Here is a 112,394-nt window from a genome sequence, read left to right as displayed (position 1 = left end):
GTTTGCGGTTCGCCCGATCGTGCGTCGCGGCCTCGACACGGCCGGGCAACGTGGCGGCGATCGCCCGGGTCATCTCGTCCTGGATCGCGAAGATGTCCTTGAGCTCGCCGTCATAGCGCTCGGCCCAGATATGCCGATCCGTCTCGGCATCGATCAGCTGCACGGTGACGCGGACGCGATCTCCGGCCTTTCGCACGCTTCCCTCGATGACGTAGTCGACACCGAATTCGCGGCCGACATCCTGTACCTTGACCGACTTTCCCTTGTACACGAACGTCGAGTTGCGCGAGATCACCAGCAGGTCGTGGAAGCGTGAAAGCTCCGTGATGATGTCCTCGGTCAAACCGTCCGCAAAGAACTCCTGCTCCGGATCGCCGCTCATGTTGGCGAAGGGCAGCACGGCGATGGACGGCTTCTTCGACTTGCCAGTCGCCTTTGCAGCGGCCGTCGTGCCGGCTGTCGCGCTTGCCAGCCCATCCTCCAGTCGAATCCGGTAAACGCGGATGGAACGCGCGATGTTCTTGACGTTCTGCTCGCCGATGTCCTCGAATGCGACGCCATCGAGACGCTGGCCCAGCTGGTCGCGCACCGCGCTGGAGATGCAGATGCCTCCGGGTTCGGCCAGCGCCTCCAACCGTGCCGCGACGTTGACACCGTCGCCGAAAATGTCGTTCTGGTCGACGATCACGTCGCCCAGATTGATACCGATGCGGAATTGGATCCATCGCGGCGGCGGGACATCGGCGTTGCGGCGCCCCATCCGGCTCTGAATTTCAGCAGCGCACAACACTGCATCGACGACGCTGTGGAATTCGACCAGCAGGCCGTCGCCCGTGGTCTTGATGATGCGGCCGTGATTTTTGGCAATCGCCGGATCGATGAGCTCGATCCGGTGGGTCTTGAGACGCGCGAGCGTGCCACCCTCGTCGACCTCCATGAGCCGACTAAAGCCGACCATGTCAGCCGCGAGGACCGCGGCGAGCCTGCGCTCTGGTCCAGGCACATCCATTGCTCGGTCCCTTCGCCGAGCATTCTAGCAGACCAGCGGATTTTACCCAAGCGCAGGCCGTCCGCAAATTGCGGCCCGGCGAGGTACTCTTATGGATGAGGCGCGGTCCTGTCGCCTTCAGATCATCCCCAGCGCCTGCATGTAGGTCTCGAGAATGGTCTCGGCCTCGGCGCGCTCGTTGGGGTCCTGCTTGCGCAGGCGTACGATGGTGCGCAGCGCCTTGACGTCGTAGCCGTTGCCCTTGCTCTCGGCATAGACGTCGCGGATGTCGTCGGAGATCGCCTTCTTCTCTTCCTCCAGCCGCTCAATGCGCTCGATGATGGACTTGAGCTGGTCCTTGGCAAATTTCGTCGCGGGCTCGTCGTCGCGGACGGCGGCGGAGGTGGCCATCTTGTACTCCCAATGGAACTGGCAAAACGAGGTGACGCCGGCATCCCTCACCGCGCGTGCTGGGTAGACCCTTAGGGTTGGGGCCAGCTGCATTCAAGCAAGCATCGCGCTCGTCCACAGCGCGCCCACACCTTCGTGCGCCGAGGCGAAGAAAGCTGTTGTCTGGGTGCGACTCGGGCGCTGGAGGTGGGCGCCGTTCAATGCCCGTGGGGATGGACCTTCTTCATCGTCTCGAGCTGCTCGGGCGTGGCCGTGCCCTGGTACTTCGCCTTCCAGGTCTCGTAGGGCATGCCGTAGACGGCCTCCCGGCTCTCGTCCTTGCTCAAGGGCACGCCCTGGGCGTCCGCGGCGTCCTTGAGCCAGTTGGACAGGCAGTTGCGGCAGAAGCCCGCCAGATTCATCAGATCGATGTTCTGGACGTCCGTCCGCGTCTTCAAATGGTCGACCAGGCGCCGGAAAGCCGCCGCCTCGAGCTCCGTTCTGGTTTTGTCGTCGATTGCCATGGCTGTATTCCTTAAGGGCCCGTCCCGATGGCGGTCACCCTTACGGGATCAGGTGGGTCCTGTCACAGATTTTGCCATATCGCGGCGCAAACGGGCCAAAGCCCGGCTACGGGGCGCGTCCCCGGCCCAACGCCAAATCGTCAATGATCTGGTATAGCTTCCGCGACAATGATTGCCGAATCTCCCCGCTTCCCGCTTCGCCTGCTCGCCCGGTTGGTCCCGGTGCTGGTCGTCGCCCTGCTGTGCCTTTGCGCCAGCCCGGCCTCGGCCGATTTCCGCCTCTGCAACAACACTTCGAGCCGGGTCGGGATCGCGCTCGGCTACAAGGATGCCGAGGGCTGGACCACCGAGGGTTGGTGGAACATCTCATCGCGCTCCTGTGAGACGCTGCTCCGGGGCACGCTGGTCGCCCGCTACTACTACATCTACGCCATCGACTATGACCGGGGCGGCGAATGGTCGGGCCAGGCCTTCATGTGCTCGCGCGACAAGGAGTTCACCATCCGCGGCACCGAGGATTGCCTGGCGCGCGGCTATGACCGGACCGGCTATTTCGAGGTCGACACCGGTGAGCAGCGGGCCTGGACGGTGCAGCTGACCGACGCCAACGAACAGCCGGCGCAGCAACGCGTACCTGGCCTGCCTGGCCCGGTTGGCCCGGGCGGCGTTCCGGGTTTGCCCAATGGTCCGCCCGGTGGTACGCCCCCCGCGGCGCCTGGCCTCCCGCCAGCCCCCTCGCCCCCGTCTGGAAATAAGCCATGAGGCGTCTTCGCCGTATCAAGATTCTCGCGACCCTGGGACCGGCTTCTTCAGACCTCGCGATGATCCGCCGCCTGTTCGAGGCCGGCGCCGACCTGTTCCGCATCAACATGAGCCACACCCCGCATGACAAGATGCGGGAGCTGGTGGCGACGATCCGCAACGTCGAGAGCAGCTATGGCCGGCCGATCGGCATCCTGGTGGACCTCCAGGGCCCCAAGCTCCGGCTCGGCGCCTTTGCCGACGGCGCGGTCCAGCTCCAGAACGGGCAGACCTTCACGCTGGATTCCGACAAGACGCCTGGTGATGCCACGCGCGTCAATCTCCCGCATCCGGAGATCCTGGCTGCGCTGCGGCCAGGCCATGCGCTGCTGCTCGACGACGGCAAGGTGCGGCTGATCGCGGAGGAGACCTCGAAAGAGCACGCGGTGACGCGTGTCGTCGTCGGCGGCAGGATGAGCGACCGCAAGGGCGTCAGCCTGCCCGACACCGACCTGCCGGTCTCGGCGATGACGCCGAAGGACCGCGCCGACCTCGAGGCGGCCCTCGTCACCGGCGTCGACTGGATCGCGCTGTCGTTCGTGCAGCGCGCCGACGACGTCATCGAGGCCAAGAAGATGATCCGCGGCCGCGCCGCCGTGATGGCCAAGATCGAGAAGCCGCAGGCGATCGATCGCCTCGCCGACATCATCGAGGCCTCCGACGCGCTGATGGTGGCGCGTGGCGATCTCGGCGTCGAACTGCCGCTCGAGCGCGTGCCGAGCCTGCAGAAGCAGATGACGCGGATGGCGCGCCGCGCCGGCAAGCCGGTGGTGATCGCGACCCAGATGCTGGAATCGATGATCCAGTCGCCGGTGCCGACCCGCGCCGAGGTCTCCGACGTCGCCACGGCCGTCTACGAGGGTGCCGACGCCATCATGCTGTCGGCGGAATCGGCAGCCGGCAAATTCCCGGTCGAGGCGGTCTCGACCATGAACCGCATCGGCGAGGAGGTCGAACGCGACCCGACCTATCGCTCGGTGGTCACGGCCCAGCGTCCCGCGCCGGAATCCACCGCGGGCGATGCCATCGCGGACGCCGCCCGGCAGATCGCCGAGACGCTCGACCTGCCCGCCCTGATCTGCTGGACCAGCTCGGGCTCGACCGCGGTGCGCGTGGCCCGCGAGCGGCCGAAGCCGCCGATCGTGGCGATCACTCCGAACATCACCACGGGCCGCCGGCTCGCCGTGGCCTGGGGCGTGCATTGCGTGGTGGCGGAAGACGCGCGCGACCAGGACGACATGGTGAGCCGCGCCGGCCAGATCGCGTTCCGGGACGGCTTCGTCCGCGCCGGCCAGCGCGTGATCATCGTCGCCGGCGTGCCGCTCGGCATCCCCGGCACCACCAACATGGTGCGCATCGCCTCGGTCGGCCCCGAGGGCGACGCCAACATGTGAGGCCCGCCGGGGCGGCCAAACAAAAAGTCGAAAAACAACCCCATGCACAGTAGCCGGCCAGAACCGGCCGGCTTGCTGGGATGTCGCGAAAAAGCATGCGCGGGCAATGACCTGAATGCGATCAGGCCGACACCTCGCGCGCAGCGCGATTTTTCAAGCCCCGACCAGCGCCTTCGTCGTCGGCAGCAGCGTCTGCTGCACCACGAGGCCGCGGGCGCGGGCGTCCATGACGCCGACCGCGCGCAGCGCCAGCAGTGTCACGGTCTGCACCGCATCGCGCATCTTGACGGGATCATCGAGATTGTCGGGCGCGAGCGGCCCGACCAGGGCCTCGTGCAGCGCGCCGAGCAATGCGGTGGCGGCGAGCGCGGTATCCTGAGCCGGCAGGTGACCGGCGCGCACGGCGGCATCGATCCGGCCAGCGATCTCGCCGGCGATCTCGCGTCGACTGGCAAGGCGCGAAGCGCTGACATCGACATCGACGGGCTCGGCCAGGATGCCCCAGGCCAGCCTGCGCTGCGACAGCGTATGCACCGCCACGGTGGTCACGGCCGCCGCCAGCGCCGAGGACGGCCCCGGCGCGGCATCGGCTGCCCGCCGGATCGCCGCGAGCTCGTCGCGGGAAACCTCGGCAATGAGCTCGGAGATCAGATCGGCCTTGGAGGGGAAGTAGCGGTAGACCGTGCCGGCCGCGACATTGGCCCGGACCGCGACGGGCGCGATCTGCACCGCCGCCATCCCGCCTTCCGCGGCCGCGTCCCGCGCCGCCGCCAGTATAGCGCTGCGCCGTGCCGCAAGGCGCTTCACCACTTGATGCGTCCGCCGATAAACCATGGCGCGCTTCCTGTCCCACACGCCGGCCACACGCCCTGCGGCCAAACGCTTCGTCACGTCAAAAGATGCAAATCGCCCCCGCAAGGACTGAACAACTATTCAGGGTGAATGACAAGATGGGAAATGCGTGAAGCGCCATTGCGAGCGGACGGAGGCATCAAGCCTGCATCGACGGCATTTTGTCGAGACCGCCGTCCAAACGCTGGGAGTTTGCCCGACTCAGCGCGGGATCGGCGTCACACCTGGCCGGTCCGTTCGACGTGCAACAAACCCATCGCGCGGCCGAACGAGTATTCTTCGAGGGCTTGGACCGCCAGTTCACAATTTGGATTCAGTGGTCGCTGTTCCGCCTGTGATTGCGCTGCGATCATAGATTTATAGGTTCATCTATCATATTCACAGCCTTACGTTGATTTCAGTCGCGCGCAGTGTGCTGATGGCGTCGACCCTCACTGCCGGGGCAATTTCGAAAGTTCGAGCGAGATCGGCGCTGTCGATCTGCGGCGTAGGGGGTCTCATGGACGAACGGAGCGTGCGACATGAATCGGCTCCTAGGCCTCGCGCTCATTTGCTTTCTGATGCTGACGTCAGACCGCGCGGCAGCCAGCGACTTATTTTCGGTGCGGTGTGAAGGTGGCGTTCCTGCTCGTCCCTACTTCGCGACATTCGACGTCGAAGCGAAAGCTGTCGTCTTTGAAACACCACCGATAGACCTCGAAACAAATTTCGGCATCACTACACGTTCTGGAGAAATCATTTCCAAGAACGATGGAAAGATCGAATTCATGCTGCGCGTTCGTCCAGGTCGGATCGACCTGATCTTTGATAGCAACAAGAAGACGATGACTTGGCCGGGACTCGACGACCCCACCTTTCGGCCGACATTAACCCATCCGTGCACTGTCACGCCCCCGAGAAGCATTTTGAGCTTCGGGGTTCGCGATCCCATTCTGAATCCGATCTCTGTACGCTGTGAACACACAGGCGCTGTGTACTTCACGATGGATGCCGCTTCGAAAACAGCACTCTATGAGCGTGGCAAGGAGGGAAGGGGGTTTCGCGGTGAAGTGACCGATGCCGGCCAGGATGAAGTCACGCTGTCGATGAATTTCGAGGTCCCCCGCCAGGTCGTATGGAGCAGAAGCCGCCAGACCATCACGATTGAAGGCATCGATGGCGATGCAGCGCGACCTCGCACCGTCGTGCAATGTCAAGAAGTCCCGCCTCGAACAATGATGGAATTTTATAGAGCCCCACAGCGGTAAGATGCAAATGCGGATGCGAGCGCGACGCAGCTCGGAGCTGCACGTAAGCAGATGGTAAACGCATCCTTGCACCGCCAGACATGGAAGACCGGTGCGGTTTACCCCAACTTAAAGGCGATCATGCTCAGGTCGGGATGCGCCGTTGCGCGCGATCGCCCACCCCCGAGACTCCAATGTCGATTTCCGTCATCAGCAGCGTTCCCGTCCGCGGCGTCGCGCGCTGGCTGTTGCCGGTCTGCATCGGCGTCGGTGTCTACCTGTTCTTCCTGGGCGTCGGCGACATCATGCTGCGGGATTCGGATACGCTGTGGCAGATCAAGATCGGGCAGTGGATCCTCGAACACCGCGCGATGCCCTACACCGACATTTATTCGTTCACGCGCGCCGGCGAGGCATGGATCTCGAGCTCCTGGCTGTCGCAAGTCCTGTTCGCACTGGTCTACGAGCCATCGAACTGGTCGGGCGTGGTCATCCTGACATCGCTCGCGATCGGCGCGACCGCGGCGATCTTCGTTTACCTGCTCGAGCCCTATCTGGAGCCGGCACGCGCTTTCGTGCTTGTCACCCCGCTCCTCTTCATGTCGATGGGTCATTTTCTCGCGCGCCCGCACATGCTGGCGCTGCCCGTCATGGTGGCCTTCGTCGGCGGGCTGCTGGCGGCCGCCGATCGGCGCAGCGCGCCGTCCTGGCTGTTGCTGCCCCTGATGGCGCTGTGGGCCAATCTTCACGGCGGCTTCGTCATGGGCCTCGCCCTGATCGGAGCCATCGGCCTCGATGCGATCGCGTCCTGCGATCGCAAGGACCGGTTTGCACTGGCGGCGCGCTGGGCCGTGTTCGGCCTTGCCGCGCTCGCCGCAAGCTGCTGCACGCCCTATGGCTGGAACACGCTGCTGGCGTCGACCAAGATCCTCAGCCTCGGCAAGCTGCTCTCGCTGATCTGGGAGTGGATGCCGGCCGACTTCAGCTCGCTCGACCTGTTTGGCGCCAGCCTGCTCGGCTTGATCGCCATCGGCTATTGCAGCGGGGTGGTGCTGTCATGGACCCGCATATTCCTGCTGCTCGGGCTGATCTGGGCGGCACTCAACCACGTCAGAAACATCGAGGCCTTCGCGCTGTTGACGCCCCTCGTGCTGGCCAAACCGTTCGCCGAACATTTCGGAGTGACGCGAGCGCCCGCGCTGAAGGGAAACGAGGCGCGGCCCTCCTTTGCCCTGACCGCAATCGCGGCGCTGGCCATCGTCGCGGCCGGCTGGAGCATCACGCGGTCCTATGCCACGCCGAGCCGGTATGCGTTCATCGGCAATCAATCACCGGCGGCCGCGGTCGACGTGCTCGAAAAACGGCGCGCGCAACGGATCTTCAGCACCGCTCCGATCGGCGGCTATCTGATCACCCGCAACATCAAGAGCTTCATCGATGGCCGCGCCGAACTGTATGGCGAGCGGTTCGTGCTCGACTATTTCGATGCCGTCGAGGGCAAGAACGTGGACACACTGCTGCGCCTGCTCGAGACCTACCGGATCGACGCGACGCTGCTGAACACCACCGTTCCCGCCGCCAGAATCATGGACCATCTGCCGGGATGGAAGCGGCTCTATGCGGATGATATCGCCGTGGTTCACGTCCGCGACGACGCGCCGGTGCAGTCACCCTCCGCGTCACGCTGACTGCCGAACGGGACCGCCAGCTGGAAACCGTTCGCTACGGCCATCCTTTGCGAGCCTGCGGCGGGGCTCTCAGGTCGCTTTTGCGGCGAAATGTCCGGCTCACAATGAGGCGCTGGCGAAGCTGCGTCCAGGATCATGCTCGCTAACGCCATCCGGCTGCAGGCGCCTCGTACGAAAAAGAGCCCCGCCAGGGACGGGGCTCTCGAAAATTCGCAGCTCGTCCTGGCCTTACTTGAGGCTGGTCGAGATCGAGGTGAACTTGGTGTTCAGCGCGGTGCCGAGATTGTTGACGACGGTGATGATCGCCAGCGCGATGCCGGCAGCGATCAGGCCGTATTCAATGGCGGTGGCGCCGGATTCATCCTTCACGAAACGCGCAACGAGGTTCTTCATGGAGTGCTCCAAATGGGTACACGAGGCTTACAACTGATCTGGTCTTTTCGGCTTCCCAGCGCCGCCCGACCATGGAACCGAACGTAGAGGCAAAGAATTGCGCCGCAGTTAATCCGACTACGTAAACATCGGGTGGTTTGCGAGTATTCGCCGATGGTAAATCGAAATCCAAAACAACCCGTTAAATTGTCGGGACACGGCCCAGCGCGGCCGATTTACCCGAAGTTATTGACCGCCATGGTCCAATGCCGCCCGCTCGGACTGAAGCGCGATGAGATGACCAGTTCATCGCGCTTCAGGTGATTGTTTGAGCGTGATCTCCTCGGAATACCGCTACGTACTTTGCGCTAACGCGGCCCTCCGGGTCCGGATCATGCCCGACCCGACGAGAACAACAGGACGACGAGGCGGCATGTCCCTTTCCCTTGCCAACAGCATCGCGGTTCAGAGCCGCGCGCGGGCTCTGGTGCCCCTGTGCGTCGGTGCCGGCGCGTACCTGTTCTTCCTCTATCTCGGCGACACGCTGCTTCAGGATTCCGACTCGTTCTGGCAGATCAAGATCGGGCAATGGATCCTCGATCACGGCGCCGTGCCGTACAACGACTTCTACTCTTTCACGCGCACCGGCGAAGCCTGGATCTCGACATCGTGGCTGTCGCAGGTCTTGTTCGCATTCTCCTCCGCGCACTGGGGCTGGGCGGGCCCCGTCATCATCACCGCGGTCGGTGTCGCGCTCACCGCCGCCATCTTCGTCCATTTCCTCGACGCGCAGATCGAGGCACCGCGCGCGGTGCTGTTCGCGATGCTGGCGCTGCTGCTGTCGATGCATCACGTGCTCGCCCGTCCGCATATCCTGGCGCTGCCCGTCATGGTGGGGTGGGTCGGCTTGCTGATGGCCGCCGCCGACCGCAAGAGCGCGCCGTCCTGGACCTGGCTCCCGCTGATGGCGCTCTGGGCGAACCTGCACGGCGGCTTCGTGCTGGGCCTCGCGCTGATCGGTCCGATCTCGCTCGAGGCGGTCGAGCATGCCGAGAAGGGACGGCGGCTTGCCCTGTTCATGCGCTGGGTGCTGTTCGGAATCGGTGCGCTGATCGCGAGCTGCTGCACACCCTACGGCTGGCGGACGCTGCAAGGCGCGACCAACATCCTCAGCCTCGGCGAGCTGCTGTCGCTGATCTTCGAATGGATGCCGGCGAACTTCGCCACGTTCACCTCGTTCGAAGGCGCCCTGCTCGGCCTGATCGCGTTCGGCTATTATCGGGGCCTCGTGCTGTCGGCGCCCCGGATCTTCCTGATCCTGTTCCTGACCTGGAGCGCGCTGACCCATGTCAGAAGCATCGAGGCATTTGCGTTCCTGGTGCCGCTGGTGCTGGCAAAGCCGCTCGGCCAGATGTTCCCGCGCCGGGCGCCCGACGCCGCAGACGCCGACCGCTGGCCGGCCCGCCATGTCACTGCGCTCGGCGCGCTGATGATCGTGGCGGCAGGCTGGACCTCGACGTCGCTCTATCTGGCACACCACCGCTTCACCTTCACGATGACGCAGACGCCGGTGGCGGCGGTCGACCTGCTCGAGCAACGCAAGGTGCGGCGCATCTTCAACGCCTACCAGTTCGGCGGCTATCTGATCTCGCGCGACATCCCTGTCTTCGTCGATGGCCGCGCCGAGCTCTATGGCGAGAAATTCGTCGTGGACTTCTTCAAGGCGACGGAAGGCAAGAAGCCCGAATTGCTGCCGCGCTTGTTGGATGAGTACAGGATCGACGCGACGCTCCTGGTGGCCGACGCGCCGGGCCCGCAGATCCTCGACCAGCTCAAAGGCTGGAAGCGGATCTATGCGGACGACATTGCGGTGGTCCATGTGCGGGACGACGGGCAGGCCGGCGTGGCGCCGGGAGCTGAGATCCCGAAGGATGCTCGCAAATGAGCATGTCCCTTCAGCCGCCGATATCCGCTCCGGCGCGTCGCCGGATCGAAATCCCCCTGATGTTCCTGCCGGCCTTGTCGATCGCTGCGCTGTTCGGCTGGGGCATCCTGGTCTCGACCTTCGTCCATCCCGGATGGATCGGACTGAACCACATCGCCCCCGGCACTGACTGGATGGTGTTCTACGGCGCCATCAGATCGATGCTTGCCGGCAAGCTCGCGCTGGTCCTCGATGCCGAGGCATTCACCGCGCATCTCAACCAGTCGTTCGCATCATGGCTTACGGTGCCCCTGGCGTTCCGCCCATGGTTCTATCCGCCCAGCTTTCTCGTTCTGCTGCTGCCGTTCGCTCCGCTCGGTTTTGCCGGCTCCTATGTTGCATTCCAGGCTGCGACCGCAGGCCTCTTGGCTTGGGCGCTTCGCAACCGCGCCGAGCAGCCGCAACTGACGCCCTACATCATCGCTGCCGTGCTGGTCTCGCCATCCGCATCGCTCAATCTGGCCGATGGACAATGCGCGTTTCTCGTCGCCGCACTGCTGGTGGCGGGCGTCAGACTACTCGGACCGCGGCCGCTCCTTGGCGGCGCCATCCTCGGACTCCTGAGCTTCAAGCCGCAATTCTTTCTGCTCGTTCCGTTCGCGCTGCTGGGTCTGCGCCAATATCGCGGCCTGTGTGCGGCTGCATGCTCGGCATTCGCACTGGCGCTCGCAAGCGTCATGATCTTTGGCATCGAGCCGTGGATTCGGTGGATACCACAGGCGTTCAACAATCTGGTCAGCCCCGACGAGAAATGGCTGGCCTATGGCCGCATCTGGGGTCACAGCGTATGGGCCTGCGCGGTACTGCTGGGCGTGCCGGAGCGGCTGGCCTCGATCCTGCAACTGGGCGCGATCGTATCGAGCGCGGCAGCAACCTTCGTGGCGTTTCGCTCCTCGCTGAACAGCGGCAGCAAGTTGATCGTGTTGCTTGCGGCAACCGTGCTGGCGGCCCCGCATTCGGGCCCCTATGATGCGACGCTGCTGGCGGTCGCCATCGTGCTGTGGCTCGCCGCATCGATCGATGCGCCGCGCCTTCTCGACTGGCTGATCGGGCTCGGCATCTGGATGGTCCCGCTGCTCAGCCCTGCGGTTTATGTACCTGCTGGACGCCTATCACCGCTCCTCACCATCGCTCTCATCGGCCTCGTGTTCGGAAGGTTGCATAGCCAGGCGAAGTCTCGCGAGTCGGGAATTCCGCCGCTGTCTTCAATTCGATCGACCGCTTGCGATTAGGCCCGCGACCGAGACTCCGTGCAGGCATCCGGATCCGGGCGACGGCCGGTCCTTGCAGACGTGACGCAGACAAGACCTCGCACACCGCTCAGACCCAACGATCCCACGACATGGTTTCTTCCAACAGGCCGACCTTGACCATTCCGGATCGTCTCCGCTCGGACCGATCCGTGGCGATTGGCGTTCTTGCAATGCTGGCGGCCGTCTCGTTTCTTCCGGTGCTGCTGACCCCGATCCCCGCGATGGTCGATTATCCCAATCACCTCGCCCGCATGTACATTCTGAGCCAGAACGGCACCTCCAACGCCAATCCGCATTACGAGGTAGTGTGGGCGTTCTATCCCAATCTCGGGATGGATCTGCTGGTCCCTCAGATGGCGCGACTGATGAGCGTCGAGAACGCCACACGGCTGTTTCTGCTGCTGAGCCAATTGCTGATCGTCGGGGGCGCGCTGCTGCTCGAATGGACCCGAAAGGGACGGATTCATCTTGCCGGCTTCGCTGCGCTCGCTTTCCTCTACTGCCTGCCGTTCAGCTGGGGTTTCGTGAATTTCGAGTTCGGACTGGGCCTCGCGCTCTGGGGCATCGCCGTCTATCTGATGCTGGCAGAACGCCCATGGCCGCTGCGTTTCGGCGCCAACCTGGTCTTCGTCGCTGCACTGTTCGTGGCGCACTTCTTTTCACTGGGCATCTATGGCGCGACGCTTGGCCTCTATGAGCTCTGGCGCCTCCGCCATCAGCGAATTGCGTACCCGGTCGCCGCTGCGCGGCTCGTCGCTCTGGCCCTGCCGGCGCTGGCGCTGTTCGTGGTCATGCATCTGACTGCCGGCTCGATCGGAGGGGAAGGTTCGAGCTGGTTCCTCGGGTTCAAGCCGATTTGGCCGCTCCGCATCATGAACGGCTACAATCTGACGGCAGCGGCGGCGACCGGGCTGACGCTCGCGATCCTGCTGTACTTCGCCACCAGACGCGGCTTCCTCAAGCTCGAGCCAGCCGGGATCTGGATCGCGATCGGCCTTGCGCTGCTGTACCTGGTCATTCCGTCGAGACTGTTCGGAACCTCGTTCGCCGACCTCCGCATCATTCCCGCCGCGGCCCTGATCCTGCCCGCCTTCTGCTCGCTGTCGCTGCCCGGACGAGCGTGGAACATGGCTGCGCTCGCTGCGATCAGCGGCATCACGTTGATCAATCTCGCCGTCGTCCTCGCGGTGTGGCTGCCTTACCGTGCCGACTATGCGGCCATCATCGAGTCGTTCCACAAGCTCGATCGCGGCTCGCGCGTCCTGGTTGGCAGCACCGGCGACAATGGAGATCCGCCCTTCGCCGACCTCACTTCCTATCCGATGTACTATGCGCCGACGCTGGCCGTGCACTATGCCGACGCGTTCGTGATCAATCTCTTCACGGAAACCGGCAAGCAACCCGTACGGACACGCGAGGCCGTGCGCCGTCTTGCGCTGTCCGACGGAGGAATAGTGCCGTCAGGGCTGCTCGTTGCGATTGCGGCAGGCCAGCCGCCGGCGAACGCCCCTCCCCTCGTCCGCACGTGGTACCGGGACTACGACTATCTCTATTTGGTTGGGCCGCCTGCCGCGAATCCGCTGCCGGATCTGCTCCAGCTGTTGGACAGTTCGGATCGATTTGTTCTGTACAGGATCCGTCGCCGGTCCTGAAGCGCGACGAGATCGGGATTGGATCGTCCTTGTGCGCTCGGCACAACGCGGACAATCAGGCACCATCCAGCTGCTCCCGCCCTCTCGTTTCCGATCGCATCTCCGGGTACTCTAAACCCGCGACATGGGCCCCGGAGCAATAGATCCTTAATCGTTGCGACAAGGCGACCTTAACCACCGGCGCGTTAGAGTCCCGCTCCTGAAACACAGTTGGAATCTTTCGCATGGCGTCCAGGCCCAGATCGATCCACTACAGCCTCGTCATCCCCGTGTTCAACGAGGAAGCCGTGCTGCCGGTCCTGCTGCGCCGCCTCGATCAGGTCATGTCGCGGCTCGACGGGCCGGCAGAAGCGATCTTCGTCGACGACGGCAGCCGCGATTCCAGCTCGATCGTGCTGCAGGCGCTCGCCACGCGCGACCCGCGCTATCGCTATATCGGCCTGTCGCGAAATTTCGGTCACCAGGTCGCCATCACCGCCGGTATGGACGCCGCGCAGGGTGACGCGATCATCGTGATGGATGCCGACCTGCAGGATCCGCCCGAAGTGATCGAGCAACTGATCGCGAAATGGCAGGAAGGCAACGACGTCGTCCACGCCCGCCGCCTGTCGCGCGAGGGGGAAAGCCGCTTCAAGCGTGCGACCGCGCATCTGTTCTACCGGCTGCTCGGCCGGATGTCCTCAGTCGGCATCCCCGCCGACGTCGGCGACTTCCGCCTGATCGATCGCAAGGTGCTCGAGGCCCTTCGGCAAATGCCGGAGCAGGATCGCTTCGTGCGCGGCATGATCGCCTGGCTCGGCTTCCGGCAGGCCGAGGTCGCCTTCCACCGCCTCGAGCGCGTGGCGGGCGAGACAAAATACCCGCTGTTCAAGATGGTACGGCTCGCGATGAATGCCGCACTTGGCTTTTCCGACCTGCCCTTGCGGCTGGCGATCTGGTGCGGATTGTCGGTCTCCGGACTCGCAATGCTCTACGGCGGCTGGGTGGTGCTGATGTGGCTCAGCAACGACAGCCACCTCGTGACCGGCTGGTCGTCGACGATCGTCCTCGTGTCGCTGCTGTGTGGAATCAACATGCTGATGACGGGCATCGTGGGGCTCTATGTCGGGCGCATCCACGCCGAGGTGAAGCGCCGCCCGCTCTACGTGGTGCAGACGCGAGCCGGCTTCGATCGCAACGAGGCGGCGGCCCCACCCGCGATCCACGCCATCAACGAGTGACTCGGCGACGCGTGACAAGGCGCCGGACGGGCGTGTTGTCCGGAGGCCGATATGTCGGATTCGACACGCCCTTTGCCTATCTTTGCGGCGTCTCCCGCCGCTTGTGCACGACCGCCACGTCGTCGCTGTAGACGCGCTGCCACGCGGGCAGCCGGTCGAGCATCGCTACTGCCGGTGTATGCGGTGCGAGCAACGTCGCACCGATGCGGTATTCCTCCAGCAAGTCGAGAAAATCTCCGAGATCGATCAGCGCCAGTGCCCGATTGTAGCGGTCGATGAACGGTCCGCCGTACAGTTCGGCGCGACCATCGATGAAGGTCGGTATGCCGGCAAAGATCAAATAGCCGCCAAAGGAATAGTCGTTGAGCACGGGCCCAGCCTTGGCGAGATCGGCTCCAGCAATGGCTGCCTGAGGCGTGATGGTCGGAGCCGGCCTGACGTCGTGCGCCAGGGCGACTCCGCTCGCCGCGATCAACACGCCGAGCCCGGCCAGAGTGAGGCCGCGCGGCGCGACGACCGCATCGTCCGCGGCCGCACCGCCGAACCGCCGCCCCAGAGGGGCTGCCAGATAGAGCGGCGCCAGCATGGCCAACAGATCGGCATTGCGCATCTGCGCCAGCGAGAAATGGAGCAGGCCCAGCACCACAAGGACGCGCACGACCGGCAGCGTCACGCCACGCGAGAGCGCAAAGATTCCAGCCAGCAGCAGCAACTCGAAGGCCCCGACATGGCCGAAATCCTGCGGTCGCCATTCCGCGATCCAGGCGAGCGCGGGGCCGAGGCCGAGTGTCGTCAGCGGCATGAGCAGCGGTTCCGGCCCGTGGGGCGTCAGGCAGGAGGCTGCGACTGCGAGTGCCGTGAAGGGTAGCCACCGCAGCAGCACGCGCGGCCATTCGCTTGGCTTCTCGCGCAGCAGCGCCTCGAGCCCTGCAGGGCCGATCAGCCCGAGAGCCAGCACCCCACTGCCGTGAAGATTGGCCCACAGCACCAGCAGCGGCAGGGCCCAGTATGGCGGAGGCCCTCCACGATCCATGCAGCGCACCAGGGCGGCCGCCCAAATCACCATGATCGGCAGGACGAGGACGTGCGGCCGCGCCAGCATATGCGGCGCCAACAGGATGACGGCGGCAATCACCATGAGCAGCGTCTGGGTCGGCGAAAGCTCACGCAGCAGGAAAAAGGTCAGCAAACCAAAGGCGAGCGCTATCGCCGCCGCGGCGACGACGACGACGCCCGGCCAGCCGGAAATTATGTACGCGGCCGCGTAGATGACCTCCGAGAGCCATTCGAAGGTGATCCAGGGCGCGCCATGCTTGGAAAATGAAAAGGGATCGCTCGTCGGCAGGGCGCCATGCGCCATGATCCAGCGCCCGAGCTCGACATGAGAATAGGTGTCGGGATCGCCGAGCAACCGCGGCCCGGCGACGAGCAGCGCCGCATAGACGCTGAGGCCCACCAGCCAAGGGAGCGCTGCACGTGCCGAAAACGGTTGAACCGCGCTGTGGACGACCTGGTCAGACATGGCGAGCCAAACTAGGGCCTGTTTGGATTCAGGATTCTCATTTGGGCTTGGCTGTGATTCAAGCTTGGGATGAACCGATTCGTTTTGACTGACGCCCAATGGGCGAAGATGGAACCACATTGTCTTGGCAAGCCGGCTGATCCCGGCCGGAGCGGCAAGAACAACCGGCTATTTGTCGAAGCAGTCTTGTGGATCGCCCGGACAGGCAGCCCATGGCGCGATCTGCCGCGCGCCTTCGGCAACTGGATAACCGTATACACGCGTTTCCGCGACTGGGCGAAGGCAGGTGTCTGGAAGCGTCTGTTCGATGCGGTCTCGGACGAGCCGGACATGGAATACGTCATGGTCGATGCCACCATCGTCAAAGTCCACCGCCACGGACAGGGCGCAAAAGGGGGACGCAAAACCAAGCCATCGGCCGCTCGAAAGGCGGTATGACCACCAAAATCCTGGCACTTACCGACGCGCTCGGTAATCTCGTGCGTTTCGTGCTGCTGCCCGGCCAGCGCTTCGACACGGTCGGCGTCTCGCCGCTTATCGAAGGGCTGGCCTTCGATGCGCTGATCGCAGACAAGGCGTTCGACAGCAATGCCATCATCGCCGACCTCGACAAGCGCGGCGCCAAGGTGGTCATTTCCCAGCACCCACGTCGCGCCAAGCCTCTCGCCATCGACAAGGAAATGTACAAATGGCGGCATCTGATCGAAAATTTCTTCTGCAAGCTCAAGGAATTCAAGCGGATCGCCATGCGCGCCGACAAAACCGATTTGAGCTTCGAAGCAATGATCAATCTGACCGCCGCCGTGACAAACTCAAGATGAATCCAAACAGACCCTAGAACGCAAGCGTTAAGTTCTTATTGAGTGTTCTCGCATTCGCGCCAAGGCGGCTAGCCGGGTCGTCGCTGCTGCTCCCGCCGAACAGTCTTGCCAGGCCGGTCTGCGCGATCAATCGGGGGCTGCTGCGTGCCGCACTCCTCGTATCGCCCGCCACCCTCGGCGGCGTTGGCTTTGCAATCTGGCCGGCATTCGCCGCGGCAACGAGCGCCACGAGATCGCGATGCCGGATCGCAACCTGTCCCGCCAGACCATCTCCGGCATGGTGCCGCTCGCCGCGCAGCTCGGCTGGCCGCGTGAGTTTTCACTTCTCTGTGCGGACCGTCTCGGGAGCTGACGCGCAGGTTCTGTCATGCGGTACGATCGGATGGTCGAAGGGAAAGGTGTGTCATGCTGCTTCGCAATCTCTTCATCGCACTTCTCGTCACGGTCTCGATCACGACGGCGCAGGCGGCGCCGCAATGGCTCAGCCTGCCGCCGACTCCAACCTTGCCCAAGGCGGCGCAGAGCGGCTTCGCACCCGTCAACGGCATCAAGGTCTGGTACGCCATCTTCGGTCGCGGCCAGCCCGTCCTGTTGCTGCATGGCGGCCTCGCCAACGCCAACTACTGGGGCCATCAGGTCCGCGCGCTGCAACGGCAATATCAGGTCATCGTCATGGAGAGCCGCGGCCATGGCCGCAGCAGCCGCAACCAGGAGCCATATGGCTATGATTTGATGGCCTCGGACGTGATCGGGCTGCTCGATCATCTCAAGATCAGGCAGGCTGCGATCGTCGGCTGGAGCGACGGCGCGATCATCGGCCTCGACGTCGCCATGAGGCATCCGGAGCGGGTGAGCAGGCTGTTCGCCTTCGCGGCGAACTCGGACCCGTCAGGCGTGGCGGATATTGCGTCGAGCGACGTCTTCAATGCCTACATCGCCAGGGCCGGCGAGGAGTACAAGCGCCTTTCGTCGACCCCGACCGAGTACAAGGGGTTTGTCACGGAGATCACCAAGATGTGGGAGAGCCAGCCGAAGTGGACGGCTTCGGACCTCGCGACAATCAAGGTGCCGACCTGGATCGTGGATGGCGATCACGACGAGGCGATCAAGCGCGAGAACACCGAGTTCATGGCCGCGAGCATTCCGGGCGCCGGCCTCCTGATCCAGCCAGATGTCAGTCACTTCTCGTTCCTGCAGGATCCGGAGCAGTTCAACGATGACATGCTGCGGTTCCTCGCACGCGGCGCCAGATCCGGAGCAGCAGCGAAGTAAGGAGATCACAGGCGGGGCGAAGCGGACTTGTCCCGCCGTAGCTCTAAAAGCAAAGGTAGAGAGCCGCGCTGCCTCGGGGGCACGGGAGTGTAACTTCGAGGCGCAGATCGCCGCCGCCCAACAAAAAACGCGGCGTTTCCGCCGCGTTTTTCAATTCGGTCTGCCGCTTGCGATCAGGCCTGCGGCTGCGGCTCCAGGCCGGGATCCGGATCGGGCCGCGGGCGCGACTTGCCGGCCGGGGGCACCGCGGAGGCGCGCGGCGTGGTGGGCTCGAGCACGGATTCGCGGTTCGGCTTCTTGCCCTTGAGCAGGTCGACGATCTCGTCGCCAGTCAGCGTCTCGAATTCGAGAAGTCCCTTGGCGAGCGCTTCGAGATCGGCGTGCTTCTCGGTGAGGATGCGGGTCGCTTCCTTGTAGCCCTCCTCGACCAGACGCTTGATCTCGGAATCGATCTTCTGGACCGTCGCCTCGGACGCGTTCTGCGTGCGCGACACCGACATGCCCAGGAAGACCTCGTCCTGGTTCTCACCATAGGAGACGGTGCCGAGCTCTTCCGACAGGCCCCAGCGCGTCACCATCATACGGGCAAGGCGCGTGGCCTGCTCGATGTCGGAGGCGGCGCCCGAGGTCACCTTCTCGCGACCGAAGATCAGCTCTTCGGCGACGCGGCCGCCCATCATGATGGCAAGGCGCGAGGTCATCTGCTCCAGGGACATCGACAGCTTGTCGCGCTCCGGGAGCTGCATGACCATGCCCAGCGCACGGCCGCGCGGAATGATGGTCGCCTTGTGGATCGGATCGGTCGCGGGCACGTTGAGGCCGACGATGGCGTGGCCGCCCTCGTGATAGGCCGTCAGCAGCTTCTCTTCCTCGGTCATGACGAGCGACTTGCGCTCGGCGCCCATCATCACCTTGTCCTTGGCCTCCTCGAACTCGGCCTGGGTCACCATCCGCTTGTTGCGGCGGGCGGCGGTGAGCGCAGCCTCGTTGACGAGGTTCATCAGGTCGGCGCCGGAGAAGCCCGGCGTGCCGCGCGCGATCGTCTTGAGGTTGATATCCGGCGCCAGCGGCACCTTGCGAACGTGAACCTTGAGAATCTGCTCGCGGCCGACGACGTCCGGATTGGGCACCACGACCTGGCGGTCGAAGCGGCCCGGACGCAGCAGCGCGGGATCGAGCACGTCGGGACGGTTGGTCGCGGCGATCAGGATCACGCCCTCGTTGGCCTCGAAGCCGTCCATCTCGACCAGCAGCTGGTTCAGCGTCTGCTCGCGCTCGTCATTGCCACCACCGAGGCCGGCGCCGCGGTGACGACCGACAGCATCGATTTCGTCGATGAAGATGATGCAAGGCGCGTTCTTCTTGGCCTGCTCGAACATGTCGCGGACGCGGCTCGCGCCGACGCCGACGAACATTTCGACGAAGTCCGAACCGGAAATGGTGAAGAACGGCACGTTGGCTTCGCCCGCCACCGCACGCGCGATCAGGGTCTTACCGGTGCCGGGAGGGCCGACCAGCAGCACGCCGCGCGGAATGCGACCGCCGAGGCGCTGGAATTTGCCGGGGTCGCGCAGGAACTCGACGATCTCCTGCAGGTCCTGCTTGGCCTCGTCGACGCCGGCGACGTCCTCGAAGGTGACGCGGCCATGCGCTTCCGTCAGCATCTTGGCGCGCGACTTGCCGAAGCCCATCGCCTTGCCGGCGCCGCCCTGCATCTGCCGCGACAAGAAGATCCACACGCCGATCAGCGCGATGAAGGGCAGCCAGGAGACCAGCAGCGAGACGAACCAGGGCACATTGTCGCCCGGCGGCTTCGCAGTGATCTGCACCTTGCTGTCATAGAGGCGCTTCACCAGCGTCGGGTCGTTCGGCGCGTAAGTCTGGAAGCTCGAGCCGTTGGTGAAGGTGCCGTGGATATCAGGCCCCTGGATCACGACGTCGCGCACATTGCCGCGGTCAACTTCGCTCAGGAGCTGGGAGAAGGCGATGTCCTGCGAGGAGGCCCGCTGACCCGGATTCTGAAACAGCGTGAACAACGCCAACAGCAGCAAGACAATGATGACCCAGAGGGCGAAATTGCGCAGATTGGCGTTCATTGATCTTCCTTCGTGGTCGCGCGGATCGCAACCCTGATCCTTGGGCAGTGGCTTTGGTCAATGCGAGGAAATCCCAAGGAATCCTCTCGGTTAGACGGATACAATTTAGGTGCCGCCCCGGTCGCTGCCAAGGGAACGCGATGGGACTATTTATCCCATCTTAGCGCGATTCCCGCGGAAATAATGGCGCCCGATCGGGGGTTTTCCGGCCTGGTTAAGGTGGCCTGACGGCGCAGATGCGAAACGGCCGGTGCCATGATCCGCCCTCATTCGTGCTCATCTCCCGGTGCGCCGCCGGGCCGGTGCCGGCGCAATGTGGATACGCCCGCCGGCAAGGCTGATCAAGGCTCCCGCGAGGGTCTGCTTCAGGACCGGCCGGCCGGTCGCGCGGGCGCGGAGACTTGCGGCCACCGCCTGGTCCAGTGCGGACATCAGGGTTTCAACCTTGCCGAGTTCCGCCGGCCCTTCATGTCCGAGCGCGTTGATCGCCCGCAGCAGGAGCCGCAGCCGGACCTCCTCCGGCAGGGCGGCAAAGGCCGAGGCCTCGAAGCTTCGGCCCCCCACCTGCGGCGCAACGCCGCGATCCCGCAAACGGAGGAAGCGCTCGGCGCCGTCGGCCAGCACCTCGACCGCCGCATTGGCCCGCGCCAGCCTTGCCGCGAGCCGCGCCAGGTTGCGCGCATCGCCGCCCTCGGCCGCGAGCAGCGGCAGCAGCGCGCGCAGCCGCGGCCGGGTGAAGGCGGTGTCCCGGTTGGTGGGGTCCTCGGCAAAGCCGACCTTCGCCCGCCTCAGGGTCGCGATCAGCTGCGACTTCGGAACATCGAGCAGCGGACGCGCCAGCACGATTCCGTCGCGCTCGCTGAGGGGAGCCATGGCCGACAGCCCGGCAAGTCCGCTGCCGCGGAAGAGGCGCATCAACAGCGTCTCGGCCTGGTCGTCGCGGGTGTGGGCCGTCAGCACATGGCTCGCGCCCGCGGCACGCGCGGCGTCGGCGAGCAGACGGTAACGGGCCTCGCGCGCTGCCGCAGGCAGCCCCGCCTTCGGCTTTGTGCCGCGCCAGCGCAGGGTCCGGTGCGGCAGCCCGAGCCCGGCGGCGAGCCGCTTGACCTCGCGCGCCTCGCGCGCCGCCTCTCGCCGCAAGCCGTGATCAATCGTGACGACGGTGAGAAGCGGACCGCGCGCGAGGCTGCGCCGCCAGCGCGCCGCAAGCCACATCAGCGCGACCGAGTCGGGCCCGCCCGAGACCGCGAGCACCAGCGCCGGCGCAGCTCTCAGGCCGGCGAAGAGCCGCTTCGCCTCGCGCGCCGAGATCGGAGAATCATCGTCTGACATGACCCGGCCCAGCATCCTCGGCGGATGATCGCGATGTTTAGCGCAGCACCACCCGCGTTGTCAGGATAGAAACGCCGGGCCTCAGCACTTCACCCGCTTCTGCTCGCGATCGACCGCCGCTTTGACGCCGGCGGAGGCGCGCGGATATTTGCGGCCGACCTCGCCGAAGGCGGCGCAGGCGGCCTCCTTCTCCTTCAGCGCGGCGAGCGACTGCCCGAGCCGCAGCAGCGCATCCGGCGCCTTGGCCGATTTCTCGTATTTGGTGGTGACGGCGAGGAAGGCTTCCGCGGAGTCGCGGTATTGCTGGCGCTGGAAGTAGCTCTCGCCGAGCCAGTATTGCGCGTCCCCGACCAGCGGGTCGCTCGGAAACTTCTGGCCAAAATTCTTCATGGTCTGCTCGGCAAGCGCATAGTCCTTGCGCTGCATGTAGCCGATGCCGAGGTCGAACTCGTCGCGCGGCGTCGCCGAGGGCGGCAGGGTGGTCAGGCCGCCGCCGGCCGGCGCGGGATAGCCGGATTGGGCCGGCGGATAACCGGGCTGTGCGGCGGGCGGCACGCCTTGCTGGTAGCGGGGGCTGGTGTTGGCGAGATCGAGCGGCTCGCCCGGGTTGCGGCCGCCGGCACCGGCTCCCGCCGGCATCGGCTGCTGCCCGCCGCCGAGCGCGCGCGGCGCGCCCGGCGCGTTCGGGTTCTGGTTCGGATCGAACGCATCGCCGCGGCGGCGCGTGCCGGGTGCGCCAGGCGCCGGCTGCTCCTGAATGATCGGCGCAGGGGCGGCGATCTGCGGCTGCTCGTAATTCGGCTGCGCGGCCGGCTGCTGCTGGCGATAGCCCGGCGTGACCTGGGTTGGTGCGATTTGGGCGGGCGGCATCGCCGCAACGTTCGGTGCCTGGCCGGGCGCGGCTTGCGCACCGCCTTCGAGCGCCCGCAGCCGCTCCTCGAGCTGGCGATTGCGATATTGCAGCTCTTCGTTCTGGCCGGTGAGCTGGCGCAGCTGGTTCTCCAGCCGCTCGATCCGCATCTCGGGGTCGGCGTCATCCGACTGCGCGAAGACCGGTTGCGCAAGTGCGGGCGAGCACAAAGAGAGCAGCGCGGCGGTCGCCACGGTGCCGGTAAAGACCTTAATTCTGGATGACATCTTGCCCTGACGACAAAAGCGAAATGGCCTGCGACGGAACATTCGACGCGCCCCACATTGAAGTGGAGTACGCCAAAAATGTGACTGCTACCAAGCGGTTTCTGTCACAGAATGCTGAAACGAAACCGGCGCCCGAGAGGGCGCCGGCATAGTCCATTTCCGAAGCTGAACGGCGGCTGACTGAAGCGTCAGGAGCTCGCGTTCAAGACGGTGACGGCGCGCCGGTTCTGCGACCAGCAGGAGATGTCGTTACAGACGGCCACCGGCCGTTCCTTGCCGTAGGAGATCGTGCGCATGCGGTTCGGATCGATGCCGCGCGAGGCGAGGAACGAGCGCACCGACTGGGCTCTCCGGGCGCCGAGCGCGATGTTGTATTCGCGGGTGCCGCGCTCGTCGGCATGACCTTCGATGGTGAAGCTGTAGCGCGGATAGGTCTGGAGCCACTGCGCCTGCTTCTCCAGGGTCACGATCGCCTGCGGGGTCAGATCGGTCTGGTCGCTTTCGAAGAACACGCGGTCACCCACGTTGACGACGAAATCCTGCTGGCTGCCGGGCGTCGCCGCATTGGCCATCGCATCCGTCGCGGCATTTTTGTTGGCGCAGGCGCCCATCGACAGCGCGACGGCGAGCACCGCGGCCAGCTTCAATCCCTGGAGGATACGCATAGGATGTTTCATTCCGGAGCCTCCACGCTCACGTTAGTCCACTGCTGTCCGGTCTACAGGGGGTTGGTTAAGCGAACGTTCCGTCAACCTTGACGGAACCTTGCCTCAGCCGCTCAAATGCCCCCAGTCAGCGAAAAGCAACCGTCATGGTTAATGAGTTGTAAATGTGGCGCCAGGGTGAAGGCAAGCCGCGCCGACCGGCAAAAGCGCCGGCTTCTGCAGGAATTTTGAGCTGAATCGAGAGGGGGACCGCCCCCTAGTAGGCCGAACCGACCGCCGGAGCCGCCACATCCCGGTTCCGCGGCGTGGTCACCAGCGCCGGCCGCGTTGCAGCCTGGCGCGCGTTGCTGCGTGTAAACAGCATGCGCCGCTCAAACGCGCTGGAGCGCATGATCGGGAAACGCGTCAGGATCTTTTCCCGGACCTTGGGATAATCCGAGGCCATCAGCACGGCCTTCTGCGTCGGCCAGCCCGGAAATGAACGCGGCTCGGTGAGAGTCTCGGACAGGAACACGCGGCGGTAGAACGCCTGATGATCGGTCCGCACCATCGAGAGCCCGACATCGGCATTGAAATGCTCGCAGGCAACGAAGGGAAGCCGGACCGTCAGATAAGGCAGTTCGGGGAACCGCTGTTGCATTTCGGGATCGGCAACGAATCGACACGGATCGACAAAGACCTCGCCCCGATCCAGCCGAGGATGCAGGACGTCGCCGAACACCTCCGTGGTGTAGGACATCCGGCATTCGGACGTCAGAACGTGGATTCGAACTGAACTGCAGAGCTCGTCGTCGACGTAGACGCCGAAATTCCAGACGTTGGGCGCGTCGTCGAAACGGTCCGTCACCCGCTGCGACTCCGACGGCGGGATCAGTCCGGCCTGCAGATAAGCGCGGTAGCGCATCAAGTACAGGTTGTCCTTGTCCTCGGGAGTTTCGATGAGTCGGTAATCGATGCGGTCAAACAACGCGGCGCCGCGTGGAAGGAGCGCCGCGCTCGGTTCGGCTCCGGACTTCATCTGCTACCTCTAAACTCAAAGCAACTTCCGCGAGTAGTAGCAGATTAATGGTTCCTTAACGAAATTGCAAAGCATTAGAGTTGTTAGGGTTAACCTTTTGGGGCCCGCAAGACTACGGAGCTGGCGGGAGCCGATTGCAATGAAGGAGCCGCGACGAAGGGATCAGGCCGATCGCGACGACGCGATGGCGAGCTGGTCGTCAGGCATGCGACGGCCATGCGAGGCGTTGAGCAATTGACGGACGCGCACCGCCGGAACCGGCCGGCTGAACAGGTAACCCTGCCCTTCCGTCACGGTGCCGTCGGCGCTGATCAGCTCGAGCTGTTCGTTGGTCTCGATACCTTCGACCACGACGGCCATGCCGAGGTCGGCGGACAGCCGCGCGACGCCGCGCAGCAGCGTCAGCGGCCGGTCGGTATCGATGCCTTCGAGGAAGGAGCGGTCGATCTTCACCTTCTGCATCGGGAAATTGTGCAGGTAGCTGAGGCTGGAATAGCCGGTGCCGAAATCATCGAGCGAGATACGCACGCCGAGCGCACGCAGTTGCGACAGGATGTCGTGGGTGAGCTGGGTGTTGCGCAGCAGCGACGATTCGGTGATCTCGATTTCCAGTCGATGTGCCGGCAGGCCCGACACTTCGAGCGCGTAGCGGATTTCGCTCAGGACGTCGCGCTGGTGGAATTGCTGCGGCGAGAAATTGACGGCAACGCTGACGCCGTCCGGCCACTTCATGCATTCCATGCAGGCGCGGCGCAGGATCCAGCGCCCGAGATCGACGATCAGGCCCATGTCCTCGGCGACCGGGATGATGTCGACCGGCGAGACCGTGCCGCGCACCGGATGATTCCAACGCAGCAACGCCTCGCAGGTGGTGATCTTGCCGGACTTCAGATTGACCAATGGCTGGTAGAACAGCTCGAATTCCTCGTTCGAGAGCGCCTTGCGCAGGTCGAGCTCGAGGATGCGACGGGCCTCGACGGTCGCCGCCATCTCGTCGCGGAAGAAGCAGAAGGTGCCGCGGCCGTCGGCCTTGGCTCGGTACAATGCCATGTCGGCATTCTTGAGCAGCGTATCGGCGCTGATCTCGCCCGGGGAAGTCAGCGCGATGCCGACGCTGGCGCCGATCTCGACCAGATGATTTTCGATACGGTAGCGCTCGCTCAGGCGTTCGACGATACGGCGGGCAAGCGCCGAGGCGTCCTCCGGCGAAGAGATGTTCTGCTGGAAGACGACGAACTCGTCGCCGCCGAAGCGGGCGACGAAATCCTCGGGGCGCAGCATCTCGCGCAGGCGATTGGCGACCGCACACAGAAGCTGATCGCCGCAGGGATGACCCAGCGTATCGTTGACCTGCTTGAACTGGTCGAGATCGACGAAGAGCAGAGCCGACAGACGCTCCGAATGGCGCGCGACTGCGAGCAAACGCTCGATCTCGTCCCGAAAATTGACACGGTTCGGGAGCGCCGTGAGATCGTCGTAGCGGGCCAGATGGCTGATCCTGGCCTCTGCGTTGCGGCGCTCCGTGATGTCCTCGAGCAGCAAAACCGCACCGCCATCAGCCATCGGCTGGACGGTCCATGACAGCGAACGATTCCTGTGCGGATCGGGGTCGGCGGTGATGATTTCGTTCGCCTGGGCGGTTTCGATGTCGGAGATGATCGCCTCGCCGCTGGCCGCCGAAATCGATCCCGCTTCGACGCATGCGGCGATGATGTCGCGCGCAGTCGTGCTGGTCTGGGTCAGATTGTCGGGCAGATTCATCATCGCGCCAAAGCGGTGGTTCATCACCGCGAGCTGGCCGTCGATGCGAAACATGCAGAGCCCGTGCGGCATGTTGTTGAGGGCCGTGTCGAACTGGCCGGCGAGCGCAGCCTCGCGCTCGCGCGCGACAACGGCGCGCAGGAATATCCTGTGCAGATTGCCGGAGAGCCGCATGACCGAAAGGAGGAACGCGGCGCACACGACCGACATCGCCATGTAGTAAGGCGTGGCGTGCAGCGCCAGCGCGATCACGGCCGGTCCGAATATCAAGGTGGCCTGCAGACGAAATATCCACTGCCGTCCGTAAGCCCTCCCCGCTCCTCCCGCCACGATTCCGGTGGTGACCGAGAGGGCAATCATGTGAGCAATGGCGTCCTCATTGCTCAGCAGGGTCGTGGAACACCATAGACCGATGGCGGCGGCCTGGATGAGCGCTCCGATCTGGTAGCGCTGCTGCCAACGCGCCGCTTGTTCTGCGCTCAGAACCGATTTTCTGGCCTGGTACCGGCTCAAATCGAAGGCGCGTATGGCTCCCGCAAGAATGAGCAGCGGGACAAATAGCCAAAGCAGCGTCTGTCCCGTCTTGAGCGCCGTCAAGGAGGCCGAGAACGCCGAGAACACTATGCCGGTAAGCACTGTGCCGGGCGCCTCGAACAGCGAATCGGTCAGCGCCGCCGAAATCGTCGGCGAGGCCTGTTCCTCCTGCTCTCCGCTCTGGCTAGCGAACTGCATGTTGGTGTGTACGCGCGTCCTGGTTGGGCGCGTAGTTCTAACCCAACTGAGATGAAGCCTTTCTGAGGGAACATCGTTAAAGTCGAGTTGTTTTTCGGCAATAGCGAACTGATTTTCGCTTAGATATCAGGCAGCTAGGCAAGCCTTGCCGGGCACAAGGTGAAGGAAGTCTTGCCGTGCGCTGCGAACTCGAAAAAATCGGCGCGTTTTTTCGAAAACATCGCGCGTCTGAACACGCGATGTTTTAGCTGCGCTCCCGTCAGCCCGACGTCGAGGACAACAGCGGCGACCATGCCGGGTCCGAGGCAAAGCCCGGCGTCGGCACCTTCAATTCGTTGCGGCCGGAGATGTCGACCGAGTACAGCGACGGCCCACCATTGCCGCCGGGATCGCGGAAGAACATCAGCACGCGGCCGTTCGGCGAGAAGGTCGGGCCCTCGTTGTGGAAGCCGGAGGTGAGCAGCCGCTCGCCCGAACCGTCCGGCTTCATGACGCCGATCGAGAACTGCCCGCCGCCTTGCCTGGTGAAGGCGATGTAGTCGCCGCGCGGCGACCACACAGGCGTCGAATAGGTGGCGTTGGTGTCGTCCTTGGAGAAGGAGATGCGCTGCGCAGCGCCCCCGCCCGCAGCCATCACATAGATCTGCGAGCGGCCGCCGCGATCGGACTCGAAGCAGATGCGGGTGCCGTCCGGCGAGTAAGACGGAGACGTGTCGATGGCCGGCGTGTCGGTGAGGCGCGTGGTCGAGCGCGAGCGCAAATCCATCACGAACAGGTTGGAATTGCCGCCCTGCTGCAGGCTCATGATGACGCGCTGGCCGTCCGGCGAAAAGCGCGGCGCGAAGGTCATGCCGGGGAAGTTGCCGACGATCTCGCGCTGGCCGGTCTCGATGTTGTAGAGATAGACCTTCGGATCGCCCTGGCCGAACTCCATGTAGGTGATCTCTTGCGAGTTCGGCGAGAAGCGCGGCGTCAGCACGAGGTCGGAGCCGCGGGTCAGATAGCGCACATTGGCGCCGTCCTGGTCCATGATCGCGAGCCGCTTGACGCGGCGCTCCTTCGGCCCGGTCTCGTCCACGAACACCACGCGGCTGTCGAAATAGCCTTTCTCGCCGGTCATCCGCTCGTAGATCTGGTCGGAGATGATGTGGGCGATGCGGCGCCAATATTCGGGCGAGGTGAAATATTGCTGGCCGGCAAGCTGCTGGCCGGAGACCACATCCCACAGGCGGAATTCGGCCTTGAGCCGGCCGTCCGGCTGCCGCGTCATGCGGCCGGTGACGAGGGCCTGGGCGTTGATGGTCTTCCAGTTCTGGAATTGCGGCGCGACGTCGATGTTGCTGATGCGCTCGATGAAGGCGGCCTGGTCGATCGGCGCGAACAGGCCCGAGCGCTTCAGATTGTTGGTGATGACCTGGGTGACACCGTTGCCGACGTCGCCGTCGGAGGGCGAGCCCGGCACAAAATTGGTGATCGCGATCGGGACGGGCTGAAACTCGGTGGGATCGATGCGCAGTCGCGGCTGCCCCTGAGCCAAGGCGTGTCCGCCGCCGAGCATCGCGAGCGTCGACCCGGTCAGGGTCATGAAGCGGCGGCGGTTCATCGATCGGGCATCATTCATCGCAAAATTCTTTGGTTCGGATGTCACAACATATCTTTCAGACCGAAAGTCATCGGAATGAGCTTCCAGCTCTCGTATTGCTGCTTCGGCATGAACGAATAGACCTGGCACTGCACGATGGCGCGCTTGGCGCTCTCCGCCACCGCCTGCGCGATCGACCGCGACGGTCCCCGCACAGCGACGACGATCGGCTCGGCAGCCAACGATCCGTCGATCTTCATGGGAATGTCGATGTCGGCTTCATACTGGTCAGCATCCTGCCCGTTATAGGTCGGCGTGAAGCAGCGCTTGACCGCGCCCTGGAAAGCACCGCGCCAGGTCGCGACGTTGGCGACGGCCGTCCCGGTCGCCGCTCCCAACGACGCCGACGCATTCAGCGCCGATCCAGTCAGTTCGTGCCGTGTCGTGGCGCGCTTGTCGAGGTCGCGCTGGATCTGCGCGGGGTCGAAGGTGCGCTCCTTCGGCTTCGGCTGCTGCTGCGGCTGCACCGCCGCAACCTTCTGCTCCACGGGCTTGGGCGGCGGCTTCTTGGTGTCCAGCTTCTTCTGGAGCTCGGCGATCGGATCTTCCTTGGCCGGATCGGGCTTCTTTTCCTGCGGCTTCGGCTCTTCCTTTGGTTTCGCCTCGGTCACCGGCTTCGGCGGCTCGGGCTTCTTCTCGACCGGCTTCTCGACGGGTTTCGGCGGCGGCTCCGGCGTCGAGTTGGTCTTGATCAGCTCTTTCTTCTCGGTGACCTTGCCGACGGCATCTTCCTCGGGCTTGGCTTCCGCGATCTTCTCGACCTTGGGCTTCGGCTCTTCCTTCTTCCCGGTCTTCTGCCCCGCCATCATCTTCGCGAGTTGATCGGAAGAGATGATGTCAACCGGAAGCGACTCTTCCGGCGCGATGTAGGCCTTGCTGCTGAAGGTGACGAGCCCCCATCCCAGCACGAGGACGTGGAGGGCGATCGACGCAACGAGTGTCTTGTCGATGTTCACCTTCACCGCTTACCCCTGATCCGCTTCCGTGACGAGGGCGAGCTTCTTGAATCCGGCACCCGACAGCAGGCCCATGACCTTGGCCACCGTGCCGTAATCGGCCTTCTTGTCGGCGCGCAGGTAGATGCGTTCCTCGAGCCCGCCCCGCGCATCCGTGATCGCCTTGAGCTTCGGCACCAGTTCGTTCAGCGCGATCTCGGCATCATTGATGAAGACCTTGCCCTTGATGTCGACGGACATCTGGATCGGCTTCTGGTCGTTGTTTTCGAGGCTCTTGGCCTGGGTCTGGGGCAGGTCGAGCGGCACACCGACCGTCAGCATCGGCGCCGACACCATGAAGATGATGAGCAGCACCAGCATCACGTCGACCATCGGCGTGACGTTGATTTCGGCCACGACGGGCTTGCGCCGGCCGCGGCGTCCGCCGCCTCCGGATGAGCTCGCAACGTTCATCGCCATGATCGAGTGCCCAAATTGCCCTTCACAGTAGAGCCAATTCCGTTCCGATGAAATCGGAACGGGGCTCTGGATTCTTGTCTTGACGCGTTTTCTTCACGCGAACCGGTATCCACTTCGCTCGAAAACGCTCCTTACATGCCGTCCGTCAGCCCCGCTCGTCGATCTGACGCGACAGGATGGCGGAAAATTCATCAGCGAAGCCCTCCAGCCGCTGGGCCTGCCGGTTCACCTCGGACGTGAACTTATTGTAGAAAATAGTGGCAGGAATGGCGGCGATAAGGCCGACGGCGGTCGCAAACAGCGCTTCCGCGATACCGGGGGCAACAACCGCCAGAGAGGTATTTTTCGACGCCGCGATCGACTGGAAGCTCGACATGATGCCCCAGACCGTGCCGAACAGGCCGACGAAGGGGCCGGCGGAGCCGACGGTCGCCAGCACCAGCAGGCGCCGTTCCAGGCGCTCAACCTCGCGCGCGATCGAGACGTTCATGACCTTGTCGATGCGCATCTGCAGGCCCGCGACCGAGCGCGCATGGCTTTCGAAAGAACGCTTCCACTCGCGCATCGCCGCCACGAAGCAGGCCGCCATGGAATGCGTCGGCTTGGCCGAGAGCGTGCGATAGAGTTCCTCGATCGACTCGCCGGACCAGAACGCCTGCTCGAACCGGTCCATCGAGCGCCGGGTGCGCGCGTAAAGAAAGATCTTGTCGATGGCGATCGCCCAGACCCAGACCGAGCAGGACAGAAGTCCCAGCATCACCGCCTTCACGATCCAGTGAGCCTGCCAAAACAGCGCAATCAGCGACACGTCGGCGGAGGCGGCAACCGGAAGGGCTGACTGAGCCACGTCGGCCGGATTCATAAGCAGTATCCTCTCAAGGCGATCGTTACCTAATGTCCTTCGGCCAGCAAATCGCTGCCGGTGTCCCCAACAGCCGCGCTAGAGCCGGCGCGGCCGGCAAGTCCGCTCAAAGCCTTGTTCTTTCTGGGGTGCAGGGCTCGTCCAAAGCCGGCCGCCTGCATTCCCCGCCAAGATGTCAAAACTATGGGCCTCGACACGGCTTTGGGCGCGACTGTCCGCAATTACCAGAGCCCGGCGTTGGTTAATGCGCGGTTACCGGCAGCAAATTTGGCTGCCGGAAAGGGAGGTGGACCAAGGATTTGGCCCGGCGGCCCCGGGGCGGCGGCATCTGGCGGGGAGATCGAGGACAAGACCCGCGGTCCCGGAACCTGGTTTCGAACTCCGCTCAGGCCGCGTTCGTCGCTGCACTGCTGCGCCCGTTCCCAATGGCCCGCTGTATGGCCTCGACGAACGTGGCGAGCCGCGGTGCGTGGTTCGCCGATGCCACGTCGCGCGCAGTGAGGGAAAGACAATCAAGGGGCTGCTTGCCGACGAGCTCCCGCATCTGCCCGAACACCTGATCGCTGCCGGCCCCGCCAAGCGTACAGAAGAACGCCACCGCAGGCAGTTTCGAGCTGTTTGCGAGCAGGTAGGCACGGACGGGCGAAGACAGCGACCAGGCCCAGACCGGGGTTCCGATTACAACGAGATCGTAGCGAGATGGATCCCTGACGGTGGCGGCGATGCGCGATGGGATCTGCCGTCGCGCTTCCATGGCCGAGCGCAGATAACCGAATATCCCCTTGCGGCTACCAGCCTCGGTGATTTCCTCACTGTCACAGGACAGCGCAGCCGCCAGGGATTGAGCAACTTTGCGCGTCGTGCCGGTCCGGGAATAATAGACCACGAGAATCCTTGCGTTCGCCATCGTCGTGCTCCTCGCCTCTGCCCGGCGAACTACATCGCGTTCGCGATGCGCGCGGCTTGATTCACGTCAACAGGCGCCGAGAAAGCGTCAAAGCGAGCGTGCGAGAGCCGTGGGAACGCATGCTCTCAGCGAGGGCGCGTCAGGCGGCCGAGACCGTCTCGGGGCAGTTGGTCAGTCGCGCCGGATTGCCGACCGCCGTGCAGCCGGCGGGCACGTCGCCGGTCACAACAGTGCCTGCGCCGATTTTTGCAAGATCGCCGATGCTGATGTCGCCGAGAATGCTCGCGCCCGCGCCGATGTAGACGCCGCGGCCGATGCGCGGCGAGCGCGCCGGCAGTTCGCTGCTGCGGCCGATGCTGACGTTCTGGAGGATGGTGACGTCGTCGCCGATGACGACGTTGGCGCCGATCACGATGCCGGTGGCGTGATCCAGATAGACGGCAGATCCGATGCTGGCAGCCGGATGAATGCTGACCTGGAGCAGGTTCGACGCCTCGTTCTGAAACAGCAGCGCCGCGTCGCGACGGTCATGACGCCAGAGCCAGTTCGAGACGCGCCAGGCTTGCAGCGCGATGTAACCCTTGTAGTGCAGCAATGGTGGCAGCAGATCGGTGACAGCGGGGTCGCGACGCGCGATGGCCGCGAGGTCCCTGCCAGCAGCTTCGATCAGGTCCGGCTCGTCGTGAAAGGCGTCGCGGGAAAAGGATGTGAAGCGCGCGCGTTCGGCGCGGCTGCCAAGCCGCCGCCCGATCAGGTCGGCCAGAGCCGCGGCGAAATCGTCATGGGTAAGGATGGCGCCGGCCAGCGTCTTGCCGAATAAGGGATCGGCAGCTGCCGCACGCTGCGCCTCGCGGCGGATCGCCGGCCAGAGGTCGTCGCTCGCGTCTACCGCAGCTTCCGGCATTGTCGCCTCCGATCCGCGTGCATCTGTGACGGCGAATATAGGCGGTCCGGATCAAGGCGCCAGCGGTGCCCACGGGATGCGCGTCCTCTCGCGCAGCTATTCGGCCTCTCGCGCTAGCGCGAACACGCCGAAGCCAAACCGCCCGCCTGCGGGTTGCGCAGGCGGGCGGCTCGGGGCCATCAGGACTTTGGGGGCATGCGCCTGAAGGCTTTGAGAGGCGTCAGGCTTGGATGTCAGCCCTGCTGCTGGTCGGTGGGCGGCGGGGTCGGACGCGTCTTGTGCTGCGCCATGAACTGGTCGAACTCTTCCTTGTCCTTGGCGTGACGCAGACGGGTCAGGAAATCCTTGAACTCGCGCTGCTCTTCCTCGAGGCGCTGCAGCGTCTCGGTGCGATATTCGTCGAAGGCGCGGTTGCCGGAGGACGGCGGGCCGAAGCCAAAGCCGAAGCCGCGGCGCTCCATGCGGTCGCGCATGCGATCCATCCTGTACTGCATCCGCTCCATCTTGTTCTGCCAGCGATCCTGGTGGCTCCAACACGACATTCTTCTGCTCCCGAGTGTGAAAAAGAGAAGGGCCAGTCCGATCGGCCACCAGATGATGAAGCCGAGGATGGTTACGGCAATCCAGCCGGGATGCCAGGGCGTATCCAGCATGCGGGGACGCTCGTACTGTCGGTATTGGTCCGAAGGGCCGCGCCATCGATTGACATCAGCGGTGTAGGCCATTTCCCATCTCCATCACGGCACCTGCGCCGTTGTGAATGTAAATAACATTTACATAGCTAAACCATCCCGCGATTTTGTCAAGCCGAGCGCCTGACAGGCGCGCGGAATTATTTGCGCAACTTTATTTCGGCTTGCCCCAGGGTCCGCCCGGCGGCACGCCCGAACCGGAGGAAGCCTCCGGCGGCACTGGCGGCGGCTCGGCTCCCTTCGTGGCCGGACGGCGGTCGATCGGGAAGCCGAGCCCGCGCAGATAGATCAGCACTTCGGCCTCCAGCAGCTCGTCCGGCGACATCGGCAGCTTGCGTCGCGCAGCATCGCCGCGGGAAAACAGCGAGGCCACGCCATGCGACATCGACCAGATGTGCAGTGCCATCATCATCGCCGGCGGGCGGGGCGTGCCGGGCGGCGTCAGTGCGGCGAGACGCTCGGCGGCAGCACGGATGATGTTGAAGGCTCGTTCGCTGGCGGCCTGAAGTGCGGCATTGGCATCGACCGGCACGCCCGATTCGAACATCGCGTTGTAGAAGGCCGGCTCCTCGCGGGCGAAGGCGAGATAGGCCTTGCCGACGCGCTCGAACGCGGTGACCGTATCGGGGCGTCCGTCATCCCAGGCCGCGGACAGGCGCGCCTCGAACTGCTCGAATCCGCGCTGGGCGATCGAGGACAGCAGCTCGTCGCGGTCGCGGAAATGCCGATAAGGCGCCGCGGCGCTGACGCCGGCCATGCGCGCGGCATCGGCGAAGGTGAAGCCGGCCGCCCCCTTCTCGGCGATCAGCCCGAGAGCGGCCTGCAACAAGGCTTCCTTCAGATTGCCGTGGTGATAGCCGCGCTCGGCGCGGCCGTGCTCCTTGCGCCAGCTCATGTGAACGACCTTTACATGAGCCGGGCGTGAAGGTCACTAGCGGGAATCGGGTGTGATTAACTCGTACATCCCCGTCATTCCGGGGCGGCTCATAGAGCCGTACCCGGAATCTCGAGATTCCGGGTTCGGTCCTGCGGACCGCCCCGGAACGACGGCCACCCATTGATGCTACATCTGCGGAATCGGCAGCACCGGCATCACTTCGATCGCCTCGCCCGGAAAGATCGCAAAATGCGGATGGTTCTCGAACAGTTTGGCAGCTTCCTCCTGCGAGGCGGCGCGTACCACCGTGAAACCGGTCAGCGCATTGCTGACCTCCGTGACGCCGCTCACGTCGATCCTGCGGGTCTTGCCGAGCGGGCCGCCGATCTCGACGATGACGGACTTGTGCTTCTCGACCCAGCCGTGCCAGGCAGCCATGCCCTCCTGCTCCCTAGCCTTCCGTTCGGCCTCCGGCAGGGCGCGCCAAGCCGCCATCTTGGCACCGGTGGTGCTGCCGAGATAGACGGCGAGAAATGTATGTTCGGCGCTCATGGATATCTCCTTTGGTTGGTTGGTCGGAATACGGTCGCGGCTGTCGTCTACTTCTTGAGGTCGCCAAACCCGGCCACGACCTCCTGCACTTCAGGCGAATAGTCGGTCACCTCCTGCACCTGCCGAATCTCGATGATTTCGTTGGCCGAGGCCGGGCACTTCTTCGCCCAGGCGATCGCCTCCTCGCGCGAGGCGACCTCGATCATCCAGTAACCGCCCAGCACTTCCTTGGCTTCAGTGAAGGGGCCGTCGGTGACCATGGGCTTGCCGGTCGCAAAGGAGACGCGCGCGCCCATCGATGGCGGATGCAGGCCGTCGAGCGTGATCAGCACGCCGGCATCCTTCAGCGCCTCGTTGTAGCGCATCATCGCCGAGACACGCTCGGGATCGAGTTGAACGTCCGGCGGTGCCGCCTCGTAGCCGAGCGGGATCATCAGCATCATGAACCGCATGGAACCTCCTCGCTGCTCTCAGTCATTCCCATCTGTCCCGCGGGCGGAAACAGCTGGCCCGCACCCCGCTCTAAGACGAACGACCTTCTACCGTGCCGACAGCGGGACAGGAATTATTTGGAGGCGCGCAAGCGCGACTGCGGCAGGGGCATTCAGGGCCCAATCGGGCTCGATAGGCACGGCGCGGGCCTTTCGTGCCGGAACCAAAGCGAAGTAAAAGGGGCCGGCGCTCGCGCGCCCCTCCCGGACACAGGACAGATCAGCCAATGCCGCAAGCCCTGCAGAAAGTCGCCCTCGTCACCGGAGCCGCACGCGGCATCGGGCTTGCGACCGCGAAGAAATTCCTGGCCGAGGGCTGGCGCGTGGCGCTGCTCGACATCGAGGGCGAACTGCTCGGCCGAGCGGTCGCCGAAATCGGCAAGAGCGAGGCGACGCTGGCGCTGACCTGCGACGTTTCGGACGGAACTGCCGTGAGCGATGCGATAGCGGCGGTCGAGAGCCGGTTCGGCCGGCTAGATGCCCTCGTCAACAATGCCGGCATCGCGGTGTTCGCGCCGCTGATGGAGACGTCCGACGCTGACTGGCGCCGCGTGCTCGAGGTCAACCTCACCGGGCCGTTCCTCTGCACCAAGGCGGCCGTGCCCTTGATGCGCGAGGGCCACGGCGGCGCCATCGTCAACATCACCTCGATCTCGGCGGTGCGCGCCTCGACGCTGCGCTCGGCCTACGGCACCAGCAAGGCGGGCCTTGCGCACCTCACCAAGCAGCTCGCGGTCGAGCTCGCCTCCCTCAACATCCGTGTCAACGCGGTCGCGCCGGGGCCGGTCGACACAGCGATGGCGAAGCAGGTTCACACCAAGGAAATCCGCGCCGACTATCACGACGCCATTCCGCTCAACCGCTACGGCCTGGAAGAGGAGCTCGCGGAAGCAATCTATTTCCTGTGCTCGGCGAGCGCGAGCTATATCACCGGACAAATTTTGGCCGTTGATGGCGGCTTCGATGCAGCGGGTATCGGCCTGCCAACGCTGCGCGGGCAACGACGGAACGGGTAGGATCTTGTAGTGGGTTGGCACTGCGGCTGCGCGAAGCGCGGCCGCAGGGCGTAACCCACCTCTTTTCACTCGGCGAGAAAGATGGTGGGTTACGCCAACGGACTGCGCTTCGCGCATCCGTCGGCTAACCCACCCTACGAAAGCGAGTTGGTGGAGAGCTTCATGCGACGCATCGCCTTCCTCAGAGCCCTGATGCTTGCATCCGCGCTGCTCGGCGTCACGCCCGCGGCGGCCGAGATCCGTATCATCCAGTCGCCGGGTGGACAGGTCGGGCCGTTCCTCGATCTGTTCGAGAAAGTGCGCGAGAGCGGCGAACGCGTGGTGATCGACGGTCCCTGCCTGTCCGCCTGCACGCTGGTGCTGAGCATCGTGCCGGGCGAGCGCATCTGCGTCACCAAGCGCGCGGTGCTGGGTTTCCACGCCGCGCGCTCCGTGGACCGGCGCGGGCGCTTCTATGCCGAGCCGGAAGCATCGGTCGCGGTGCTTGCCGCCTATCCCGGCCCGGTGCGCGACTGGATCAGCCGCCGCGGCGGCCTGAGCTCACGGCTGCTGCTGTTGAAGGGGCGCGACCTCGCCGCGATCTATCCGCGATGTCGGTGACGAAGTCGTCGTTCATAGTCTCGAGATCACCCGCGACCGGCACTGACCATCGTCGAAAGCCGCGGCACGATGTCGTCAAAGAACTCGCGATCTAAAGCGCGATGCGATTAGGATGAATCGTTGTCGCGCTTTAGATTGTTGTTTAAGCATGGTCTTTTCGGAAAACCGCTGCGCACTTTTCCGGATCATGCTCTAGGGCCTGTTTGGATTCAGGATTCTCATTTGGGCTTGGCTGTGATTCAAGCTTGGGATGAACCGATTCGTTTTGACTGACGCCCAATGGGCGAAGATGGAACCACATTGTCTTGGCAAGCCGGCTGATCCCGGCCGGAGCGGCAAGAACAACCGGCTATTTGTCGAAGCAGTCTTGTGGATCGCCCGGACAGGCAGCCCATGGCGCGATCTGCCGCGCGCCTTCGGCAACTGGATAACCGTATACACGCGTTTCCGCGACTGGGCGAAGGCAGGTGTCTGGAAGCGTCTGTTCGATGCGGTCTCGGACGAGCCGGACATGGAATACGTCATGGTCGATGCCACCATCGTCAAAGTCCACCGCCACGGACAGGGCGCAAAAGGGGGACGCAAAACCAAGCCATCGGCCGCTCGAAAGGCGGTATGACCACCAAAATCCTGGCACTTACCGACGCGCTCGGTAATCTCGTGCGTTTCGTGCTGCTGCCCGGCCAGCGCTTCGACACGGTCGGCGTCTCGCCGCTTATCGAAGGGCTGGCCTTCGATGCGCTGATCGCAGACAAGGCGTTCGACAGCAATGCCATCATCGCCGACCTCGACAAGCGCGGCGCCAAGGTGGTCATTTCCCAGCACCCACGTCGCGCCAAGCCTCTCGCCATCGACAAGGAAATGTACAAATGGCGGCATCTGATCGAAAATTTCTTCTGCAAGCTCAAGGAATTCAAGCGGATCGCCATGCGCGCCGACAAAACCGATTTGAGCTTCGAAGCAATGATCAATCTGACCGCCGCCGTGACAAACTCAAGATGAATCCAAACAGACCCTAGAACAAAGTCTGGACCACTGGCGCGAGCTTCATGCTCACGCAAATGACCATTCCCCAAAGAGCAAAGTTAATCTGTAGCGCCGCCGCCATCGGTCGCTCCCTTCCAAGTCGCCCCGCCCTAGTTTTTAAGTTTTATGAAGCAAAGTTAGCGATTCTGTTGTGCAGATCACAGCCCAATATTGCGCCAATTGTTGTGCGGTGCAGTCGGCTTCACGAAGTGGCCTCACTCCGCGCGCAAGGTAGTATGAAATTCTGATTCGTATTCGGCCATGCCGGCTGGTCCGCTTGCTTTGAGTTCCATTAAACTGACGTGATGCGAAGTGTTTCACGCGGATTGCGCGTCGCATACGCAGCAAAGGCCCCGGCATGATTCGACACAGCTTCATCTTGCTCAGTTTTTGCACAGCGCTGATTGCTTGCGCAGGCGCTCCTGCGCAGGAACGTCGCGCTATCGCGTGGGATGGTCTTGGCAAGGATCCGAACCGTCCTCATGTGGCGAAGCGGCGCGTGGCCAATCCCGCGCCCGCGGCGCCGGATCCCAATCAGGAGCGGGAACGCGTGCTCGGCACCTTGCAGCCATATTCCCAGGCGTGGTGGGCGGTCCATGATGAAATACAGGCGGAGAACGACAGGCGGCTGGGCAGCAAGCTCCTGATCTGCCCTCGCTGCGTGGAGCCGTCGCCGCCGAGCGAGAACGTCACCGGATCAATCCGGTGAGAGAACAAACAGCCGATCGGTGCGTGAGGTAAGGAGTCCATGCGTGTCCCCTCTCCCGCAGCGTTGGAGAGAGGGGATCGCAACTCAACGGATCGCGGGCGCGGCCGTGCCCGTCACATCCCCTCCGCCGGGCAGTTCACCATCCAGGGAATGCCGAACTTGTCGACGCACATGCCAAAGCCCTTGGCCCAGAACGTCTTGCTGAAGGGCATGGTGACCGAGCCGCCGTCGGCGAGCGCGTTGAACTTGCGCTCGCCGTCTGCGGGATCCTTGACTGTGAGCGAGATCGAAAAGCCCTGCGGCTTGTGAAAGTGCTCGGCCGGCGCGTCGGAGGCCATCAGCACGCCGCCGTCGGGCAGCGACATCCGCGCATGCATGATCATCTTCTCGCGGCCAGGCGCGGCCGGCACCTCCGGCGGTGCATCCGATGAGCACATCATCGCATCGATCCTGCCGCCGAGAACCTTGGCGTAATAGTTGAACGCCGCTTCGCAAGTGTCCTGATAGAACAGATAGGGATTGAGCATCGTTTCTCTCCTCTTCGCTTGCAGTGAGATTTATTGCTTCTCGGTGAGCTTCTTCAGGCCGGCGAGACCTGCCTCGAAATCCTTGCCGATCATGCTGTCCATGTTGACGAACACCTGCATGACCTTGGACAGGAACGGGGCCGGACCGTACATCGCCCACGTGACCAGAGTGGCATCGCCTTGCGGCACAAAGGTGAATTCGGCGGTGTTGTGCCCTTCGAATGGCCGTTCGAAATCGAGCTTGATGCGGAGCCTGGAGGGCCCGTTCGCCTCCAGGATCTCCATGTGGCCGGCACCGACATTGTTGTTGCCGTCCCAGGCATAGGTGGCACCCTTTCCCGCCGCGGTTCTGCCGAACGTCCGCTTCATGGCGGGATCGCGGGTCTCATAGGGTGACCAACCGGTCCAGCGGTGAAAATCGGCGACCAGCGGATAGATCGCATCGGCCGGGGCTTTCACGGCGAGACTGCGCTCGACGCGGAACGTGTCGGGCTTTGTCAATGCGAAGACCAGGACCGCGGCTATGCCGACGGCGAGCACGATAGCGATGACGACAATGGCTTTCAGCATGAATGGCTCTCCGGGATACGGAGCCTAGGACGAACGCGAGAGGCCCCGGCCGACAATGGGACAGAAATTCTTTGGCGCACTGCCCGCCCACGTCATGGCCGGGCTTGTCCCGGCCATCCACGTTCTTGGCGCGAAGGGAAAGACCGTGGATGCCCGGGACAAGCCCGGGCATGACGACGTGGAAGCAGGCGGGCCTACCTCGCCTTCGCACCCTGCCTGGCGCCGCCGTTGGCTTGCTTCGGCTGGCTGTCCCGGATCAGGCGATCGAGATGCATGCGGATGTGAGCGGCTTCGGCCGAGGTGTTTGCGAGCGCAATGGCGCGATCGAAGGCGACGCGGGCTTCGTCGTTGCGGCCGAGCTGCATCAGGAAGGCTCCGCGCACGCCGTAGAAATGGAAATAGTTGGCAAGCTTCGGCGCCAGTGGCTCGATCAGATCGAGCCCGGCCTCTGGCCCGCGCACCTTGGAGACCGCGACCGCGCGGTTAAGCGTCACCACCGGTGACGGCTGCACCACTTCCAGAGCGCCATAGAGCAGATCGATCTGCGTCCAGTCGGTCTCCTCCGGCGTCGCTGCGCGCGCATGCAGCGCGGCGATCGCGGCCTGGATCTGATAGGGACCGCTGCGGTGGTGACGCATCGCCTTGTCGATCAGCGCGAGGCCTTCCGCGATCATGGTGCCGTTCCACAGCGAACGATCCTGATCGTCCAACAGGATCAGCGATCCGTCCGCGGCAAAGCGCGCGGCGCTGCGGGCGTGCTGCAACAGGATCAGCGCCGTCAGGCCCATGATCTCCGGCTCGCTCGGAAATAGCCGCAGCAGCAGCCGCGCCAACCGGATCGCCTCTTCGCACAGCGGCTTCCTGATCTCCGCAGTGTCTCCACTCGCCGAATAGCCTTCGTTGAAGATCAGATAGATCATGGCGGCGACGCCGGCGAGCCGCTCGGAACGCTCGACCGCGCCGGGCGCCTCGAACGGCGTCCCGGCCTCGGCGACCTTTGCCTTGGCCCGCGTGATGCGCTGCTCCATCGCGGCTTCCGAGACCAGGAAGGCGCGTGCGATCTGCTTCACGGTGAGGCCTGAGACGATGCGCAACGCCAGCGCGATCTGCTGCGTCGCCGGCAGCCCTGGATGGCAGCAGATGAACATCAGCCGCAAAATGTCGTCGCGATAGTGCGAGCCGTCGAGCCGCTCGGCCACCGCCCCCTCGGCATCATCGAGATCGGAGATGGCCTGATCGTCCTCCGGCAGCGGCTGCTGCTTGCGGGCGCGGCGCACCTCGTCGATCGCGGCGTTGCGGCCGACCATGATCAGCCAGGCTGCGGGATCGCGCGGCGGTCCGTTCTGCGGCCATGACTTGAGGGCGCGCAGGCAGGCGTTCTGAAAAGCCTCCTCGGCCGTATCGAGATCGCGGAAATAGCGCAGCAGCGCGCCCACCGCCTGGGGTCGCGCCGAGGTCAGCGCAGTCTCGATCCAGGCGGTGTCGGTCTCGCTCACGTCAGGTTTCCTCCGGGCCGGAACACCCCCACGGGACGCACCTCGTAGGCGCCGCCCGGATTGGCAGAGCCCAGCTCGCGCGCGACGTCGAGCGCATCGTCGAGATTCTTGCAGTCGACGATGTAGAAGCCGAGCAGCTGCTCCTTGGTCTCGGCATAGGGGCCGTCGAGCACCAGCGGCGGGTCCTCCTTGCGCAGGGTCGCCGCCGCGGTCGTCGGCAACAGCCGCGCCACCGGTCCGAGCCGGCCCTGCCTGGTGAGCTTCTCCTGCACCACGGCGAGCTTCTTCATCACGGCCTCGTCCTGCTCCTTGCTCCAGGAGCCGACGAAATCCTCGTCGTGATAGCAAAGAATGGCGTAGAGCATGGGCGACACTTTCCTCGTCTGTTCTGAAGACGCGCCAATATGCCCCGCGCCGACACGGCTGCGGAAAAAATTTGCAAGAAAAATCCGGCGGATCGTGCCAAGGAGGGCCTTCTCGAACGGAACCAACGAGGCACTTCGAATGACCCTGGGCACACTGGCCGTCCTGATCAACAGCACGCAGCAGAACTGGCTGCCGGAGCGCTGGAAGGCCCGGTTCAAAGCGGTCTGCGGGGACCGTCGCGTGGTGCTGCTGCCGAATGCCGGGCTCGACCCGGCGGAGGTGCACTATGCCGCGGTGTGGAAGCCGGTGCCGGGCGATCTCGGTGCGTTCCCTAATCTCCGCGCGATCTTCAATCTCGGCGCCGGCGTCGACGCGCTGATGGCGGACAGGAGCCTGCCCGATGTGCCGCTGGTGCGCGTCGCCGTGCCCGATCTCACCAATCGCATGACCGAATATGTCGTGCTGCACGTGCTGATGCACCACCGCCAGGAGCTTTACCTCAGGCGATCGCAGCGCGAGAAACGCTGGGAGCCGAAATATCAATGGCCAGCGAGCGCGATCACCGTCGGCGTCATGGGGTTGGGCACGCTGGGAGCCGATGCGGCCAATGTGCTGCGGCGGCTCGGCTTCCGTGTCGCCGGCTGGAGTCGCAGCCCGCGGACGATCGAGGGCGTCGAATGCTTCCATGGCACTGCAGGCATGGACGCGTTCCTGCGCAAGACGGACATTCTGGTGTCATTGTTGCCGCTGACGCCGGACACGCACGGCGTCCTCAACCGCGACGTCTTCGCGAAGCTCAACCGCAACAGCCCGCTGGGCGCGCCCGTGCTGATCAATGCCGGCCGCGGCGGCCTTCAGAATGAAGCCGACATCCTGGCCTGCCTCGACGACGGCACGCTGGGCGCCGCCTCGCTCGACGTCTTCGTGCAGGAGCCGCAGCCGGCGGACAGCCGCTTCTGGACCCACCCCAAGGTGGTGTTGACGCCGCACAACGCGGCCGACACCGACGCGGACGCGATCTCGGCCTATGTCGCCGAGCAGATCGGACGGTTCGAGGCCGGCGGAGCGCTGGAGAATGTGGTGGATCGGGCAAGGGGCTACTAAGCCCCTGGATTTTGCCAGCGCTGGCGCTTCAGGCTCGGTGTCTCCGCCTGCCCGCGACGGCAGCCTACGCTTTCGCGCCCACCATCATATCGATCGCGCCCTTCACGATCGCCTCCAGCTCCTTGCGCGGAACGCGGGCGCGCGAACGGACGGCGATGGAGTGCACGGTCGCTGATGCGATCTGCGCCAGCACGGCCGGATCGGCGCTCTCCGGCAACTCGCCCTTCTCCCTGGCACGGCGGAAGCAACCGGCAAAAGCCTTGTCGAGCTCGGTGAGTCCGTCGAGCACCATGGCGCGGATCTCGGGATCGCTCACCGCCTCAGACGCCGCCGTCACCACCGTGAAACAGCCACGCGGGCCGGCCTCGCCGGAGAGATAGATGTTCAGCGCGGAGGCGAAGATTCGCTCCAGGCGTTGGCGCAGCGGCATTTCCTCGCGAAAGATCGCGGCCATGGAGGCCCGCGCTTCCTCGCGGTAGCGCTGGTAGCTCTTGATGTAGAGCTCGCGCTTGTCGCCGAAGGCGCCGTAGAGGCTCGGTCGATTCATGCCGGTGGCCTCGCTGAGATCGTCGAGCGAGGTCGCGGCAAAGCCCTGCCTGCGGAACAGGTCGAGCGCCTTGCCGAGCGCGACATCGGGCTCGTAGGCGCGCGGACGGCCGCGGCGCTTGGGCTGACCGGCAGCAATTGGCAGCTTCGATTTTTGTACCATTTCGCAAATTAATCCTTGACCGCAGCCATATTATGCAAGACAGTACAAAAATCAATCTGTCCAGGTTGAGCGAAACGTCCAAAGAATTGCCCAAGGAGGCTACAGATGGATCTCTATTTCTCGCCGCTCGCCTGCTCCATGGCGACGCGCGTTGCGCTGTATGAAGCCGGCGCCGAGGCGAACTATCTCGAAGTCGATCCGCCGACCAAGACAGTGCTGAGCGACGGCTCCGACTTCCGCGCCATCAATCCGATCGGCCTGGTGCCGACGCTGCGTACCGACGAAGGCGTGGTGCTGACCGAGAACGCCGCGATCCTACAATATGTCGCGGACCGTTTCCCGCAATCCGACCTCGGCGCCGCGCAGGGCATCGACCGCACGCGCTTGCATCAATGGCTGTGCTTCATCGGCACCGAGCTGCACAAGGGTCTCTTCCTCCCCTTGCTCGACCGCAAGGCGCCGCAGGAGACGAAGGCCTATGCGCTGGAGAAGAACTTGTCGCGGCTCGACTATCTCGACAACCATCTGAAGGGCCGCGACTTCCTGCTCGACCATTTCAGCGTGGCGGATGCCTATCTCGTCACGGTCATCAACTGGACCATGGCGACGCCGCCGATCGAGCTTGCGAAATGGCCCAACGTGAAGGCCTATTACGAACGCCTGCGCCAGCGCCCGTCGATCGCCAGGGCGATCGCGGAGGAGTTCGAGTTGTACAAGGCCGAGCTCGCGCGGAAGAAGGCCGCGGCGTAAAACACGATGACATGAGGCTTGATCGCTGCAACGAAGGAGGTGCGCTCCCTCTCCCGCAAGCGGGAGAGGTGAACGAGCCGCGGCAATCGATTCAACGAAAGCCGTTCCGGAGTGCGGGTCGACTATTTCGGCGCCTGCAGCACGATCCCATAGCGGCCATATATCCGATCGATCGTGCCGTCGCTTCGCAGCCGGTCCAGGGCCCGGTCGATGGCCTCGCGCAACGCATCGTCCGGGCGGATCATGCCGATGGCGACATTCCAGTTGAGATCGGCGATGCTCTCATCACGATCCAGGATCCGGAGCGGATTGTCCGGATGCGTCAGATTGAAATAGCCGGCCGCAGTGGGCGTCACCGCGGCGGCATCGATCTCACGGTTCGACACGGCCTCCAGGCTGTCGCTCTCGAAGCCGAACGTCGACAGGGGCACGCGCCGTTGGCCGATGATCATGGCGGCGATCGATCCGACCTGCACTCCCACCTTGGTCTTTTCGTTGAGACTCTTGAACGAGGTGAGCGGGCTGGATGACGGCACCGCGAGCGCGACGCCCGTGCGATAATACGGTTTCGAAATCCTCAAACGTGTTTCGCCTTGTGCCTCGCGGTCGGCGATGACGTCCAGAAGGATGTCACAGCCGGCGCTGCGCATCTGGTACTGCGTGATGATCCAGTCGAGCCTCAGCGCCACACCGAGCTCGCGGGCCATCAACTGTCCCAGCTCGACCTGAAAGCCGGGCGGCTCGCCGGTCTTGCGGGCAAAGGGAAGCGAGTTGGGATGCGCGCACAGCCCGATCACGCCGCTCTCACGGATCGCGTCCAGGGTTCGCGCCTGCGCCGGGCCCGGCAGCCCGATGGCGGCAGCGACGATGACCGGTACAATCGCCTTCATTGCACACCCTCATCTGGACGCATCGCGGTCTGGTTCAGCCTTCGCGTGGTTTCAAGGCGCGGATGTATTTGACGATCAGGTCGATCTGCGCGTCGGTGAAAGCGCCATCGAATGCCGGCATCGCGCCTTGCTTGCCGAGCTTGATGCGACTGCGAATGAAGTCGTCGTCGCGCGGCGAATTCATCAGTTGCGGCCCCTTGCCGGCAGCCCGGCCGCCGTCGGAGTGACAAAACCCGCAAGTCCCCGCGAACACCTGCTCGACCTCGAACGGCGCATTCTCGGGCGCAGGCGCCGCGGATTGTGCTTGAGCCATTGCAGCGCACAGCAACGAGGCGCCCACCGGAACTGTTCTCAAATGCAGCTTCAACGCGTCCACTCCATTCCTGAAGCAGGTGGCCGTTGTTCACGGCAAGGAGCGGGCTTGCACCCGCTCCTGCAGATCGTTTGCGGCAACTATTTCAGGCTGAAGACGACGAGCGCACCGTCGTCACGCGGCATGCTCTTGTAGACGCCGCCGAAGTTCGGCGCATACTCGTCAGCCAACATTCCGCCGAAGCCTGCCGTCACGGCGATATATTGCTTGCCGCCGACGGAGTAGCTGACGATGCCGCCCTGGTGACCGGTGCCGTTGTTGTGCTTCCACAGCTCGGCTCCGGTTTCGGCATCATAGGCGTGAAGGACACCACGGGAGTCCGGCACGAAAACCAGATTGCCCGCCGTCGACAGCACGCTGCCAAGCGGCGGCTCGGGATAGCGGACCTCCCATTTCTTCGCTCCCGTTATGGGATCGCGCGCGTCGAGATGGCCATAGATCTCGCCGCCAGGAGGAGGCGTCATCTTGAAATCGGCGCCGATGTTGAGCTGGACCTGCGGCGTCGTGACCGGTGTCGTCTTCTGGATGTCCAGCGTCATGCACCATTCCTGGCCGATCTTGTAGTAGAGGCCGGTCTTCGGACTGTACGAGCCGGCGTTCCAGCTGATGCCGCCGCCGATGAACGGACACAGAGGCGGTTCAGTGACTTTCCCGACCGAGAAATCGCGGCGGCCGATCAGCGCGCCGGTCTTGGGATCGATATCCTTGACGAAGTTGATGTTCTCGACCAGCCGCCAGACGTTCTTCACCTTGAGATTGCGGTCGTAGACGAAGACGAAGCCGCCCTTGTTCGGATGAACCACGTATTTCTGACCGTCGCGCTCGAGCATCACGAACTCGCCGACGGAGCTGTCAAAGTCCCAGGCGTCGTGCGGCAGCTCCTGATGATAGAATTTCAGCTTGCCGGTATCGATATCGAGGCCGATCACCGAACTCGTATAGAGATTGTCGCCGGGACGCGCACCTTGCGTCTTGTAGTCGGCGCCCGACCAGTCGTAGAGCGGCGCAGGGTTCGCGGTGCCCCACAGGATGGTGTTGGTTTCGGAATCGTAGGTGCCCGGCATCCAGCCACCGCCACCGCCGGTGCGCCAGGAATCGTTGCCCCAGGTCTTCATGGCCTCTTCGGTGCCCGCGACCGTCAGGAATTCCCACTTCTTCTTTCCCGTGGTGGCATCGAGGGCGAAGATCGGGCCGCGGCCCGGCCATTCGCCACCTTGCGCGCCGATGATCACGCTTCCCTTCGCGTAGAGCGGCGCGCCGGTAAAGCCGACCGTGAGCTTCTGCGAGTCGATCAGCTTGGTCTCCCAGAGGACCTTTCCCGTCTTCGCATCCAGCCCGAAGACACGCCCATCCATCGTGCCGACGAAGACCTTGCCTTCGCCGAGAGCTACGCCGCGGTTATAGGGAGAGTGGGTCTGCCGGCTGATCAGCGCCTCGTCCAGTTCCGGGAAGAACGACCAGATGACCTCGCCGGTCGCGCCATTCAGCGCAAAGACCCGGCTGTAAGAGCCCGAATAATAAAGCACCCCGTCAGCCACGAGTGGCATGGACTGCAGACCGCGCGTCGATCGCCCCGGGATGTGCATCCAGGCCACGCCCAGATTGGCGATGTTGTTCGTGTTGATCTGCGCGATCGGGCTGTAATGGTGGGACTTGTACGAGCCGTGATAGGTGAGCCAATCGTTCTGGCCGGCGGCCTCGATGCGGGCCGTATCCACGGCTTGGGCCGACGCCGCCGACGCTGCAAGTGTCGCAACGACGACGACAGGCAAGGCCGAGCTGAGCCACTGCTTTCTCATTTGCACTTCCTCCCGCTCTTGTGTTTGTTGATTGCGTCTCGTAAGCGCGGCCGCGAGGGGGCATTTGCAGTTCAGTACGCGTCGATCGTCCTCCATCGGACCGAGTCGCCAACAGATATCCTCTCTCTCGGCGGATAGCGCCGAAGGAGCCACGTTCACTGGTGTGATTGCTGTTGTACTTCTGCTTACCGCTGCAGCTTACGACGGATCACAGGGCGTGCAAACACGGAACGCGCGCAGAAGACGACTTTGACGCACGGAGCGAATTGAAACGGCAGCGGCACTGACCGTTTCGACCTCGATCGGCCAAACCCGGAGCGAAGTGGCTTATCCGTAAAGCACTTTCGGCAGGATCGTGACGATGCCCGGCCACAGCGTCAGCAGCAGCACGAAGCCGATCATGATCATGAGGTACGGCATCGTCACGCGGGCGATGTAGCCGAGGCCGTCGTCGGTCAGCCCCTGGATCACGAACAGGTTGAAGCCGACGGGCGGCGTGATCTGCGCCATCTCGACGGCGAGCACGAGGAAGACGCCGAACCAGACCTCGTCGAAGCCGGCGCCCTTCACGATGGGCAGCACGATCGGCAGCGTCATCACGATCATCGAGAAGCCGTCGAGAAAGCAGCCGAGGACGAGATAGAAGACGATCAGCACCACGATCAGCATGAAGGGCGACAGGCCGAGCCCCTTGACGAAGGCGGCCACTGCCTGCGGGATGCCGAGGAAGGCTGCGGCATTGCCGAGGATCGAAGCGCCGAGCACGATCAGCGCGATCATCGAGCAGGTCACGACCGAGCCGATCAACACGTCGCGCATGACCTGCTGCGACATCGCGCCTTGCGCCCAGGCAACCAGGGCCGCGCCGAGCACGCCGACGGCGGCGGCTTCCGACGGCGTCGCGAGGCCGCCATACATCGAGCCGAGCACGCAGGCGATCAGGAACAGCGCCGGGGCGAGGTCCTTCAGAGCGGCGAGGCGTTCGCTCCATGGCACCTGCGAGAGCTTGGCTTCCGTTTCCGGCACCATGCCCGGATTGAGGCTCGTATGCAGCATCACCCAGGCCATGAAGGTGGCGGCCAGCAGGAATCCCGGCAACACGCCAGCCGTGAACAGCTTCAGGATCGAGACGTCGCCGAGCACGCCATAGATGATCATGATGTTGGACGGCGGGAGCAGGAACCCGAGCGTGCCGGCGCCGGCGAGCGAGCCGATCGCGATGTCGCGGGAATAGCCGCGGCGCAGGAGTTCGTTGAGCGACATGCGGCCGATCACCTGCGTGGTCGCGGCCGACGAGCCCGAGATCGCCGCGAAGATGGTGCAGCCGATCACGTTCACATGCAGCAGGCGACCGGGCAGCAAACCGGCCCAAGGCGCCAGTCCCTGGAACAGGGAGCGCGACAGGCGGGTGCGAAACAACAACTCGCCCATCAGGATGAACAGCGGCAGCGCAAGCAGCTCCTGCGTGGTCAGGATGTTCCAGGCGTATTGGGGCAGCAGCTTGTCGAGCGGGATCGAGCGGAACATCGCGAGCAGCAGCGTCGCAGTGAGCGCAAGCGTCAGGCCGATCCAGACGCCGCAGGCCAGCAGCGCAAACAGGATCCCGAACAGGGCGACGACTTCGATGGTCATGCGATCTTGGATCCGGGAGCGAGCAAGGCGGTCATTCGACGGGCGAGGCCTTCATGCGATGGTCCTCCAGCGGCAGGCCGAGCGCGGCCTGGATCGCGCGCGCCAGGAACTGAAGCGTCAGCAGCAGCATGCCGAAGGTGACGACGGCTTCCGGAAACCACAGCGGCGTGTCGCTCGAGGTGGAGACCTGGCCACGCAGGAACGCGGCCCAGGCGAATTTCGCCATGGCCGAGGTCAGGAACGCCATGAAGGCGAAGCCGGCCGCCGCCGAGAGAATCTCGAGCGCGCGCTGTACCGGCACTGGTGCGTTCTTCAGGAGCAGCACGACGCGGATATGGCCGCCGACACGTAGCGTCATGGCGGCGCCGAAGGTGAAGGACGCCGCCATTAGATAGGAGGAATATTCCCACGCGATCGAGATGCTGGGCGGGAAGAACGGCAGGAAGTTCGACAGGAAGCGGGTTGCGACCTCGCACAGCATCAACAGCGTCAGCATCAAGAGACAGAAGCCGCCGATCCAGCCGTCGAGCCGGCCGAGGCGATCGATGCCGTCGAGCAGGATGCGCAGCGGCGCCGGCGCCGCTGCATTCAGGCTTTGCGGAGCTTCGGGCGAGATGCTCACCACGACATCATCCTCAGCCACGCTTCATTTCGGCGAGATAGGCCTTTACCGGCTTGTCGGCCGCCGGCACGCGCTTGAGGAAGGCATCGAGCTGCGGCGCTGTCTTGGCCCGGATGTCCGTCATCATGGCTTGCGAGACCGGCACCACCTCCATGCCGCCTTCCTTCAGGCGGTTGAGGCTGTCGACGTCGGCCTTGAGCGAGTTGGCCCAGAAGCCCGGCTCCATCTTCGCCGCGATATCCGCAACCAGCTTCTGTTGATCGCCGGAGAGAGCCTTCCAGGAATCGAGATTGACGGTGAGCATCTGCGACGACCAGACGTGGTTGGTCGGGTAGACGTATTTCAGGAATTCCCAGAACTTGCCATCGACGCCCGACACCGACGAGGTGGAGACGCCGGCGACCGCGCCGGACGCGAGCGCGGGAATGGTCTCGCCCCAGGGGATCATCACCGCCGCCATGCCGATCGCATTGAGCATCTCGACGGCGTTCTTGTCGGGCACGCGGATCTTGATGTTCTTCAGGCCCTCGACGTCGGCGACCTTCGCCTTCAGATGCAGATACTGCGTCGGCCAGGGCACGATGTAGAGGATCTTCTGGTTGTTGCGCGCCGCGATCTTCTCGTATTCGGGCCGCACGTATTTGTGCAGCACCTTGAGCTCGTCAACGGAGCCGCAGAGGAACGGAATGCTCTCGACGCCCATGAACGGCTCGTCGCCGACCTGCTGGATGTTGAGGACGTCGGCGAGCGGCACCAGGCCGTCGCGCACGGCGCGCAAGTGCTCGGGGCCCTTGAAGCCGAGCTGACCACCCGCCTTCACGGTGATGTTCACCGTGCCGCCGCTTTGCTTCTTCACCTCCTCGGCGAAGGCAAAGGCGTTCTGGGTGTGGAAATTGCCGTCAGGCCACACCGTCGACATGTCCCAACTCACCGTCGCCGCCCGCGCGCGGGTGGAGATGTGGCCGGCGGCAAGCAGCGTCGCTGCGCCCGCGGTGAAGTTCCGTCGCGTGATCATTGCACCCCTCCGTTTGCTCCGCGCACGACGCCCGAGGCGTCACCGCGAGTACCCATAAACTGTGACCGCCTTGTCGACGGACACGAGTCCGCTTTCGACGTCGTCATTGACCGCCGCGCGCTCACGGTTGGCGGGATCGCCGATGCCCGCGCCGCCCGGTGTCAGCACAACCAACCGGTCGTCCGGCGGCACCTGCTGAAAGCCCTTCCCTCGCAGCTTCTTTCCGGACTTGAGACCGACATAGCCGGCCTCGCCGTCCCGGCCGCCATCGCGGCCGCGCGGCGGATGATCGATGCGATCGAACGCAGCGAGAATGTCGAACGGCGCATCGACGCCGCTGCCGACTTCGATGATCTGGCCGAGGCCGCCGCGGGTGCGCCCTGCCCCGCCGGAATCCGGACGCAGCTCCTTGCGCCAGAAGATCAGAGGCGTCTGCGTCTCTGCGATCTCGACGGGGGTGCCGCGCACGCCGCTGGGATAGGCGGTCGCCGACAGGCCGTCCTTGCCGAAGCGCGCGCCTGTGCCGCCATTGGACGTCACCGCCATGGAGAACCCGTAATTGCCGCCGACGCCGGAGCGGGTTTGCCCACGCACATTCAGATTCCACAGGCATGAGGTGCCTTCCGCAGGCACGCGCTCGGGAATGATCTGGCGCAGGCAGCCGAACACGACGTCGGGCAGCATCTGGCCGATGATGTGGCGCGAGGCGACCGGCGCCGGCTTCGGCGCATTGAGGATAGCGCCCGCCGGCGCCGACACGGTCAGCGGCGAGAGCGAGCCGGCATTGTTCGGGATCTGCGAGGCGACGACGCAGCCGAGGCCGAACACGGTGTAGGCGGTGGTGTAGGACAAGGGCACGTTGATGCCGAACTTCGAGGCGGCAGAGGTGCCGTCGAAATCGACGTGGATGCCTTGATCCGAGATCGTCAGGGTCGCAGCCAGCGTCACCGGCGCATCATAGCCGTCGACCACCATGGTATTGCGCCAGCTGCCCTTCGGCAGCTTTGCGATCTCGGCGAGCACGGCCTCGCGCGAGCGGTCGCAGATGTAGTCGCCGAGCTCGTCCAGCGAGTCGATGCCGAACTCGGTCATCATCTCGACCAGGCGCTCGCAGCCGACGTCGTTGCAACCGGCGAGGGAATAGGTGTCGCCCTCGGTGTCGATCGGCAGCCGCGTATTGGTGCGGATCATCGCCATCAGCGTCTCGTTGACGACGCCCTGGTCGATCAGCTTCAGCATGGGGATGTAGAGCCCCTCCATGAACACGTCGGTGGCATCAGGGCCGAAGCCGATGCCGCCGATGTCCATGAGGTGGCTGGTGCAGGAGAACAGCGCCACCGGCTTGCCATCCTTGAAGCACGGCGTGGTGACGACGAAGTCGTTGAGATGGCCCGTACCCATCCAGGGGTCGTTGGTGATGTAGGCGTCGCCTTCCTTCATCGTCTCGATCGGGAAGTGAGCGATGAAATGCTTCACCGATTCCGCCATCGAGTTGACGTGGCCGGGCGTGCCCGTCACCGCCTGCGCCAGCATGCGCCCCTCGAGGTCGAACACGCCGGCCGAGAGGTCGCCGCATTCGCGCACGATCGGGCTGAATGCGGTGCGGAGCAGCACCTGCGCCTGCTCCTCGACCACGGCGATCAGCCGGTGCCACATGATCTGAAGGTCGATCAGGCTCGCGCCATTTGCCTTGCTCATGATCAGGCCGCCTTCCGTTCCATGACGATGCTGCCGGCACCGTCTATGTGGGCGTCAAAACTGTTGGAGACGAAGGTCGAGGTTTCGTCCTCCGCGATCACGGCCGGACCCGCAATCGTCGCGCCCGGCGCCATGTCCTCGCGGCGATAGAGTGGGATCTCGATTACTTCGCCGGCGCGGCCGTCGAAGAACTTGCGGCTGCCGGACGCCTTGGCCGCAGGCATGCGTGCGACGGAAGCGACGGTGGGCGGATTGCGCGCCTCGGTGGTGGCGAGCACCGACCAGCTCAACACCTCGATGGCAGCCCCCGGGATCGGCCGTTCGAACATCGCGGAATAATCCGCCTCGAACTTCTGGCGCAGCCCGGCGAGATCGGCGGTCGCCAGCCGCCGGTTCGGCAGCTCGACCGATATCTCGTGGCCCTGGCCGACATAGCGCATGAAGGCGGCGCGGCGCTCCCGCACCGGCGCACCGGCTGCGCCGGGCTCCACCAGCGCACGCGCCTCAGTCGCCATCTCCTGCAAGAGGTCAGAGACGACCTCGGTGTCGAAATCATCGAGCCGGACATGACGGCTGCGCACCAGTTCATAGGCGATGGGCGCAGCCAGGAAGCCAACGGCCGAGCCGACACCCGCATTCGATGGCACGATCACGCGGGAGACGCCGATCTTCTCGGCGACGCGGGCCGCATGTAGCGGCGCGGCACCGCCGAAAGCGATCAGAGTGTGCTGACCGATAATCTCCCCGCGCTCGACGGCATGCACGCGCGCCGCGCTCGCCATGTTCTCGCAGACGACTTCGTGGACAGCATAGGCCGCGGTTTCCGCGGACAGGCCAAGCGGCTCGCCGACGTCCCGCAGCAGCGCCTGCTTCGAAAGCTCCGGGTCGAGCTTGATCGTGCCGGCCGCAAACGCATCTGGATCGATCATGCCGAGTGCAACGTCCGCATCCGTCACGGCCGGGCGTTGGCCGCCGCGGCCATAGCAGGCGGGCCCCGGCTCCGAGGAGGCACTTTCGGGCCCCACGGTGACGCGCTTCATCGCGTCGACATGCGCGATCGAACCGCCGCCGGCGCCGATCTCGACCATCTCGATGACGGGAATGCGCACCGGCAGGCCGGAGCCCTTGAGGAATCGCGCGGCGCGATCGACCTCGAACACGCGCGAGGTCTCGGGCTGGTATTTTTCGATCAGACAGATTTTCGCGGTGGTGCCGCCCATGTCGAAGGAGAGCACCTTGCTTTCACCGAGACGCGCCGCGATCTGGGCCGCGAAGATCGCGCCGCCGGCGGGACCGGATTCGACGAGACGCACCGGAAAGCGCCGCGCGGTCTCGATCGAGGTCACGCCTCCGCCGGAGGTCACGAGATAAATGGCGCCGCGAAACTGCTCGACCTGCAAGGCATCGGCCATGCGGGCAAGATAGCCATCGATCAGCGGCTGCACGTAGGCGTTGGCGACCGCAGTGGATGTGCGCTCATATTCCCGGATCTCGGGACACACTGCCGACGATACAGTCACGGAGATGCCGGGCATTTCATCACTGATGATCGCGGCCGCGCGGCGCTCGTGCTCGGAATTGGCATAAGAGTGCAGGAACGCGATTGCGACGCTCTCGACCTTCAGCTCGCGCAATCTCTGCGCGAGTGCGCGCACCGCCGCTTCGTCGAGCGGGAGACGAACGGCACCGTGGGCGTCGATGCGCTCGGGCACCGTGAAGCGCAGGCTGCGCGGCGCCAGCGGCTTCGGCTTGTCGATGCCGAGGTCATATTGGTCGTAGCGGCTTTCGGTGCCGATATCGAGCACGTCGCGGAAGCCCTCGGTCGCGATCAGCGCGGTCTTGGCCCCGCGGCGCTCGATGATGGCATTGGTCGCGAGCGTCGTGCCGTGAATGAAGACGTCGATGTCGCTAATATGCGCGCGTGCATCGGCCAGAATGAGGCGCATGCCGTCCAACACGGCCTGCTCGGGGCGCTGCGGCGTGGTCAGCACCTTGCGGGTTTTGCGATCTTGCCCCACGTCCAGCACGATGTCGGTGAACGTGCCACCGATATCAACGGCAAGCCGCACCTCGGCTCCCTCAAGCATTCCAAATTCTCCGTGCTGGTCGTCAAGACTGGGGACAAAAGCGCAGCAATTTCCATGCCATGGACGACAAGATGCACGCCGCGCCCGGCTATTCTGCTTGGCACCTATGCAATAGGCAAGGCGTGTGCGTCGCCTGCGCGATCAGAGCAGGAATGCAAGCGCCGTCTCGCAGCGCTCCTCGACCTTCAGCGTCAGGAGATCGTCGGCGCGGGTGCGGCCGAGGTTGACCGCCGCGATCGGAATATTGCGGCGCGCCGCGGCCTGGACGAAGCGGAAGCCGGAATAGACCATGAGCGAGGAGCCGACGATCAGCATGGCGTCGGCTTCCGCCAGATGATCCTGCGCGGTGGCGACGATGTCGCGCGGGACGTTCTCGCCGAAGAAGACGACGTCGGGCTTGAGGATGCCGCCGCAGGCTTCGCATGGCGGCACCTCGAAGGAGGAAAAATCCTCGTGCTCCAGATCGGCGTCGCCGTCAGGTGCATCCGCGGCATCGAGCGTCAGCCACGCCGCATTGGCGCGGCCAAGATCCTGCTGAAACTCGTCGCGCGGCGTCTTGCGGTCACAACCCATGCAGCGGACCAGATCGAGCCGGCCGTGGAGGTCGATGACCTGCCGGTGACCGGCCGACTGATGCAGCCGATCGACGTTCTGCGTCAGCAGCATCCCGCACCGGCCGTTCGCCTCGAGCCGGGCCAGCGCATGATGCGCATCGTTCGGCTTCGCCTGGCCGAACCGCCGCCAGCCGATCAGGCTGCGCGCCCAATAGCGCCGGCGCGTATGCTCGTCCGACATGAAGGCCTGGAAATTGACCGGCTGCGTCCGCTTCCAGTTGCCCTGGCTGTCGCGGTAGTCGGGAATGCCTGAATTGGTGCTGCAGCCGGCGCCGGTCAGCACGAACAGATTTTCGTGCCGGTCGACGAAATCCTGGAGCGGAGCGTTTGACATGGCACCAGATGTAGGTCGCGAGGCCGGCTTTTTCCAGATCACTGTCGGCGGGACGGACGCCCTGCGAAGGACGATGGGTGAGATTTGTCCTGGTCTGCCGTGTGGGCGGCTTGCTGCAACGTCCGCCGAAACTCATCACGCTTTTCGTGCACCGAGGCTATCGCATACCCGACCTCGACTCCGAGGCCGACCAGCGCGGCTTCTGAAAGCTGCAGGCTTGCCTCGATGGTTTCCGGCACCGCGTCGGTGGCGCCGATTGCATAGAGGTGACGGGCATGATCAGCGTCGCGCGCACGTGAGACGATCAACACATCCGGCCGCGCCGAACGGATCCGCTCGACGACGGCATCGATCGCCGTTCGCGATTGAATCGTGATGATCACGCCGGTCGTCTGCATCAGGCCGCAAGCTTCGAGAAAGCCCGGCTCTGTCACGTCGCCAAAGAAGACCTTATGACCGTCGCGGCGGTCGCGCGCCACGGCGATCGGATCGTGATCGACCGCGATGTAGTCCACGCCATGGGAGGTAAGCAGCGAGCAGACCACTTTTCCAACACGGCCGTAGCCGACCACGATCGCCTGTGTTCGGTCGCTTGGCGGCTGAACCGTCAGTTCGGGATCGAGGATGCGCTCGTCAGCCAGCTTGGCGGCCAGTCGTCGTCCGAGCGCGCCCAAGAGCGGCGTCAGCGCCATCGTCACGGCGGTGATGGCCACGACGAAGCTCGACACGCGAGGCTCGATCAGGCCTGCGGCGGCCGCCATGCCGATGCTGACGAATGCGAACTCGCCGACGGGCCCCAGCAGGAAGCCGATCTCGATCGCCGCCGGCCATGAGAGCCTGAACAGGCGGCCCAGAATGATGAGCACGATCGCCTTGCCGGCGAGAATGCCGATCACGGCAGCCAGCAGCCAACCGGGCTCGCGCATGAACACGCGGAAATCGATGGCCATGCCGACGGTGAAGAAGAAGATGCCGAGCAGCAGGCCCTTGAATGGCTCGACGGTGGCCTCGATGGCTTTTCCATACTCCGTTTCCGCCAGCATCAGTCCTGCAACGAATGCTCCGAGCGCCATCGACAGCCCGGCTTGGTGTGCGGCAAGCCCTGCGCCGACGATGACGAACAAGGTCGCCGCGACAAACAACTCCGTCGAATGGGTTCCCGCAACCATCTGGAACAGTGGACGCATCAGCAGCCGTCCGATCAGAATGAGAAAAGCGACCGCCACGACCGCCTTCAGGATCGCACTGGAGATGTGCGTCACGACCGAGCCACCGCTGCCTGCACCGAGCACCGAGACGAACACGAGAATGGGGACCACGGCGAGGTCCTGGGCCAGCAAGACCGAAAAGCTGGCGCGCCCGGCTGTGGTCGCAAGTCGCCTCTCGGCGGAGAGAAGCTCGAGCACAATCGCCGTCGAGGACAGCGCAAGGCTCGCGCCAATGATCACGGAAGTATCGGAACTCTGCCCGCAGAGGAGCGCCGCGCCAAATAACATGGCGGACGTCGCCAGCACCTGCAGGCCGCCAAGCCCGAACACCAGCCGCCGCATCGTGACGAGCCGCCGGAAAGACAGCTCGAGCCCGATCAGGAATAGCAGGAACACGATGCCGAGATTGGCGATGCCCTCGACGTTCTGCGCGTCCGTCACCGTGAACCAGTACAGGAACGGGAGATTCTGAACGAGCGAACCAAGCCCGAGCGGACCGAGAATGGCGCCGGCGCCGAGATAGCCCAGCACGGGGTTGATGCCCCAGCGGCGCACGATCGGCACCACCACGCCGGCGGTGCCGAGAACCACGAGCGCGTCGCTATAGGCATTGATGCTGATGGTTGTGGTCACGAGCCCGTCTTGTGTCGACGTTTGCCAATAGCGGCCGCGTCGTCCACGGTCGATAGCACACGGCGCCGCAGCCCCCAACCCATCCTGATTTCTCCGCGGGCACTGGCGGCCGCCGATTGCGCGTGATCCAAAGCTGACGTTCAGCTTGCCCAATTCTCTCGGAATTCGGGGAATAGCGTCAGGCCCCCGCAAGCATAGATGGTCTGCCCCGTGATGTAGCTCGCATCCTCCGAGGCGAGGAAGGCGAATACGGCGGCGATCTCTTCCGGCGTGCCGACACGGCCCAGCGGAATATGGCTGGTGACGACGCCGCGCTTTTCGGGGTCACCGGTCCATGCCACGTTGATCGGCGTGTCGATCGCGCCTGGTCCCACCGCGTTGACGCGGATGCCCCGGCCGGCAAATTCGAGCGCCAGCGTGCGCGTCAGATTGGCCATGCCTCCCTTGCTGATCGAATAAGCGAGATAGCCGGGCTTTGGAATGATCTGGTGGACGCTCGAGCAATTGATGATGCTGCCGCCTCCGCCGCGTGCGACGAAGTGAGCGAGCGCCTTCTGTGCGCAGAGCACGGCGCCGTTGAGATTGACGTCGATGATGCGGCGATAGGTTTCGACGTCGAGCGCCTCGCTCGGCGATTCCTGCTGGAAGCCGGCGTTGTTGACGAGGCAATCGAGACGTTTCCAGCGAGAAAGGATCGCCTCGAACATCGCAGCAATGTCCCGCTCATCGCCGACATTGGCCTTGACGATGCAATGATCGGGCTCGCCGTGGCCGCGCGAGCGCGAAGCTGCCCGAGCGAGCGCGAGCGTCTCCTCGGCGCGCTCCACGTTCTCGAAATAGTTGATGGCAACGGTTGCGCCTTCCTGGGCGAGCCGGACGGCGACGGCGCGGCCGATGCCTTGCGAGGCACCCGTCACGAGGGCGTACTGACCGACGAGGCGCGAAGGAAATGAGGTTGAACGTTCGGTTTGCGGCATGTGTTCTCTCCAGATGCGTCATCATGGATGGAACCGGCGTTTTGTTCCACCCGGTTGTGCATACGCCGCACGCATCCCTGGACACGGCGCGGCCGGCAGCTGGGTGGAGTCGATCGGCATGCCGAGGCGAGGCCTTCACCAGGCATCCGAGACATCCGCCGATCGCACCGATGATCAGCAGGCGACGTCGCATGCCTGGGCTGCAAGAGCAAGCACTCCGACCATCGGAACGGTCGCGAGCCCGCCCCATCGAGAGCCTGCCGCCGCCGGCGCCGTGGTGGCCGCGATCGACAACAAGCGCGCTTGCGGCTCCGCGATCGATCTTCGTGCAAACAGACAAAAATGTGATTGTCGCTTCGGCGGCGGCCATCACATGATGCAAGTGATGCATGATTCAGATCATGCATGATCAATGCGTTCCGGGGCACACTCCATGACACAAATCGCGATCCAGCCAGCCATTCAACGTCGGCACCAGCCCTGGTACAAGATCCTCTACGTTCAGGTGCTGATCGCGATCGCGCTCGGCGTGCTCATCGGCTATTTCTATCCTGATCTCGGCAAGGCCTTGAAGCCGCTCGGCGACGGCTTCATCGCGCTGATCAAGATGATGATCGCGCCGGTGATCTTCTGCACCGTGGTGCACGGCATCTCCTCGATGGGCGACCTCAAGCGCGTCGGGCGGGTCGGGCTGAAGTCGTTGATCTATTTCGAGACGGTCTCGACCGTCGCGCTCGCGGTCGGACTTTTGGTCGGTGAGATTCTCCAGCCCGGGCGCGGCTTCAACATCGATCCGGCCACGATCGACCCGAAGTCGGTGGCGACCTACGTCACCAAGGCTCATGAAGAGGGCATAGTCGCCCATCTGATGGCGATCATTCCCGACAGCTATCTGGGCGCGATCGCGCGCGGCGACCTGCTCCAGGTGCTGCTGATCTCGATCCTCTCCGGCTTCGCCATCGCCTTCCTCGGCAAGGCCGGCGAGCCCATTGCGGATGCGATCGACAAGGCCGCGAAGATGTTCTTCGGCATCATCCGCATCATCGTGCGCGTCGCGCCGATCGGCGCCTTCGGCGCGATGGCGTTCACCGTCGGCGCCTACGGCCTCGGCTCGCTGCTCAACCTCGCGGCGCTGATCGGTACATTCTATCTCACCAGCATGCTGTTTGTACTGGTCGTGTTAGGTGCGATCGCTCGCCTCGCCGGCTTCTCGATCCTGCGCTTCATCGCCTACATCAAGGACGAGCTGCTGATCGTGCTCGGCACGTCCTCCTCCGAGACGGTGCTGCCGCAGATGATCCAGAAGATGGAGCATCTCGGCGCCTCGCGCTCGGTGGTCGGCCTCGTCATTCCGACGGGGTACAGCTTCAATCTCGACGGCACCAACATCTACATGACGCTGGCGACGTTGTTCCTGGCGCAGGCAACCAATACGCATCTGACCATCTGGCAGGAGCTCGGCATTCTCGGCATCGCCATGATCACTTCGAAGGGCGCCTCGGGCGTCACCGGCGCCGGCTTCATCACGCTCGCGGCAACGCTCTCGATCGTGCCCGACATACCGATCCAGTCGATCGCCATCCTGGTCGGCATCGACAAGTTCATGAGCGAGTGCCGCGCGCTGACCAATCTGATCGGCAATGGCGTCGCCTGCGTCGTCATCAGCATCTCCGAAGGCGAGCTCGACCGCGACGCGCTGCACGAGACCATGGCCCACCCGCTGGAGATCGGCGAGGCGCTGGAACCGGGCGGAGGCGCGTAGATCGAAGGCAGGCGACGTTTTTTCCGACGCGGTAGTTTCCCGGAGTGGAAAACCGGCGAGATAAGCGTCACAACAACGGCACTGCGATCACGGATTGATACTCATTTTTTCCACCCGACGCGCTGGGGGCAGGGCGTCGGGTTTTTGTTATTGGAATGATGAGCCCCTGGAATCACGTTCGCCGGCAAGATCGAGCCGCCGCGTGATCCCGATTGCCTGCAGGAATGCCTCGTCATGACTGACGACAAGCAGCGCGCCGTCATAGGCTCTCAAGCCTGCCTCGACGGCTTCGATGGACTCGACATCCAGATGGTTGGTCGGCTCGTCGAGAATGAGCAGGGACGGCGGAGTCGCCCCGCCAAGCACACAGGCAAGGCCTGCACGAAACAACTGCCCGCCGCTCAGGCTTCCGACGATCTGCAAGGCAGCATCGGCGCGAAACATGAACCGCGCCAGCGCGGCATGGCATTCATTCGCTCCCGCCTTCGGATTGAGACGCCCGAAATTGTCCAGGATGGAGGTCGCGGGATCGAGCAGGCTGACCTTCTGGTCGAACAGCGCGAAGTCCGGCCTGACCCGCACGGTGCCGGAGAGCGGGCGCAGCTCGCCCGCGATCAATTTCAGCAGCGTCGTCTTGCCGGAGCCGTTCGGGCCGACCAGCGCGACGCGCTCCGGACCAACGATCATGAGCGATAGATCTTGGAAGACCGGCCGCTCGGGCCGATAGCCTGCACTGACGCCGTCGAGCCAAAGCACCTCCCTGCCCGCCGGCAGGCCGGTCGCGGGCAACCTGACCGACAATGGCTGAAGAATCTCGATACGCCGGCGCGCCGTGTCCGCAGCATCGATGGCCTCCGCGCGCCGCCGCTCGGCGATTTGCGTGCTCTTGCCGCCGCTGTCCTCGCTACGATCCTTGCGTGCACCAGCCAGGATCCGCGGCATGTCGCCCTTGGCGCGCTTCTTCCTTCCGCCGCTGTCCTTGCGCGCTTTCCTTTCCGCAGCCTCTTGGGCCTTGCCGTCGATCTCGGAGAGACGCTTCTCGGCATGCGCGAGGTCATGCCGGACGGCCGCAAGCTCGACGGCCTTCTGCTCGCGATACCGACTCCAATTGCCGCCGTATCGCGTAGCTCCGAGCGAGGTCAGTTCGACGATCGCATCCATGGTCTCCAGCAAGCCCCGGTCGTGGCTGACGACGATCGCGCCGCCGCGCCAGGCGGCGAGCAGATCAGTCACCGCTTTGCGTCCGTCCCGGTCGAGATTGTTGGTGGGCTCGTCCAGGAGCAGGAAGTCGGGCGCGGCGAAGATCAGTGCGGCGAGTCGAACCCGGGTGATCTGGCCGCCGGATAGGCAAGACAGCTCCGTGTCGGGAGATGGATCGAACCCGAGGCGCGCCAGCGCGGCTTCAAGCCGGGTCTCGAGCGTCCAGTCGATCGCTGCGATGTCATCGGCAGAGGCATCGCCTCGCTCCGCACGGCGAAGCAGGTCGAGCGCCCGCCGCACGCCGAACAGGTCGGCTACGGTCGTGCCGGCAAGAACCTGCACATCCTGGCGCAACAAGCCGATAGTGCCGTTAGCCAGAACGCGCCCTGATCGGGGCACATGTTCACCTATGATCGACGCAAGCAGCGTCGTTTTCCCGACGCCGTTGCGGCCGACGAGACCGGTACGCTCGGTCGTGAACGTCAGATCGATGTTGGAAAGAAGAGAACGGCCGTCAGGCGTGGACAGCGACAGGTTCGACAGAATGATCGAGGCAGGCATGGAATTCCCCGTGAGCAAGGCAGGTGGGCTTTGCGGTCGGGGTCATATCCATGGCTACAAGTATCCTGATTGAGGGACTCTCCAAGTAGTCCCATCGAACGGCGAGATCAAGGCGGGACGCGAGGAGGACGACAGCGCGGAAGGCGCTGTCGTCCTTCGTCGCCGTGCGCGGTCAACCCTTCAGGGCGGTGACCACCACCTCGATCAGCGCGCCGCCGCCGAGATCGGCGACGCCGACGGTGGCGCGGGTGGGGAGATTGTCGCCGAAGAACTCGGTCCAGGCCGCATCCATCTCCTTCTTCCTGGAGAGATCGGTGACGAAGATCGAGGCGCTGACGACGCGAGACTTGTCGGTGCCGGCCTCCTTCAGATAGCCGGCGATCTTGCCGAGGATGTTGCGGGTCTGCTCGCCCATCGAGACCGAGGTGTCGTCGGCGATGGTGCCGCCGAGGAAGACGAAGCCGTTGGCCTCGACGGCGCGATGCATGATGGGCGTGCGGATGCTGCGGGTGATGCTCATGATGTCCTCTTTTTCTAGAGCGTTGAAGGATGGAAGCGGTCGATGCCGAGATCGCCGATTCGGGTCTGGGTGCCGCCATTGACGATCAGCTCCGCCATCACGGCGCCGGCGCCGGGGCCGAGCTGAAAACCGTGCAGCGAGAAGCCGAACTGGTGATAGAGGCCCTTGTGACGGCTGCTCGGCCCGAACACGGGCAGATCGTCCTTCATCCTGGCCTCGATGCCCGCCCATGCGCGGACGATGGTGGCGCTGCGCATCACCGGGAACAGCTCGAACACGGTCCGCGCGCTGGTCGCGAGGCTCTTCCAGTCCAGCACCGTCTCGTTGCGTTCCTGGTCCGGCGTCGCCAGATGACCGCCGCCGATCAGCACGGTGCCGTTCTTGAATTGCTTGAAGGACAGCTTTCGCCCGCGCAGGATCACGACGGGATCGATGAAGTGCGGCACGCGCGAGGTGATCATCAGCATCGGTGCTACCGTCTCGACCGGCACCGGCTCGCCGAGGTCAGCCGCGATCCTGCCGGCCCAGGCGCCGGCGGCGTTGACCAGCACCGGCGCGGCAAAGCTCTCCGAACCGACATCGACGTGCCAGAGGCCGTCACGGTGCCGGATGTTGTCGGCGGCCACGCCTTCGCGCACGGTTGCACCGAGCAGCTCGGCCTTGCGGCGAAACGCCGTCGTCGTCTGCGCCGGATTAGCCGCGCCGTCACGGCGCGAGACAATACCGCCGGGACAGGTCTCGGCCACCGCTGGCACCAGCCGGCGCAGTTCGGCGGCGTCGATCAGTTCCTCGTGGGTGAAGCCTAGCGCGTTGAGCTCGGCGACACGCGCGCGGCAGATCGCGAGCTCGTCCTCGTTCTCGGCAACCAGCACCTGACCGTAGCTCTCGAAGCTGCAATCGTCGTCGAGGAGATCTGAGATCTTCTCCCATATCCCCATCGAGCGGATCGAGAGCGGAATCTCCGGGATGTGCCGCGCGAGCTGGCGCACGCCGCCGGCGTTGACGCCCGAGGCGTGACGGCCGGCATAATCCTTCTCGATCAGCACCGGCTTCAAGCCGGCGAGGCACAGATGCAGCGCGGTCGAACATCCGTGGATGCCGCCGCCAATGACGATCGCATCCACGTTTGTGCTCATCCGCGCACCACGGCCCTGACGTCGGCCTCGCTCTTGGGAACGGCGGCGAGCTCGGCCAGCGTGATCGGCTTCACCGGCGCACGCAGGCGGTAATAGCCGATCTCCTGCGGGGACTTGCCGCGCGCCTGCGCCATCAGCTCGGTGACGGTGAGGCCGCAGAGTCGGCCCTGGCACGGACCCATGCCGGTGCGGCGATAGGCCTTGAGCTGGTTCGGCCCGGTCGCGCCGATCGCGACGGAATCGAGAACGTCCTTTGCGGTGACCTCCTCGCAGCGGCAGACGATGGTGTCGCCTGAGGGAATCCGGAAGTGCGGCGCGGGGCGGAACAGCGTGTCGAGGAAGACGCGACCGCGCTCGGCCTTGGCGAGATCGGAACGGAGCATCGCCATCGCGGGGACCTTTGCGGCTGCCGCGGGCGCCAGCGCTTCGACGGCGGCGCACGCGGCAATGCGACCGCGCACCACGGCTGCATTGGCCCCGCCGATACCGGCACCGTCACCGGCGATCGCGATGCCGGCGACCGACGAATTGCCACTGGCGTCCAATACTGGAGACCAGCACAATTGCAGGTCATCCCAACGATGCTCGATGCCGGCGGACATCGCCAGATTGACGTTGGGCACGACGCCCTGATGCAGCAGCAACAGGTCCGCAGCGATCGTCTCGCGCTTGCCGCCGGCGACATAGCTCACGCTGGCAAGCTGGCCATCACCGGAAGCCGCAAGCTCGGTGACACCCGAGACGACCTGCACCTTCGCCTTCACCTCGCGCATCATCGACAGGCCCTTGGCGAAATAGGGCGAGGTCAGGAAGGCGAAAGCGTGCGGAAGCGCCGCGAAATAATTGCCACGCTCGGTGGTGTCGAGGATGCGGTCGATGCGGCCGCCGAGACGCAAAATCTGCGCGGCTAGCAGCCAGAGCAGCGGCCCCTGCCCCGCGATCACCGTGCGTCCATCAGGCACCAGCGCCGACGACTTCAGCATGGTCTGCGCCGCGCCGGCAGTCATCACGGCCGGCAGCGTCCAGCCGGGAATCGGGAACGGCCGCTCCAGCGCGCCGGTCGCCAGAATCACGCGTTTCGCCTTGACGAAGGCGGAGGCGCCGCCGATCGACACGGCGATGTCGAGATTGCGATCGAGGCTCCAGACGGTGGCACGATGGATGATCTCGGCGCCGCTCGCACGCAGCGCCTGCACGAGATCGGCCCCGACCCAATAATCGGCGCCGAGCTGATTGCGCTCGGTCACCGGTGTCGAGGCGATCGCGCGAAACACCTGGCCGCCGGGACCGACATTCTCGTCGAGCAGCAACGTCGACAGGCCGGCCTCGGCGGATGTCGCGGCAGCAGCGAGACCCGCCGGCCCGGCGCCGATCACCACCATGTCATACGCTTCGCGCTTGGGAGCCACAGTCATTTTCCGATCTCCCGCTTGCCCTTCTGGATTTCGACCTGCATGCCCTCCGCAACCGGCACGAGGCAGCCCTGGCGATTGCCGACGCCGTCGATGGTGACGAGGCAGTCGAAGCACACGCCCATCATGCAATAGGGCAGACGCGGCGCGCCGCTCACTGCGGTGGAACGCCGTGCGTCCACGCCGGAGGCCAACAGTGCGGCAGAGACGGTGTCGCCCTGGCGCGCCGCGACGGCGACACCGTCGACGAGGATCTGCACTTGCGGACGCTTGTCCTGTTCGGATCGCTTGAACATGGGGATGCCTCTTGGCTCCTTCTCAGAATCTCTAGTAGCCGCTGCCGTTCGCAGCACCTCCGCCGCCAAAACGGCTGGCCGAGAACGCGCCGACCAGCTCCGGCTCGAGCGCGCCCTGCGCCACCATCCGCGCGATCTCGAAAGCGTGGTTGGAGGCGAGTGTCACGCCGGAATGGCAGCAGGCGACGAAGGCGCCGGGATGCGTCTCCGACTGGTCGTAGATCGGAAAACCGTCCTGCGGCATCACGCGAATGCCGGACCAGCTCCTGACCACGTTGAGTCGCGACAGATGCGGGAACATGCGCTGCGCGCGATCGGCCATGACACCGCTGATCGACGGCTTCAGCGTGCGATCGTCGAGCTCGTCCTCCTTGCTGTCGCCGATCATCACCGTGCCCTCGTCGGTCTGGCGGATCGTGGTCAGCGGATGCGGCAGGAACGGCATGGTGCGCTCGGTCACGACGACCTGGCCGCGGGTCGGGCCCATCGGCGCAAAGAGGCCGACCATCGGCGCCAGCGTCTGGTTGGCATTGCCGGCGGCCAGCACGATCTTGGCGGCACGCAGTTCACCCTGCGGCGTGGTCAAGCGAAATTCACCGCCGCTCTTGCTGATCGCCGAGACCGGGCGCTCCGGAAAATAGTCGATGCCGAACGCAATGAAGCCGGTGTGAAACGCGCGGAAGGTGCGCAGCGAATTGACGTGGCCGTCGAGCGGGCAATAGCTGCCGCCGGAGACCTCGGGGCCGATGAGCGGCAGCGCCTTCTTCACCTCGGACGGCCGCAGCATTTCCATCTTGTAGTCGGCCGCGCCGACCTGGTTGTGCATGCGCTTGACGAGCTCGGCGCGCTGGCCGAATTCGTCCTCGCCGAGCGTGAGATGGAAGCCGCCATTCTGCTGAAGGGCAACGTCGAGCCCCGTCTGCTGCTTCAGCTCGGAGGCCAGCCGGCCCCATGCCTGCGAGGCCTGCACGGTCCACACCGTATAGGCGGGCATGCCGAGCCCCTTGCTCTGCACCCACACCAGCGCAAAGTTCGCGCGCGAGGCGCGCTTGGTAATGTCGCCTTCGTCGAGCACGGCGACCTTCTTGCCGAGCCGGCCGAGGCCCCAGGCAATGGCGGAGCCGAGCAGTCCGCCGCCGACGACGGCGACGTCGTAGTCCGTTCGCATAGGTTCTCCTATCGTCCCGTATCGCCTTTGCCGGCGAGCACACGGTCGAGCCCGTAGAAGCGGTCGAGCAGAATGAGGGCGGTCATGGTGATCGCGATCACGCAGGCCGAGACCGACGTCACCAGCGGATCGATGTTGTCCTGGATATAAAGGAACATGCGCACCGGCAACGTCTCGGTGCCGGGTGCCGCGAGGAAGACGGTCATGGTGAGATCGTCGAAGGACTGGATGAAGGCGAGCGCCCAGCCGCTGATGACGCCGGGCAGGATCAGCGGCAAGGTCACGCGGCGGAACAATGTCCAGCCGCCGGCGCCGAGCGAGACCGCCGCCATCTCGACCGTGCAATCCATGCCGGTTGCCGCCGCCAGCGTCAGCCGCAGCGCGAACGGAAACACGATGATGACATGCGCGATGATCAGCGCGGCAAAGCTGCCGCCCAGCCCGACCGACGTGAAGAAGCGCAGGAAGGCGATGCCGAGCACGACATGCGGGATCATTAGCGGCGACAGGAACAGCGCCGCCAGCGCATCACGGCCGCGAAAGCGATAGCGCGCGATCGCGAGCGCCGCCGGCACCGCGAACAGGAGCGCCACGAGCGAGGACAGCGCGCCGAGGCCGAGGCTGACCCAGAAGGCGTGGATGAATTCGGGATAGTTCGCGATGGTCCTGAACCAGCGCAGCGAAAATCCGTTGGTCGGCAAGGAAAGAAAGCCTTCCGGCGTGAAGGCGACGAGGCAGACCACCAGGATCGGCGCCACCATGACGATGACGAAGACGGTGTGGAAGATCAGCGCGAGCGGGCCGTTCCGGCTCATCGGAACACCTCCGCATAGCGCCGCTCGATCAGTGCGTTGCTGCCGACAACGATCAGCACCAGCGCGACCAGCAGCAGCGTTGCGACGGCAGCTCCCAGCGGCCAGTTCAGGGTGTTGAGGAATTCGTCATAGGCGAGCGTCGCCGCGACCTTGAGCCGTCGGCCGCCGATGATCGCCGGCGTCGCGAAGGCGCTGGCCGAGAGCGAGAACACGATGATGGCGCCAGACAGCACGCCCGGCAGGATCTGCGGCATGATGATGCGGCGGATAATGGTCGCAGAGCCCGCGCCGAGCGACATCGCGGCATTCTCGATCTGCGGATCGAGGCGCTGCAGCGCCGCCCATACCGACAGCACCATGAACGGCATCATCACATGCGCGAGTGCCACGACCATGCCGGTTTCGGTGAACATGAAGGGGATGGGGGAGCGCATGACCCCGAGCGACATCAGGAGCTTGTTGACGAGGCCGTTGTTGCCGCCGAACAGCAGCGCCCAGCCGAGTGTGCGCGCAACGACGGAGATCAAGAGCGGCCCGAGAATGACGAGCAGAAAAAAGCTCTTCCAGCGGCCGCTCATGCGGTTGAGGATATAGGCTTCGGGCGCGCCCAACACGGCCGTGAGCAGCGTGGTCAGGATCGCGATGCGGAACGTCCGCCAGAACATCTCGGCGTAATAGGGATCGGTGGCGATCTCGTGCCAGTTCTTGAGGATGAAGACCGGCTCGATGCCCTTGTACTGGCCCCAATCGTGGAACGACAGCATCACCGTCATCGCCAGCGGAATCAGCAGCACGCCGACAAACAGCATCAAGGCGGGCACGGTCAGCACCCACGGCGCGCGTAGGCTGCGCTCCTCGGCGGCCATGCTCATGCGCCAGCCCTCGCGCGCACGCTCATGTCCTCGGAACGCCAGGTGAGGCGAACCGCGTCGCCTTCGGCCGGCTGCGCTTTGCCGTCATTCTGGCGGATCACGATCGCCGGGCCGCATTCGCTGTCGCACTGAAACAGCCAGTGATTGCCCTGGAAGATGCGCGTGATGATTTTTGCGCTGAGCCCTGTATCGCCAAAGCCGATTCTTTCGGGGCGAACACTGACGGTGACGGCACCGCCAAGCCCGGCCGGCGCCGGTGCGCGCCAGGAGCCGGCCACCAACTGCGTCGGCGCGACGGTCCGGTCGATCGTTCCGGCAAAGTCGTTGGTCTTGCCGAGGAACTGCGAGACGAAGGCCGAGGCCGGCTTCTCGTAGGTTTCCTGCGGCGTGCCGATCTGCTCGATCTTGCCCTGGCTCATCACCACGATGCGATCGGACAGCGACATCGCCTCGTTCTGGTCGTGAGTGACAAGGATCGTGGTGGTACCGATGGTGCGCTGGATCTGGCGCAGCTCGATCTGCATTTCCTCGCGCAGCTTGGCGTCGAGGTTCGACAGCGGTTCGTCGAGCAGCAGCACGCTCGGCTTGATCACCAGCGCACGCGCCAGCGCCACGCGCTGCTGCTGGCCGCCGGACATGCGGCGTGGGTGACGATCCTCGTAGCCGGAGAGCCCCACCATTGCCAGCGCGGCCCGAACGCGCTTGGCCCGCTCGCCTCGCGGCACGCCACGCATCTCCAGGCCAAAGGCGACGTTCTCCGCCGCGGTCATGTGCGGAAACAGCGCGTAGCTCTGGAACACGATGCCGAGGCCGCGCTTGGCCGGATGGATCGCGGTGAGGTCCTTGCCCTCGAGGCGGATCGCGCCACGCGTGGGATCGAGGAAGCCTGCGATCATCTGCAATGTCGTGGTCTTGCCGCAGCCGGACGGGCCGAGGAAGGAGATGAACTCCCCCTTTCCCACCGACAGGCTGAAGTCGTCGACCACAGTCTGCGCGCCGAACTGCTTTGCGACCCGATCGAGCTCGAGATAGGCCATGACGCTGTTTCCGCCGCGACCGATCAGCGCTCGACCTCGCGGTTCCAGCGCTTGGTCCACTCCTCGCGCTTCTCGTTGATGACGGTCCAATCCGGATTGTAGAGCTTGGCCGCGCGCTCGCCGATCGGCGCCATCTTGCCGAGCTCGGGTGGGACCACCAGCGATTTCAGCACCGGGCCGTAGCCGTAATCCTTCAGCAGCACGAGCTGGATCTTCGGATCGAGCAGCATTTTGACGAAGCTCGCAGCGAGTGGCGAGGCATTCGGCTTGGCGATCGGACACGCCGTCGTCAGCAGCGTCGCCGCACCTTCATTCGGATAGATGAAGTCGACGGGGAAGCCGGTATTGGCGAAGCTCTGCACACGGCCGGTGCCCCAAACCGCGATCACGGCCTGGCCGGACTGGAACAGCTCGGTCATCTTGCCCGGCGACGGCTCATAGGCCAGCACGTTCGGATTGATCTGTTCCTTGAAGATCTTGAAGCCGGATTCGACGTTGGTCTCGCCGCCGCCGTTCATCTTCGACAGCATCACCAGCGCTTCGAGACCATAGGTGTTGTTGATCGGCGGGATCACGAGCTGCTTGGCGTATTTCGTGTCCTTCAGATCATTCCACGAGGTCGGCGGCGCCCAGCCTTTCTCCTTGAACACCTTCGTGTTGTACATCAGGCCAGTCGCGACGATGCCGATCGCGACGGCGCGATCGTCCTTGAAGCGGGCGGTGTCGTAGAGATCGGCCGGCAGCCCGTCGAGCTTGCCGCAGAAGCCGAGTTGGATCGCCTGATACATCGGACCGTCGTCGACGATGGCGACATCGATCTGCTGATTGCCTTTCTGCGCCTGGAGTTTTGCCAGGGTGTCAGTAGAGTTGCCGGCTACGTATTCGACCTTGACGCCGTTTGCCTTCTCGAAGGCCGGGATCACCTCGTCGCGGATCGTCTTTTCGAACGAGCCGCCGTAGCCGGCGACGTAGAGGGTCTTTTGCTGGGCCGAGGCGACCGACGGGGCGGCAACGAGCGCCGCGATGCTGACCGCTGTCAGAAGGCGAAGAGTCTTCATATGGACCGATCTCCAATACCGGAATGAGGTGACGTGCCGACAAGTCTCCGGCCGAAGCGCCTTCCGCATTTCCTTCCGCGCGAACCCTCTCCGGACGGGGCTCCCGGCCCCCGTTCGGCAGATTCTGGCGCGATCTGGAGGTTCGAACTCCTCCAATCTGCCGAAAAAGCGAGCTGACTCCAGCTCTGATGAAAAAGATCGCAACCTAAACTTCCATCGTCCAATGAATAATGGCACCCTCTGCATGCCAAAATGTTATGATTGGATTGTGGGGATGGCGCGGATCAATTCGCGGCAGGTGGAGGCCTTCCGCGCGACAATGCTGACGGGCAGCGTGACGGAGGCGGCGGCGCTGATGAAGGTGACGCAGCCGGCCGTCAGCCGGTTGCTGCGCGACCTCCAGGCCCTGCTGAAAATGGAGCTGTTCGAGCGGCGCGGCACCGGTCTGGTGCCGACCGCCGCGGCGATGGCGCTCTACACTGAGGTCGAGCGCTCCTTCGTGGGCCTCGAACGCATCACTGCGGCGGCGGAAGAAATCCGCGGCCGCCGCACGGGCTCGCTACGCATCGCCGCACTGCCGGCGCTCTCGAACGGCTATCTGCCGCGGCTCACCGGTCACTTCCTGAAGGAGCGGCCAAACCTCAACCTGGCCTTCTTCGGTGTCATCTCGCCGATCGTCGTCGACTGGGTGCTGAACAATCAATGTGACGTCGGCTTTGCCGAGGTGCCGATCGCGCATTCCGGTCTGCCGAGCCAGAGACTGCCGGCGCCGGCGCGCGTCGCAGTGCTGCCGAGCGGTCATCGCCTCGCGGAGAAGGAAGTCCTGGAGCCGCGCGATTTCGAGGGCGAGACCTTCATCTCGCTGTCGGCGGGATCGTCGAGCCGGCATCTTGTCGACCAGGTCTTCCACCGCCACGATGTCCGCCGCGTGCTGCGCGTCGAGACCACGCTGTCGGAGATCATGTGCGGCATGGTGTCGTCAGGGCTTGGCGTCGCAATCTGCGATCCCTTCACGGCGCAGGAATTTGCAACGCGCGGCATCGTCGTGCGCCGCTTCCTGCCGCGCATCGACTTCGAATTCTCCGCGGTCTTTCCGGCGCAGCGCAGTCCTTCACCGGTGGCGCTGGACCTAGTCGAGACCATGCGCAAGGCGCTGGTGGAGTTTGAGGATTAGGGCTTCGCTTCGAACAGTGCAGCCACAGGCTCGCTGCAACCTTCCCGCTTGCGGGAGAGGTCGGCGCGTCCGGGCGATGCGAAGCATCGTCCCGCGCGTCGGGAGAGGGTTCTCTCCACACGGGGAGTGTCCCTACAAGGAGAGAGCCCTCTCCCCTGCCCTCTCCCACAAGCGGGAGAGGGAGCGCACTTTCCTCGAGGCGACGATCATGCGCAAAAAAAGGCGATCAGCCGTTGAACGCGGCCTGCGCCTCCGGCAGGTCCCAGATCTTGCCGATCGCGGCGGTGCCCGCCGCAATGATCGCCGCCTCGTCCGCGCCGAGATAGCGTCCCTCATCGACCAGCACACGACCGTCGACCATGACCTGATCGATATTGGCACGGTTGGCGAGTGCGATCAGCGCGCGGCGCGGATCGAACAGCGGCTGCAGATGCGGATGGGTGAGATCGACAACGGTGAGATCTGCGATCGCGCCCGGCTCGATCCGGCCGAGATCGGGGCGCTTGATGACGTCGGCGGCAACAACCGTGTTCGCTTCGATCAGCTCTGGCGAGTTCGCGACGTCGGGACGCGCCGAGGTGATCTTTGAGATCAGCGAGGCGGCATTGAGCTCACCGAGCAGGTCCATGTTGTAGCCGTCGGTGCCGACCACGGTGCGCACACCGTGCTCGGCGAAGCGGCTGAAGGCCGCGGTGATGCCGGCGCGCGCGAAGACGCGCGGGCAGTTCAGCACGGTCATGCCGCGCGCGGCCATGAGCTTGAGATCGTCGTCGCTGCTGAACATGCAGTGCGCCGCCATGAGGTCGGGCGCGAGCAGGCCGAGCCAGTCCAGATATTGCGCCGGCGTGCGGCCACCATAGCGCTTGCCGATGGTCTCGACCTCGGCGCGGCTCTGCGCCATGTGCGTCGTGATGGGCACCCCGAGCTCGCGCGCCCGGGTGGCGCAAGCCTTCAGCAGATCGGGGCCGCATGTGTCGGTGGCATGCGGGCTCATGGCGAGGCTGATGCGGCCGTCGCCGCGATTATTCCAGCGCTGATAGAGCGCACTCCATGTCGCCATGTCCGCAGCGCCGTCGTCGCCGGAATATTGGACCACACCGTCCGGCCCGGCCTTGGCATCGGACGTCGAGAACAGATAGGGCGCGCCGTAGAAGCGGATGCCCATCTCCTCCGCGGCGTCGAACATCTCGGGGATCGAGTTGCGGAACGGCTCCATCACCGTGGTGGCGCCGCCCTTCAGGAGTTGGAGGATGCCGAGCCGCGCCACCGCGAGCCGCTCTTCCGCCGACAGGATATCGGCACCGCGCTTGGTCAGCGGCAGCAGCACCGTGTAGACGATGCTCTGGTTGTTCTTGCGGCCGTTGCCGTCCTCGGTGTGACTGCGCGCCACCGCTTCCGAAAAGCAGTGATTGTGCAGGTTGAGCAGACCCGGCAGGACGAAGCGGCCTGGGCGATCATGGACCTGATCGGCGCGCGGCTTGTCGCGCGTGATCGCGGCGATCTTCTTGCCTTCGACCAGAACCCAGTGGTCGCGCAAGACATCCTGCGCGCCGTCTTTCCGTGACAGCACATAGCTGCCGAAGATTGCTGTGGTGCTCATGCGGGACGCACGTTCCAGAAGACGGCGGTGCCGTCGAGAATGCCGGTGATCGCCTTGCGATAGGCGGTCGGCTGTTTGTACAACCCGATCGGAATATACGGGATTTCCTTGAACGCGACCGCCTGGATCTCGCGGCAGATGCGCTGCTGCTCGGCGAGCTCTGAGGCCGCCAGCCATTGGCTGCGCAGCGGCCCCATCTTCTCGCTCGCATACCAGCCGGCGACCTTGCCTTCGCCGCGGATGTTGGTGTTGCCGGCCGGGTTGAGCCAGTCGATGCCCTGCCAGTTGCCGACAGCGGCGCTCCAGCCGCCCTGCCCGATCGGGTCCTTCTTCAGCTGACGCTGCAGCACGACAGCGAAATCCAGCCCGGCATATTCGACGTTCATGCCGGCCTTGCGCAGGCTGTCGACCGCGATCTCGCCGAGCGGCTTCTGCGCCAGCGAGTTGGTGGGAACCAGCACCACGATCTTCTCGCCGTTGTAGCCGGCGGCTTTCAGGTCGGCCTTCACCTTGGCGTAGTCGCGCGGGCCGCGGAACACCTCGAGCCCGACCTCGCTCGCCATCGGCGTGCCGGGCGCGAAGAAACCGATCGGCGCGACCTGAAAGGCCGGGTCGGTGCCGGCAACCGCGGTCATGAACGCGGACTGATCGATCGCACCCAAGAGCGCGCGGCGGATGGCGGGATTGTCGAACGGCGGCTGCAGGTGGTTGAGGCGCAGCATGCAGGCGTAGCCTCTGGGATCGAGGACGCGCGTCTCGATGTCGCCGGCGGCCTTGATCACCGGCAAGAGATCGTGCGGCGTGGTCTCCTGCCAATCCTGCTCGCCGGTCTGGAGCGCGGCGACGCCGGTGCCGGCATCGGGCGTCGTGGTCCAGACCACGCGATCGTAGTGCACGATCTTCGGCCCCGCGGTCCAATCCGGCTTGCCGTCGGTGCGCGGCTGGTAGCGCTCGAATTTGGCAAAGGCGTTGCGCGCGCCCTGTACGCGCTCGTCGGCGAGATAGCGGAACGGGCCGCTGCCGATCACCTCGGTGAGCGGCTTGAACGGATCCTGGCTCGCCAGCCGCTCCGGCATCATGAAGCAGGCATTGATCGCGGCCTTGCCGAGCGCCTGCGGCAGCAGCGGAAAAGGACGCTTCAGACGGAAGCGGATGGTGCGGTCGTCGGCAGCCGAGAGCTCGGCGGTCGCCTCCATCAGCTCGCCGCCAAAGCCGTCGCGCGCGGCCCAGCGGCGGATGCTGGCAACGCAATCGCGGGCGAGCACACGCTCGCCGTCGTGCCAGAACAGGCCGTCGCGAAGCGTGATATCCCACTGCAGCAGGTCGCCCGAGATGACGTGGCCCGACACCATCTGCGGCGAGACCTGGAGCGAGGCGCTCATGCCGTAGAGCGTGTCGTAGACCATGAAGCCGTGGTTTCGCGACACCTGCGCGGTCGAATAGATCGGATCGACGAAGGCAAGATCGATGACGGGGATGAAGCGCAGCGTGGACTGGGATTCAGCGCGGACGATGCCCGGCAGCGACAGCGCCGGCAGCGCCGCGCCGGCCCTGAGGAGCGAACGGCGGGAGATGGACATCAGCGGTTACCGGCTTCGTGGCGCAGGAAGTTTTCCGCGATGTTCTCGCCGGTGGTGATCCAGACATCCGGGCACGACTTTGCGTAAGTGAGAAACTCGCGCAGCAGCCGCAGCCGCATCGGACGACCGCTGCATTGCGGATGCAGCACGGTCGTCACCATCGCGCCCCAGTCGCGGACCTCATCCAGCTCGTCCTTCCACATCGAGAGCACGTGCTCCTTGGGGAAGATCGAGCGCGGGCTGAAGCGGGCGGAGAGGCCGTGCATCCAGTCGTCATAGCTTGCGGTGACCGGCAGCTCGATCGTGCCGGGCTTGCCGTCGCCGAGCCGATGGCGATAGGGCCTGACGTCATCGCGGAACGAGGACGTGTAGACGATGCCGTGGCGCACCAGCGCGACGCGCAGCTCCTCGGTGAACTCGCCATAGGGCGCGCGGTAGCCGGTCGGCTTGACGCCGAGCCGGCGCTTGAGCGCCTCGAAGCCGCGCTCCAGTTCCTCCTCGATCCAGGGATCGCCGGGATCCGGCAACAGATGGTGATAGCCGTGATGGCCGATCTCGTGGCCGGCCTTCAGGATGGATTCGGCCATCGCCGGATGCGCATCGACCGACCAGCCCGTGACGAAGAACGTCGCCTTGAGATCGAGCTGGTCGAGCAGTTCCAGCAGTTTTGGCGTGCCGACGCGCGCCTCATAGCCGCCATAGCTCATGGTGATGAGCCGCTGCGCATGACCTGCGTCCTTGCTGGTCCAGGCGCTCTCGGCGTCCACGTCGAACGACAGGAACATCGCGGATGTGTACGGCTTCGGCCAGGGATAGTCGGGCGCAGGATCCGCGGTGTTGGCCGGAACGAGCGGAATGCTCTGGAGTGCCTTACTGTCCAGCATTGATGGTCGCCTTCTCGATTGCGTTGTCGCTCAATTTCCACTTCGCCAGCAGCGTCTTGTAGGTGCCGTCCGCGATCAGCGCGTCGACCGCCTCCAGCATTACCTGCTGCAATGCCTTCTCCTTCACCGGCAGGGCAATGCCAGTGAATTGCTGTGCGATGGGCTCGCCCACGGTCGCATAGGTGTTGGGCTCGAGGTCCATGATGTAGGGCAGCGTCTCGTTGCCCTGGGCGGCGGCATCGATGCGGCCCTGCCGCAGCTGCGTGCGCGCGTCGGCCGAGCCGTCGGTGCCGACGAATTGGATCGGATTGCCGCCGCAATTCTTCTCGCTCCACGCCGCGATCTGGGCCGGGAACATGGTGCGGCGGCTGGCGCCGACCTTCTTGCCGCACAGCGATACGGCATCCTTGAACTCGGCCTTGCGCGACGCCTGCACGAAGAACTGCGGACCGCTGCGCAAATAATCGACGAAGGTCGCGACCTCGTGCCGGCTCGCATAATCGGTGAAGCCGGACAGGATGGCATCCACCCGCCCGGTCGAGATCGACGGCATGAATTCGGCAAAGCTGGTCTCGGTCCATTCGATCTTGACGCCGAGCTTGCGGCCGATGGCTTCGCCGAGATCGACGTCGAAGCCGGAGAGCGCGTTGGTGGCGGGATCGCGGAATTCCATCGGCGGGTAGTTCGGCACCAAGGCGACCTTGATGCTGCCGCGCTTGGCGATCTCAGGCGGCAATTCGGCCGCCATCGCCGACGCGCTCATGGCGCCCAGGAACGCCGCCGCAAGCAAAAATCTTTTCATCACCATACCCCCAATGTCAGATCACTGCCGAAAGAAATGCCCTGGTGCGCTGCTCGCGCGGCGCGCCCAATACGTCGGAGGCACGCCCCTGCTCGACGATCGCGCCCTGGTCCATGTAGACGACGCGGTCGGCGACCTCGCGGGCGAAGCCAAGCTCGTGCGTCACCACCATCATGGTCATGCCGCTTCGCGCCAGCTCCTTCATGACCGCGAGCACCTCGCCGACGAGCTCGGGATCGAGCGCGCTGGTGGGCTCGTCGAACAGCATCAGCATCGGCTTCATGGCGAGCGCCCGCGCGATCGCGACGCGCTGCTGCTGGCCGCCGGAGAGCTGCGCAGGATAGGAGTTCGCCTTGGCCGCAAGCCCGACGCGACGTAGCAGTTCGATCGCCTCGGCGCGCACCTCATCCGGCTTGCGCCACTGAACTTGGGTCGGACCTTCCGTAATGTTCTCCAGCGCGGTCTTGTGCGGAAACAGGTTGAAGCGCTGGAACACCATGCCGGTCTTCAGCCGCTGCCGCCCGATCTCGCGCTCGCTCAGGCGATGGAGCTTCCCGCCTTGCTCGCGCACCCCGAGCAGCTCGCCGTCCAGCCAGATGCCGCCGGCATCGATCGTGGCGAGCTGATTGATGCAGCGAAGCAGCGTCGTCTTGCCGGAGCCGGAGGCGCCGATCAGGCACATCACCTCGCCGGGCCAGACGTCGAGCGAGACGTTCTTGAGAGCCTGAAACTCCCCGAAATTCTTCGCTACGGAGCGGATCGCGACGAGAGGTCTTGTCATCGCGCCAGCCGCAATGTGCCGCGCGCGAAGCGTCGTTCGAGCAGCATCTGGAGCGGGGTCAGGATCGAGACCACGAGCAGGTACCAGAGCCCGGCGACGATCAGGAGCTCGATGACGCGGGAATTTGCGTAGTAGATGTTCTCGGCGTTGTGCAGCAGTTCGGGATATTGGATCACGCTCGCGAGCGAGGTCGCCTTCACCATTCCGATGAACTCGTTGCCGAGCGGCGGAATCACGACGCGCATCGCCTGCGGCAGCACGATCCGCCGCAACGCGCGCAGCCGCCCCATGCCGATCGCCTGCGCCGCTTCATACTGCCCGATGTCGACCGACAGCATGCCGGCGCGCATGACCTCGGAGGTGTAGGCGCCCTGGTTGATGCCGAGCCCGAGCAGCGCGGCAAGGAACGGCGTCATGACGTCGACGGCGCGCGCGGACCACAGGCCGGGGATGCCGATGGTCGGAAACACCAGTGCTAGGTTGAACCACAGCAGCAGCTGCAGGATCAGCGGCGTGCCGCGGAACAGCCAAGTGTAGCCGGTCGCAACCGTCTTCAGCACCGGATTGGGCGACAGCCGCATGACCGCGACGACGATGCCGAGCACGATGCCGAGCGCCATGGCCAGCACCGCCATCACCATGGTGTTGACGATGCCTTCGAGAATGACCTTCGCGGTCAGGAAGCGGCTGACATAGGACCATTCGATCTGGCCGTTGGCAAAGGCGCGGGCGATCGCCGCCAGCACAAGGAGGATCAGGGCCGCGCTGATCCAGCGAAACCAGTGCGGCTCGCGCGCGATCTGCATGCCCGACAGATCGGGAAATCCGTCCGCGAGTGCCGGGGCCGGCTTCATTGCGGCGCCGCGTTCAGCATGGGCTGGGTCACCGCGTTGGCGCCGAGACCCCATTTGTCGAGAATGGCCTTGTAGGTACCGTCGGCGATCATCGCCGCGAGCTTCTCCGTCACGGCCTCGCGCAGGGCCGTATCGTCCTTGCGGAACATGATGCCCTGGTAACCTTTGGCGAAGGGCTCGCCGACCACGCGGTATTTGCCGGGCTCCTGCGTCTGCGCATAGGGCAGCGTCTCGCTGCCCTGCACCGCGGCGTCGATACGGCCCTGCTTGAGCTGATTGCGTACGTCGATGGAGTTCTCGCCCGGAACATATTGGATCGCCGGCTTGCCGGCCGGCTCGCAATTCTGCTTGCTCCACTTCTCGATCTCGACCGGGAAGCTGGTGCTGCGGGTGGTGCCGACCTTCTTGCCACAGAGATCGGTCGCATCCTTGGCCCCGCTCTCCGCCTTCACGAAGAACTGCGGGCCGGTCGCGAGATAGTCGACGAAATCGGCAGTCTCGCGCCGCGAGGCGCGATCGGAGATGCCGGAGATGATGAAATCGGCGCGCTTGGTCTGGAGCGAGGGGATCAGTTCGGCGAATGGCGTCTCGCTCCAGACGATCTTCAGCCCGCCGAGCCGCTTGGCAAGCTCTTTAGCGAGATCGATATCGAGCCCGACCAGCTCGTTGGTTGCGGGATCGCGATATTCCATCGGCGCGTAAGTGGAATTGACCGTGAGCTTGAGCGTGCCGGCCTGCTTGATCTCCGCCGGAAGCTCGGCCGCCCGCGCCGACGTCACGGCAGCCAACGCTGCCAAGGCAAGCAAATGCGGGAGGCGTGTCATGTCAGCTCCTTTGCCAACGCTGCGATCGGCCGTTTGGAATCAATCTGCGTCAAGAACGGCCGGCTCGATCACGCCGGCGCGCTCGGTGATCACCCTGTACTGCTCGGGCCGCCGGTGGGCGGCGAAATTGAACATCTTGTCCTTGCCCTGGCGGCAGAGGTCGAGATCTATGTCGGCGACGATCACCTCATCGGTGAGCGTCTGCGCCTGCGCGACGATGCGACCGTTGGGATCGACGATGCAGGAGCCGCCGATCAGCCCGGAGCCGTCCTCCTCGCCCGCCTTGGCCACCGAGATCGCCCAGGTCGCGTTCATGTAGGCGTTGGCCTGCGTCACCAGCGTCGAGTGGAAGGTGCGCAAGGCGCCGTCTTCGGTGGCGCCACCGTTCGGATCATAGGCCGCCGAATTGTAGCCGATGCAGACGAGCTCGACGCCCTGCAGGCCGAGCACGCGCCAGGATTCCGGCCAGCGCCGATCGTTGCAGATCATCATGCCCATGATGGCGTGGGCCCAGGACGAGCCGGCGCGGAAGGCGGGAAAGCCGAGATCGCCATATTCGAAATAGCGCTTCTCGAGCTGCTGGTAGCGCGCGCCCGGACGCGGCTCGACCGACCCGGGAAGATGCACCTTGCGGTAGCGGCCGAGGATCTCACCGTCGCGATCGACCAGGATAGAGCAGTTATAGCGGCGGCCGTCCGGCGTCTTCTCGGCATAGCCGACATAGAAGCCGACGCGGAGCGCACGCGCCCGATCGAACAGCCTTGCCACCGCCGGATTCGGCATGCTGCGCTCAAAATACTGGTCGAGAGCCTCGCCTTCGAGCAGCCAGCGCGGAAAGAAGGTGGTGAAGGCAAGCTCCGGAAACACCACGAGGCTGGCGCCGCGGCCGGCGGCCTGCTCCAGCATGTCGAGCATCCGCGACAGCGTATGCTCGCGCATATCGGCTTTTTGCGTCGGCCCCATCTGAGCGGCGGCGGCGCGAAGGACACGAACCAAGTTTGCCTCCAATCTGTGCGCGGTGCTGCCTCAATGGGCGAATGAACCCTTTGATACGACGCGCAAATCCGCTGCCATTACGGGTGAGCGGGGCTGCAAAATCAATTCGCTTTGCTATGATGTTTTGGCCCTGACTATAATCGGCAGTAATATGAACCTGCGTCAGCTCGAGATCCTGCGCGCCGTGATCCGCCACCGCACCACGGTTGCGGCGGCTGACGAGCTGGCGCTGTCGCAGCCCGCGGTGAGCAACGCGCTGAAGACGATGGAGGCGCAGGCCGGCTTCGCGCTGTTCGAGCGCGTCAACAACCGGCTGTTTCCGACCGCCGAAGCCATGGCGCTCTACAAGGAGAGCGAAGCGATCTTCGCCTTGCACGCAAAGCTCGAGAACCGCGTGCGCGATCTGCGCGAGAACCGCTCCGGGCATCTCGCCATCGTGGCGACCCCGCCGCTCGCCTACAGCATTATCCCTGCCGCGCTGTCAGGCTTCCTGCGCCGTCGCCCGGAGACGCGCGTGTTCTTCGACGTGCGTCGCTACGAGGGTATCATCGAGGGTGTGCTGAGCCGCGTCGCCGAGCTCGGCTTCGCCCTCGGGCTGACGCATCATCCAGGGATCGCGCATGAGGTGGTGCATACCGGCGAGATGGTGTGCGTGGTGCCGCCGCAGCATCCGCTCGCCGACAGGCCGGTGATATCCGCGTCCGATCTTTCCGGCCTGCCCTTCATCGGGCTCGAGCGCGGCACGCGGCTTGGCGAAGCCGTGCGCGACAGCTTTGCCCGTGCCGGTGCGCCGTTCCGGCCGACGGTCGAGGTGCGCTACTGCAACACAGCCTGCGTGCTCGCGACCGCCGGCGTCGGCGCTGCGGTGGTCGATCCGTTCTCGCCGCGGCAGAACGGCGGCAGCGGCCTCGTCGTCCGTCCGTTCGCGCCGACGACGCAGGCGGTCGCCTATATGCTGTGGTCGGAAGCCGAGCCGCTGTCGCGTCTGGCCAAGGCCTTTCTCAACGAGGTCCGCAAGGAGAGCGCGCTGCTGGAGCGCACAGCGCCGCACCAGCAACATGGGGCAGAAAGCGACTGAGCTTTCGATCACACGCGCAACCTTCTATCCGAGGTGCACATGGCACGCATCACCATCATCGAGACCGGGCTCGTTCCTCAAGAGCATCGCGAACGCCACGGCTCGTTTCCGGACATGTTCGCGCGCATGATCCGAACCGAGGACCCCACAGCCACGGTCGACGTCGTCAGCATCCCGAATGGCGATGCGGTTCCCGATCCGCGCCAGGTGGAGGCCATCCTGATCACCGGCGCGGCCGCCGGCGTCTATGACGAACTGGACTGGATGGCGCCGCTGGAAGATTTCGTGCGCAAGGCCTACACCAACAAGACGCCGATGGTCGGCGTCTGCTTCGGCCATCAGCTGATCGCGCAGGCGCTCGGCGGCACCGTGCGTAAGTCGGACAAGGGCTGGGGCCTCGGCCGGCACATCTATCAGGTGCTGCCCGAGAACGGCGTGGTCGACGGCGACGTGGTCGCGATCGCCGCCTCGCATCAGGATCAGGTGATCGAGCCGCCAAACGACGCGCTGACGATCCTCTCCTCGGACTTTACTCCGCATGCCGGCCTGCTCTATGCCAACGGCGCAACGCTGACCGTGCAGCCGCATCCGGAATTCGACGTGGCGTTTGCGCAAGTGTGTTGCGAGTTGCGCGAGGGCAAGGCGCCGGATGACGTCGTCGCAACGGCGAGGGCATCGCTGGGGCAGCCGCTGGACAATGCGAAGCTCGGTGGCGCGATTACGAGGTTCCTGGCGAGGCGCAATGTTTGATCACAGTGCCAGTGCCCGCGTCAGCCGACCCTTCCCTTCTCCCCTTGTGGGAGAAGGTGGCGCGAAACGCCGGATGAGGGGTTCTATCCACTCGCTGGACTGCTCGTGGGGATAGAGACCCCTCACCCGCCGAGCTTCGCTCGGCACCCGTCTCGCACAACCGGAGAGGGTGAAGCAGCGTCGCTTGCGGAAAATATCAGAACGGATCGGTCCCCAGCCCCGCCACGTCGGCAGGCCTTGGCCCCGGAGCCGGCCAGTGAAACCGGCGATCTTTTTCAGCGATCGCGATGTCGTTGATCGAGGCCTCGCGCCGCTTCATCAGGCCGTGCTCATCGAACTCCCACTGCTCGTTGCCGTAGGAGCGATACCACTGGCCGCCGGCATCGTGCCATTCGTACTGGAAGCGCACCGCGATGCGGTTGCCGTCGAACGCCCAGAGGTCCTTGATCAGCCGGTAGTCCAGCTCCTTCTCCCATTTGCGGGTGAGGAACGCGACGATGGCCTCGCGGCCCTGAAGGACTTCGGAACGATTGCGCCAGCGGCTGTCCTCGGTATAGGCGAGCGACACGCGCACCGGATCGCGTGAATTCCAGGCGTCCTCGGCCATGCGGGCCTTTTGCGCAGCGGTCTCGCGGGTGAAGGGGGGAAGCGGCGGGCGCGACATGATGGCCTCATCGGTTGATCGGGCCGTGAATTTATCGCCCCGATTGGCGGAGTCGATAGGCCACCACAAATCAGGCGATCACTTATCGGGCGATCACGAAATCAGATCGGCCTTCATCAGCGTGCGTATCGACTTCGGAATCGGCTGGGCGCGACCGCCGCTGATGAAGGCAACGCGGACCTCGGCCTTCACCAGCACGTCGTGGCCGCGCCGCACCTCCTGCGCCAGCATGATGGACGCACCCTTCACCGCGACCGGCCAGGTCACAACGTCGAGCACGTCGTCCATTCGTGCGGGCTTGAGAAAATCCAGATGCATCGAGCGGACGACGAAGGCAAAGCCTGCGCCCTCCGTCTCGACCTGCTCGAACAGCGCCTGCTGCTCGGCGCCCATCAGCCTCAGATGATTGGTGCGTCCACGCTCCATGTAGCGCAGATAATTGGCGTGATAGACGATCCCCGAGAACTCTGACTTGACGATATCGCAACAGAAGGCCAGCGCATTGATTTCCTTCGGTCGCTGGAGCGTTAAAGCGTGAACAAAAGTCGGATTTTATCTGTGCTCTTCCATAGCAAGCCGCAGCGCCTTTGGGATGCGCTGCGCTTTTCCGCCTGAGATAAAAGCCACGCGTACACGCGCCGTGACTAAGAGATCGTCTGCGCGCCTGCACTCCTGCAGCAAGGCAATTGACGCTCCTCTCACCTCTTGCGGGAAGGTGAGGACGTCAAGCACGTCGTCCAAGACTGCCGGCTTTAGAAAATCGATGGTCATAGAACGTACAACGAAGGTAAAGCCGGGCGCGTCGTTCCGCGCCTCTTGGAGCAGCGCGTGCTGATTGGTTCCGAGCAGGCGTAAGTAATTCGTTCTGCCGCGTTCCATGAAGCGTAAGAAATTCGCGTGATAAACAATCTGGCCGAAGTCCGTATCTTCAAAATAGACGCGGACCTGCATCTGATGGCGTCCATCGCGAATTTCGCCGTCGAGAAAGGCTGTCAAAGTGCGATACCCATTATTGCAGTTGCGAGAACCAATTATCTCGCACAGAGGCGCTTTTCTGGGCAAGCGCCAAAAGCCTTTGGCCTGGCTTCTGCAGTCGGCAATTCCAGCGCCCTGCCTGTGAATGCGGGACGTACTTTGCCGGGGATCAATAGCGGGCCGCGTGCGCCTTGCCACCCTGACGCAGCCCGACCCGGGCAGTGGATCGGTGGCAGCGTTGGTGCCCAGGGAGGGAAACATACGCAACCACCGACACGACGAATCCCTGTTGTCCTTAGCATTGCTTTCGGAGGGCAGCCTGACTTGCGAGGCCCAGTTGATCCCCGCGCAAGAGGGGCAGGTCCAAATCCCGGAGGCGCAAACACCGATACCGACATTCGCTGATGGTGGCCATTTGAAGCAACGGCTCGGGTGTATTCAGCTTGGAAGCCTCGAAAAAACGCAGTGTTTTCAAAGGTCATTCTGACATTTTCGGCATTTTTGGCCGATCGAGATCCTTACAGAAATTCTTGTTGTCTAAATGGCTGTTGCGCGCGCCCGTGGCGAAGCGATGGATGTCGCGTTGCGACGTCCACAACCGACCTCATGGCCGCATCCTTATGACATTGGAGCCGAGCGGATCAGCAACCTAGTATATCAACGCTCGATGTTCTTGGAAAAATGCGCGTAGGGTCATAGGCTTCCGTTGCAGGATCCGCTCTGCCACATCGTTGAGCGATTGAAATGCAGAATTTTCGGCCTCGTACTTAAAGAACTCCCAAAGGTACTCCGCGACTCCCTTCCTGTTGTAACGTCTCTCCCAGATCCCGGTAAACTCCCGTAGAAACGCGTCCTTTGATCCGTCATGAGCAATCGGCTCGAGCAGAACGTCGCTCATGATCGCCGCCACGGCATCTGAAGTGAGCAAATCATGGCCGTTGTTGATGGTCAGAAATTGGTGCACGTACCGACGATCGGGAGACAGCAGAAGACGGGCCGCAATCTCTCCAACCTCACGCGGGTCGACGTATGGAATATAGCGTTGCGGCCAGACCAGGGACTTCGTTCGCCGGGTAATCTCCGCGATCCTTATGAAGTTATCCATGTAGGATGCCCCGATATTAAGGTACGTGATCGGGAGCCTGCTCGCGTCCAGCACCTCACGGGCGATGAAATGTTGTGTCGCCGTGCCAGTACCGAAGTCACGCAGCCTCTGCGGAATTCGGTCGATCGTCTGTTCCGGCTCGTGCCCGACGATCCGGACAATGTGGACCGCTGAAGCGACCGCTTTTATCGAAGCGACCAAATTGGTCATCGCAACCTTTTCATCGAGGTAGGTTGGCGTGACGACGAATATCCCCTCCGCATCCCGCAGTGCATCCTCCAGCGATGCAGGATCGAAATAGTCGGCGCGACATATCCGCGCATCCGGAAATTGCTGTTCGAGATTCTTCGTCGTTGCCGGATTGCTGGAGATCAGCCTCAACTTCACGTGCGGAGCCTTGAAGCGCAGAAACTTCGCAAGGGGATTTCCGATGTGCGCGTTTGCCCCGAAAACAGCAATCGTTTTCGGGATTGGCTTGGTATCGAAGCTCATGTCCACCCTTTCGACTGTATGTGACAGGCAGCTACACGTAGACAACCAACGATTGATGCATTCAACGCGCCTCGGTCGCCGGCACGTTGGGGACACTGCTGAACTCGATATTCTCCAGCCGTCCGTTTCGTCGTTCGACGCGCCTGATATAAATGGTCTGTACGATGTCCCTCGATCCATCGATCTCGATCGGGCCGCGCGGGCTGTCGAGTTTGAAACCTTTCAGAAGTTCGGCGGTTTTTTCCGCATCCAACCGACCACCTTGGGCTTCGACAAGCTTGTAGATCGCGGCCATCGTGTCATAGGCGGCCACTGCGGAAAAACTGACGCGCTGCTTTCCGCCGGTTGAGGCTTCAAAGTCGCGAACAAACGCCTTGTTCAATTCGCTGTCGTGCGCGGCCGAGTAATGAGATGCCGTGACCATCCCGAGAGCGGCGTCCCCGAGCGCATCGATCGACACCTCGTCGGTCTCGCCGGTTCCGATGATCTTGATGCCTGACGCCGCAAGGCCGGCCTCGTTGAACGCCTTCAGGAAGAGAACCGGCAGATCTCCGCCACCGGACGGCAGGAATACGAAGACGGCGTCCGGCTTGGTTTCCTTGATTCGCTGGAGATAGGACCCGAAATCCGGATTGTTGAGTGGGACGCGTACCGATCCCACAATCTGACCACCAGCCCGCTTGAATTCAGTCTGGAATGCCTTCTCGCCGTCCAGGCCCGGGCTGTAGTCGGCCACCAGCGAATAAACGGATTTGATGCCGCTGCTTGCGGCCCAGGACGCCAACGGCACAGCCTGCTGAGGCACGCTAAAGGAAAACCGCGCGCCATAGGGCGCCTTCGGCAGGAAAACGCTCGAGCCGGCATTCATGCTGAACACCGGAATCTTGGCTTCCGTGGAGACCGCGGCAATGGCCACCGCGTTGGGCGTGAAGTCGATGCCGGTCAGAATGTCGACCTTCTCCCGCGTGACTAGTTCTCCGGCGAGCCGGCGCGCAACATCGGGAGCAGGCCCCGTCGTATCCCGCCGGACGATCTCGACCTTGCGTCCGGCCACAACGTCGCCGTGGCGCTTCATGAACAAGTTAATGGCAGCATCGACCTGAGCACCCGCGAGCGCAAACGGCCCGGAAAAGCAGTACACTAGGCCGATGCGCAACGGCGCCTGCTCTGCGAGCGCAGCGGATTGCAGCAATACGCTCGCCGAGACGATGGCAATCGCGAAGCTCTTGATCATGGATGTCCTCCCTCAAGGAACGGTTCAGGTTCAATCGGTGCGTTGTTGTCGTTTCATATTGACAGCACGGTGCGCACACCTTTGCCGGCGCGCAGCTCCGACATCGCGATATTGATTTCGGACAGCGGCCGTATCGCCGTCACCAGGGCCGCCAAGTCGAGCCGTCCGGCAGAGCACAGAGTGAGGTACTTCGGAAGATCGCGCTGCGAATGACAATTGCCGAGAAAGGATCCCACGATGGATTTCTGGCGCATCACGAGGTCCATCGACGAAATGCCGAGGGATTGCGGCACACCGGTCACGCCGATCAGTACGATCTTGCCGCCTGCCCTAAGAATGCCGGATGCAACCTGCGTCGTCTGCGTGGAGGAGACGGTATCGAAGACGTAGTCGCATCCGATTCCCCCGGTTGCGGCGAAGGCGTGCCGCGACAGATCGGCATCTGCGGAATCGAACGCGAAAGTCGCTCCCAATGCGACGGCCCGGTCCCGGCGTTCGGCCACCGGATCTATGCCGATGATCGTTCCGGCTCCAGACAGCACCAATCCCTGGATGACGGCCAGGCCTACGCCGCCCAGTCCGACGACCGCAGCCGTCGCACCTGGTTCGGTCTTGGCGACATTGGTCACCGAGCCGATCCCGGTCTGAATGGCACACCCGACCACCGCTGCGGCATCGAGCGGCACGGCATCAGGGATCTGCGCGACGCCGGACGCCTCGACCAGCGCATATTCGGCAAACGCGCCAAGCCGAAACCCGCGCGTGATCGGCTTGCCCTCGTGCCAGGCCCGCGGTTCGCCGCTTCCGGGCGGTCCGGCGGTTTCTGCGCAGAGAACTGGTTCGTTACGGACGCACCAGTAGCAATGTCCGCACGGAGGCCGCATCGAGAGCACCACACGGGCGCCTTCCCCCAGTCCCGTCACGCCCGAACCCAAAGCTGCAATCGTTCCCGACGCTTCATGTCCGAGGATGGCTGGCGTTGGAAACGGCAAGGCACCGTCGATGATGCTGAGGTCGGAATGACAAACGCCACAGTGACGAATACGAACGAGGACCTCGCCGGGGCGCGGATCGTCGATCTCGATCCCTTCGACGATGTCCAGCGCCCGGCCAGGTTGGGTGAAGACCGCCGCCCGCATCGGTCTCATGACTTCGCCTCTGCCGGGTGCTCGACCCGCATCACCCTTCGGATGCCGAATTCGTCTATTCCCCAATCGCCGAGTTCGTAGCCGAAGCCGCTGGCCTTTATCCCGCCGAACGGAATCTCCGGATCGGGCGGAATGGCGTGGCTGTTGACGTAAAGACTCCCGGCCTCGAGTCCCGCAGCGACATCGATGGCGCGCTGCGGATCGTTCGACCACACCGATCCGCCGAGTCCGAATTCGGAGGCGTTGGCTTGTGCAATAGCATCTTCCGTCTCAGTGAACGGAAGCACAGGCAGAATCGGCCCGAACTGCTCCTCGACCACAAGACGTGCATCAGCGGCAAGCCCCGTGACGATCGCGGGGCGCAGGAAATATCCGGGGAGATCTGGCAGAGCTTCGCCATCGTCGCACACCTTCGCGCCGGCGGCTCTGGCCTCGTCCACCAGCCCCCGGATACGGTCGAATTGCATGCGGTTGTTGACGGGGCCCATTTTCGTGGTTGCGGCCGTGCCAATCCCCACCTTCGTCTCCCGCGCCAGCCTCTGGAGATTTTCAACGAGCTGCGGGTAGATCCGCCGATGCACATACAGTCGTTTGACCGCTGCGCACAGCTGACCGGCATTCGTGAAAGCGCTGGCAAACAGTCGGGGCGCGACGAGATCAGGATCGGCGTCCTCCAGAACGATCGCGGCATCGTTGCCGCCGAGTTCCAGCGTCAGGCGCTTCAGGGTCGACGCCGCCGATTGCATCACTCGGCGCCCAGTCGCCGTCGATCCGGTGAAGGATATTTTTGCGACTTCCGGATGAGCCACCAGCGCTTCGCCGATATCGCCTTCACCGGTTATTGTGTTCAGCACCCCCGTGGGCAACGCCGCACTGAATAGCTCGGCCAGCCTCAGCGTCGTCAGCGGGGTCGTCGGTGCCGGTTTGATGATGACCGTGTTGCCGCACCACATGGCCGGCCCGAGCTTCATGAACAGGATCGTGATGGGAAAATTCCAAGGGACGATCAGTCCAACCACCCCGACCGGCGCACGCAGCACGGTGACACGATCCGCATTCGTGTCGCGGATGATCTCAGATCGCGTCGTCCGCGCGGCATAGTGCCGGCAAATCCGGCTGGCGATCCTGAGCTCTCCCGCAGCCGACACCACCGGCTTGCCTTGTTCGAGGCTCAGCAGCCGGGCCAGTTCATCGACATGCCGGTCAAGAATATCCGCACACGCTGCGAGTGCCTCGCGGCGCAGTGCCTCGTCACGCGACCATTGACCTTTCAATGCCATCGTCGCAGAGGTCACCGCCTCGTCTAGGTCAGATGCCGTGGACAACGGCGCATGCCCGACGATCTCGAGCGTCGCCGGGTTAAAAACCGAATAGGCGGAGGAACCACGGACGTGCTTTCCTGCACTGATGTTGTGAAGGTCCTGCATCTGCGATTCATTGTTGGACATGACCGGCAACGTTACATCCCCTCAACGGCCGAATCGCACGGGCAACCGCGCCGGTGCGCGGATGACCGTCTTGGCCCACGGGATATCCTCCGGCGAACAGGCAAGGCGCATCCCCGGATGGGCTTTCAGGGCGCGTGTGATGGCGGTTTGCGCCTCGAGCCGGGCCAGATGCAATCCGAGACAAAAGTGAGCGCCATAGCCAAAGGCGAGATTCTGCGACGGCTTGCGGCTGATGTCGAAACGATCAGGATCCGGGAACCGCACCGCATCGCGGTTGCACCCGGCAATCAGCACCTGAACGAAACTTCCGCGCGGAATCGTGAGGCCTCCGATTTCGACGTCTTCCGCGGTGGCACGCATGGTCGTCCTGTGCACCGGACCGTCATAGCGCAAGACCTCCTCGATCGCCTGCTTGATCAATTCCGGCTGACCGGTGAGCTGCGTCATCTGCTCCGGATGCTGCATTAGTTGAAGCAACGCGTTGCCGATCAATCCGACCGTGGTTTCATGCCCGGCGATCAGCATCAGATACGACATACTGACGAGCTCGTCCTCGGTGAGCGCATCATTGGTGAGGCGTGCGGCGATCATCGCCGACAGGACATCGGGCTGGGCATCGGGCGCCGCGCCGTCATCCACCAGCTTTCTTTTCGCGGCGATCAGGTCGGCAAGATACTGCATCAGAAGGTTGAGGCTCTGCTGCTGATCCGCGTGACCTGGCGACATCGCCTTCGTCGCCCAGTCACGAAAGTTCGATCGGCTGTCGTCCGGGACGCCGAGCAATTCGCAGATCATGGTGATGCCGATCGGATAGGCGAACTCACCGATCATGTCGGCATCCTCGCGGCCGACGAGTCTCGACAGGAGATCGTCGACCAGGGCTTCGACGCGCAGGCGGAGCAACTCGATGCGACGGGGAGAAAACGCCATGTTGACTAGGGTCTGTTTGGATTCATCTTGAGTTTGTCACGGCGGCGGTCAGATTGATCATTGCTTCGAAGCTCAAATCGGTTTTGTCGGCGCGCATGGCGATCCGCTTGAATTCCTTGAGCTTGCAGAAGAAATTTTCGATCAGATGCCGCCATTTGTACATTTCCTTGTCGATGGCGAGAGGCTTGGCGCGACGTGGGTGCTGGGAAATGACCACCTTGGCGCCGCGCTTGTCGAGGTCGGCGATGATGGCATTGCTGTCGAACGCCTTGTCTGCGATCAGCGCATCGAAGGCCAGCCCTTCGATAAGCGGCGAGACGCCGACCGTGTCGAAGCGCTGGCCGGGCAGCAGCACGAAACGCACGAGATTACCGAGCGCGTCGGTAAGTGCCAGGATTTTGGTGGTCATACCGCCTTTCGAGCGGCCGATGGCTTGGTTTTGCGTCCCCCTTTTGCGCCCTGTCCGTGGCGGTGGACTTTGACGATGGTGGCATCGACCATGACGTATTCCATGTCCGGCTCGTCCGAGACCGCATCGAACAGACGCTTCCAGACACCTGCCTTCGCCCAGTCGCGGAAACGCGTGTATACGGTTATCCAGTTGCCGAAGGCGCGCGGCAGATCGCGCCATGGGCTGCCTGTCCGGGCGATCCACAAGACTGCTTCGACAAATAGCCGGTTGTTCTTGCCGCTCCGGCCGGGATCAGCCGGCTTGCCAAGACAATGTGGTTCCATCTTCGCCCATTGGGCGTCAGTCAAAACGAATCGGTTCATCCCAAGCTTGAATCACAGCCAAGCCCAAATGAGAATCCTGAATCCAAACAGGCCCTAGGTTGCGCAACCGCGTGTGGTCCGGCGGGTCCGTATTCAGGAGGTTGCCTGATTTGGCCCCGGAGATCGGAAAACCCGAGCCGGGCCCGGACAGTCCGCTCTTCTTGAGCGCTTCCTGCATGTTGATCGAGCTCTTCGAAAACCTGATGTCACGCAGCACGGCGATCGCGGTGTCCCATTGCGTGATGCCGTACACTTCCACGCCGAGATGGGTCCGCAGCCGCACGACGGGGCCCCTTGCGGCGAGCTCGGCGTAGAGCAGATGCGGATTGAGCATCGCTTCGAAGTTCGGAACGTCGATCAATTCACCATGCACTAGCAGGCTATTCACCTGGCTCATGATTGTCCTCCCGCAGTGATGCCGGGCGCTCGAGACGGCGCGCTGCCCGTTGCGCAACTGGATCGTTTCGAGCCGCTCCGGAGTCCGATCAGGTCATCGAGTAGCTGAACATCCTTGAGCAGATCATTGCTGGAGCCGGAGTACGCCACCTTGCCCCGATCGAGAACGAGCGATGCCTCCGTCAATCGCAGGGCAAACTTCACGCGCTGTTCAACCAGAATGATGGCCTGCCCCTCGTCCTCGACCAGACGGCGGATGCATTCGCCGACCTCCTTCACAACGATCGGCGCCAACCCCTCCAAAGGCTCATCCAGCAAGAGCAGCGTGGGATTGGTCATCAGGGCACGCGCAATGGCCAGCATCTGCTGTTCGCCGCCGGAGAGCTGTCCGCCCAGATTGCGCTGCCGCTCCTTAAGTCGGGGAAACAGGCCGTAAACGCGATCGAGCGTCCAGGCGCCTTTGCGGTCCGCGATCGCCAGATGCTCGGCCACCGTCAAGCTCGGAAACATCAGCCGTTCCTGCGGCACCCATCCCAACCCATGCCAGACACGCTCATACGGCGTCGTTCCGCTGATATCGCGGTCATTGAAGCGGATGACTCCACTGCGCTGGCGCGCATGCCCGAGCAGCGTACGGAACAAGGTCGACTTTCCGACGCCGTTGCGACCGAGCAGTGCCAGGGACGAGCCAGCTGCGAGCGAAAAGCCGATATCATCAATGATGATGGAATCGCCGTATCCGGCGCAGAGCGATTCAACGTGAAGCAGAACCTCCTTACTCGTCATCGTCGTAGCCCAAATAGACCCGGCGCACGTCGGGATCGCCCGCGATCTCGGCCGGCACTCCCTCTCGAAACAACTCGCCGGCGACAAGAACCGTTATCTTCTCCGCGAAGCGAAACACGAGCTCCATGTCGTGCTCGATAAACAGCACAGCCACATTCCGCGGCAGATTTTCGATTGCGGCGAACAGCGCCTCGCTGTCCTGCGCCGGAACGCCGGCCGCCGGTTCGTCCAACAGCAGGACTTTTGGGCGCGCCGCCAGAGCCAGAACGATTTCGGTTAACCGCTGCTGGCCATAGGCCAATTCACCCATCTGGCGATCCGCAACTTCGGACAATCCAAAACGTTGCAGAAATCCCCAGGCCTCCTCCGCCTCGGCGCGGCACCCCGACAGCAGGCGGGAGGGATTGCGCAACAGCCGCTCGCGCCGGCAAATCGCCAGCACCACGGCCTCGAACGCGGTAAGGCGCGGGAAGATGGTGGACACCTGAAACGTTCGCGAGAGGCCTTTCCAGACCCGCTGCGCCGCCGGCAGCCTGGTGATGTCCTCGCCGTTAAGCCAGACCTTGCCGCTCGATGGCTTCAGCACGCCCGTCAGCAGATTCACCAGCGTACTTTTACCGGCGCCATTCGGGCCAATCAGCGCGTGGCGCGCGCCGGCCTCGATGCGCAGATCGAGATTGTTGGTGACGCGAAGCGCACCGAAGTTCTTGCATAGCCCCTGGGTGAGCAGCACGGGATCGGTCATGCCGCCCCCCACCGTCGGACAGCCCACGCCTGAAGACGCTGCAACAGGCCAACCAAGCCGTCATTGGCAAACAGCACCACCATGACGATGATGAGCCCGAGCCAGAAGTACCAGTAGACCGGATCGAGGGCGGATAGCACGTCGCGCGCGACGAGATAAACGGCAGCGCCCACGAGCGCGCCGTACAGCGTTCCGACGCCGCCGAGGACAAGCATGATGAGGACCCCGGCCGAACGTTCGAAGCCGAGAACTTCCAGCGCGACAAAGGAGGTGGTCTGGGTCAGCAACGCGCCGGCGAGGCCGGCAATGGCGGATGACAGGGTGAATACCGCGATCACCACCAGGCGCGGCGATATGCCGAGCGCGGTAGCTCTGCGTTCGTTTTCGCGCAGCGCCTCGAGTGCCAGGCCGAACGGGGAATGCACCAGCCGGCGAACGAGCAGAAAGACGATGAAGACGATGCAGAGGCTGTACCAGAACGCCGTGTTGCCCGCGAGATCGAACCTGAAGATGCCGAACAGCGGCCGCAGCGCGATATCCGACAGCCCATCGTCGCCGCCGGTCAGACCGGACCATCGATTGGCGAATTCGCGCAGCAGCAGTCCGAGCGTCAGCGTCACCATGAGAAAAGCGGTCGTTCTGAGCCGGCTCAGAAAGAGACTGCAAACCAGACCGAAAACACCGGCAACAACACCCGACAGCAGCAACCCCGAGATCGGCTCACCCCACCCCATCTGCCCCAGAAGTCCCGCCGTGTAGGCACCGAGACCGAAGAACGCCGCGTGCCCCAGCGATGGCATGCCGCCAAAGCCGAGCAGCAGGTCGAGCGACAAAGCAAAAAGACCAGCGATCAGAATTTGACTGATCAGCACCAGATAACTGGGGAACAGGAAATAGCTGGCGACCACGAACGACCAGAAGACGATCTCGGCGGCCCGCCAGCGGCTGCGCTCTGCAAGCAGCCTGACCGGTTCGAACGATTTGAGGGCGACCATCGTCATGTCACCGCTTTCCCGAACAGCCCTTGTGGATACAAGAACAGGATCACCGCGGCGATGGTGAAGATGGTGAAAGCGCCGGCCTCGGGCACATAATATTTGCTGAAGACGTCGCAGATCCCGAGCAACAATGCTGCGGTCAACGTTCCCCAGATCGATCCGGAACCGCCGACCGTCACAACGATGAGAATGAACACGAGATAGCGCAGTGGAAACGACGGATCGAGCCCCAGCAGATTGACGCTCAACGCACCACCGGTGCCGGCAATGCCGCATCCGACGGCAAATACAAGCGTAAACAGGCGATCGACGTTGATGCCGCAGCTCATCGCCATCTGCCGGTTGTCGACAGCGGCCCGGACCTGCGCGCCGAGATTCGACCGCTCGAACGCCAGCACCAGGAGAACCGTCATTGCGCCGCCCACCAGAAGCAGGAACAGGCGGTATGAACTGACCTCGAACAGGCCAAGCGACACACGCGCGTTGAGATAGGTGGGCATCTGCAGGGGTTGCTGCCCCGCTCCCCACAGATAGGTCGCGATAGCAACCGACATGAACACCAGCCCGATGGTCAGGAGGACCTGATTCAATTCACCGGCGGCGTACAGGCGGCGAAACAACAGACGCTCGAAGGCGGCCCCACCAGCGCGCAGACGACGAACGCCGCGGGAATCGTCGCAAGAAACGGCCACCCAAAATTCTTCATCAGCGCGACGACGAGATAGCCCCCGAACATCACGATCGAACCATGCGCCAGATTGGTGAAGCCCATCAGGCCCATCGTGATCGACAATCCGCATGCGATCAGGAACAGCACGACGCCATAGGCAACGCCGTTGAAAATCAGCTCGAGGACACTAGCGACCATCAGCGCGCCCTCCCCCACGGAACAACGAAAATTGTGAATGCCATGTCCCGCCCCATCGTCATGTCCAAAGGTCCATTCGCTTGGCGATGGCATCCCCGGTTGCAGGGCCGACCGGTTCCTGCATGGCGTCGTAGGCAAAGATCATGCTGCGCGCCGGGCTGACCGCGGCCACATCGCGACCGCCGGCGTGTGCAGCCATCCGGCCGTCTCGCGCCTGTTGTTCTGGCCCATCAGGCAGGTGGAAGGTCTGGGCATTGCGCCGCGCAAGGGCCTGGATCTCGGATGCGCGCGGCTTACGGATCGCCTCATAGCGCTTCAATGCATCCTCGACACTGAGATCCGGCACAGAGCGGAGACAGGCTGCCAGCACGGCGCCGTCTTCAATCGCCTGGGCTGCGCCCTGCGCCATGTAAGGAAGCATGGGATGGCAGGCATCGCCGAGCAGCGCCACGCCTCCCAGCGTCCACGCCGGAAGCCGATTGCGATCGAACAAAGCCCACTTGTAGATATCGTCGACCGCACGCAGGATTGCGTGAAGTTGCGGATGCCAGTCCGCGTAATATTGCAGCGCCTCAGCCACGTCGCCGCGATCGTTCCAGGATTCGCGCTGCCAGGCCGCCTGCTCAATGACGGCGACGAAGTTCAGATAACGTCCCCCCGACACAAAATAATGAACGAAGTGGCCGCCGGGTCCCATCCAGTTGGTGGATTTCCGCTCGATGCCGAGATGGGCAATGCGTTCGACCGGAACGACGCCGCGATAGGCGACATGACCGGAGAACCTGGGCTGTTCGGCGCCGAACAGCTCGCGCCGAACCGCGGAATGAATCCCATCCGCCCCGACCACCACGTCCGCCTCGACCGAAGAACCATCCTCGAACTGCACCTCGACGCGATTATCGTGCTGCACAAGGCCGGCGCATCGCCGCCCCATATGCAGACAATGCCGTGGGATCGCACCGCTGATGATGTTGAGCAGATCTGCGCGGTGAACGTGATAATAAGGTGCGCCGAAGTCGCGCTCCATTGCCGGACCAAGCTGCTCCCGGGACAGGATACGGCCATCGTCCCAGCGCCGGGCTTCGGTCATCGAGGGCGTGACGGCGATCGCCTCGAGCTGCTGCGCCAGGCCGTAGGCGTTGAGTAGCCGGCTCGCATTTGGCGAAATCTGAATGCCGGCGCCAACCTCGCCCTTCACCGGCACTTGCTCGTAGACGTCGACGATGCAGCCGGCGCGTTGCAACGCCAGCGCCGCCGAGCATCCGCCGATACCTCCACCGATCACCGCAACACGCAGACCACTCATGTCTCGCTCCGTGCCGGCATCGGTTGACGGTCAGTTTTGTTTCGTGCTCCGTTGTCCGGGACGGCGAATGTCCCGTTGGCGACGGCGGCAATCTGCGTGTCATCGGCGGCGCGCAGTTCTGCATGGACGAAGGCGAGCGAACGTCCGGCACGGCGCACCCGCGCCTGGCATAAGACATCGCTCGACTTGATCGCGCGCATGAACGACATCGCGATATCCACCGTCGCAACGGGACGGAAGCCGCCGAAGTGGGTAGCCAATGCCAGCACCATCGTCGTATCGGCCATGGCCGTCATCGCCTGACCGGAAACAATGCCGCCGATCCGCGAAAGCCTGGCATCCGCCGGCAAACGCATCGTGATCCCGTCACTGCCGATGTCTTCGACCGAGAGGTTGAGATCCCTGACCCAGGGCGCGAACGCGTCCGCGAGAATGGCCGCGAGATCCGTCCTTGTGAGGCCAGCGCCCTCCTTGTTGTCAGAGCTCATGGAAACGCTCCCTGCTGCCGGCCATTGCAAGCAGACGTGGAGGCGGTGCGAATCTGTCGCCGCAGGTTTCCGCCAACGCCTTGCATTGTTCTGCGAACGGCCCGGCACCGATGCCGTCGACATAGGACAGCACCCCGCCGTGATGGGCCGGGAACGCCCAGCCGAGCACCGAACCGAGATCGGCGTCGGATGCGTTCACGATGATGCCGTCCTCCATTGCGCGTATCGTTTCGATCGCTTGGATATGCAGAAGGCGGTGCTGAATTTCCTGCACGTCCGATCCTGCCTTTTTCGCCGGGTATTGGGCGGACAGGCCGGACCAGACGGTGCGGCTGCCATCGGGGCCATAGTCATAAATCCCCGCCGAAGCTTTGCGGCCCAGCCGCCCCAGCCGGCCGCTGAGACGATGCAGCACCTCGAGCGAACGGGCGTGGTGATCCAGCTGCCGATCCGGACCGGCGACGCTGCCGAGAATGTCGTAGAGCAGATCGAGTGAGGTCTGGTCCGCCATTGCCAGCGGCCCGATCGGCATGCCTGCGGCCAGTGCAGCATTGTCCACGACCTGCGGGGGCACGCCCTCGGACAGCAGAAGCAGAGCCTCGCGCGTGTAGGACGCCACCACACGGCTGGTAAAAAAGCCGCGGCCATCGCGAACGATGATAGGGGTTTTTCCCATGAGCTTGGCGACGTCGAGCGCGCGCGCGAGCGTCGTATCGGTGGTTTGCGGACCACGGATGACCTCAAGCAGCGGCATCCTATCGACAGGCGCGAAGAAGTGCATGCCGATCAAATTGCCGGGACTTGACGAGGCGCCTGCGAGATTGGAGATCGGCAAGGTCGACGTGTTGGTAGCAATCAGCGCATCGGCCGAAAGAACCGCAGCCGCCCGGCTGATCACATCGTGCTTGACGGATTCGATTTCGACGACTGCCTCGAACACGACATCGCAGCCTGCCAGCCCGGCGACATCTGTCGTGGTTCCGATCAACGACATCAGTTGGTCGAGCTTGGACTGCGACAGCGCCCCGCGCTCGACCGCCTTGAGCCCGTTGCGGTGCAGTTGATCGCGGGCTTTTTCGAGTCGGTCCTCGGAGACATCCACCAGCGTCACCGCGACGCCGGCCCGCGCCAGGCAATAGGCGATGCCGTTGCCCATCAAACCGGCGCCGATCACGCCCACCCGGCCGGGTTCGAACTTCGCGACATCCTTGGGGCGGGCCTTGAGATTGCGGGCGGCGTTGGCGGCATAATACTGCGTGCGGATCTTGTTCTTGGCCGAGCGCGACGATGCCACGGCCGCAAAATGCATAGCTTCGATCCGCAATCCGGCATCGATGCCGCGCTCGAGTCCGTGATGCAGGACCTGTAGGATCGTCCCCGGCGCCGCATCCGCGACCAATGTCTTGCGGCGCAGTGCGGGCCACGCCGCGAAGAAGAAGTTGCGGCCTTCCGGCGATTGCGGATGAAACTCCGGCAGCGCATATTGTTTTCGATCCCACGGCTGAACAGCCTCCGGCGCCGACGCGATCCAGCGGCGTGCCGCGTCCATGAGCGCCGTCCGATCGACAACCTCGTCGATCAGTCCGATCTTGAGCGCCTCCTGAACATTGACCGGACGCCCTTCCATCAGCAGCGGCATCGAACGTGCGATGCAGATCAGGCGTGGCAGACGCTGCGTTCCTCCCGCTCCGGGGATCAGTCCGAGCGTGACCTCCGGAAACGCCAGCCGCAGCGCTGGGTCATCGGCCGCAATGCGGCGATGGCAGGCCAGGGCAACCTCCAGTCCGCCGCCCATGGCCGAGCCATTCAAGGCGGCGACGAAAGGCTTGCCACTGGTTTCAATGCGTCGAAGGGACTGCCCGATCTCGCGGACCAGAGCCGTCGCCTCGGCTGGTGTCTGCACTTGCCTTAGTTCGTCGAGGTCGCCACCGGAAATGAAATCCTTTTTCGCCGACGTGACGATCACGCCCTTGACCGAAGCATTCCCAATCGCTTCCGCGACAGCAGCAACGAAAGCCGCGATCGCCGCGCGGTTCTTGATATTCACCGGAGAGTTCGGCGTATCCCAGGTGATCACGGAAATACCGGTCTCGGGCTCGAAAGCTGTTTGAATCATCGCCTGGTCTTTCACATCCGCTCGATCAGGGTTGCGACGCCCATGCCAAGGCCCGTGCACATCGTCGCGATACCGAACTGCTTGTCTTGCCGGTGGAGCTCATCTGCCAACGTGCCTAACAGGATCGATCCCGTCGCCCCGATGGGGTGGCCCAGCGCGATGGCGCCGCCGACCGGATTGACCTGGCTGTGGGCGGCACCCGTCGCTTCCATGAAATAGAGCACGACCGAAGCGAAGGCCTCGTTGACCTCGAACAGGTCGACGTCCGCGAAACTGAGACCGGCGCGATCGAGGCAACGCTGGGTCGCTTCCGCCGGTGCCGTCAGCATGATGCACGGATCGATGCCGATCTGCGACATCGCGCGAATTCGGGCGCGCGGTTTCAGGCCGAATTTCTCGCCGGCGGCAGAGGACCCGATCAGCATTGCAGCCGCGCCGTCTGCGATGCCGGAGGAGTTGCCGGCGTGATGAACGTAATCGAGGCGATCCACCTCCGGATAGCGATGCTTGACGGTGGTCTCGAAGCCGCCCTTTCCGAACCCTGCGAACGAGGGACGCAGCTGGGCCAGCCGCTCGATCGTCGTGTCCGGCCGGATCAGTTCGTCATGCGCCAACGCGATGTCGCCGTTCTGATCGGCGACGGGCACGATCGAACGATCGAACCAGCCGTTCGAGCTCGCAACATGCGCACGACGATGCGACTCGGCGGCGAATGCATCGACGTCGGCGCGCGAATAGCCGCGCAGGGTTGCGATCAGATCCGCCGATACACCCTGTGGCGTCAGCCAGGATGCGTCGTTGAAGAACGTATCGCTGGCCATCGGGCCACCGGTCCCCAACATCGGCACCAGCGACATCATCTCGATGCCGCCGGCGATGACCAGATCGGCCTGCCCTGCCTGTACTTTCGCCGCGGCCATATTGACGGCCTCCAGACCGGAGCCGCAGAATCGCGCAACCGTCGTACCCGGTACCTTCTCGCTGAAGCCGGCGGCGAGCACCGCTGAGCGCGCGATATTGGCGCCTTGATCATGCACACCTTCGGCACAACCAAGAATGACGTCCTCGAGCTGCGACGTATCGAGGCCGTTTCGGCTCTGCAGCGCGCGCAAGGTCGTCGCCATCAGATGCAGCGGCGACAGATGATGCAGCGCACCGTCTTTCTTGCCTTTGCCACGGGGGGTCCGGACTGCATCGAAAATGATGGCCTCTGTGCCGCGATGCGCACGGACGTCCAATTTAGCCGGCATAGCTTGCTGCCTCCTCACGCAATTTGGCTTTGTTGACCTTGCCGAGGCTGCTGAGCGGCAGCGGCTCAGCGCGAATGTCCCAGCTTTTCGGGCATTTGTAGCCGGCGATCAGATCGCGACAGCGGGCCTCGAGGTCGCGTTGCAACTCGCCGCTCTCGACATCGGACCGACGCACGACCACGGCGTGAACCCGTTCGCCCCAGCGCTGATCCGAAAGCCCGATCACGGCGCACGCGGCTACTGACGGATGCGCCGCGATGACGTTCTCGACTTCAGCGGAATAGATATTTTCGCCACCCGATATGATCATGTCCTTGAGCCGTTCGACGATGGTCACGAAGCCGTCCGCGTCCATCACCCCGACGTCGCCGCTGTGAAGCCAGCCACCTCGCAACGCGCGCGAGCTCGCGTCGGGATCGTTCCAATAGCCGCGCATGGTCTGGGGCCCCCGGATGGCCACCTCGCCCGCTTCGCCGCGCCGACATTCCGCACCATCGGCGGCGACAATCCTGATCTCGGCAAACGGCATCGCCTGACCAACGGATCGCAGCCGGCTCGCGTCAACACCGCTCACGTGGAATTCCGGAGGCAACGACGTGCACGCGCCGCAGGTCTCCGTCATTCCGTAGAATTGCCGAAATTTTGCGTTCGGCAGCCTTGCGAGCAGCCGATGCAGCACTGGCGCCGGAATCGGCGCACCGCCATAGGCCACCGTCCGTACCGCAGCCAATGCAGCCGCCATATCCCGCGGCTCGTCTTCAGCGGCATCAAGCAACGTCGCGAGCATGGTCGGAACAAGATTGATCTCCGTCACGCCGTCTTGGCGGATTTTCCGCAAGCAAGCGCCGGCATCAAACTGCGCAAGAAAACTGTGAGCTCCCGCGGCGAACGTGACTGCGTGGCCGATGCCGCAATCCGCCAGATGAAACAGCGGTGTGGCGTGCAAATAGACGCTGTCGGAGCGTAGCTCCAGCGAACTCTGCATCGCGGCAGCCTGGCTGAGAAAATTCAACTGCGAGAGAACGACGCCCTTGGGACGCCCGGTGGTTCCGCCCGTAAAATAGATTCCCGCCACATCATCAGCCCCGCTCTCCGACCGATCCTCGATTGTTTCCTGGGCCGCTAGCCAGGCGTAGGACGAGTCGCCAAGCGCTTCGGGGCCGGAGAACCAGATGACACGACGCAACGCCGGTACGTTGCGCGCGGCATCGCGGACCAAGCGCTCGAATTGTGCGTCGGCGACGATCATGCAGGCAGAAGCCGCGCCGACAATGTCGGAAATCTCGCTCGAGGACAGCCGGTAGTTCACCGGGACGAGAACGCCACCCGCCCACAAGATCGCATATTGCAGTTCCAGAAAACTCGCATGGTTGACGGCAAGAATGGCGACTCGCTCACCCGGCTGCAATCCGAGGGCAGCCAGCCCTCCCGCAACGCGGGAAACGCGATCAGCAAACGCACTCCATGACGTGCGGACGGTGCCGTCAACCACCGCGGGGCCCCGCGCGTTGACCTGGGCGGCGCGTCGAACGATCGAGGTTAGCGACATGCACGCCTCGCCGAAGCCGGAACGGGCATGGCCCGCGCCGCATGCCGTTGGCGGGCGCGCGTCTTCCAGCAAGGCTGGCGACTGGGCGGCTTTGCCGTCGAGGGCTGCATCACGTCTCCTCTGATGGTCTCTTGATTTTGGCCGTGCCTAACACGTCTCATCTGGAAATGAAAATGAAATCATCTTCACTTTTTTTAATTTTGCGGTTCACTGATCCCGAGGCTGCGCTACAGGTCGCGAACGCGGCTCAGAACCAGAGCTAGTTACCCTTCATCGGAGGGGATGACGCTGGGGGAAGCATTTTGGATGGACAACAAAATATGGCACAAGCACATCACCCGCTTTCATCAGGTCAGGACAATTCGCGGTGAAGCCAGCCATCAATGAAGCAGCACGAACCTTGAAGAAAACGTGCCTCCCCCGGCGGAGCGAACTGCCGCTGGCAAGGACCGCGCCGTCCACCGGCGCCGGGTCAGGGGCCACCATCGACTTGCCCGCCAGGAAGGGCGACCGCACCAGGCTGCAAATCAAGGCCGCCGCGCGCGTGATCTTTGCCAGGGATGGCTTCCTGAATTCGACGATTGCCGAAATCATGAAAGAAGCGCAGCGGTCGATCGGCGTATTCTATCGCTACTACAAATCAAAGGACGAGTTGCTGCTGGAACTCACCGAGGAGTTTCGGCAGAAGTTGCTTCGAGAGATCCATCTGCCGCTGCGACCGAATCAGGATCCAATCGAAAACTTTGAAGAAAAGCTCGGCATCTTCTGGCAGCTCTATATGGAAGAGTGGCCGATCGTAAATTCGGCACTGCAGATGTCGATGGTCGATGAAGCGTTCGCGAAAAGATGGCATGATCTCCGCCGACAAGGCATCGGCGCCATCGCGCACATTATCGGCAAAGCCAGGAAGCTCGGCTATTGCGCGACGATCGATCCACACTACGCTGCATCCGCCCTGTGTTCGATGCTGGAGTTCACCTGCTACAATTGGACATCTCGCTGGGGAGATTTTGCCGGCGCGAAAATGAGCAAAACTGCCGCCATACAGACATTGAAGCAGATCGCCTCCCATTCCATCGCCTGGCGCTCGCCCGCCTGATGCAAAGTATCGCCCCCGGGTCGGAACGCCGAGACGGCGTCGTGATCCTCAGAACCGGGCCTACTACCAGGCCGCGCGATGAGCTGTCTATGGCTGGGTCGCGAAGCCTCAATCGCTAGCCGGCTTATCGAGAAAGGTGTACAGGGCCCGAATTCTCCCTTTCTCGAAGATCGCGACGTCCATACCTGTGATGACAGGGGGAGTTCCAGGCGGTCCGAGTTGCCACTGCAGGCGGCCGAGATCGTGGTTCACCTGAGCCGGCCCTGTCGCGCGAAACACGAATCCCGGACCTTCCTTAAGAATAGCATCGACTTTCGAGCTAAGGGCGTCGCGACCAACGACCCGCTCTTCCGCCTCATAGAACGTGCAGTCCGCGGCGTAGATTTCGGCGATCACGATCGCTCGACGCGCGGAATCCCGCTGCCCGAATACTTCGAGCAGATTCCTCTCCATCAGAGGACCGAGTGTGTCCTTCATATCTGATCCTCCCGCTCAGAACATTCCGTTTGGATTGGCGCGCGGAATGTTCGGCGCGACCAACGGGGCCGAGTTCTTCGGGTCGCCGACCACCTGTAAGGTGTCCCAATGTTCGATCGCTTTGCCGTCGGCATCCATTTTGTAGATGTCGACGCCGGCGATCCCGGTGTCATTCGGGTCGTCATTGAACAGGTTTAGAAAATTCACGTGTGCCCACACATAGTCGCCGACGGCGATTATCTTATCCACGACGACGCGGGCCTGTGCGCGTTCCCTGGTGATCTTGCCGAAGAATTTTCCCAGCGCCTCGGCGCCGTCCGGAATGAGCGGGTTGTGTTGGATGTATGTAGGACTGACGAACTTGGCCGTGGCTCCCTCTGACTTCTTCTGGTTTATCATCTGCTCGTAGAGGGCGAGGACATTGTTCTTGTTGCGGACAGCCCGGCTATCGTTGGCGTCTAAGAGTTCAATCATGGGTGGCTCCGTCTTGTGATATGTGGATTCGTCGAATGGCGTTAGCTCAAGCCGGCGAGCTGAAGGCGCAATGCATCTTGCTCGGTGTCGGATTTTTCGCGAGCCACCCGCAGCATCTCTTCCGCGTCCGGGCCCACCGCCGCGCGGCTCGGCGCGGGTACTTGCTCGGCCAGTTCGATCACTCTCGTGGCGGCCGAGACTGAGTCGAGCCCGCTGCTCTGCATGCCGTTGAGAGCGGTTGCGAACGCTTCGAACGTCCGTCCGTACAACTCGCGTTGTTCAGGTGTCATCCCGTCGGCGACCCGCGCGAGAGCTGCTGCCGTTTTCGCCGGACCGCCGGTTCTCATATTACCCGCTGCAGCCACCACGACATCGATGCCGAAACGTTTCAGCTCGGCGCGGTAGACGGCCGCAAACACCTCCATCGCAGCCTTCGATGCGCCCGATGGCCCGTTGAACGGAAGCGGCACGCTGGCTGTCCAGGTGCTCACCTGGACGATACGGCCACGAGCCTTCCTCAGTGGTGGCAGGAACGCGTTCATGACCGAGAGGGCGCCGAACACATTGACGTCGAATTCGCGCCGGATGGCATCGAGCGGCAAAATCTCGATCGGGCCCGGGGTCAGGATGCCTGCGTTGTTGATCAGGAGATCGAGGCCAGCATCGCCGAGCGCGTCAGATACACCGCCAGCCCAGGCCTTCACGGCCTGTTCCTTGGTCATGTCGCAGACGGTCAGGCTAACGCGCCCACCGGAGGCGTCCCGTAGATCCTGGACCTCTACGGCGGACATGGCCGTGCCGAAAACAATATAGCCCTTGGCCGCCAGTCCGAGCGCGATGTCGCGGCCAAGGCCACCGCCAGCGCCGGTGACTGCGGCGGAGCGTCTCGAGTGTTCAGAAGAGTTCGGCATTTGAGGTCTCCTTTTCAGTCGGTGCCCCGTGCTTTGACCGCGCCGCGCGGACGATCGGCGCTACTTCAGTTCCGAGCAGCTCGATCGAGCGCTTCATCGCGGCGGTTTCGAGGGATGCCGTGCTCATTTGGAAGGTGATCCTCGAGACGCCGCCGAGCGCGCCGTCGGCATCGAGCATCTTGCTGGCCACGGTGTCCGGATCGCCGATCAGAAAGGCGCCCTCCGGGCTGCACATCGCCTCGAACTGCTGGCGCGACGGTGCAAACCAACCGCGTTCGCGGCCAATCGTCGTTGTCAGATGCGCCCAGCCGGGGAAGAAGGCATCCTTGGCTTTTGCGGTGGTCTCTCCGACGAAGCCCATCGCATGGACACCGACTGTGAGTTGCTCAAGCGCGTGCCCGGCGCGCAGTCCGCTCTCGCGGTAGAGATCGACGAGCGGGCGGAAGCGCTCAAAGCTGCCGCCGATGATCGCGACCATCAGTGGGAGGCCGAGCGTTCCGGCGCGTGCGAAGGATTGCGGCGTACCTCCGACGCCGAGCCACACCGGCAGGCGCTGCTGATGCGGTCGGGGGAAAACGCCCTGCCCGGTGAGTGCCGGGCGGAAGCGCCCCTCCCACGCGAGGTGGGTCTTCTCGCGAAGCTTGAGGAAGAGCTCGAGCTTCTCCGCAAAAAGATCGTCGTAGTCCTCCATCCGAAAGCCGAACAATGGATAGGCCTCACCGAAGGAGCCGCGGCCAACGACGATCTCGGCACGCCCCTTCGCGATTAGATCGAGGGTAGCGAACTCCTGAAACACCCGCACAGGATCGGCGGCGCTCAGGACCGTGACGGCGCTCGTGAGGCGGATACTCTTGGTGCGGGCAGCCGCGGCCGCCAGAATGATCGCGGGCGCGGAATCGAGGAATTCGGCACGGTGGTGCTCGCCGATGCCGAACACGTCGAGCCCGACGTCGTCGGCGACCTCGACCTCTTCGAGGAGATCGGCCATCCGGTCGGTTGCCGAAGGCAGTTTGCCCGTCGCCGGATCAGGGAGGATTGCCGCGAAACTGTCGACACCGATTTCCATAACACCTCCTTGCAATGTGTCGTCAGCCCCGGGGCGCAATGCGCGATGGATCAGGAGGCAGCGGGATGAACTCGGTCTCGCCAGCGATCTCGGGAAAGCGCCCCTGCCGCCAGTCGTCCTTCGCCTGTTCGATCCGGTGCTTGGAGCTCGAGACGAAGTTCCAGTAGATGTGGCGCGGCTCGGGAAAGGGTTCTCCGCCTACGATCATCAGATGGGCGCCGCTGCGCGCTTGCAGCACGATCTCGGCGCCGGGCTTGAAGACCACGAACTGCGCCTCGCCGAAGGTGCCCGTCTGGCCCGCGACTTCAATCTCGCCCGAGACGACAAACATCGCGCGCTCGATATGCTGGGCTGGGACCTGCAGGCGCGCGCCGGGCTTGAGCACGACATCGACATACATCAGGTCCGAATAAACCGGCACCGGCGAGCGTTCTCCGAAAGCTTCGCCCGCAACGATGGTGAGCGAGACTCCGTCCGCTTCGAGCGCAGGCAAGAAGTCTTCGGCATGATGGGAGAAACCCGGCTCCATCTCTTCCAGGGCCTTGGGCAGGGCGACCCAGATCTGCTGGCCGAACATCGCCCCGCCCTGCGTCTGGAATTTCACAGGCGAACGCTCCGAATGGACGATGCCCCTGCCCGCCGTCATCCAGTTCACGTCGCCGGGCCGGATCGTCACAACGTTGCCGGCGCTGTCGCGATGAACCATCTCGCCCTCGAGCAGATAGCTCAGCGTCGAAAGGCCGATATGCGGATGCGGCCGGATCTCCGGGCCGGCCCCGGCGCGGAACACGATCGGTCCGAAATGGTCGAGGAAGATGAAGGGACCGACCGTCCGGCGCTGCGCGGACGGCAGCGCGCGACGAACCTTGAAGCCATCACCAAGATCCCGAACAGGTGGAAGCAGAACCTCCTCCACCGCCAGGTCGACCGTCGCACTCGAAATGGTCATTACCGCCTCCTGCGCGTGCGATAGATCAGGCCGCCGCGGCGAGCGCTTGCTTTGCACCCTCTAGTGCCGCCTGGCGCGCTTCCGGCCCGAAGCCGATCTTCTCGACGTGGATAAAGGTGACGTCGGCAAGTCCGATGAAATCGAGCAAGGTCCGCAAATACGGTTCCTGGAAATCCATCGCTTGAGCGGGGCCTTCTGAATAAAGGCCTCCGCGCGATTCGATGACGATGACTCGCTTTCCGGTGAGCAAGCCTTGCGGTCCGGCTTCCGAATAGCTGAATGTGACGCCCGGCCGCAGCACATAATCGAACCAGGCCCGTAGGCCGCTCGGGATGCTGAAGTTGTACATCGGCGCGCCGATTACGACGGTGTCGGCGGCCCGCAGCTCGGCGATCAGTTCGTCCGACAGGGCCCGGGCAGCCCGTTCGGCATCGGTCGCGGGCTCACCCCGGACACCCGCCACATTGGCGGTGGTAAGGTGTGGGACCGGCACGGTACCAAGGTCACGACGAATAACGGTTGCTCCGGGGCTCGCCTCCAACAACCGATGGACAGCTTCCTCAACCAGGGCTTTGGAAACAGACCCGTCGCCAAGAACACTGCTGTTGAGGACCAGAATACTTGCCATGAACATTCTCCTTGGTGCCGACTGGTCCAAGATGCTGTTCATGGGAGCGAGGCGGTAGCCTCGCATAGCGCTAAGCTGTGTCGCGCAAACTGGAACGGCTATGTCGCACGGAAGTCTGACTGGGATCGAAGCAGCTGCGTATTCACCGCAGCGGCATGCCGAAGGCTCAGTGCTTATGCTGCGTGGCCTCGCCCGGATGCCGCTTCGCTATCTCGAGCACAGCAACCGCTCGGCTCCTACTGTGAGGCTCCTGCTTCTCACGATTACCCACGTCAGAAACCCGGAACCGGCGCGTCTCTGTGCAGCAGCCCCTCGTGTTTCAGCTCTGCCCAAAGGTCAGCGGGAATATCAAGTAACATTCAACCAATGTTACGTTCGACTTGCGATGTCGCATCCGTCCCTGGTATCACGGATGTAACCGAAGGGTGCCCAAGCGGAAACTGCAGGGCTGCGGCAGCCAAGGGCACGGAATATCGTGCGCATACCGCTTCGATCCGCTGGACGGCATTGAGGATTTCCGGACGGGCCGGCTTGTAGTTGTATTTGGCGCCTTCCTTCGCGCCGGTGGCAAGAATGCCGGAATTGTAAGGTCCGCCCAGCATGATGCCGATATTTCTCTCAAGGCACAGTGGAAGGAAGTCTCCCAGTCCGCCCTGCTCCAAAAGCGTGTACCGCCCTGCCAGGTCGAAGAAGTCAAAGTCGCCGGCGCGGGTAAAGTCCATGCACACATCGACCTCGTTGACACCGACGCCGACAGCTTTGATGACCCCCTGCTTCCGCAGATCATCCAGAACGGGATAGCACTCGTCCATCGATTGCTTGAAATACGTCAGATAAGCCTCTCGGCTTCCGTGCGACCAGACATCGACATCGTGGATGAGCAGGCAGTCGATCGAAGAGATACCTAAGCGCGCCATGCTCTGGTCGATTGCCCGCAGCGTGCCGTCGCGCGAGTAGTCGAACACCTCGTTGAAATCCAGCCCCTTCGCGTCGGGTGATCGATCGAGAGGAAACTCCTTGGATGGAGGCAGCAAGTAACGCCCGACCTTTGTGGACAAAACGTAAGTTTCTCGCGACTTCTGTCGCAGAACTGCACCCATGCGTACTTCCGACAACCCCTGTCCATAGTGGGGCGCCGTATCAAACAGGTTCAGACCGGCATCGTAGGCCGCCTCTACTGTCCGCAACGCCTCGTTCTCGGCCGCTCGCCCGAGCATGCCGCCGCCAAAGCCTAAGATCGTGACCTCGACGCCCGTTTTGCCGAGGCTGCGTTTAGACAAAGGATCCATGGTCCTACATCCCGTCGACTGTGATCAGAGAATCCCCGGCCGACATCAGCCGCTGCTCTTAGCGTTCGGTGCTCGGAGCGATGTAGACGCCGTTGATGCGACTAATCTGGGTCCCGAGCATCGGCATGTAGTCCTCCGCACCACCAACCGCGAAGGCTGCAGCGTAGGAATTCCTGATCGCGTCGGTGAGCGGGTTGACGCGCCCGGCGCTATCGGCCATCGCCCGGAGATCGCGCATGGCCCACCTGTCCGGAATGGCTCGACTATCTTTGCCGCATCGAGGTGGAGAAGCCTCGGAAACGGATCTCGTGACCGAAACTTGGCCTGTCGAGCTCCTTACTTCCGCAGCGAATTCCACGGCGCATCGTTGGCGACATCGACCACCTCGTACCCTGTAGGTCCAACGGACGGTCCGAGGATCGCGGCGATCTTCGCGGGCTGGTCGCCGACATTGAACGAGGCGAGCACGACATCCGGCGGAATGAAGGCGGAATCACCGGGACCGAGGGTGCGCTTCTCGCGATCGATCCACTGCTCGATTTGCCCGGCAAGGACAAGCACCACCTCTTCTTGGTCGGGATGCTTGTGGAAATTGTGTCCCTTGCCCGGATCGAAATTGACCTCGATCACGGTGAGCTGCTTGGCGCCCGTGCTGGGCGGATCGCTGAGCCGCCGGGATGATCCAAAGTCATCGACCTTGAGCTGGGCTTCATTTGCGATAACGAATCTACCAGGCATCGGATTGCTCCCTACATTTGTTCTCTGATTTGGCAGCTCTTGAGTTTGACTGAATGTCGCATCGAACGGCAGAGCGGCACTCAGTGCTCCAAGCGCGCCAAGCGCAAGGGCGTCTCGTCTTGTCTCGGTCATTGCTCCCTCCACCAGTGGAAGCGAGGCGCTCAATGCCAAGTGGTATCGCTACTACCGTTCGATGCGGTAGCCCTGCTGGTGGCCAAGCTGTGTCGCAAAAAGTGGAACGCTAATGTTGGACCTTGAAGACCCACAAACGGGTGTCGAAGGGGCGAGCGTGAACTACAGGTCCCGCCTTTGCCGTCGACCGCTGCATCACGCGTCGAATGGATAGGTTTCCGTGGGCCGGCGCAGCCGGAATGCGGAGTTGTAAAACGCAATGGCCTCTATGGCTCCAGTGATCGGCAATTGATGCACTGCGGAGAAGGCCGACGCACCAGTAAACGTCAGCGAGCCGTCGCCGGACCAGATTTCGCCGGCCGAGAACTCCAGCCGACGGCACCAATTCGCAAACCGCCAAGGGGCCGCCAGGAACCGCCGAGCCGACGACCCGCAGTCCGAGGACTTTAACGATCTGCGGGTTTGCAGCGCTGATTTCGCCGACCAATTCGCTGGGGCGGAAAATGCCCTGCGCCAATGTGACACCGGCCGGTCGCGACAATCGCGCGGTCACAAGCCCGTACACATTGGATTGGTTCATGTCGAAATCGATCTCGCCCAGCAGCTTCGGATACCCCTCTCTCTCCCGCCCGGCCAGCATTCCCCGCTCGTTCGAAATGAAAATATGCGGGACAAATCCGACCTCTTCGCCGCGGAACCGAGCGTGAATGATATGAATGTATTCCCGGAACGGGCCGATGCTGCTGAACGCGTAGGACAGGAACATCACTGACACTTTGGGATCTTGTTCGATTTCCAGGTCGGCAGGCAGTAACGCCGCCGCCGCATCCGCATTCGTGCGATAGCTGAACGTCACTTGGTTCACGCCCCTGAACGACGCGTTTGTGAAACTCAGGGGGTCCGCGTGAACTGGCATCGTTTGTGCGAAGCCGTTCCGAGTCATTTGCCACGCATTGTCACATCGCTCCTTCCGCCAAGTTTTGCGATCCCCTAGGCCGAGCCTGCATCGAAAAGGCGAGCACCCCGGGGCGACATTCAGAGAGCCGAGGCAGCCTGCGGGGCGATCACTGTGTGGCGCCCGCAACCCGCCATCAGCGGCCAGCCATGGCGCATCTCGTCAGGGAAAACGCCGCGGCCTTGCGAACTTCTGAGCCTCGGGCATGTACCACTTGATGACGTCCCGGGCCCCGTCGGCGAGCGGTGACTTCCAGTCACGAAAGAGCTCGGTGACCAGTGCGAGGGACGTGTTCGGGACCGCACCGGCCGCCGTCAGGCGTTCGATCGCGGTCCGGTGGGCGAGCTGTGACATGCCACCAACCGCGTCGACGACGAACATGGCTTCATAACCGGCGCGCATTGCATCGATGATCGGGAATGCCAGACAGATCTCGGTATAGAGCGCCCCGAAGATCAGCCGCCTTCTGCCCGTCTTCTCGACAGCGGCCCGGAACGCAGCATCTTCCCAGGCGTTCATCGAGCTTCGGTCGATGACTTCGACGCCCGGCAGTTCGTCCGTGATCGACGCCCGAGTGGGGCCGTTCACGCCCATCGTGACACCGACGGAGCTCAGCACCACGGGGATATTGAAAGCTTTGGCGGCCCTAATCAGAAACCGGACGTTCAGATCGATCTCGTCCGGCGTCGTCTCAGACTTCACGTTCTCGAACATTTCCTTCTGATAGTCGATCAGGATGAGAGCGACCTCTTCCGAGGTCCAGACACCATGGGCTTCACTCATAACAAGTTCCTTTATCTAGGCGTGAATAGGACACACGACCGGGCATGCTGATGCCCGGCCGCCCCAAATCATCGGCTGGTTTGCGTCAATTCACGGGGCTGGCTTCGGCGGGCGTCCAGGCTCAACGAGCCCGCGCCGAAGGCGGCGACCTGTAGCAGACCGCCGGCAACAGCGATGTTCTTGAGGAAATGGATCAGTTGGTTCTGGTCCGCGAAATCGTGGTGAAACGCCAAAGCGGCCGCCACGGCAAAGGCCGCCAAGACCAGGGCGACGATCCGTGTCTGATATCCAATCACAAGGAGCAATCCGCCTCCGCCCTCGACCACGATCGCGATGAGGTAGCCGAGAAGCGGCGCCGGAAGGCCTGCCGAGGCGATATAGCCTTGTGTCATCGCGGGCGCCGCGATCTTGCCAAGGCCACTCAGAAGAAACAGAACGGCGATCAGCACACGGCCGGCAGCCGCAAGTGTCGTAGTTTGATTTTGCATTCGTGATACCTGCGCTGTCTGAAAGGGCTGGTCAGAGGCCCACTCGCCTCCAGCAAAACCCACATATCGTTCCTGTACGCGATGTGGTAGCGTCGATTCAGACGAAGCTGTGTCGCGAAAAGTGGAACGCTGATTGGACCTTGAAGACCTGCAAACGTTTGTCGAAGTGGCCAATGCTGGGGGCGTCTCGCCGGCCGCCCGCCGGCTCGGGGTCTCGAAATCCATCGTCAGCCGGCGGCTGTTCCGGCTGGAAACGGAACTTGGCGTCCAGCTTCTCGCACGGACCACCCGGGGCGCCGCGCTGACTGAAGCCGGCGACACATTCCGCGACCACGCGGCCCGGGTGTGCGCCGAGATGGACGTCGCGCGGGAGACCATCTTGCCCGCTGGCGAGCTACGCGGGCGCCTGCGGATTGCTGCGCCGCTATCCTTTGGGACTACACATTTGGCGCCCGTATTCGCGCAACTGGCACGGCACCACCCGTTGCTCAGCGTGCATGCCTCTTACACTGATCGCTTCGTGGATATTGTAGGAGAGGGTTTCGACTGTGCGATACGTGTCGGCTATCTCCCCGACTCCAACCTGATCGCGCGTCGCATCGGGCCGATCGATGGAAGACTCGTCGCGAGCCCGGACTACATCAAGCAGTACGGAGCTCCAGAGACGCCCGACGAACTTCTGACGCACCAAGCCCTCATGCAGGGCACGGAAGTCTGGCCACTGAGCGACGGCGACAAGACCGTTACCCTCCATCCGCAGGGACGGTTCAAGGCGGACAATGGCGTCGCGCTCGTCGCCGCAGCAGTGGCGGGACTAGGGATCGCCGCGCTCCCGGATTTCCTGACCGAGGACCATTTGGCCTCTGGAGTCCTCGTCCCTGTGATGACACGCTATCGGTTTCCCGATGCCGGCGGCATATACGTCGTCCGACCTCCGGGACACCCGGCGCGGAAAATCCGGGTGCTCACCGAACTGATGATCCAACATTTCGGATAGTGTCGGGTGCGCGGAGCCGTCCGCCGAGGAGTTGCCCGCAGGCAAAGCTTCTTGATGCGAGGGGGCTTCTATCGCGCTGCTCGTCCGCGATCGAGGAAGCGGTCCACTACTTGATCTCTAGACCAGCTTTCCCTTCTGTCGTGGCGCAGTGCCCTTTGGCAGGAAGATGTTGGTGTAGGCGACGCCCGTTGAGGACGTCGTCCATACGCGCAACGTGTGATCCCCACAACGGCCGTGTTCCTTCGATCCAGGGTGACTTCATCTAGAACTTGAAGCGCGCGAATGCGGACGCGTACTGGACATCGCGTCCGGGCGTTGCACTATCGGTTAGGAACGGACCCACCGCGAAATATGCGTAGGCCAGCGAGAGGTCGACATGCCGCGTGGCATGCCATACGATCGACGCCGAAAGTTGGTCCCCAATGTAGCGCTCGCGGCTCTCTTGTCCCGTCCGCAGCAAATTGCCTCCCAACCCGTAGACACGATCGTCGAGGCTGTTCCTCCAGAACCAGTCGTAGTCAATTCCGAATTGAACTGAATCCGACAAGTGTGCCTGGAGCGAGACGCCGAGACGCAACATATTGGAAGGGCCGTTCAAGCTGATAGCTGCTTGACCGAAATAGATGCCGCTCGGAAAGAGTGGACTGAAAGTTCCGAAAGTGCCGCTTCCCGCGCCGCCATCGCCGCTTGTTGCGCCTGCCTTGAGACTGACCCGGGGCGAGAACTGCACTGACTTGAAGGTGTATCCCGTGTCAGTGGCGAACGAGTAGGCGCTCAGGGGCAGGCCCGCAAAGCTGCCGGTCTGATACGTCAGCTCCCAATCGTAGTCCCAATTTCCCCGCCATCCAAAAGCTCGCACACCGAGGGTATGACGGTTCTCGTCGCCTGTACCGCGATCGAATGCAGCCTGGCGATTGTTGATGCCTAGATAGTAAAGGTCGAGGCCACCACCGATCGAAGGGAGCAACTTCGTCGCATAGACGCCCCAAAACGTCGTGCGCGTGTCCGTCGGGTCGTCAAACACCTGCGGACGGCTCAGCACCGGCTGAGTGACGAACGCCGTTGCTTTCCAGAAGCCGCCGTCGAGGATCGCAGAGGCCCCATCGAACGCCCGCCGGACGTTCGGTCCCTCGCGCACGTCTACGAACCTGCCGGAGCCGAACTCAAACTCCTGCCTGC

110 protein-coding genes and 1 pseudogene (2 of these 111 only partly in view) are annotated in these 112,394 nt (G+C 63.8%); 22 read left to right on the top strand and 89 right to left on the bottom strand.

Translation table 11 applies throughout. The features are described from left to right. The 3 genes from IVB23_RS28945 to IVB23_RS28935 form a co-directional block, all read right to left on the bottom strand. Positions 1-1,009, bottom strand: partial view of an adenylate/guanylate cyclase domain-containing protein gene (locus IVB23_RS28945; protein WP_197968497.1) — the 5' portion only. The gene continues 758 nt to the left of window position 1, outside the view; the window shows 1,009 of its 1,767 coding nt (coding positions 1-1,009); the start codon lies at positions 1,007-1,009; its stop codon lies beyond the left edge, outside the window. Positions 1,010-1,126: 117 nt separating this feature from the next. Continuing rightward, entirely contained in the window at positions 1,127-1,399 is a 273-nt protein-coding gene (locus tag IVB23_RS28940) for a DUF2312 domain-containing protein (RefSeq protein WP_008546273.1), read from the bottom strand. A gap of 197 nt (positions 1,400-1,596) precedes the next feature. Then, positions 1,597-1,902: a DUF1244 domain-containing protein gene (locus IVB23_RS28935; RefSeq protein ID WP_194389820.1), complete on the bottom strand. Its 306-nt coding sequence runs from the start codon at positions 1,900-1,902 to the stop codon at positions 1,597-1,599. Positions 1,903-2,070: 168 nt separating this feature from the next. Here IVB23_RS28935 and IVB23_RS28930 point away from each other — a divergent pair, with 168 nt between their 5' ends. Together IVB23_RS28930 and pyk are read left to right on the top strand one after the other, a co-directional pair. Next, the gene (locus IVB23_RS28930; RefSeq protein ID WP_028180635.1) at positions 2,071-2,664 is read left to right on the top strand and encodes a DUF1036 domain-containing protein; all 594 of its coding nucleotides are present in this window, start codon (positions 2,071-2,073) and stop codon (positions 2,662-2,664) included. Further along, positions 2,661-4,097, top strand: coding sequence for a pyruvate kinase (gene pyk / locus IVB23_RS28925; protein WP_197968499.1), 1,437 nt, complete (start codon positions 2,661-2,663; stop codon positions 4,095-4,097). Before IVB23_RS28930 ends, pyk begins: the two co-directional genes overlap by 4 nt. A gap of 153 nt (positions 4,098-4,250) precedes the next feature. Here the strand turns inward: pyk and IVB23_RS28920 are convergent, their stop codons facing one another. Then, positions 4,251-4,931 carry a TetR/AcrR family transcriptional regulator gene (locus tag IVB23_RS28920; RefSeq protein ID WP_061881221.1) on the bottom strand — a complete coding sequence of 227 codons (681 nt, stop codon included), beginning with the start codon at positions 4,929-4,931 and terminating at the stop codon, positions 4,251-4,253. Positions 4,932-5,470: 539 nt separating this feature from the next. Here IVB23_RS28920 and IVB23_RS28915 point away from each other — a divergent pair. Together IVB23_RS28915 and IVB23_RS28910 are read left to right on the top strand one after the other, a co-directional pair. Continuing rightward, a complete protein-coding gene (locus IVB23_RS28915; RefSeq protein WP_247800908.1) occupies positions 5,471-6,196 on the top strand; it encodes a hypothetical protein in 726 nt (241 codons plus the stop codon). Between the two features lie 173 nt (positions 6,197-6,369). After that, on the top strand, positions 6,370-7,863 hold the full coding sequence (locus IVB23_RS28910) for a hypothetical protein (protein ID WP_247800907.1): 1,494 nt from the start codon (positions 6,370-6,372) through the stop codon (positions 7,861-7,863). Positions 7,864-8,091: 228 nt separating this feature from the next. On the opposite strand, the gene IVB23_RS28905 is transcribed toward IVB23_RS28910, so the two are convergent. Next, a complete protein-coding gene (locus IVB23_RS28905; protein WP_061880846.1) occupies positions 8,092-8,256 on the bottom strand; it encodes a Flp family type IVb pilin in 165 nt (54 codons plus the stop codon). Positions 8,257-8,668: 412 nt separating this feature from the next. On the opposite strand from IVB23_RS28905, the gene IVB23_RS28900 reads away from it, so the two are divergent. The 4 genes from IVB23_RS28900 (at position 8,669) to IVB23_RS28885 (ending at position 14,344) form a co-directional block, all read left to right on the top strand. Beyond that, positions 8,669-10,180, top strand: coding sequence for a hypothetical protein (locus IVB23_RS28900; protein ID WP_247800906.1), 1,512 nt, complete (start codon positions 8,669-8,671; stop codon positions 10,178-10,180). Beyond that, entirely contained in the window at positions 10,177-11,451 is a 1,275-nt protein-coding gene (locus tag IVB23_RS28895) for a glycosyltransferase family 87 protein (RefSeq protein ID WP_247800905.1), read from the top strand. Before IVB23_RS28900 ends, IVB23_RS28895 begins: the two co-directional genes overlap by 4 nt. A 110-nt stretch (positions 11,452-11,561) precedes the next feature. Next, positions 11,562-13,124, top strand: a complete 1,563-nt coding sequence (locus IVB23_RS28890; RefSeq protein WP_247800904.1) for a hypothetical protein — start codon at positions 11,562-11,564, stop codon at positions 13,122-13,124. Between the two features lie 224 nt (positions 13,125-13,348). Beyond that, a complete protein-coding gene (locus IVB23_RS28885; protein ID WP_247800903.1) occupies positions 13,349-14,344 on the top strand; it encodes a glycosyltransferase family 2 protein in 996 nt (331 codons plus the stop codon). Positions 14,345-14,420: 76 nt separating this feature from the next. On the opposite strand, the gene IVB23_RS28880 is transcribed toward IVB23_RS28885, so the two are convergent. Further along, on the bottom strand, positions 14,421-15,866 hold the full coding sequence (locus IVB23_RS28880) for a hypothetical protein (RefSeq protein ID WP_247800902.1): 1,446 nt from the start codon (positions 15,864-15,866) through the stop codon (positions 14,421-14,423). A 69-nt stretch (positions 15,867-15,935) separates the two neighbouring features. Between IVB23_RS28880 and IVB23_RS28875 the strand changes: the two genes are divergently transcribed. After that, positions 15,936-16,687 (top strand): IS5 family transposase gene (locus tag IVB23_RS28875; RefSeq protein ID WP_247800519.1). Its coding sequence is split into 2 segments (ribosomal slippage): positions 15,936-16,266 and positions 16,266-16,687, totalling 753 coding nucleotides; the frame shifts between segments, so codons are not numbered across the junction. A 405-nt stretch (positions 16,688-17,092) separates the two neighbouring features. Beyond that, entirely contained in the window at positions 17,093-17,959 is an 867-nt protein-coding gene (locus tag IVB23_RS28870; RefSeq protein WP_247800901.1) for an alpha/beta hydrolase, read from the top strand. 173 nt (positions 17,960-18,132) lie between these two features. Here IVB23_RS28870 and ftsH read toward each other — a convergent pair whose 3' ends face one another. The 16 genes from ftsH to IVB23_RS28790 form a co-directional block, all read right to left on the bottom strand. Continuing rightward, the gene (gene ftsH, locus IVB23_RS28865) at positions 18,133-20,055 is read right to left on the bottom strand and encodes an ATP-dependent zinc metalloprotease FtsH (protein WP_061880851.1); all 1,923 of its coding nucleotides are present in this window, start codon (positions 20,053-20,055) and stop codon (positions 18,133-18,135) included. A gap of 276 nt (positions 20,056-20,331) precedes the next feature. Beyond that, entirely contained in the window at positions 20,332-21,387 is a 1,056-nt protein-coding gene (gene tilS / locus IVB23_RS28860; RefSeq protein ID WP_197968505.1) for a tRNA lysidine(34) synthetase TilS, read from the bottom strand. A gap of 81 nt (positions 21,388-21,468) precedes the next feature. Further along, on the bottom strand, positions 21,469-22,524 hold the full coding sequence (ybgF, locus tag IVB23_RS28855; protein WP_247800900.1) for a tol-pal system protein YbgF: 1,056 nt from the start codon (positions 22,522-22,524) through the stop codon (positions 21,469-21,471). A gap of 188 nt (positions 22,525-22,712) precedes the next feature. Then, entirely contained in the window at positions 22,713-23,201 is a 489-nt protein-coding gene (pal, locus tag IVB23_RS28850; protein WP_018641585.1) for a peptidoglycan-associated lipoprotein Pal, read from the bottom strand. A 244-nt stretch (positions 23,202-23,445) separates the two neighbouring features. Beyond that, complete coding sequence (locus IVB23_RS28845) at positions 23,446-24,207, bottom strand: hypothetical protein (protein WP_247800899.1); 762 nt, start codon at positions 24,205-24,207, stop codon at positions 23,446-23,448. A gap of 162 nt (positions 24,208-24,369) precedes the next feature. Next, on the bottom strand, positions 24,370-26,700 hold the full coding sequence (locus IVB23_RS28840) for an EAL domain-containing protein (protein WP_197969548.1): 2,331 nt from the start codon (positions 26,698-26,700) through the stop codon (positions 24,370-24,372). A 259-nt stretch (positions 26,701-26,959) separates the two neighbouring features. Further along, entirely contained in the window at positions 26,960-28,303 is a 1,344-nt protein-coding gene (gene tolB, locus IVB23_RS28835) for a Tol-Pal system beta propeller repeat protein TolB (RefSeq protein ID WP_247804985.1), read from the bottom strand. 41 nt (positions 28,304-28,344) lie between these two features. Then, positions 28,345-29,304: a hypothetical protein gene (locus IVB23_RS28830; protein ID WP_061880856.1), complete on the bottom strand. Its 960-nt coding sequence runs from the start codon at positions 29,302-29,304 to the stop codon at positions 28,345-28,347. Between the two features lie 3 nt (positions 29,305-29,307). Then, positions 29,308-29,757: a protein TolR gene (gene tolR, locus IVB23_RS28825; RefSeq protein ID WP_027573098.1), complete on the bottom strand. Its 450-nt coding sequence runs from the start codon at positions 29,755-29,757 to the stop codon at positions 29,308-29,310. 145 nt (positions 29,758-29,902) lie between these two features. Then, positions 29,903-30,619, bottom strand: a complete 717-nt coding sequence (tolQ, locus tag IVB23_RS28820; RefSeq protein WP_028180156.1) for a protein TolQ — start codon at positions 30,617-30,619, stop codon at positions 29,903-29,905. Between the two features lie 385 nt (positions 30,620-31,004). Then, positions 31,005-31,526, bottom strand: a complete 522-nt coding sequence (locus tag IVB23_RS28815; protein WP_247800898.1) for a flavodoxin — start codon at positions 31,524-31,526, stop codon at positions 31,005-31,007. 139 nt (positions 31,527-31,665) lie between these two features. Further along, a complete protein-coding gene (locus IVB23_RS28810; protein WP_247800897.1) occupies positions 31,666-32,430 on the bottom strand; it encodes a serine acetyltransferase in 765 nt (254 codons plus the stop codon). Between the two features lie 233 nt (positions 32,431-32,663). Further along, positions 32,664-33,155 carry a DUF2852 domain-containing protein gene (locus IVB23_RS28805; RefSeq protein ID WP_061880859.1) on the bottom strand — a complete coding sequence of 164 codons (492 nt, stop codon included), beginning with the start codon at positions 33,153-33,155 and terminating at the stop codon, positions 32,664-32,666. Between the two features lie 121 nt (positions 33,156-33,276). Beyond that, the gene (locus IVB23_RS28800; RefSeq protein ID WP_061880860.1) at positions 33,277-34,017 is read right to left on the bottom strand and encodes a TetR/AcrR family transcriptional regulator; all 741 of its coding nucleotides are present in this window, start codon (positions 34,015-34,017) and stop codon (positions 33,277-33,279) included. A gap of 168 nt (positions 34,018-34,185) precedes the next feature. Then, positions 34,186-34,551: a YciI family protein gene (locus IVB23_RS28795; protein ID WP_061880861.1), complete on the bottom strand. Its 366-nt coding sequence runs from the start codon at positions 34,549-34,551 to the stop codon at positions 34,186-34,188. Between the two features lie 47 nt (positions 34,552-34,598). Next, on the bottom strand, positions 34,599-35,003 hold the full coding sequence (locus IVB23_RS28790) for a YciI family protein (RefSeq protein WP_197969553.1): 405 nt from the start codon (positions 35,001-35,003) through the stop codon (positions 34,599-34,601). Positions 35,004-35,269: 266 nt separating this feature from the next. Between IVB23_RS28790 and IVB23_RS28785 the strand changes: the two genes are divergently transcribed. From IVB23_RS28785 to IVB23_RS28770, 4 genes are all read left to right on the top strand, one after another. Further along, positions 35,270-36,058 (top strand): SDR family oxidoreductase, encoded by a 789-nt coding sequence (locus tag IVB23_RS28785; RefSeq protein WP_061880863.1) that lies wholly within the window; start codon positions 35,270-35,272, stop codon positions 36,056-36,058. A 162-nt stretch (positions 36,059-36,220) separates the two neighbouring features. Further along, positions 36,221-36,658 (top strand): hypothetical protein, encoded by a 438-nt coding sequence (locus IVB23_RS28780; protein WP_061881225.1) that lies wholly within the window; start codon positions 36,221-36,223, stop codon positions 36,656-36,658. Between the two features lie 250 nt (positions 36,659-36,908). Beyond that, positions 36,909-37,660 (top strand): IS5 family transposase gene (locus IVB23_RS28775; protein WP_247800519.1). Its coding sequence is split into 2 segments (ribosomal slippage): positions 36,909-37,239 and positions 37,239-37,660, totalling 753 coding nucleotides; the frame shifts between segments, so codons are not numbered across the junction. A gap of 382 nt (positions 37,661-38,042) precedes the next feature. After that, the gene (locus IVB23_RS28770) at positions 38,043-38,393 is read left to right on the top strand and encodes a hypothetical protein (protein WP_061880864.1); all 351 of its coding nucleotides are present in this window, start codon (positions 38,043-38,045) and stop codon (positions 38,391-38,393) included. A 113-nt stretch (positions 38,394-38,506) separates the two neighbouring features. Here IVB23_RS28770 and IVB23_RS28765 read toward each other — a convergent pair whose 3' ends face one another. From IVB23_RS28765 to IVB23_RS28750, 4 genes are all read right to left on the bottom strand, one after another. Next, the gene (locus IVB23_RS28765) at positions 38,507-38,920 is read right to left on the bottom strand and encodes a VOC family protein (RefSeq protein ID WP_247800896.1); all 414 of its coding nucleotides are present in this window, start codon (positions 38,918-38,920) and stop codon (positions 38,507-38,509) included. Positions 38,921-38,950: 30 nt separating this feature from the next. Beyond that, positions 38,951-39,490, bottom strand: a complete 540-nt coding sequence (locus IVB23_RS28760) for an SRPBCC family protein (RefSeq protein WP_247800895.1) — start codon at positions 39,488-39,490, stop codon at positions 38,951-38,953. A gap of 194 nt (positions 39,491-39,684) precedes the next feature. After that, entirely contained in the window at positions 39,685-40,986 is a 1,302-nt protein-coding gene (locus IVB23_RS28755; RefSeq protein WP_247800894.1) for an RNA polymerase sigma factor, read from the bottom strand. Then, positions 40,983-41,351 (bottom strand): YciI family protein, encoded by a 369-nt coding sequence (locus tag IVB23_RS28750; protein ID WP_131873874.1) that lies wholly within the window; start codon positions 41,349-41,351, stop codon positions 40,983-40,985. The genes IVB23_RS28755 and IVB23_RS28750 overlap by 4 nt, the downstream gene beginning before the upstream one ends. Before the next feature lie 139 nt (positions 41,352-41,490). Here IVB23_RS28750 and IVB23_RS28745 point away from each other — a divergent pair, with 139 nt between their 5' ends. Continuing rightward, the gene (locus IVB23_RS28745) at positions 41,491-42,456 is read left to right on the top strand and encodes a glyoxylate/hydroxypyruvate reductase A (RefSeq protein WP_061880869.1); all 966 of its coding nucleotides are present in this window, start codon (positions 41,491-41,493) and stop codon (positions 42,454-42,456) included. A 64-nt stretch (positions 42,457-42,520) separates the two neighbouring features. Here the strand turns inward: IVB23_RS28745 and IVB23_RS28740 are convergent, their stop codons facing one another. Next, complete coding sequence (locus IVB23_RS28740) at positions 42,521-43,165, bottom strand: TetR/AcrR family transcriptional regulator (protein WP_061880870.1); 645 nt, start codon at positions 43,163-43,165, stop codon at positions 42,521-42,523. 105 nt (positions 43,166-43,270) lie between these two features. On the opposite strand from IVB23_RS28740, the gene IVB23_RS28735 reads away from it, so the two are divergent. Further along, positions 43,271-43,915: a glutathione binding-like protein gene (locus tag IVB23_RS28735; RefSeq protein ID WP_061880871.1), complete on the top strand. Its 645-nt coding sequence runs from the start codon at positions 43,271-43,273 to the stop codon at positions 43,913-43,915. A 122-nt stretch (positions 43,916-44,037) separates the two neighbouring features. Here IVB23_RS28735 and IVB23_RS28730 read toward each other — a convergent pair whose 3' ends face one another. The 11 genes from IVB23_RS28730 to IVB23_RS28680 form a co-directional block, all read right to left on the bottom strand. After that, positions 44,038-44,805: a transporter substrate-binding domain-containing protein gene (locus IVB23_RS28730; RefSeq protein WP_061880872.1), complete on the bottom strand. Its 768-nt coding sequence runs from the start codon at positions 44,803-44,805 to the stop codon at positions 44,038-44,040. Positions 44,806-44,839: 34 nt separating this feature from the next. Further along, positions 44,840-45,118, bottom strand: coding sequence for a cytochrome c (locus tag IVB23_RS28725; protein ID WP_082822104.1), 279 nt, complete (start codon positions 45,116-45,118; stop codon positions 44,840-44,842). A gap of 140 nt (positions 45,119-45,258) precedes the next feature. Then, entirely contained in the window at positions 45,259-46,977 is a 1,719-nt protein-coding gene (locus tag IVB23_RS28720; protein ID WP_247800893.1) for a PQQ-binding-like beta-propeller repeat protein, read from the bottom strand. A gap of 327 nt (positions 46,978-47,304) precedes the next feature. Beyond that, positions 47,305-48,609 carry a TRAP transporter large permease subunit gene (locus IVB23_RS28715; protein ID WP_247800892.1) on the bottom strand — a complete coding sequence of 435 codons (1,305 nt, stop codon included), beginning with the start codon at positions 48,607-48,609 and terminating at the stop codon, positions 47,305-47,307. 31 nt (positions 48,610-48,640) lie between these two features. Continuing rightward, on the bottom strand, positions 48,641-49,234 hold the full coding sequence (locus tag IVB23_RS28710; RefSeq protein ID WP_197969129.1) for a TRAP transporter small permease: 594 nt from the start codon (positions 49,232-49,234) through the stop codon (positions 48,641-48,643). 10 nt (positions 49,235-49,244) lie between these two features. Further along, a complete protein-coding gene (locus tag IVB23_RS28705) occupies positions 49,245-50,246 on the bottom strand; it encodes a TRAP transporter substrate-binding protein (RefSeq protein ID WP_247800891.1) in 1,002 nt (333 codons plus the stop codon). A gap of 39 nt (positions 50,247-50,285) precedes the next feature. Then, entirely contained in the window at positions 50,286-51,944 is a 1,659-nt protein-coding gene (locus IVB23_RS28700) for a hydantoinase B/oxoprolinase family protein (protein WP_247800890.1), read from the bottom strand. A gap of 2 nt (positions 51,945-51,946) precedes the next feature. Further along, positions 51,947-54,031, bottom strand: coding sequence for a hydantoinase/oxoprolinase family protein (locus IVB23_RS28695; RefSeq protein ID WP_247800889.1), 2,085 nt, complete (start codon positions 54,029-54,031; stop codon positions 51,947-51,949). Positions 54,032-54,172: 141 nt separating this feature from the next. Then, positions 54,173-54,979, bottom strand: coding sequence for an NAD-dependent protein deacetylase (locus tag IVB23_RS28690; protein WP_197969121.1), 807 nt, complete (start codon positions 54,977-54,979; stop codon positions 54,173-54,175). A 38-nt stretch (positions 54,980-55,017) separates the two neighbouring features. After that, positions 55,018-56,820, bottom strand: coding sequence for a cation:proton antiporter (locus tag IVB23_RS28685; RefSeq protein ID WP_197969120.1), 1,803 nt, complete (start codon positions 56,818-56,820; stop codon positions 55,018-55,020). Between the two features lie 140 nt (positions 56,821-56,960). Continuing rightward, positions 56,961-57,797, bottom strand: coding sequence for an SDR family oxidoreductase (locus IVB23_RS28680; RefSeq protein ID WP_197969119.1), 837 nt, complete (start codon positions 57,795-57,797; stop codon positions 56,961-56,963). A 433-nt stretch (positions 57,798-58,230) separates the two neighbouring features. On the opposite strand from IVB23_RS28680, the gene IVB23_RS28675 reads away from it, so the two are divergent. Then, positions 58,231-59,559 (top strand): dicarboxylate/amino acid:cation symporter, encoded by a 1,329-nt coding sequence (locus IVB23_RS28675; RefSeq protein WP_247800888.1) that lies wholly within the window; start codon positions 58,231-58,233, stop codon positions 59,557-59,559. 147 nt (positions 59,560-59,706) lie between these two features. Here IVB23_RS28675 and IVB23_RS28670 read toward each other — a convergent pair whose 3' ends face one another. The 10 genes from IVB23_RS28670 to IVB23_RS28625 all read right to left on the bottom strand — a co-directional run bounded on the left by IVB23_RS28670 (position 59,707) and on the right by IVB23_RS28625 (position 69,634). Continuing rightward, entirely contained in the window at positions 59,707-61,320 is a 1,614-nt protein-coding gene (locus tag IVB23_RS28670) for an ABC-F family ATP-binding cassette domain-containing protein (RefSeq protein WP_197969118.1), read from the bottom strand. Positions 61,321-61,492: 172 nt separating this feature from the next. Further along, positions 61,493-61,840, bottom strand: a complete 348-nt coding sequence (locus IVB23_RS28665) for a RidA family protein (protein ID WP_061880884.1) — start codon at positions 61,838-61,840, stop codon at positions 61,493-61,495. A 14-nt stretch (positions 61,841-61,854) separates the two neighbouring features. Further along, the gene (locus IVB23_RS28660) at positions 61,855-62,976 is read right to left on the bottom strand and encodes an FAD-dependent oxidoreductase (protein WP_247800887.1); all 1,122 of its coding nucleotides are present in this window, start codon (positions 62,974-62,976) and stop codon (positions 61,855-61,857) included. Then, complete coding sequence (locus IVB23_RS28655; protein ID WP_247800886.1) at positions 62,973-64,391, bottom strand: NAD(P)/FAD-dependent oxidoreductase; 1,419 nt, start codon at positions 64,389-64,391, stop codon at positions 62,973-62,975. The genes IVB23_RS28660 and IVB23_RS28655 overlap by 4 nt, the downstream gene beginning before the upstream one ends. Further along, positions 64,388-64,684, bottom strand: a complete 297-nt coding sequence (locus tag IVB23_RS28650) for a (2Fe-2S)-binding protein (RefSeq protein ID WP_197969115.1) — start codon at positions 64,682-64,684, stop codon at positions 64,388-64,390. Before IVB23_RS28650 ends, IVB23_RS28655 begins: the two co-directional genes overlap by 4 nt. A gap of 31 nt (positions 64,685-64,715) precedes the next feature. Further along, positions 64,716-65,852 (bottom strand): FAD-dependent oxidoreductase, encoded by a 1,137-nt coding sequence (locus tag IVB23_RS28645; RefSeq protein WP_197969114.1) that lies wholly within the window; start codon positions 65,850-65,852, stop codon positions 64,716-64,718. Between the two features lie 8 nt (positions 65,853-65,860). Continuing rightward, the gene (locus tag IVB23_RS28640) at positions 65,861-66,667 is read right to left on the bottom strand and encodes an ABC transporter permease (RefSeq protein ID WP_247800885.1); all 807 of its coding nucleotides are present in this window, start codon (positions 66,665-66,667) and stop codon (positions 65,861-65,863) included. Next, entirely contained in the window at positions 66,664-67,539 is an 876-nt protein-coding gene (locus tag IVB23_RS28635; RefSeq protein ID WP_247800884.1) for an ABC transporter permease, read from the bottom strand. Before IVB23_RS28635 ends, IVB23_RS28640 begins: the two co-directional genes overlap by 4 nt. Continuing rightward, positions 67,536-68,576 (bottom strand): ABC transporter ATP-binding protein, encoded by a 1,041-nt coding sequence (locus IVB23_RS28630; RefSeq protein ID WP_247800883.1) that lies wholly within the window; start codon positions 68,574-68,576, stop codon positions 67,536-67,538. The genes IVB23_RS28635 and IVB23_RS28630 overlap by 4 nt, the downstream gene beginning before the upstream one ends. Positions 68,577-68,599: 23 nt before the next feature. Continuing rightward, a complete protein-coding gene (locus tag IVB23_RS28625; RefSeq protein ID WP_197969110.1) occupies positions 68,600-69,634 on the bottom strand; it encodes an ABC transporter substrate-binding protein in 1,035 nt (344 codons plus the stop codon). A 274-nt stretch (positions 69,635-69,908) separates the two neighbouring features. Here IVB23_RS28625 and IVB23_RS28620 point away from each other — a divergent pair, with 274 nt between their 5' ends. Beyond that, complete coding sequence (locus IVB23_RS28620; RefSeq protein ID WP_247800882.1) at positions 69,909-70,808, top strand: LysR substrate-binding domain-containing protein; 900 nt, start codon at positions 69,909-69,911, stop codon at positions 70,806-70,808. A gap of 226 nt (positions 70,809-71,034) precedes the next feature. Here the strand turns inward: IVB23_RS28620 and IVB23_RS28615 are convergent, their stop codons facing one another. From IVB23_RS28615 to IVB23_RS28580, 8 genes are read right to left on the bottom strand one after another with little or no spacing between them, the layout of a single operon-like run. Then, positions 71,035-72,408, bottom strand: a complete 1,374-nt coding sequence (locus IVB23_RS28615) for an amidohydrolase family protein (protein WP_247800881.1) — start codon at positions 72,406-72,408, stop codon at positions 71,035-71,037. Continuing rightward, entirely contained in the window at positions 72,405-73,988 is a 1,584-nt protein-coding gene (locus IVB23_RS28610) for an ABC transporter substrate-binding protein (RefSeq protein ID WP_247800880.1), read from the bottom strand. The genes IVB23_RS28615 and IVB23_RS28610 overlap by 4 nt, the downstream gene beginning before the upstream one ends. Continuing rightward, positions 73,988-74,872: a polysaccharide deacetylase gene (locus IVB23_RS28605; protein WP_247800879.1), complete on the bottom strand. Its 885-nt coding sequence runs from the start codon at positions 74,870-74,872 to the stop codon at positions 73,988-73,990. Before IVB23_RS28605 ends, IVB23_RS28610 begins: the two co-directional genes overlap by 1 nt. Next, the gene (locus IVB23_RS28600) at positions 74,859-75,674 is read right to left on the bottom strand and encodes an ABC transporter substrate-binding protein (protein WP_247800878.1); all 816 of its coding nucleotides are present in this window, start codon (positions 75,672-75,674) and stop codon (positions 74,859-74,861) included. The genes IVB23_RS28605 and IVB23_RS28600 overlap by 14 nt, the downstream gene beginning before the upstream one ends. A gap of 16 nt (positions 75,675-75,690) precedes the next feature. Continuing rightward, positions 75,691-76,455 carry an amino acid ABC transporter ATP-binding protein gene (locus IVB23_RS28595; protein WP_247800877.1) on the bottom strand — a complete coding sequence of 255 codons (765 nt, stop codon included), beginning with the start codon at positions 76,453-76,455 and terminating at the stop codon, positions 75,691-75,693. After that, positions 76,452-77,309: an amino acid ABC transporter permease gene (locus IVB23_RS28590; protein WP_247800876.1), complete on the bottom strand. Its 858-nt coding sequence runs from the start codon at positions 77,307-77,309 to the stop codon at positions 76,452-76,454. Before IVB23_RS28590 ends, IVB23_RS28595 begins: the two co-directional genes overlap by 4 nt. Beyond that, positions 77,306-78,133 (bottom strand): ABC transporter substrate-binding protein, encoded by an 828-nt coding sequence (locus IVB23_RS28585; RefSeq protein WP_247800875.1) that lies wholly within the window; start codon positions 78,131-78,133, stop codon positions 77,306-77,308. The genes IVB23_RS28590 and IVB23_RS28585 overlap by 4 nt, the downstream gene beginning before the upstream one ends. A gap of 39 nt (positions 78,134-78,172) precedes the next feature. After that, positions 78,173-79,096 carry an N-carbamoyl-D-amino-acid hydrolase gene (locus tag IVB23_RS28580; protein ID WP_247804984.1) on the bottom strand — a complete coding sequence of 308 codons (924 nt, stop codon included), beginning with the start codon at positions 79,094-79,096 and terminating at the stop codon, positions 78,173-78,175. A 184-nt stretch (positions 79,097-79,280) separates the two neighbouring features. Between IVB23_RS28580 and IVB23_RS28575 the strand changes: the two genes are divergently transcribed. Next, positions 79,281-80,207, top strand: coding sequence for a LysR family transcriptional regulator (locus tag IVB23_RS28575; protein ID WP_247800874.1), 927 nt, complete (start codon positions 79,281-79,283; stop codon positions 80,205-80,207). A 39-nt stretch (positions 80,208-80,246) separates the two neighbouring features. Then, positions 80,247-80,957, top strand: a complete 711-nt coding sequence (locus IVB23_RS28570) for a type 1 glutamine amidotransferase (protein ID WP_061880902.1) — start codon at positions 80,247-80,249, stop codon at positions 80,955-80,957. 196 nt (positions 80,958-81,153) lie between these two features. Here the strand turns inward: IVB23_RS28570 and IVB23_RS28565 are convergent, their stop codons facing one another. The 20 genes and pseudogenes from IVB23_RS28565 to IVB23_RS28475 all read right to left on the bottom strand — a co-directional run bounded on the left by IVB23_RS28565 (position 81,154) and on the right by IVB23_RS28475 (position 100,229). Further along, the gene (locus IVB23_RS28565) at positions 81,154-81,621 is read right to left on the bottom strand and encodes a nuclear transport factor 2 family protein (RefSeq protein WP_197969098.1); all 468 of its coding nucleotides are present in this window, start codon (positions 81,619-81,621) and stop codon (positions 81,154-81,156) included. Positions 81,622-81,714: 93 nt separating this feature from the next. Continuing rightward, the gene (locus tag IVB23_RS28560) at positions 81,715-82,119 is read right to left on the bottom strand and encodes a YbgC/FadM family acyl-CoA thioesterase (protein WP_247804983.1); all 405 of its coding nucleotides are present in this window, start codon (positions 82,117-82,119) and stop codon (positions 81,715-81,717) included. Positions 82,120-82,173: 54 nt separating this feature from the next. Continuing rightward, positions 82,174-82,617 (bottom strand): tol-pal system-associated acyl-CoA thioesterase, encoded by a 444-nt coding sequence (gene ybgC, locus IVB23_RS28555; protein WP_247800873.1) that lies wholly within the window; start codon positions 82,615-82,617, stop codon positions 82,174-82,176. Positions 82,618-83,245: 628 nt separating this feature from the next. Beyond that, entirely contained in the window at positions 83,246-84,193 is a 948-nt protein-coding gene (locus tag IVB23_RS28550; RefSeq protein WP_247800872.1) for an NmrA family NAD(P)-binding protein, read from the bottom strand. A gap of 61 nt (positions 84,194-84,254) precedes the next feature. Beyond that, positions 84,255-85,427, bottom strand: a complete 1,173-nt coding sequence (locus IVB23_RS28545; protein ID WP_247800871.1) for an ABC transporter substrate-binding protein — start codon at positions 85,425-85,427, stop codon at positions 84,255-84,257. 53 nt (positions 85,428-85,480) lie between these two features. After that, a complete protein-coding gene (locus IVB23_RS28540) occupies positions 85,481-86,575 on the bottom strand; it encodes a zinc-binding dehydrogenase (RefSeq protein WP_247800870.1) in 1,095 nt (364 codons plus the stop codon). Continuing rightward, positions 86,572-88,023: an aldehyde dehydrogenase family protein gene (locus tag IVB23_RS28535; protein WP_247800869.1), complete on the bottom strand. Its 1,452-nt coding sequence runs from the start codon at positions 88,021-88,023 to the stop codon at positions 86,572-86,574. Before IVB23_RS28535 ends, IVB23_RS28540 begins: the two co-directional genes overlap by 4 nt. Positions 88,024-88,044: 21 nt before the next feature. Further along, a complete protein-coding gene (locus tag IVB23_RS28530) occupies positions 88,045-88,854 on the bottom strand; it encodes a cytochrome P450 (RefSeq protein ID WP_247800868.1) in 810 nt (269 codons plus the stop codon). A gap of 121 nt (positions 88,855-88,975) precedes the next feature. Then, a pseudogene (locus IVB23_RS28525) lies at positions 88,976-89,688 on the bottom strand (IS5 family transposase). Between the two features lie 16 nt (positions 89,689-89,704). After that, positions 89,705-90,088 carry a cytochrome P450 gene (locus tag IVB23_RS28520; RefSeq protein WP_247800867.1) on the bottom strand — a complete coding sequence of 128 codons (384 nt, stop codon included), beginning with the start codon at positions 90,086-90,088 and terminating at the stop codon, positions 89,705-89,707. A gap of 32 nt (positions 90,089-90,120) precedes the next feature. Beyond that, a complete protein-coding gene (locus IVB23_RS28515; RefSeq protein WP_247800866.1) occupies positions 90,121-90,909 on the bottom strand; it encodes an ABC transporter ATP-binding protein in 789 nt (262 codons plus the stop codon). Continuing rightward, on the bottom strand, positions 90,899-91,654 hold the full coding sequence (locus tag IVB23_RS28510) for an ABC transporter ATP-binding protein (protein ID WP_247800865.1): 756 nt from the start codon (positions 91,652-91,654) through the stop codon (positions 90,899-90,901). Before IVB23_RS28510 ends, IVB23_RS28515 begins: the two co-directional genes overlap by 11 nt. After that, a complete protein-coding gene (locus IVB23_RS28505; protein WP_247800864.1) occupies positions 91,651-92,655 on the bottom strand; it encodes a branched-chain amino acid ABC transporter permease in 1,005 nt (334 codons plus the stop codon). The genes IVB23_RS28510 and IVB23_RS28505 overlap by 4 nt, the downstream gene beginning before the upstream one ends. Next, positions 92,652-93,272 (bottom strand): branched-chain amino acid ABC transporter permease, encoded by a 621-nt coding sequence (locus IVB23_RS28500; RefSeq protein WP_346659123.1) that lies wholly within the window; start codon positions 93,270-93,272, stop codon positions 92,652-92,654. The genes IVB23_RS28505 and IVB23_RS28500 overlap by 4 nt, the downstream gene beginning before the upstream one ends. Further along, positions 93,239-93,520 carry a hypothetical protein gene (locus IVB23_RS39480; RefSeq protein WP_346659122.1) on the bottom strand — a complete coding sequence of 94 codons (282 nt, stop codon included), beginning with the start codon at positions 93,518-93,520 and terminating at the stop codon, positions 93,239-93,241. Before IVB23_RS39480 ends, IVB23_RS28500 begins: the two co-directional genes overlap by 34 nt. Before the next feature lie 58 nt (positions 93,521-93,578). Continuing rightward, entirely contained in the window at positions 93,579-94,763 is a 1,185-nt protein-coding gene (locus IVB23_RS28495) for an FAD-dependent monooxygenase (RefSeq protein WP_346659121.1), read from the bottom strand. Between the two features lie 59 nt (positions 94,764-94,822). Further along, complete coding sequence (locus IVB23_RS28490; RefSeq protein WP_247800862.1) at positions 94,823-95,314, bottom strand: PaaI family thioesterase; 492 nt, start codon at positions 95,312-95,314, stop codon at positions 94,823-94,825. Further along, entirely contained in the window at positions 95,304-97,445 is a 2,142-nt protein-coding gene (locus tag IVB23_RS28485; RefSeq protein WP_247800861.1) for a 3-hydroxyacyl-CoA dehydrogenase NAD-binding domain-containing protein, read from the bottom strand. The genes IVB23_RS28490 and IVB23_RS28485 overlap by 11 nt, the downstream gene beginning before the upstream one ends. Then, on the bottom strand, positions 97,442-98,680 hold the full coding sequence (locus IVB23_RS28480; RefSeq protein ID WP_247800860.1) for an acetyl-CoA C-acetyltransferase: 1,239 nt from the start codon (positions 98,678-98,680) through the stop codon (positions 97,442-97,444). Before IVB23_RS28480 ends, IVB23_RS28485 begins: the two co-directional genes overlap by 4 nt. Then, positions 98,670-100,229 (bottom strand): AMP-binding protein, encoded by a 1,560-nt coding sequence (locus IVB23_RS28475; RefSeq protein WP_247800859.1) that lies wholly within the window; start codon positions 100,227-100,229, stop codon positions 98,670-98,672. Before IVB23_RS28475 ends, IVB23_RS28480 begins: the two co-directional genes overlap by 11 nt. 367 nt (positions 100,230-100,596) lie before the next feature. Between IVB23_RS28475 and IVB23_RS28470 the strand changes: the two genes are divergently transcribed. Continuing rightward, the gene (locus tag IVB23_RS28470) at positions 100,597-101,328 is read left to right on the top strand and encodes a TetR/AcrR family transcriptional regulator (RefSeq protein ID WP_247800858.1); all 732 of its coding nucleotides are present in this window, start codon (positions 100,597-100,599) and stop codon (positions 101,326-101,328) included. A 108-nt stretch (positions 101,329-101,436) separates the two neighbouring features. Here IVB23_RS28470 and IVB23_RS28465 read toward each other — a convergent pair whose 3' ends face one another. From IVB23_RS28465 to IVB23_RS28410, 12 genes are all read right to left on the bottom strand, one after another. Then, entirely contained in the window at positions 101,437-101,805 is a 369-nt protein-coding gene (locus IVB23_RS28465) for a nuclear transport factor 2 family protein (RefSeq protein WP_247800857.1), read from the bottom strand. A gap of 15 nt (positions 101,806-101,820) precedes the next feature. Next, positions 101,821-102,279: a nuclear transport factor 2 family protein gene (locus IVB23_RS28460; protein WP_247800856.1), complete on the bottom strand. Its 459-nt coding sequence runs from the start codon at positions 102,277-102,279 to the stop codon at positions 101,821-101,823. 41 nt (positions 102,280-102,320) lie between these two features. Further along, positions 102,321-103,190 (bottom strand): SDR family NAD(P)-dependent oxidoreductase, encoded by an 870-nt coding sequence (locus IVB23_RS28455; RefSeq protein ID WP_247800855.1) that lies wholly within the window; start codon positions 103,188-103,190, stop codon positions 102,321-102,323. Continuing rightward, positions 103,174-104,256 carry an LLM class flavin-dependent oxidoreductase gene (locus IVB23_RS28450; protein ID WP_247800854.1) on the bottom strand — a complete coding sequence of 361 codons (1,083 nt, stop codon included), beginning with the start codon at positions 104,254-104,256 and terminating at the stop codon, positions 103,174-103,176. The genes IVB23_RS28455 and IVB23_RS28450 overlap by 17 nt, the downstream gene beginning before the upstream one ends. 22 nt (positions 104,257-104,278) lie before the next feature. After that, on the bottom strand, positions 104,279-105,205 hold the full coding sequence (locus IVB23_RS28445; RefSeq protein WP_247800853.1) for a pirin family protein: 927 nt from the start codon (positions 105,203-105,205) through the stop codon (positions 104,279-104,281). 25 nt (positions 105,206-105,230) lie between these two features. Continuing rightward, complete coding sequence (locus IVB23_RS28440; protein ID WP_247800852.1) at positions 105,231-105,833, bottom strand: FMN-dependent NADH-azoreductase; 603 nt, start codon at positions 105,831-105,833, stop codon at positions 105,231-105,233. Positions 105,834-106,192: 359 nt separating this feature from the next. Then, complete coding sequence (locus IVB23_RS28435) at positions 106,193-107,122, bottom strand: aldo/keto reductase (protein ID WP_346659120.1); 930 nt, start codon at positions 107,120-107,122, stop codon at positions 106,193-106,195. A 58-nt stretch (positions 107,123-107,180) separates the two neighbouring features. Beyond that, complete coding sequence (locus IVB23_RS28430) at positions 107,181-107,360, bottom strand: hypothetical protein (protein ID WP_247800851.1); 180 nt, start codon at positions 107,358-107,360, stop codon at positions 107,181-107,183. A 98-nt stretch (positions 107,361-107,458) separates the two neighbouring features. Then, positions 107,459-108,031 carry a cupin domain-containing protein gene (locus IVB23_RS28425; RefSeq protein WP_247800850.1) on the bottom strand — a complete coding sequence of 191 codons (573 nt, stop codon included), beginning with the start codon at positions 108,029-108,031 and terminating at the stop codon, positions 107,459-107,461. A gap of 70 nt (positions 108,032-108,101) precedes the next feature. Continuing rightward, positions 108,102-108,908 (bottom strand): acetoacetate decarboxylase family protein, encoded by an 807-nt coding sequence (locus tag IVB23_RS28420; protein ID WP_247804982.1) that lies wholly within the window; start codon positions 108,906-108,908, stop codon positions 108,102-108,104. Between the two features lie 201 nt (positions 108,909-109,109). Further along, a complete protein-coding gene (locus IVB23_RS28415) occupies positions 109,110-109,661 on the bottom strand; it encodes an isochorismatase family protein (protein ID WP_247800849.1) in 552 nt (183 codons plus the stop codon). A 137-nt stretch (positions 109,662-109,798) separates the two neighbouring features. Then, on the bottom strand, positions 109,799-110,218 hold the full coding sequence (locus tag IVB23_RS28410) for a DoxX family protein (RefSeq protein WP_247804981.1): 420 nt from the start codon (positions 110,216-110,218) through the stop codon (positions 109,799-109,801). 133 nt (positions 110,219-110,351) lie between these two features. Between IVB23_RS28410 and IVB23_RS28405 the strand changes: the two genes are divergently transcribed. Beyond that, positions 110,352-111,215 carry a LysR family transcriptional regulator gene (locus tag IVB23_RS28405; RefSeq protein WP_247800848.1) on the top strand — a complete coding sequence of 288 codons (864 nt, stop codon included), beginning with the start codon at positions 110,352-110,354 and terminating at the stop codon, positions 111,213-111,215. 262 nt (positions 111,216-111,477) lie between these two features. Here IVB23_RS28405 and IVB23_RS28400 read toward each other — a convergent pair whose 3' ends face one another. Then, positions 111,478-112,394 carry the 3' portion of an alginate export family protein gene (locus IVB23_RS28400; protein ID WP_247800847.1) on the bottom strand. It continues 508 nt past the right edge of the window, so 917 of the gene's 1,425 nt are visible here — the last part of the coding sequence; the start codon falls outside the window, past its right edge; its stop codon occupies positions 111,478-111,480.

The sequence above is a fragment of the Bradyrhizobium sp. 191 genome (assembly GCF_023100985.1).
In the GTDB taxonomy this organism is placed as follows: domain Bacteria; phylum Pseudomonadota; class Alphaproteobacteria; order Rhizobiales; family Xanthobacteraceae; genus Bradyrhizobium; species Bradyrhizobium diversitatis.
The sequence above is the reverse complement of the archived record's forward strand: the minus strand, read 5'-3'. Positions and strand labels throughout refer to the sequence as shown.

What these genes read in the sequence shown, in the direction of transcription:
- IVB23_RS28940 (WP_008546273.1), bottom strand. Translation starts at nt 1,399, where the DNA reads ATGGCCACCTCCGCCGCCGTCCGCGACGACGAGCCCGCGACGAAATTT.
- IVB23_RS28935 (WP_194389820.1), bottom strand. Translation starts at nt 1,902, where the DNA reads ATGGCAATCGACGACAAAACCAGAACGGAGCTCGAGGCGGCGGCTTTC.
- IVB23_RS28930 (WP_028180635.1), top strand. Translation starts at nt 2,071, where the DNA reads ATGATTGCCGAATCTCCCCGCTTCCCGCTTCGCCTGCTCGCCCGGTTG.
- pyk (WP_197968499.1), top strand. Translation starts at nt 2,661, where the DNA reads ATGAGGCGTCTTCGCCGTATCAAGATTCTCGCGACCCTGGGACCGGCT.
- IVB23_RS28920 (WP_061881221.1), bottom strand. Translation starts at nt 4,931, where the DNA reads ATGGTTTATCGGCGGACGCATCAAGTGGTGAAGCGCCTTGCGGCACGG.
- IVB23_RS28915 (WP_247800908.1), top strand. Translation starts at nt 5,471, where the DNA reads ATGAATCGGCTCCTAGGCCTCGCGCTCATTTGCTTTCTGATGCTGACG.
- IVB23_RS28910 (WP_247800907.1), top strand. Translation starts at nt 6,370, where the DNA reads ATGTCGATTTCCGTCATCAGCAGCGTTCCCGTCCGCGGCGTCGCGCGC.
- IVB23_RS28905 (WP_061880846.1), bottom strand. Translation starts at nt 8,256, where the DNA reads ATGAAGAACCTCGTTGCGCGTTTCGTGAAGGATGAATCCGGCGCCACC.
- IVB23_RS28900 (WP_247800906.1), top strand. Translation starts at nt 8,669, where the DNA reads ATGTCCCTTTCCCTTGCCAACAGCATCGCGGTTCAGAGCCGCGCGCGG.
- IVB23_RS28895 (WP_247800905.1), top strand. Translation starts at nt 10,177, where the DNA reads ATGAGCATGTCCCTTCAGCCGCCGATATCCGCTCCGGCGCGTCGCCGG.
- IVB23_RS28890 (WP_247800904.1), top strand. Translation starts at nt 11,562, where the DNA reads ATGGTTTCTTCCAACAGGCCGACCTTGACCATTCCGGATCGTCTCCGC.
- IVB23_RS28885 (WP_247800903.1), top strand. Translation starts at nt 13,349, where the DNA reads ATGGCGTCCAGGCCCAGATCGATCCACTACAGCCTCGTCATCCCCGTG.
- IVB23_RS28880 (WP_247800902.1), bottom strand. Translation starts at nt 15,866, where the DNA reads ATGTCTGACCAGGTCGTCCACAGCGCGGTTCAACCGTTTTCGGCACGT.
- IVB23_RS28870 (WP_247800901.1), top strand. Translation starts at nt 17,093, where the DNA reads ATGCTGCTTCGCAATCTCTTCATCGCACTTCTCGTCACGGTCTCGATC.
- ftsH (WP_061880851.1), bottom strand. Translation starts at nt 20,055, where the DNA reads ATGAACGCCAATCTGCGCAATTTCGCCCTCTGGGTCATCATTGTCTTG.
- tilS (WP_197968505.1), bottom strand. Translation starts at nt 21,387, where the DNA reads ATGTCAGACGATGATTCTCCGATCTCGGCGCGCGAGGCGAAGCGGCTC.
- ybgF (WP_247800900.1), bottom strand. Translation starts at nt 22,524, where the DNA reads ATGTCATCCAGAATTAAGGTCTTTACCGGCACCGTGGCGACCGCCGCG.
- pal (WP_018641585.1), bottom strand. Translation starts at nt 23,201, where the DNA reads ATGAAACATCCTATGCGTATCCTCCAGGGATTGAAGCTGGCCGCGGTG.
- IVB23_RS28845 (WP_247800899.1), bottom strand. Translation starts at nt 24,207, where the DNA reads ATGAAGTCCGGAGCCGAACCGAGCGCGGCGCTCCTTCCACGCGGCGCC.
- IVB23_RS28840 (WP_197969548.1), bottom strand. Translation starts at nt 26,700, where the DNA reads ATGCAGTTCGCTAGCCAGAGCGGAGAGCAGGAGGAACAGGCCTCGCCG.
- tolB (WP_247804985.1), bottom strand. Translation starts at nt 28,303, where the DNA reads ATGAACCGCCGCCGCTTCATGACCCTGACCGGGTCGACGCTCGCGATG.
- tolR (WP_027573098.1), bottom strand. Translation starts at nt 29,757, where the DNA reads ATGGCGATGAACGTTGCGAGCTCATCCGGAGGCGGCGGACGCCGCGGC.
- tolQ (WP_028180156.1), bottom strand. Translation starts at nt 30,619, where the DNA reads ATGAATCCGGCCGACGTGGCTCAGTCAGCCCTTCCGGTTGCCGCCTCC.
- IVB23_RS28815 (WP_247800898.1), bottom strand. Translation starts at nt 31,526, where the DNA reads ATGGCGAACGCAAGGATTCTCGTGGTCTATTATTCCCGGACCGGCACG.
- IVB23_RS28810 (WP_247800897.1), bottom strand. Translation starts at nt 32,430, where the DNA reads ATGCCGGAAGCTGCGGTAGACGCGAGCGACGACCTCTGGCCGGCGATC.
- IVB23_RS28805 (WP_061880859.1), bottom strand. Translation starts at nt 33,155, where the DNA reads ATGGCCTACACCGCTGATGTCAATCGATGGCGCGGCCCTTCGGACCAA.
- IVB23_RS28800 (WP_061880860.1), bottom strand. Translation starts at nt 34,017, where the DNA reads ATGAGCTGGCGCAAGGAGCACGGCCGCGCCGAGCGCGGCTATCACCAC.
- IVB23_RS28795 (WP_061880861.1), bottom strand. Translation starts at nt 34,551, where the DNA reads ATGAGCGCCGAACATACATTTCTCGCCGTCTATCTCGGCAGCACCACC.
- IVB23_RS28790 (WP_197969553.1), bottom strand. Translation starts at nt 35,003, where the DNA reads ATGCGGTTCATGATGCTGATGATCCCGCTCGGCTACGAGGCGGCACCG.
- IVB23_RS28785 (WP_061880863.1), top strand. Translation starts at nt 35,270, where the DNA reads ATGCCGCAAGCCCTGCAGAAAGTCGCCCTCGTCACCGGAGCCGCACGC.
- IVB23_RS28780 (WP_061881225.1), top strand. Translation starts at nt 36,221, where the DNA reads ATGCGACGCATCGCCTTCCTCAGAGCCCTGATGCTTGCATCCGCGCTG.
- IVB23_RS28770 (WP_061880864.1), top strand. Translation starts at nt 38,043, where the DNA reads ATGATTCGACACAGCTTCATCTTGCTCAGTTTTTGCACAGCGCTGATT.
- IVB23_RS28765 (WP_247800896.1), bottom strand. Translation starts at nt 38,920, where the DNA reads ATGCTCAATCCCTATCTGTTCTATCAGGACACTTGCGAAGCGGCGTTC.
- IVB23_RS28760 (WP_247800895.1), bottom strand. Translation starts at nt 39,490, where the DNA reads ATGCTGAAAGCCATTGTCGTCATCGCTATCGTGCTCGCCGTCGGCATA.
- IVB23_RS28750 (WP_131873874.1), bottom strand. Translation starts at nt 41,351, where the DNA reads ATGCTCTACGCCATTCTTTGCTATCACGACGAGGATTTCGTCGGCTCC.
- IVB23_RS28745 (WP_061880869.1), top strand. Translation starts at nt 41,491, where the DNA reads ATGACCCTGGGCACACTGGCCGTCCTGATCAACAGCACGCAGCAGAAC.
- IVB23_RS28740 (WP_061880870.1), bottom strand. Translation starts at nt 43,165, where the DNA reads ATGGTACAAAAATCGAAGCTGCCAATTGCTGCCGGTCAGCCCAAGCGC.
- IVB23_RS28735 (WP_061880871.1), top strand. Translation starts at nt 43,271, where the DNA reads ATGGATCTCTATTTCTCGCCGCTCGCCTGCTCCATGGCGACGCGCGTT.
- IVB23_RS28730 (WP_061880872.1), bottom strand. Translation starts at nt 44,805, where the DNA reads ATGAAGGCGATTGTACCGGTCATCGTCGCTGCCGCCATCGGGCTGCCG.
- IVB23_RS28725 (WP_082822104.1), bottom strand. Translation starts at nt 45,118, where the DNA reads ATGGCTCAAGCACAATCCGCGGCGCCTGCGCCCGAGAATGCGCCGTTC.
- IVB23_RS28720 (WP_247800893.1), bottom strand. Translation starts at nt 46,977, where the DNA reads ATGAGAAAGCAGTGGCTCAGCTCGGCCTTGCCTGTCGTCGTCGTTGCG.
- IVB23_RS28715 (WP_247800892.1), bottom strand. Translation starts at nt 48,609, where the DNA reads ATGACCATCGAAGTCGTCGCCCTGTTCGGGATCCTGTTTGCGCTGCTG.
- IVB23_RS28705 (WP_247800891.1), bottom strand. Translation starts at nt 50,246, where the DNA reads ATGATCACGCGACGGAACTTCACCGCGGGCGCAGCGACGCTGCTTGCC.
- IVB23_RS28700 (WP_247800890.1), bottom strand. Translation starts at nt 51,944, where the DNA reads ATGAGCAAGGCAAATGGCGCGAGCCTGATCGACCTTCAGATCATGTGG.
- IVB23_RS28695 (WP_247800889.1), bottom strand. Translation starts at nt 54,031, where the DNA reads ATGCTTGAGGGAGCCGAGGTGCGGCTTGCCGTTGATATCGGTGGCACG.
- IVB23_RS28690 (WP_197969121.1), bottom strand. Translation starts at nt 54,979, where the DNA reads ATGTCAAACGCTCCGCTCCAGGATTTCGTCGACCGGCACGAAAATCTG.
- IVB23_RS28680 (WP_197969119.1), bottom strand. Translation starts at nt 57,797, where the DNA reads ATGCCGCAAACCGAACGTTCAACCTCATTTCCTTCGCGCCTCGTCGGT.
- IVB23_RS28675 (WP_247800888.1), top strand. Translation starts at nt 58,231, where the DNA reads ATGACACAAATCGCGATCCAGCCAGCCATTCAACGTCGGCACCAGCCC.
- IVB23_RS28670 (WP_197969118.1), bottom strand. Translation starts at nt 61,320, where the DNA reads ATGCCTGCCTCGATCATTCTGTCGAACCTGTCGCTGTCCACGCCTGAC.
- IVB23_RS28665 (WP_061880884.1), bottom strand. Translation starts at nt 61,840, where the DNA reads ATGAGCATCACCCGCAGCATCCGCACGCCCATCATGCATCGCGCCGTC.
- IVB23_RS28660 (WP_247800887.1), bottom strand. Translation starts at nt 62,976, where the DNA reads ATGAGCACAAACGTGGATGCGATCGTCATTGGCGGCGGCATCCACGGA.
- IVB23_RS28655 (WP_247800886.1), bottom strand. Translation starts at nt 64,391, where the DNA reads ATGACTGTGGCTCCCAAGCGCGAAGCGTATGACATGGTGGTGATCGGC.
- IVB23_RS28650 (WP_197969115.1), bottom strand. Translation starts at nt 64,684, where the DNA reads ATGTTCAAGCGATCCGAACAGGACAAGCGTCCGCAAGTGCAGATCCTC.
- IVB23_RS28645 (WP_197969114.1), bottom strand. Translation starts at nt 65,852, where the DNA reads ATGCGAACGGACTACGACGTCGCCGTCGTCGGCGGCGGACTGCTCGGC.
- IVB23_RS28640 (WP_247800885.1), bottom strand. Translation starts at nt 66,667, where the DNA reads ATGAGCCGGAACGGCCCGCTCGCGCTGATCTTCCACACCGTCTTCGTC.
- IVB23_RS28635 (WP_247800884.1), bottom strand. Translation starts at nt 67,539, where the DNA reads ATGAGCATGGCCGCCGAGGAGCGCAGCCTACGCGCGCCGTGGGTGCTG.
- IVB23_RS28630 (WP_247800883.1), bottom strand. Translation starts at nt 68,576, where the DNA reads ATGGCCTATCTCGAGCTCGATCGGGTCGCAAAGCAGTTCGGCGCGCAG.
- IVB23_RS28625 (WP_197969110.1), bottom strand. Translation starts at nt 69,634, where the DNA reads ATGAAGACTCTTCGCCTTCTGACAGCGGTCAGCATCGCGGCGCTCGTT.
- IVB23_RS28620 (WP_247800882.1), top strand. Translation starts at nt 69,909, where the DNA reads ATGGCGCGGATCAATTCGCGGCAGGTGGAGGCCTTCCGCGCGACAATG.
- IVB23_RS28615 (WP_247800881.1), bottom strand. Translation starts at nt 72,408, where the DNA reads ATGAGCACCACAGCAATCTTCGGCAGCTATGTGCTGTCACGGAAAGAC.
- IVB23_RS28610 (WP_247800880.1), bottom strand. Translation starts at nt 73,988, where the DNA reads ATGTCCATCTCCCGCCGTTCGCTCCTCAGGGCCGGCGCGGCGCTGCCG.
- IVB23_RS28605 (WP_247800879.1), bottom strand. Translation starts at nt 74,872, where the DNA reads ATGCTGGACAGTAAGGCACTCCAGAGCATTCCGCTCGTTCCGGCCAAC.
- IVB23_RS28600 (WP_247800878.1), bottom strand. Translation starts at nt 75,674, where the DNA reads ATGAAAAGATTTTTGCTTGCGGCGGCGTTCCTGGGCGCCATGAGCGCG.
- IVB23_RS28595 (WP_247800877.1), bottom strand. Translation starts at nt 76,455, where the DNA reads ATGACAAGACCTCTCGTCGCGATCCGCTCCGTAGCGAAGAATTTCGGG.
- IVB23_RS28590 (WP_247800876.1), bottom strand. Translation starts at nt 77,309, where the DNA reads ATGAAGCCGGCCCCGGCACTCGCGGACGGATTTCCCGATCTGTCGGGC.
- IVB23_RS28585 (WP_247800875.1), bottom strand. Translation starts at nt 78,133, where the DNA reads ATGACACGCCTCCCGCATTTGCTTGCCTTGGCAGCGTTGGCTGCCGTG.
- IVB23_RS28580 (WP_247804984.1), bottom strand. Translation starts at nt 79,096, where the DNA reads ATGGGGCCGACGCAAAAAGCCGATATGCGCGAGCATACGCTGTCGCGG.
- IVB23_RS28575 (WP_247800874.1), top strand. Translation starts at nt 79,281, where the DNA reads ATGAACCTGCGTCAGCTCGAGATCCTGCGCGCCGTGATCCGCCACCGC.
- IVB23_RS28570 (WP_061880902.1), top strand. Translation starts at nt 80,247, where the DNA reads ATGGCACGCATCACCATCATCGAGACCGGGCTCGTTCCTCAAGAGCAT.
- IVB23_RS28565 (WP_197969098.1), bottom strand. Translation starts at nt 81,621, where the DNA reads ATGTCGCGCCCGCCGCTTCCCCCCTTCACCCGCGAGACCGCTGCGCAA.
- IVB23_RS28550 (WP_247800872.1), bottom strand. Translation starts at nt 84,193, where the DNA reads ATGAGCTTCGATACCAAGCCAATCCCGAAAACGATTGCTGTTTTCGGG.
- IVB23_RS28545 (WP_247800871.1), bottom strand. Translation starts at nt 85,427, where the DNA reads ATGATCAAGAGCTTCGCGATTGCCATCGTCTCGGCGAGCGTATTGCTG.
- IVB23_RS28540 (WP_247800870.1), bottom strand. Translation starts at nt 86,575, where the DNA reads ATGAGACCGATGCGGGCGGCGGTCTTCACCCAACCTGGCCGGGCGCTG.
- IVB23_RS28535 (WP_247800869.1), bottom strand. Translation starts at nt 88,023, where the DNA reads ATGTCCAACAATGAATCGCAGATGCAGGACCTTCACAACATCAGTGCA.
- IVB23_RS28530 (WP_247800868.1), bottom strand. Translation starts at nt 88,854, where the DNA reads ATGATCGGTGAGTTCGCCTATCCGATCGGCATCACCATGATCTGCGAA.
- IVB23_RS28515 (WP_247800866.1), bottom strand. Translation starts at nt 90,909, where the DNA reads ATGACGAGTAAGGAGGTTCTGCTTCACGTTGAATCGCTCTGCGCCGGA.
- IVB23_RS28510 (WP_247800865.1), bottom strand. Translation starts at nt 91,654, where the DNA reads ATGACCGATCCCGTGCTGCTCACCCAGGGGCTATGCAAGAACTTCGGT.
- IVB23_RS28505 (WP_247800864.1), bottom strand. Translation starts at nt 92,655, where the DNA reads ATGACGATGGTCGCCCTCAAATCGTTCGAACCGGTCAGGCTGCTTGCA.
- IVB23_RS39480 (WP_346659122.1), bottom strand. Translation starts at nt 93,520, where the DNA reads ATGGTCGCTAGTGTCCTCGAGCTGATTTTCAACGGCGTTGCCTATGGC.
- IVB23_RS28490 (WP_247800862.1), bottom strand. Translation starts at nt 95,314, where the DNA reads ATGAGCTCTGACAACAAGGAGGGCGCTGGCCTCACAAGGACGGATCTC.
- IVB23_RS28480 (WP_247800860.1), bottom strand. Translation starts at nt 98,680, where the DNA reads ATGCCGGCTAAATTGGACGTCCGTGCGCATCGCGGCACAGAGGCCATC.
- IVB23_RS28475 (WP_247800859.1), bottom strand. Translation starts at nt 100,229, where the DNA reads ATGTCGCTAACCTCGATCGTTCGACGCGCCGCCCAGGTCAACGCGCGG.
- IVB23_RS28465 (WP_247800857.1), bottom strand. Translation starts at nt 101,805, where the DNA reads ATGAAGGACACACTCGGTCCTCTGATGGAGAGGAATCTGCTCGAAGTA.
- IVB23_RS28460 (WP_247800856.1), bottom strand. Translation starts at nt 102,279, where the DNA reads ATGATTGAACTCTTAGACGCCAACGATAGCCGGGCTGTCCGCAACAAG.
- IVB23_RS28455 (WP_247800855.1), bottom strand. Translation starts at nt 103,190, where the DNA reads ATGCCGAACTCTTCTGAACACTCGAGACGCTCCGCCGCAGTCACCGGC.
- IVB23_RS28450 (WP_247800854.1), bottom strand. Translation starts at nt 104,256, where the DNA reads ATGGAAATCGGTGTCGACAGTTTCGCGGCAATCCTCCCTGATCCGGCG.
- IVB23_RS28445 (WP_247800853.1), bottom strand. Translation starts at nt 105,205, where the DNA reads ATGACCATTTCGAGTGCGACGGTCGACCTGGCGGTGGAGGAGGTTCTG.
- IVB23_RS28440 (WP_247800852.1), bottom strand. Translation starts at nt 105,833, where the DNA reads ATGGCAAGTATTCTGGTCCTCAACAGCAGTGTTCTTGGCGACGGGTCT.
- IVB23_RS28435 (WP_346659120.1), bottom strand. Translation starts at nt 107,122, where the DNA reads ATGGATCCTTTGTCTAAACGCAGCCTCGGCAAAACGGGCGTCGAGGTC.
- IVB23_RS28430 (WP_247800851.1), bottom strand. Translation starts at nt 107,360, where the DNA reads ATGCGCGATCTCCGGGCGATGGCCGATAGCGCCGGGCGCGTCAACCCG.
- IVB23_RS28420 (WP_247804982.1), bottom strand. Translation starts at nt 108,908, where the DNA reads ATGCCAGTTCACGCGGACCCCCTGAGTTTCACAAACGCGTCGTTCAGG.
- IVB23_RS28415 (WP_247800849.1), bottom strand. Translation starts at nt 109,661, where the DNA reads ATGTTCGAGAACGTGAAGTCTGAGACGACGCCGGACGAGATCGATCTG.
- IVB23_RS28410 (WP_247804981.1), bottom strand. Translation starts at nt 110,218, where the DNA reads ATGCAAAATCAAACTACGACACTTGCGGCTGCCGGCCGTGTGCTGATC.